The 115,343-nt window shown below is 38.5% G+C and carries 110 protein-coding genes and 4 tRNA genes (1 of these 114 running past the window's edge); 48 read left to right on the forward strand and 66 right to left on the reverse strand.

Features of this window, described 5'->3' with window-relative positions; translation table 11 throughout:
* Positions 1-105 precede the first annotated feature (105 nt).
* A complete protein-coding gene (locus AAC026_RS15145; protein ID WP_339699702.1) occupies positions 106-525 on the reverse strand; it encodes a 6-carboxytetrahydropterin synthase in 420 nt (139 codons plus the stop codon).
* Positions 526-598: 73 nt separating this feature from the next.
* Here AAC026_RS15145 and rfaD point away from each other — a divergent pair, with 73 nt between their 5' ends.
* A complete protein-coding gene (gene rfaD, locus AAC026_RS15150) occupies positions 599-1,564 on the forward strand; it encodes an ADP-glyceromanno-heptose 6-epimerase (protein ID WP_339699705.1) in 966 nt (321 codons plus the stop codon).
* A 19-nt stretch (positions 1,565-1,583) separates the two neighbouring features.
* On the opposite strand, the gene AAC026_RS15155 is transcribed toward rfaD, so the two are convergent.
* From AAC026_RS15155 to AAC026_RS15175, 5 genes are all read right to left on the reverse strand, one after another.
* Positions 1,584-2,189, reverse strand: a complete 606-nt coding sequence (locus tag AAC026_RS15155; protein ID WP_339699707.1) for a hypothetical protein — start codon at positions 2,187-2,189, stop codon at positions 1,584-1,586.
* A 199-nt stretch (positions 2,190-2,388) separates the two neighbouring features.
* Positions 2,389-2,853 (reverse strand): hypothetical protein, encoded by a 465-nt coding sequence (locus AAC026_RS15160; RefSeq protein ID WP_339699710.1) that lies wholly within the window; start codon positions 2,851-2,853, stop codon positions 2,389-2,391.
* Between the two features lie 12 nt (positions 2,854-2,865).
* The gene (locus AAC026_RS15165) at positions 2,866-4,278 is read right to left on the reverse strand and encodes a RagB/SusD family nutrient uptake outer membrane protein (protein ID WP_339699713.1); all 1,413 of its coding nucleotides are present in this window, start codon (positions 4,276-4,278) and stop codon (positions 2,866-2,868) included.
* Between the two features lie 11 nt (positions 4,279-4,289).
* Positions 4,290-7,400 (reverse strand): SusC/RagA family TonB-linked outer membrane protein, encoded by a 3,111-nt coding sequence (locus AAC026_RS15170; protein ID WP_339699716.1) that lies wholly within the window; start codon positions 7,398-7,400, stop codon positions 4,290-4,292.
* 276 nt (positions 7,401-7,676) lie between these two features.
* The gene (locus tag AAC026_RS15175; protein ID WP_339699719.1) at positions 7,677-8,786 is read right to left on the reverse strand and encodes a hypothetical protein; all 1,110 of its coding nucleotides are present in this window, start codon (positions 8,784-8,786) and stop codon (positions 7,677-7,679) included.
* A gap of 64 nt (positions 8,787-8,850) precedes the next feature.
* On the opposite strand from AAC026_RS15175, the gene AAC026_RS15180 reads away from it, so the two are divergent.
* The 5 genes from AAC026_RS15180 to AAC026_RS15200 all read left to right on the forward strand — a co-directional run bounded on the left by AAC026_RS15180 (position 8,851) and on the right by AAC026_RS15200 (position 13,158).
* On the forward strand, positions 8,851-10,089 hold the full coding sequence (locus tag AAC026_RS15180) for a M20/M25/M40 family metallo-hydrolase (protein WP_339699721.1): 1,239 nt from the start codon (positions 8,851-8,853) through the stop codon (positions 10,087-10,089).
* 221 nt (positions 10,090-10,310) lie between these two features.
* Complete coding sequence (locus tag AAC026_RS15185; RefSeq protein WP_339699724.1) at positions 10,311-10,631, forward strand: potassium channel family protein; 321 nt, start codon at positions 10,311-10,313, stop codon at positions 10,629-10,631.
* Positions 10,632-10,730: 99 nt separating this feature from the next.
* Complete coding sequence (locus AAC026_RS15190) at positions 10,731-11,483, forward strand: glucose 1-dehydrogenase (protein WP_339699727.1); 753 nt, start codon at positions 10,731-10,733, stop codon at positions 11,481-11,483.
* Between the two features lie 54 nt (positions 11,484-11,537).
* Positions 11,538-12,119: a TetR/AcrR family transcriptional regulator gene (locus AAC026_RS15195; RefSeq protein ID WP_339607445.1), complete on the forward strand. Its 582-nt coding sequence runs from the start codon at positions 11,538-11,540 to the stop codon at positions 12,117-12,119.
* Positions 12,120-12,171: 52 nt separating this feature from the next.
* On the forward strand, positions 12,172-13,158 hold the full coding sequence (locus AAC026_RS15200; RefSeq protein ID WP_339699730.1) for a YpdA family putative bacillithiol disulfide reductase: 987 nt from the start codon (positions 12,172-12,174) through the stop codon (positions 13,156-13,158).
* A 56-nt stretch (positions 13,159-13,214) separates the two neighbouring features.
* Here the strand turns inward: AAC026_RS15200 and AAC026_RS15205 are convergent, their stop codons facing one another.
* The 8 genes from AAC026_RS15205 to AAC026_RS15240 all read right to left on the reverse strand — a co-directional run bounded on the left by AAC026_RS15205 (position 13,215) and on the right by AAC026_RS15240 (position 21,004).
* A complete protein-coding gene (locus AAC026_RS15205) occupies positions 13,215-13,754 on the reverse strand; it encodes a thioredoxin family protein (protein ID WP_339699733.1) in 540 nt (179 codons plus the stop codon).
* Between the two features lie 154 nt (positions 13,755-13,908).
* The gene (locus tag AAC026_RS15210) at positions 13,909-14,196 is read right to left on the reverse strand and encodes a hypothetical protein (RefSeq protein ID WP_339699736.1); all 288 of its coding nucleotides are present in this window, start codon (positions 14,194-14,196) and stop codon (positions 13,909-13,911) included.
* Between the two features lie 135 nt (positions 14,197-14,331).
* Entirely contained in the window at positions 14,332-14,727 is a 396-nt protein-coding gene (locus AAC026_RS15215; RefSeq protein ID WP_339699739.1) for a hypothetical protein, read from the reverse strand.
* A gap of 386 nt (positions 14,728-15,113) precedes the next feature.
* On the reverse strand, positions 15,114-15,635 hold the full coding sequence (locus tag AAC026_RS15220) for a hypothetical protein (protein WP_339699741.1): 522 nt from the start codon (positions 15,633-15,635) through the stop codon (positions 15,114-15,116).
* Positions 15,636-15,640: 5 nt separating this feature from the next.
* Entirely contained in the window at positions 15,641-16,990 is a 1,350-nt protein-coding gene (locus AAC026_RS15225; RefSeq protein ID WP_339699744.1) for a M23 family metallopeptidase, read from the reverse strand.
* A 164-nt stretch (positions 16,991-17,154) separates the two neighbouring features.
* On the reverse strand, positions 17,155-18,510 hold the full coding sequence (gene mgtE, locus AAC026_RS15230) for a magnesium transporter (RefSeq protein WP_339699746.1): 1,356 nt from the start codon (positions 18,508-18,510) through the stop codon (positions 17,155-17,157).
* Positions 18,511-18,526: 16 nt separating this feature from the next.
* A complete protein-coding gene (locus AAC026_RS15235; protein ID WP_339607440.1) occupies positions 18,527-19,474 on the reverse strand; it encodes a succinylglutamate desuccinylase/aspartoacylase family protein in 948 nt (315 codons plus the stop codon).
* A gap of 3 nt (positions 19,475-19,477) precedes the next feature.
* Entirely contained in the window at positions 19,478-21,004 is a 1,527-nt protein-coding gene (locus tag AAC026_RS15240; protein WP_339607439.1) for a carbon-nitrogen hydrolase family protein, read from the reverse strand.
* Between the two features lie 243 nt (positions 21,005-21,247).
* On the opposite strand from AAC026_RS15240, the gene AAC026_RS15245 reads away from it, so the two are divergent.
* From AAC026_RS15245 to AAC026_RS15265, 5 genes are all read left to right on the forward strand, one after another.
* Complete coding sequence (locus tag AAC026_RS15245; protein ID WP_339699748.1) at positions 21,248-21,727, forward strand: Spy/CpxP family protein refolding chaperone; 480 nt, start codon at positions 21,248-21,250, stop codon at positions 21,725-21,727.
* Between the two features lie 73 nt (positions 21,728-21,800).
* On the forward strand, positions 21,801-22,382 hold the full coding sequence (locus AAC026_RS15250) for an RNA polymerase sigma factor (protein WP_339699750.1): 582 nt from the start codon (positions 21,801-21,803) through the stop codon (positions 22,380-22,382).
* A gap of 39 nt (positions 22,383-22,421) precedes the next feature.
* Positions 22,422-22,754, forward strand: a complete 333-nt coding sequence (locus AAC026_RS15255) for a hypothetical protein (protein ID WP_339699753.1) — start codon at positions 22,422-22,424, stop codon at positions 22,752-22,754.
* Between the two features lies 1 nt (position 22,755).
* Positions 22,756-23,289, forward strand: coding sequence for a periplasmic heavy metal sensor (locus AAC026_RS15260; protein ID WP_339699756.1), 534 nt, complete (start codon positions 22,756-22,758; stop codon positions 23,287-23,289).
* A 70-nt stretch (positions 23,290-23,359) separates the two neighbouring features.
* Entirely contained in the window at positions 23,360-24,520 is a 1,161-nt protein-coding gene (locus tag AAC026_RS15265) for a cytochrome c peroxidase (protein ID WP_339699759.1), read from the forward strand.
* Positions 24,521-24,647: 127 nt separating this feature from the next.
* Here the strand turns inward: AAC026_RS15265 and AAC026_RS15270 are convergent, their stop codons facing one another.
* The 3 genes from AAC026_RS15270 to AAC026_RS15280 all read right to left on the reverse strand — a co-directional run bounded on the left by AAC026_RS15270 (position 24,648) and on the right by AAC026_RS15280 (position 28,562).
* The gene (locus AAC026_RS15270) at positions 24,648-27,206 is read right to left on the reverse strand and encodes an ATP-dependent Clp protease ATP-binding subunit (RefSeq protein ID WP_339699762.1); all 2,559 of its coding nucleotides are present in this window, start codon (positions 27,204-27,206) and stop codon (positions 24,648-24,650) included.
* A gap of 93 nt (positions 27,207-27,299) precedes the next feature.
* Positions 27,300-27,938 (reverse strand): WbqC family protein, encoded by a 639-nt coding sequence (locus AAC026_RS15275; RefSeq protein WP_339699765.1) that lies wholly within the window; start codon positions 27,936-27,938, stop codon positions 27,300-27,302.
* Complete coding sequence (locus AAC026_RS15280; protein ID WP_339607431.1) at positions 27,939-28,562, reverse strand: L-threonylcarbamoyladenylate synthase; 624 nt, start codon at positions 28,560-28,562, stop codon at positions 27,939-27,941. It abuts the gene before it with no gap.
* Positions 28,563-28,616: 54 nt separating this feature from the next.
* On the opposite strand from AAC026_RS15280, the gene mltG reads away from it, so the two are divergent.
* From mltG to AAC026_RS15305, 5 genes are all read left to right on the forward strand, one after another.
* Positions 28,617-29,651 carry an endolytic transglycosylase MltG gene (mltG, locus tag AAC026_RS15285; protein ID WP_339699768.1) on the forward strand — a complete coding sequence of 345 codons (1,035 nt, stop codon included), beginning with the start codon at positions 28,617-28,619 and terminating at the stop codon, positions 29,649-29,651.
* Positions 29,651-30,064, forward strand: coding sequence for a thioesterase family protein (locus tag AAC026_RS15290; protein WP_339699771.1), 414 nt, complete (start codon positions 29,651-29,653; stop codon positions 30,062-30,064). Before mltG ends, AAC026_RS15290 begins: the two co-directional genes overlap by 1 nt.
* Positions 30,054-31,001: a YihY/virulence factor BrkB family protein gene (locus tag AAC026_RS15295; RefSeq protein ID WP_339607428.1), complete on the forward strand. Its 948-nt coding sequence runs from the start codon at positions 30,054-30,056 to the stop codon at positions 30,999-31,001. Before AAC026_RS15290 ends, AAC026_RS15295 begins: the two co-directional genes overlap by 11 nt.
* Positions 31,002-31,070: 69 nt before the next feature.
* Positions 31,071-31,155 (forward strand) — tRNA-Ser (locus AAC026_RS15300).
* Between the two features lie 10 nt (positions 31,156-31,165).
* Positions 31,166-31,237: transfer RNA gene (locus tag AAC026_RS15305), tRNA-Glu, on the forward strand.
* Positions 31,238-31,306: 69 nt separating this feature from the next.
* Here the strand turns inward: AAC026_RS15305 and pfkA are convergent.
* The 5 genes from pfkA to AAC026_RS15330 all read right to left on the reverse strand — a co-directional run bounded on the left by pfkA (position 31,307) and on the right by AAC026_RS15330 (position 36,948).
* The gene (gene pfkA, locus AAC026_RS15310) at positions 31,307-32,299 is read right to left on the reverse strand and encodes a 6-phosphofructokinase (protein ID WP_339699774.1); all 993 of its coding nucleotides are present in this window, start codon (positions 32,297-32,299) and stop codon (positions 31,307-31,309) included.
* 90 nt (positions 32,300-32,389) lie between these two features.
* Positions 32,390-32,959 carry a NifU family protein gene (locus AAC026_RS15315; protein WP_339699777.1) on the reverse strand — a complete coding sequence of 190 codons (570 nt, stop codon included), beginning with the start codon at positions 32,957-32,959 and terminating at the stop codon, positions 32,390-32,392.
* 48 nt (positions 32,960-33,007) lie between these two features.
* Positions 33,008-34,405 (reverse strand): dicarboxylate/amino acid:cation symporter, encoded by a 1,398-nt coding sequence (locus AAC026_RS15320; protein ID WP_339699780.1) that lies wholly within the window; start codon positions 34,403-34,405, stop codon positions 33,008-33,010.
* A gap of 17 nt (positions 34,406-34,422) precedes the next feature.
* Complete coding sequence (gene aroC / locus AAC026_RS15325) at positions 34,423-35,499, reverse strand: chorismate synthase (RefSeq protein WP_339699783.1); 1,077 nt, start codon at positions 35,497-35,499, stop codon at positions 34,423-34,425.
* The gene (locus AAC026_RS15330) at positions 35,500-36,948 is read right to left on the reverse strand and encodes a BatD family protein (protein WP_339699786.1); all 1,449 of its coding nucleotides are present in this window, start codon (positions 36,946-36,948) and stop codon (positions 35,500-35,502) included. It abuts the gene before it with no gap.
* 143 nt (positions 36,949-37,091) lie between these two features.
* Here AAC026_RS15330 and AAC026_RS15335 point away from each other — a divergent pair, with 143 nt between their 5' ends.
* Complete coding sequence (locus AAC026_RS15335; protein WP_339699789.1) at positions 37,092-37,280, forward strand: hypothetical protein; 189 nt, start codon at positions 37,092-37,094, stop codon at positions 37,278-37,280.
* Between the two features lie 41 nt (positions 37,281-37,321).
* Here AAC026_RS15335 and queG read toward each other — a convergent pair whose 3' ends face one another.
* Both queG and ruvB read right to left on the reverse strand, forming a co-directional pair.
* Complete coding sequence (queG, locus tag AAC026_RS15340) at positions 37,322-38,251, reverse strand: tRNA epoxyqueuosine(34) reductase QueG (protein WP_339699792.1); 930 nt, start codon at positions 38,249-38,251, stop codon at positions 37,322-37,324.
* A gap of 218 nt (positions 38,252-38,469) precedes the next feature.
* Positions 38,470-39,504, reverse strand: coding sequence for a Holliday junction branch migration DNA helicase RuvB (ruvB, locus tag AAC026_RS15345; RefSeq protein ID WP_339699795.1), 1,035 nt, complete (start codon positions 39,502-39,504; stop codon positions 38,470-38,472).
* 113 nt (positions 39,505-39,617) lie between these two features.
* On the opposite strand from ruvB, the gene AAC026_RS15350 reads away from it, so the two are divergent.
* A complete protein-coding gene (locus AAC026_RS15350) occupies positions 39,618-40,643 on the forward strand; it encodes an FAD:protein FMN transferase (protein WP_339699797.1) in 1,026 nt (341 codons plus the stop codon).
* An 85-nt stretch (positions 40,644-40,728) separates the two neighbouring features.
* Entirely contained in the window at positions 40,729-41,475 is a 747-nt protein-coding gene (locus tag AAC026_RS15355; protein WP_339699799.1) for a ZIP family metal transporter, read from the forward strand.
* A gap of 1 nt (position 41,476) precedes the next feature.
* On the opposite strand, the gene AAC026_RS15360 is transcribed toward AAC026_RS15355, so the two are convergent.
* Positions 41,477-41,953, reverse strand: a complete 477-nt coding sequence (locus AAC026_RS15360) for a YdeI/OmpD-associated family protein (protein WP_339699801.1) — start codon at positions 41,951-41,953, stop codon at positions 41,477-41,479.
* A gap of 33 nt (positions 41,954-41,986) precedes the next feature.
* Complete coding sequence (locus AAC026_RS15365; RefSeq protein ID WP_339699803.1) at positions 41,987-43,033, reverse strand: Fic family protein; 1,047 nt, start codon at positions 43,031-43,033, stop codon at positions 41,987-41,989.
* Positions 43,034-43,332: 299 nt separating this feature from the next.
* Here AAC026_RS15365 and acs point away from each other — a divergent pair, with 299 nt between their 5' ends.
* The 6 genes from acs (at position 43,333) to AAC026_RS15395 (ending at position 50,116) form a co-directional block, all read left to right on the forward strand.
* The gene (acs, locus tag AAC026_RS15370) at positions 43,333-45,231 is read left to right on the forward strand and encodes an acetate--CoA ligase (protein WP_339699805.1); all 1,899 of its coding nucleotides are present in this window, start codon (positions 43,333-43,335) and stop codon (positions 45,229-45,231) included.
* Between the two features lie 112 nt (positions 45,232-45,343).
* A complete protein-coding gene (locus tag AAC026_RS15375) occupies positions 45,344-46,564 on the forward strand; it encodes a DUF4221 family protein (RefSeq protein WP_339699808.1) in 1,221 nt (406 codons plus the stop codon).
* 67 nt (positions 46,565-46,631) lie between these two features.
* On the forward strand, positions 46,632-47,522 hold the full coding sequence (locus tag AAC026_RS15380) for a cation diffusion facilitator family transporter (RefSeq protein ID WP_339608677.1): 891 nt from the start codon (positions 46,632-46,634) through the stop codon (positions 47,520-47,522).
* A gap of 122 nt (positions 47,523-47,644) precedes the next feature.
* A complete protein-coding gene (locus tag AAC026_RS15385) occupies positions 47,645-48,292 on the forward strand; it encodes a class I SAM-dependent methyltransferase (RefSeq protein WP_339699810.1) in 648 nt (215 codons plus the stop codon).
* A gap of 45 nt (positions 48,293-48,337) precedes the next feature.
* Complete coding sequence (locus AAC026_RS15390; RefSeq protein WP_339699812.1) at positions 48,338-49,009, forward strand: DNA alkylation repair protein; 672 nt, start codon at positions 48,338-48,340, stop codon at positions 49,007-49,009.
* A 126-nt stretch (positions 49,010-49,135) separates the two neighbouring features.
* Positions 49,136-50,116, forward strand: coding sequence for a hypothetical protein (locus tag AAC026_RS15395; RefSeq protein ID WP_339699814.1), 981 nt, complete (start codon positions 49,136-49,138; stop codon positions 50,114-50,116).
* Between the two features lie 51 nt (positions 50,117-50,167).
* Here AAC026_RS15395 and AAC026_RS15400 read toward each other — a convergent pair whose 3' ends face one another.
* From AAC026_RS15400 to AAC026_RS15415, 4 genes are all read right to left on the reverse strand, one after another.
* Positions 50,168-50,848: a Crp/Fnr family transcriptional regulator gene (locus tag AAC026_RS15400; protein WP_339699816.1), complete on the reverse strand. Its 681-nt coding sequence runs from the start codon at positions 50,846-50,848 to the stop codon at positions 50,168-50,170.
* A 5-nt stretch (positions 50,849-50,853) separates the two neighbouring features.
* A complete protein-coding gene (locus tag AAC026_RS15405; protein ID WP_339699818.1) occupies positions 50,854-51,477 on the reverse strand; it encodes a LysE family transporter in 624 nt (207 codons plus the stop codon).
* On the reverse strand, positions 51,474-52,538 hold the full coding sequence (locus AAC026_RS15410) for a hypothetical protein (protein WP_339699820.1): 1,065 nt from the start codon (positions 52,536-52,538) through the stop codon (positions 51,474-51,476). The genes AAC026_RS15405 and AAC026_RS15410 overlap by 4 nt, the downstream gene beginning before the upstream one ends.
* 386 nt (positions 52,539-52,924) lie before the next feature.
* Positions 52,925-54,790 (reverse strand): sigma 54-interacting transcriptional regulator, encoded by a 1,866-nt coding sequence (locus tag AAC026_RS15415; protein WP_339699823.1) that lies wholly within the window; start codon positions 54,788-54,790, stop codon positions 52,925-52,927.
* Between the two features lie 159 nt (positions 54,791-54,949).
* Here AAC026_RS15415 and AAC026_RS15420 point away from each other — a divergent pair, with 159 nt between their 5' ends.
* The 3 genes from AAC026_RS15420 (at position 54,950) to AAC026_RS15430 (ending at position 56,715) form a co-directional block, all read left to right on the forward strand.
* On the forward strand, positions 54,950-55,417 hold the full coding sequence (locus AAC026_RS15420) for a YHS domain-containing (seleno)protein (RefSeq protein ID WP_339699826.1): 468 nt from the start codon (positions 54,950-54,952) through the stop codon (positions 55,415-55,417).
* Positions 55,418-55,528: 111 nt separating this feature from the next.
* Complete coding sequence (locus AAC026_RS15425; protein ID WP_339699829.1) at positions 55,529-56,044, forward strand: hypothetical protein; 516 nt, start codon at positions 55,529-55,531, stop codon at positions 56,042-56,044.
* On the forward strand, positions 56,032-56,715 hold the full coding sequence (locus AAC026_RS15430) for an NRDE family protein (RefSeq protein ID WP_339699832.1): 684 nt from the start codon (positions 56,032-56,034) through the stop codon (positions 56,713-56,715). Before AAC026_RS15425 ends, AAC026_RS15430 begins: the two co-directional genes overlap by 13 nt.
* Positions 56,716-56,980: 265 nt before the next feature.
* On the opposite strand, the gene AAC026_RS15435 is transcribed toward AAC026_RS15430, so the two are convergent.
* Both AAC026_RS15435 and AAC026_RS15440 read right to left on the reverse strand, forming a co-directional pair.
* A complete protein-coding gene (locus AAC026_RS15435; RefSeq protein ID WP_339608553.1) occupies positions 56,981-59,350 on the reverse strand; it encodes a ribonucleoside-diphosphate reductase subunit alpha in 2,370 nt (789 codons plus the stop codon).
* 33 nt (positions 59,351-59,383) lie between these two features.
* A complete protein-coding gene (locus tag AAC026_RS15440) occupies positions 59,384-60,382 on the reverse strand; it encodes a ribonucleotide-diphosphate reductase subunit beta (RefSeq protein WP_339608552.1) in 999 nt (332 codons plus the stop codon).
* Between the two features lie 471 nt (positions 60,383-60,853).
* On the opposite strand from AAC026_RS15440, the gene rplU reads away from it, so the two are divergent.
* Positions 60,854-61,165 carry a 50S ribosomal protein L21 gene (gene rplU, locus AAC026_RS15445; RefSeq protein ID WP_339699835.1) on the forward strand — a complete coding sequence of 104 codons (312 nt, stop codon included), beginning with the start codon at positions 60,854-60,856 and terminating at the stop codon, positions 61,163-61,165.
* 9 nt (positions 61,166-61,174) lie between these two features.
* On the forward strand, positions 61,175-61,450 hold the full coding sequence (rpmA, locus tag AAC026_RS15450) for a 50S ribosomal protein L27 (RefSeq protein WP_339608550.1): 276 nt from the start codon (positions 61,175-61,177) through the stop codon (positions 61,448-61,450).
* A gap of 439 nt (positions 61,451-61,889) precedes the next feature.
* Here the strand turns inward: rpmA and AAC026_RS15455 are convergent, their stop codons facing one another.
* From AAC026_RS15455 to fbaA, 7 genes are all read right to left on the reverse strand, one after another.
* Entirely contained in the window at positions 61,890-62,255 is a 366-nt protein-coding gene (locus AAC026_RS15455) for a hypothetical protein (RefSeq protein WP_339699838.1), read from the reverse strand.
* Between the two features lie 4 nt (positions 62,256-62,259).
* Entirely contained in the window at positions 62,260-63,498 is a 1,239-nt protein-coding gene (locus AAC026_RS15460) for a hypothetical protein (RefSeq protein ID WP_339699841.1), read from the reverse strand.
* A 176-nt stretch (positions 63,499-63,674) separates the two neighbouring features.
* On the reverse strand, positions 63,675-64,280 hold the full coding sequence (locus AAC026_RS15465) for a rhomboid family intramembrane serine protease (protein WP_339699844.1): 606 nt from the start codon (positions 64,278-64,280) through the stop codon (positions 63,675-63,677).
* Positions 64,281-65,255, reverse strand: coding sequence for a polyprenyl synthetase family protein (locus AAC026_RS15470; protein ID WP_339699847.1), 975 nt, complete (start codon positions 65,253-65,255; stop codon positions 64,281-64,283).
* A complete protein-coding gene (gene rnr, locus AAC026_RS15475) occupies positions 65,215-67,413 on the reverse strand; it encodes a ribonuclease R (RefSeq protein ID WP_339699850.1) in 2,199 nt (732 codons plus the stop codon). Before rnr ends, AAC026_RS15470 begins: the two co-directional genes overlap by 41 nt.
* 70 nt (positions 67,414-67,483) lie before the next feature.
* Entirely contained in the window at positions 67,484-68,194 is a 711-nt protein-coding gene (locus AAC026_RS15480) for a 3'-5' exonuclease (RefSeq protein ID WP_339699852.1), read from the reverse strand.
* Between the two features lie 117 nt (positions 68,195-68,311).
* Entirely contained in the window at positions 68,312-69,376 is a 1,065-nt protein-coding gene (gene fbaA / locus AAC026_RS15485; protein WP_339699854.1) for a class II fructose-bisphosphate aldolase, read from the reverse strand.
* A 196-nt stretch (positions 69,377-69,572) separates the two neighbouring features.
* On the opposite strand from fbaA, the gene AAC026_RS15490 reads away from it, so the two are divergent.
* Together AAC026_RS15490 and AAC026_RS15495 are read left to right on the forward strand one after the other, a co-directional pair.
* The gene (locus tag AAC026_RS15490) at positions 69,573-71,036 is read left to right on the forward strand and encodes a M20/M25/M40 family metallo-hydrolase (RefSeq protein ID WP_339699856.1); all 1,464 of its coding nucleotides are present in this window, start codon (positions 69,573-69,575) and stop codon (positions 71,034-71,036) included.
* Between the two features lie 2 nt (positions 71,037-71,038).
* Entirely contained in the window at positions 71,039-71,788 is a 750-nt protein-coding gene (locus tag AAC026_RS15495; RefSeq protein ID WP_339699858.1) for a sulfite exporter TauE/SafE family protein, read from the forward strand.
* Here the strand turns inward: AAC026_RS15495 and AAC026_RS15500 are convergent.
* The gene (locus tag AAC026_RS15500; protein WP_339699860.1) at positions 71,774-72,253 is read right to left on the reverse strand and encodes a nucleotidyltransferase; all 480 of its coding nucleotides are present in this window, start codon (positions 72,251-72,253) and stop codon (positions 71,774-71,776) included. The two genes, AAC026_RS15495 and AAC026_RS15500, sit on opposite strands and share 15 nt — an antisense overlap.
* A gap of 233 nt (positions 72,254-72,486) precedes the next feature.
* On the opposite strand from AAC026_RS15500, the gene AAC026_RS15505 reads away from it, so the two are divergent.
* From AAC026_RS15505 to AAC026_RS15515, 3 genes are all read left to right on the forward strand, one after another.
* The gene (locus AAC026_RS15505) at positions 72,487-73,065 is read left to right on the forward strand and encodes a Crp/Fnr family transcriptional regulator (RefSeq protein WP_339699862.1); all 579 of its coding nucleotides are present in this window, start codon (positions 72,487-72,489) and stop codon (positions 73,063-73,065) included.
* Positions 73,066-73,131: 66 nt separating this feature from the next.
* Positions 73,132-73,698 carry a DinB family protein gene (locus AAC026_RS15510; RefSeq protein ID WP_339699864.1) on the forward strand — a complete coding sequence of 189 codons (567 nt, stop codon included), beginning with the start codon at positions 73,132-73,134 and terminating at the stop codon, positions 73,696-73,698.
* Between the two features lie 25 nt (positions 73,699-73,723).
* Positions 73,724-74,203 (forward strand): nuclear transport factor 2 family protein, encoded by a 480-nt coding sequence (locus tag AAC026_RS15515; RefSeq protein WP_339699866.1) that lies wholly within the window; start codon positions 73,724-73,726, stop codon positions 74,201-74,203.
* A 74-nt stretch (positions 74,204-74,277) separates the two neighbouring features.
* Here the strand turns inward: AAC026_RS15515 and AAC026_RS15520 are convergent, their stop codons facing one another.
* The 4 genes from AAC026_RS15520 to AAC026_RS15535 form a co-directional block, all read right to left on the reverse strand.
* Positions 74,278-76,677 carry an ABC transporter permease gene (locus AAC026_RS15520; RefSeq protein WP_339699869.1) on the reverse strand — a complete coding sequence of 800 codons (2,400 nt, stop codon included), beginning with the start codon at positions 76,675-76,677 and terminating at the stop codon, positions 74,278-74,280.
* 162 nt (positions 76,678-76,839) lie between these two features.
* Positions 76,840-79,884 (reverse strand): hypothetical protein, encoded by a 3,045-nt coding sequence (locus AAC026_RS15525; RefSeq protein ID WP_339699872.1) that lies wholly within the window; start codon positions 79,882-79,884, stop codon positions 76,840-76,842.
* An 880-nt stretch (positions 79,885-80,764) separates the two neighbouring features.
* Positions 80,765-80,841: transfer RNA gene (locus tag AAC026_RS15530), tRNA-Ala, on the reverse strand.
* 36 nt (positions 80,842-80,877) lie between these two features.
* Entirely contained in the window at positions 80,878-81,357 is a 480-nt protein-coding gene (locus tag AAC026_RS15535) for a C40 family peptidase (RefSeq protein ID WP_339699875.1), read from the reverse strand.
* Between the two features lie 106 nt (positions 81,358-81,463).
* Between AAC026_RS15535 and AAC026_RS15540 the strand changes: the two genes are divergently transcribed.
* Together AAC026_RS15540 and AAC026_RS15545 are read left to right on the forward strand one after the other, a co-directional pair.
* Complete coding sequence (locus AAC026_RS15540) at positions 81,464-82,132, forward strand: CAP domain-containing protein (protein WP_339699877.1); 669 nt, start codon at positions 81,464-81,466, stop codon at positions 82,130-82,132.
* Between the two features lie 125 nt (positions 82,133-82,257).
* Positions 82,258-82,851: a hypothetical protein gene (locus tag AAC026_RS15545; protein ID WP_339608601.1), complete on the forward strand. Its 594-nt coding sequence runs from the start codon at positions 82,258-82,260 to the stop codon at positions 82,849-82,851.
* 108 nt (positions 82,852-82,959) lie between these two features.
* Here AAC026_RS15545 and AAC026_RS15550 read toward each other — a convergent pair whose 3' ends face one another.
* From AAC026_RS15550 to AAC026_RS15570, 5 genes are all read right to left on the reverse strand, one after another.
* Positions 82,960-83,721: a peptidase gene (locus AAC026_RS15550; RefSeq protein ID WP_339699880.1), complete on the reverse strand. Its 762-nt coding sequence runs from the start codon at positions 83,719-83,721 to the stop codon at positions 82,960-82,962.
* A 62-nt stretch (positions 83,722-83,783) separates the two neighbouring features.
* The gene (locus AAC026_RS15555) at positions 83,784-84,263 is read right to left on the reverse strand and encodes a DUF2306 domain-containing protein (RefSeq protein ID WP_339699883.1); all 480 of its coding nucleotides are present in this window, start codon (positions 84,261-84,263) and stop codon (positions 83,784-83,786) included.
* 2 nt (positions 84,264-84,265) lie between these two features.
* The gene (locus tag AAC026_RS15560; RefSeq protein ID WP_339699886.1) at positions 84,266-84,826 is read right to left on the reverse strand and encodes a hypothetical protein; all 561 of its coding nucleotides are present in this window, start codon (positions 84,824-84,826) and stop codon (positions 84,266-84,268) included.
* Positions 84,827-84,884: 58 nt separating this feature from the next.
* Positions 84,885-85,172 carry a transcriptional regulator gene (locus tag AAC026_RS15565; protein ID WP_339608597.1) on the reverse strand — a complete coding sequence of 96 codons (288 nt, stop codon included), beginning with the start codon at positions 85,170-85,172 and terminating at the stop codon, positions 84,885-84,887.
* Positions 85,162-85,743, reverse strand: coding sequence for a hypothetical protein (locus AAC026_RS15570; RefSeq protein WP_339608596.1), 582 nt, complete (start codon positions 85,741-85,743; stop codon positions 85,162-85,164). The genes AAC026_RS15565 and AAC026_RS15570 overlap by 11 nt, the downstream gene beginning before the upstream one ends.
* A gap of 115 nt (positions 85,744-85,858) precedes the next feature.
* Between AAC026_RS15570 and AAC026_RS15575 the strand changes: the two genes are divergently transcribed.
* Positions 85,859-86,695 carry an N-acetylglucosamine kinase gene (locus AAC026_RS15575; RefSeq protein ID WP_339608595.1) on the forward strand — a complete coding sequence of 279 codons (837 nt, stop codon included), beginning with the start codon at positions 85,859-85,861 and terminating at the stop codon, positions 86,693-86,695.
* A gap of 13 nt (positions 86,696-86,708) precedes the next feature.
* Here AAC026_RS15575 and AAC026_RS15580 read toward each other — a convergent pair whose 3' ends face one another.
* On the reverse strand, positions 86,709-88,259 hold the full coding sequence (locus tag AAC026_RS15580; protein WP_339699888.1) for a M20/M25/M40 family metallo-hydrolase: 1,551 nt from the start codon (positions 88,257-88,259) through the stop codon (positions 86,709-86,711).
* A gap of 25 nt (positions 88,260-88,284) precedes the next feature.
* Here AAC026_RS15580 and murQ point away from each other — a divergent pair, with 25 nt between their 5' ends.
* Both murQ and AAC026_RS15590 read left to right on the forward strand, forming a co-directional pair.
* On the forward strand, positions 88,285-89,115 hold the full coding sequence (gene murQ / locus AAC026_RS15585) for an N-acetylmuramic acid 6-phosphate etherase (RefSeq protein ID WP_339699891.1): 831 nt from the start codon (positions 88,285-88,287) through the stop codon (positions 89,113-89,115).
* A gap of 93 nt (positions 89,116-89,208) precedes the next feature.
* On the forward strand, positions 89,209-90,711 hold the full coding sequence (locus tag AAC026_RS15590) for a hypothetical protein (protein WP_339699894.1): 1,503 nt from the start codon (positions 89,209-89,211) through the stop codon (positions 90,709-90,711).
* A 61-nt stretch (positions 90,712-90,772) separates the two neighbouring features.
* On the opposite strand, the gene AAC026_RS15595 is transcribed toward AAC026_RS15590, so the two are convergent.
* Positions 90,773-91,372 carry a GyrI-like domain-containing protein gene (locus AAC026_RS15595; RefSeq protein WP_339699897.1) on the reverse strand — a complete coding sequence of 200 codons (600 nt, stop codon included), beginning with the start codon at positions 91,370-91,372 and terminating at the stop codon, positions 90,773-90,775.
* Positions 91,373-91,716: 344 nt separating this feature from the next.
* Entirely contained in the window at positions 91,717-92,670 is a 954-nt protein-coding gene (locus tag AAC026_RS15600) for a YafY family protein (protein ID WP_339699900.1), read from the reverse strand.
* Positions 92,671-92,813: 143 nt separating this feature from the next.
* Between AAC026_RS15600 and AAC026_RS15605 the strand changes: the two genes are divergently transcribed.
* Genes AAC026_RS15605 through AAC026_RS15615 form a run of 3 tightly spaced genes read left to right on the forward strand, consistent with a single transcriptional unit; the run spans position 92,814 to position 94,206 of the window.
* Complete coding sequence (locus AAC026_RS15605) at positions 92,814-93,389, forward strand: isoprenylcysteine carboxylmethyltransferase family protein (RefSeq protein ID WP_339699902.1); 576 nt, start codon at positions 92,814-92,816, stop codon at positions 93,387-93,389.
* Positions 93,389-93,589: a hypothetical protein gene (locus AAC026_RS15610; protein ID WP_339699904.1), complete on the forward strand. Its 201-nt coding sequence runs from the start codon at positions 93,389-93,391 to the stop codon at positions 93,587-93,589. Before AAC026_RS15605 ends, AAC026_RS15610 begins: the two co-directional genes overlap by 1 nt.
* A 44-nt stretch (positions 93,590-93,633) precedes the next feature.
* Complete coding sequence (locus tag AAC026_RS15615; RefSeq protein WP_339699907.1) at positions 93,634-94,206, forward strand: hypothetical protein; 573 nt, start codon at positions 93,634-93,636, stop codon at positions 94,204-94,206.
* Here AAC026_RS15615 and AAC026_RS15620 read toward each other — a convergent pair.
* Positions 94,156-94,845 (reverse strand): transcription elongation protein SprT, encoded by a 690-nt coding sequence (locus tag AAC026_RS15620; RefSeq protein WP_339699909.1) that lies wholly within the window; start codon positions 94,843-94,845, stop codon positions 94,156-94,158. The two genes, AAC026_RS15615 and AAC026_RS15620, sit on opposite strands and share 51 nt — an antisense overlap.
* Before the next feature lie 10 nt (positions 94,846-94,855).
* Between AAC026_RS15620 and AAC026_RS15625 the strand changes: the two genes are divergently transcribed.
* The 4 genes from AAC026_RS15625 (at position 94,856) to AAC026_RS15640 (ending at position 97,997) form a co-directional block, all read left to right on the forward strand.
* On the forward strand, positions 94,856-95,488 hold the full coding sequence (locus AAC026_RS15625; protein ID WP_339699912.1) for a hypothetical protein: 633 nt from the start codon (positions 94,856-94,858) through the stop codon (positions 95,486-95,488).
* A 122-nt stretch (positions 95,489-95,610) separates the two neighbouring features.
* Entirely contained in the window at positions 95,611-95,814 is a 204-nt protein-coding gene (locus AAC026_RS15630; protein WP_339699916.1) for a hypothetical protein, read from the forward strand.
* A gap of 184 nt (positions 95,815-95,998) precedes the next feature.
* On the forward strand, positions 95,999-96,988 hold the full coding sequence (locus tag AAC026_RS15635) for a 6-bladed beta-propeller (protein ID WP_339699919.1): 990 nt from the start codon (positions 95,999-96,001) through the stop codon (positions 96,986-96,988).
* The gene (locus tag AAC026_RS15640; RefSeq protein WP_339699922.1) at positions 96,972-97,997 is read left to right on the forward strand and encodes a hypothetical protein; all 1,026 of its coding nucleotides are present in this window, start codon (positions 96,972-96,974) and stop codon (positions 97,995-97,997) included. Before AAC026_RS15635 ends, AAC026_RS15640 begins: the two co-directional genes overlap by 17 nt.
* A 6-nt stretch (positions 97,998-98,003) precedes the next feature.
* Here the strand turns inward: AAC026_RS15640 and der are convergent, their stop codons facing one another.
* Together der and era are read right to left on the reverse strand one after the other, a co-directional pair.
* Entirely contained in the window at positions 98,004-99,311 is a 1,308-nt protein-coding gene (gene der / locus AAC026_RS15645; RefSeq protein ID WP_339699925.1) for a ribosome biogenesis GTPase Der, read from the reverse strand.
* Positions 99,312-99,408: 97 nt separating this feature from the next.
* Positions 99,409-100,296: a GTPase Era gene (gene era, locus AAC026_RS15650; protein WP_339699928.1), complete on the reverse strand. Its 888-nt coding sequence runs from the start codon at positions 100,294-100,296 to the stop codon at positions 99,409-99,411.
* A gap of 90 nt (positions 100,297-100,386) precedes the next feature.
* Here era and AAC026_RS15655 point away from each other — a divergent pair.
* Positions 100,387-100,459, forward strand: a tRNA-Met gene (locus AAC026_RS15655).
* 133 nt (positions 100,460-100,592) lie between these two features.
* Here the strand turns inward: AAC026_RS15655 and AAC026_RS15660 are convergent.
* The 11 genes from AAC026_RS15660 to AAC026_RS15710 form a co-directional block, all read right to left on the reverse strand.
* The gene (locus AAC026_RS15660) at positions 100,593-101,441 is read right to left on the reverse strand and encodes a protein phosphatase 2C domain-containing protein (RefSeq protein ID WP_339699930.1); all 849 of its coding nucleotides are present in this window, start codon (positions 101,439-101,441) and stop codon (positions 100,593-100,595) included.
* A gap of 33 nt (positions 101,442-101,474) precedes the next feature.
* The gene (locus AAC026_RS15665) at positions 101,475-101,939 is read right to left on the reverse strand and encodes a hypothetical protein (RefSeq protein ID WP_339699932.1); all 465 of its coding nucleotides are present in this window, start codon (positions 101,937-101,939) and stop codon (positions 101,475-101,477) included.
* A gap of 10 nt (positions 101,940-101,949) precedes the next feature.
* Positions 101,950-104,907, reverse strand: a complete 2,958-nt coding sequence (locus AAC026_RS15670; RefSeq protein ID WP_339699935.1) for a protein kinase — start codon at positions 104,905-104,907, stop codon at positions 101,950-101,952.
* Positions 104,908-105,296: 389 nt separating this feature from the next.
* Entirely contained in the window at positions 105,297-106,247 is a 951-nt protein-coding gene (locus tag AAC026_RS15675) for a radical SAM protein (RefSeq protein ID WP_339699938.1), read from the reverse strand.
* A gap of 131 nt (positions 106,248-106,378) precedes the next feature.
* Positions 106,379-107,014 (reverse strand): CPBP family intramembrane glutamic endopeptidase, encoded by a 636-nt coding sequence (locus AAC026_RS15680; RefSeq protein WP_339699941.1) that lies wholly within the window; start codon positions 107,012-107,014, stop codon positions 106,379-106,381.
* Positions 106,998-109,364 (reverse strand): serine/threonine-protein kinase, encoded by a 2,367-nt coding sequence (locus AAC026_RS15685; RefSeq protein ID WP_339699944.1) that lies wholly within the window; start codon positions 109,362-109,364, stop codon positions 106,998-107,000. The genes AAC026_RS15680 and AAC026_RS15685 overlap by 17 nt, the downstream gene beginning before the upstream one ends.
* A 141-nt stretch (positions 109,365-109,505) precedes the next feature.
* A complete protein-coding gene (locus tag AAC026_RS15690; RefSeq protein ID WP_339699946.1) occupies positions 109,506-109,973 on the reverse strand; it encodes a hypothetical protein in 468 nt (155 codons plus the stop codon).
* A gap of 125 nt (positions 109,974-110,098) precedes the next feature.
* Complete coding sequence (locus tag AAC026_RS15695) at positions 110,099-112,903, reverse strand: TonB family protein (protein ID WP_339699949.1); 2,805 nt, start codon at positions 112,901-112,903, stop codon at positions 110,099-110,101.
* 30 nt (positions 112,904-112,933) lie between these two features.
* Positions 112,934-113,590 carry a hypothetical protein gene (locus AAC026_RS15700; protein ID WP_339699952.1) on the reverse strand — a complete coding sequence of 219 codons (657 nt, stop codon included), beginning with the start codon at positions 113,588-113,590 and terminating at the stop codon, positions 112,934-112,936.
* 263 nt (positions 113,591-113,853) lie between these two features.
* Positions 113,854-114,969, reverse strand: coding sequence for a hypothetical protein (locus AAC026_RS15705; RefSeq protein WP_339699955.1), 1,116 nt, complete (start codon positions 114,967-114,969; stop codon positions 113,854-113,856).
* A 12-nt stretch (positions 114,970-114,981) separates the two neighbouring features.
* Positions 114,982-115,343: the 3' portion of a sigma-70 family RNA polymerase sigma factor gene (locus tag AAC026_RS15710; protein WP_339699958.1), read on the reverse strand. The gene runs 196 nt beyond the window's last position; 362 of the gene's 558 nt are visible here — the last part of the coding sequence; the start codon falls outside the window, past its right edge; its stop codon occupies positions 114,982-114,984.

Genomic DNA, 115,343 nt, shown 5'->3' on the forward strand with positions numbered 1-115,343 from the left:
CAGGTAATCAGGTAATCAGGTAATCAGGTAATCAGGTAATCAGGTAATCAGGTAATCAGGTAAAGCGAACTTTAGCTTGAAAATAAGGTTATCAATTTCGAAGTTTTATTCTCCGAAATATTCCACAAAGTTTCTTGGGGTTTCGTATAAGCGCAGGCTGTGCAGTTTTCCTATGCTAGTAATTTTAGCTACTTCTGGCTCCAGAATCTTCCAGATTTCCATTACTAAAATTTCGCAGCTGGCCATTTTGCCTTTCATGAAGTCTACATCCATATTCAGGTTTTTGTGATCTAATTTTTCGATCACTTCTGCCCTAATTACATTTGAAAGCTGTTTTAAATCTACCACAAAACCAGTTTCAGGATCTGGCTTTCCCTTTACAGTAGTAATCAATTCAAAATTATGGCCATGCCAATTCGCATTTGCACAAGGCCCAAAAACTTCAACGTTCTTTTCTTCCGACCAATTAGGATTGTACAGCTTGTGTGCCGCATTAAAATGTTCTTTCCTACTGATGTAGATCATACCTTCTCTTCAATTTCGCTGCAAATATAATGGGTATTTGCTTAACTTTGGCAAGCACAAATTCAGATACTTTATGATTGTAGTAACGGGAGCAGCGGGGTTTATTGGAAGTTGTTTAGTAAGCAAATTGAATAGCGAAGGCTTTAATCACATCACTGTGGTTGATAAATTCGACAATGAAGAAAAAAACAAAAACTTAGAAGGTAAACGCATTCTTGAGTCTATCGACAGAGACAACTTCTTTACTTGGCTGGACACTGTGGGCGAAAAAGTAGAGTTCATTTTCCACTTAGGCGCCAGAACCGATACCGCTGAATTTGACAAAGACTTGTTAAGCAAAATGAATACAGAATACACCAAACAGATTTGGGAGAAATGTATTCAGTACCAAATCCCAATGGTTTATGCTTCGTCTGCGGCTACTTATGGTTTGGGCGAATATGGATATGATGATAATCAAGAAAATATCCCGAACCTGATTCCTCTTAACCCCTATGGAGAATCAAAAAACGACTTCGACAAATGGGCTATTGAACAGGAACAACAACCTTTCTTTTGGGCAGGTCTGAAGTTCTTTAATGTTTATGGTCCAAATGAGTATCATAAAGGAAGAATGGCTTCAGTGATTATGCACGCCTTCAACCAAATTGACAAAACAGGCGCAATGAAGCTATTCAGGTCGCACAACCCGGAGTTCAAAGATGGTGAGCAAATGAGAGATTTCGTTTATGTAAAAGATGTGGTTGACGTATGCTACTTTTTGATGCACCATAGAAGAGACTCGGCTATCTACAATTTAGGAAGTGGAAAAGCCAGAACTTTCTTAGACCTTGTAAGGGCTACTTTCAAGGCAATGGACAAGAAAGAAGATATTTCATTTATTGATACGCCTGCCGACATTCGTGACAAGTATCAATACTTTACTGAAGCCAATATGGCCAAGTTAAAGTCGATTGGCTTTACGCAAGAGTTTACTTCTTTAGAAGCTGGTGTGGAAGATTATGTGAAGAGCTACCTATCCGGTGAGAGGTATTGCTAATCCTTAAAAACGGACTAACTCAGTTCTCCAATTCATTCAGTGCCCTTGCTAAGTCATCAGGGTTTTTAATACTCAAGTTCATAGAATTAAGGATTTCAATTATTCTATCACCTTTAGTAGCACCAAGTATTTTTTTCAGTTTGCTCTTGGTAAAGGAAAATTTTTGGTACAAATCATTTTGACCCTTTAAATAAAAAATGTCATAAGATTTAAACTCATGATAATCTCTGCCAGTAGAGTAAGCTCCCTTCTCAGGCTCTAATAGCTCGCATACTGTATTTTGTATAAGAACATTGTTAATGGGTGTCAATGTACGATAAAGAAAATCAGCTTCGTCAGTTATGTCTTCAAAAACAGAAGGGCTAAGCTTTACATACATAAGACTATCATCAGACTGGCTTTCTTTAAAAACAATTGAACTAACTTCATTAAGATTTAACCCAAACTCAAAATCCATTTTCTCATGCCCTTTCTTTATAATCACTTCTCTCATATATACATCAAGGTTGATATGATAAGTTTCGCTTACACCTCCATTAGTAAAGTAAACATTTCCCTTTAGATTCTCCTTAAATAATCTAGGGCTTCCCTTCACTCCTGGCGGCAATGTTTCCGTTCGTCCCATAAAAAAGGTTTCAGGTAGCGCAAGCCAAGTATCTGCTTGATATGCTGTCAAAAAATTGGCAGAGACACTATTGAACAAAACACTCAGAAGAAAAATGACAATCAATTTTCTTCTTTTACTTTGGTTTTCAGATATCATAATAGAGAGGATAAAAAAGGGAGTACAAAACTGCACTCCCCTTTATACTATTTACTTAATGTTAAGGTCTAATCACAAATCTAACCGACTTATAATTTTCCGAAACTCCTATCAAATCATTCCCTTGGAGTACCAAAACTACCGTACGAGATTCTCCTGCAGGAATTGCTCCATTCAAAATTTGAATATCTGCATCACCCACACTAGAATTTGCGGCAATAGTAAATGTTCCATCAATAGAATAGTGCGTTCCCTCAACTGCAGTAGAATTAGCAGCATCAACAGTAAACATGACAGTTTGATCAGTACTAAAATGAGGTGATATTAAGTTCACCTGTTCAGTAACTAACCCAACTCCAACTCTAACATTTCTAACATAACTACCTGTTGTCAAAGTAGGAGAGTTAAACTCTACTAATGCCGGGCCATCGTACTTGTTTTCATCATTGTCATCTTCAAAGCACGAAGTCATTACAAAGACAAGTGCAATTACAGATAAGACTACCTTTATATTCAGCTTATTCATGAGTTTTTAATTTTAGTATCCAAAATTGTTTTCAAGATTTGGATTCAACTCCAAATCTCCGCCTGGAAGTGGTGCCAAAATTCTTAGATCAGTAAAACTAATAACTTCACCAGTCAAATCAACCGCACTCTTATCAATATCAGAACCCATTCTTTTCAAATCAAAGAGTCTATGTCCTTCTCCCAGTAGCTCAAGTCTTCTTTCAAGAAGAATCTCGTCAAGTAGCGCTTGTCCTACATTTGTTGCAACATAAAGTGGATCGATAGACCTTCTCTTTAATACTTGAAGTGCAGTTTGAGCAGCTAAATCACGATTCAATCTTGCCTCTGCTTCAGCAATGTTCAAATACATTTCAGAAATTCTGAAAATAGGAATGTTAGTTATATTTCCTTGGCCTCCATTGTCAATATATTTTTTCAACTCAGGAGTTCCAATCGTATTAGGTAGGTTTGCTGTCTGTACCTCTTCTATCAAGCCCTGTCTTACATCTGTTGCCGCGAACAAGTTCATAACTTCTTGGCTTGGGGTAAAGTCACCATTTCCACGATAGCTAGGTGATAAAACCGTCCCATCAGTTATATAAATAGACATTACAGATGTATTAGGTCCCTGACTTTCATTTGATTGGTACTCTAGGTACCATAAAGCCTCTGGGTGCTCAGCTTTAGCCCAATCAGAAACATAATCGGCTCTACTTGATAATGTTGCAACTCCTGATGCAATAGCATCTTCAGCATAATCAATACTCAGCTGGTACTCTCCTCCGTACAACGCAATTCGAGAGCCTAAAGCCTGAGCTCCAGCTTTTGTAAACCTCGCATTGGTTCCTGAGTTAGATAGACGTTGTACGGCATTACTTACATCACTTAACATAAAAGCATAAACATCATCAATACTAGCTCTTGCAGGCAAAGTAACATCAGATAAACTTAAAACTGCATCTGTAATAAGTGGCACACCTCCTTTATTTTGGCTAGCAACTATAGCAGTAGGCATATATGCATAGGTATTCATTAGGTATAAATACCCCAAGGCCCTTAAGGCATATGCTTCTCCTACTATGTTCTCATCAAGTACATTCGCACCAGCAATTACAACATTTAGCTTTAATAGATAACCATAAACTTCCCAAGCAGAAAGATGACTACGTAACCTATTGAAATACTCACCATTATAGGTTCCTCTATTATTATTAAATGTAAAGTTATCCGCCATCACTTCTGGCACAACTATCCACTCACTTCCCAATGTGCCAGCACCTTGAAAACTATTGTAAACATCAATGAGCAATGCTTCTAATATAGCAGGAGATTCTAACGCTCCATCAATTGACACTGACTGTCTCGGTTCCGTATCTAGCAAATCACTACATGCCGAAATCAAGAGAGTACAGGCTAATAAGATATATAATATTTTATTTTTCATTATCTATTAATTTAAAATCCAAACTGAACACCTACTGTGAAGTTCTTACTAGGAGGGAAAATTCCTGTTTGAGAACCTCCTGTAAACTCAGGATCTAATCCAGTATAGTTTGTAAATGTTAAAAGGTTAATTCCTTGAACATATACTTTTGCATTATCCAAGAACATTTTATTCAACAGGTTGCTTGGTAGGTTATAAGACAATGTTACCTGCTTTAACCTGATATAAGAAAGATCCTGTAATGCTCTTGCTGTACCTACCCCAATAGCACCAAGCTCGGCAGTGATGTTTGGCCTAGGAAAGCTAGTAACGTCACCTGGATTTCTCCAAACCAAATCTCCCGTTCTTCCATAAAGGTTCAATCTAGCCTCGTAAGGGTTGTAAGAGAAACCGCCTGTTCCATCTGTTCCGTCCTTGCCATAATCATACTGTATCATAAAGTCCAGTGTTAAGCCTTTATAAGATACGGTATTAGACAAACCTCCAAAGAAGGAGCTATTAGTATTACCTAATATCTTACGATCATCGTTCTCGTCTCCAATAGTAGATCCGCTCTGAGGATTATAGGTAAGATTTCCTTTGTTATCATAGTAAAACGGTCTACCATTAGCCGGGTTTACACCTGCCCAATCCCAGTTATACCAAAGGTTTAATGGCTGTCCAACTTGAGTTGCTGCTCCATTGTTTGTTTCTCCAGGGAATAAAGAAAGTAACTCCTGTCCTTGAAAAGCAATGTTGAAGCTAGTTTTCCAAGAAAAGTCTCCGTTGTCTATGTTCACGGTGTTCAAACCAATTTCAATCCCTCTATTATCAAGTTCCCCAACGTTCTCTGAAATTGAACCATATCCTGAAGTTTGAGGTAAACTTCTATCTAATAATAAGTCTGTTGATCTTCTTCTATATGCCTCAAAAGAGCCACTTATTCTGCCTTCATAAAAAACAAAATCAAGACCTAAATTCAATGTAGTTTGAGTTTCCCAAGAAAGTCTATTATTAGCAAGACCAGAAATAGTTAACCCTGGAAGATTCAAGTAATTACCTGCTCCAGCAGAAGACACTAAGCCACGAGAATCAAAGTTTCCAATTCTGTTGTTACCTGCCGTACCATAACTAGCTCTTAACTTAAGTTCTGTCAAGAAATTGGAAGATGGCAAAAAGCTCTCCTCTGTTATTAACCATGATGCTCCAATTGAAGGGAAAAGTCCCCATCTTTGGTCAACTCCAAATCTTGAAGACCCATCATATCTTAAAGTACCATTCAAGAAATATTTATCTTTCAAGTTATACTTTACATTGGTAAATACACCCGCATTTCTCCATGTGGTATAGAAACCTCCAGCAGCTGTTGGTTCGGCTGCAGATGCAATCGTTCTAAACTGAGGTGTTGGGAAAGTTTGAGCATTGGCAGAGAAGCCTTGGTTAACTTCTTGTCTGTATTCAGCAGCTAATAGGAAGTTAAACTTGTTATCAGAATTCAGATTCCAATCATAGTTGAATTGCTGAGTTGTAATGAAGTTAATATTTTCAGTTAAACCCGCGTATGCAGAACCATCAACATTTCTTCCCCCAAATGATCTTGGGTCCGTGTATCTATTTTCACTAAGCATACGATAGTCAATCCCATAATATGATCTAAATCTTAGAGCATCACTAATTTGGTAGTTAAACGCCATGTTAGCTATCACCTGATTTGTAGTAGTAGTTCTCTCGTTTAGAGAGAGTGACTTAACTGGGTTTTCAGCTAAAATCCCCGCTAAAGGCTCATTAAAGCCAGTTGTTTCTGTAGCGTCAAATATTGGATTAAAAGGAAGTACCAATAGGCCAGCAAAAGTAGGGTTCTCAAAAGCAGATCCAGATAAAACGGTACCAGATTGACCAATAGTACTAAGGTTAAGTTTAGTTTCTATAGTTAATCTGTCAGTAACGTCAGTATCCAAATTCATTCTTAAGGTACCTCTTTCAAAGTCAAACTTTTTAATTTGACCTTCTTGCTTATTGTATGATCCTGAAATATAGAATCTAGTATTACTATTTCCTCCAGATGCACTTAACTCGTAATTAGCAATGCGTCCTACATTGGAAAAAATCTCTCCTTGCCAATCATAAGTTTCCAAACCATTAACAAAAGCATCAAAGTCAGCCTGTGGAAGTTGACCCAATGCGACATTTCCAAGAGCTAAACCTGGGAATTGAGTACTTGAAATACCGCTAAGTGCATTCCTTCTAGACAAACCTTCTGCCTCATCCTGATTGATAGTAGGGAATCTTGTGTAATAATTTCTTCTTTGCTCCAATCGATAATTAATGAATTCTTGAGTATTCATCATATCAACCTCTCTAACTGGTGTTACCCAACCTGAGTAAGCATTAAAATTCAATTTTGTTTTACCTTCTTTACCCTTCTTAGTGGTAATTAAAACAACACCATTTGCAGCTTGAGATCCATAGATAGATGCAGCAGCATCTTTCAATATTTCCAATGATTCAATATCATTTGGGTTTATTGAAGCTAATGGGTTTGTAGAAATATTCGAAGCATCGCTCGAATTATTTACTTGGACACCATCCACAATGTATAAGGGGTCATTCCCAGCGTTAAGAGAACCCTGTCCTCTAATTCTCACTCTCATCGCACCACCTGGTACTCCATTTGCACTTTGTACAAGAACACCTGCAGCTCTCCCCTGCAAGGCTCTGTCAAAACTCTGTAGAGGAAGGTTTTCAATTTTTTCTCCACCTAATGAAGAAATTGACCCAGTGATTTCTCTCTTTTTTTCTACTCCATAACCAGTAACCACAAACTCCTCAAGAGAAGTTACCTCAGGCTGCATTATAACATTCAATGTTGTTTGGCTACCAATCACCTGCTCTTGAGTTATGTAACCTAAGTATCGGAAAACCAACACTCCACCTGATTGCGGAACTGTTAAACGGTAATTACCGTCAAAGTCAGTTGGTACTCCTGATGTAGGGTTACCCTTTAAAAAGACTGAAACTTGTGGTAGCGGAAGGCCATCGTCTCCTCCAGTAACCTTACCAGATACAGTCTTGTCTTGAGCTTGCATTGCTACTGTAGTAAGTAGCATGGTCAGCATCAAACAATTCAGTAAAATCCTCTTCATACTGTTTAGTTTTAATTTAGAAATGAATAGTTTATTTATCTGCAATGATACAATTAACAATCCGATCACCCCTACACAGATAGAAAGTATTTTTGAAGAATTTTGGGCATAAACACTACCCCTGTCATTTAAATGCTCCCTAAATTTTGATTTTTATACCAAATTGCAAAAGTCAATATGTAAATAATTCTAACGATCAACATTTCCTTTAGTAAAAAAGAAGCAAAGTATAATTGATGTATGTGAAAAGACAGGCCGAAGCAATTTCTGAGTATATCAACCCCCAATCCACTCGGCTACAAAGAGGTTGGTATCTCTTGTTCCTCCGTTATTTCTGTTAGAAGAGAACACTAAGTACTTACCGTCATTAGAAAACACAGGAAAGGCATCGAAAGTATCGTCTTGTGTAATTCGCGTTAAGCCAGTTCCATCAATGTTGATCATGTATAGGTTGAATGGGAAGCCACGCGTGGCGGTATGGTTTGAAGCAAAAATGATTTTCTCGCCTGAAGGATGGAAGAAAGGTGCCCAGTTGGCTTGTCCTAAATCTGTAAGTTTTCTAAGGTCTGAACCATCGGCATTACAAATGTAAAGCTCCATATCAGTAGGCATTACTAAGCCTTCTTGGAGTAAATCCTGATACTCCTTTATATCTTCTTCTGTTTTAGGTCGAGAAGATCTGAAAATCAATTTCTCGCCATCAGGAGAGAAAAAAGCACCGCCATCATAACCCAACTCATTTGTAATTTGCTTTACATCCGAGCCATCGATATTCATAGTAAACAGCTCCAAATCTCCTGTTCTCATCGAGGTAAAAACAATCCTATCCTCTTTTGGAGATACTGTAGCCTCAGCATCATAACCTGGCGTATTAGTAAGTTGAGATAAAATTTCACCATCTGTTGTAGCCGTGAAAATATCGAAATCAGGATAAATTGGCCATACATATTTTCCATCTACTCTGCGCTCAGGCACAGGCGGACAATTTTCATCGCCTAAATGAGTAGAACCATAAACAATGGTTTTATTGTCTGGCAAAAAATACGAGCAAGTTGTTCTTCCCATTCCAGTACTTACCAATTGAGGTTTGTTGTTTTTTAAATCATCATTTCTCCAATCCGTAACAAACATCTGATCACAGCCTACTCCCCATTCAGCATAATCGGACTGAAACACCAAGTAGTTGTCATCAAAGCTCCAATAGGCTTCCGCATTGTTTCCACCAAAAGTCAATTGCTTGATATTCTTTAAGAATTTCATTTCTTCTGGCTTCAACAAAAGTGAATCAAGGTTCTCTTGTTCGTCAACCGAAGTTGCTTTCTGCTTTGGAGAGTTACAGCTAAAAACAAGCAAAAGTGTTAATAACAGGCAATACTGATTCTTCATTATGATGTAGTAAATTGGAGTTGCGAAGATAAGGATTATTATCTTTGACCATAAATTCTAAAACATGAGAAAAATCACCTTATACATAAGCATCATCTGTTTTATAGGTTTAAGTAGCTGTACTAGCTATACTACAGATAAAGAAATTCGCACCAGCATAGAGAAAGATGTTAGTTATTTGGCTGATGATCAACTGGAAGGCCGAGCCATTGGAACTGAGGGAGAACAACTAGCAGCTCAATACATTGCAGCTGCTTTTAAAAAGTATGGACTTGTACCAAAAGGTACTGATGGTTTTATGCAGCCATTCAATGTAAAAAAAGCAACCAATCCACATGAAGAAGCAGTAATTGGTGATGCTGAAGGTGGCATTACTGGCCGAAATGTGGTGGGCTATATTGATAATGGAGCCGAAAACACAGTGGTTATTGGTGCGCATTTTGACCACTTGGGATATGGCGAAGAAGGTTCTCTTTATAGAGGAGATAAGGCCATTCACAACGGAGCAGATGATAATGCCAGTGGTACAGCTGCCATGATTCAACTTGCCAGAATTCTGAAAAATAAAGGCAAAGGTAAGAACTACCTCTTCCTCGCCTTTTCTGGAGAAGAAAATGGGCTTTGGGGCTCAAACTATTTCTCTAAGAACTCAACGATCGATTTGACTACGGTTGATTTCATGATCAATATGGACATGGTGGGCAGAATGAACGAAGAGAAAACTCTGGCCATTAATGGTGTTGGTACTAGCCCAATCTGGATGAATAAAATAGAAGCAGCCAACACCGATACTTTGAAGTTAGTGACCTCAGAATCTGGAATTGGCCCGTCCGATCACACTTCTTTCTACCTACAAGATTTACCCGTGCTCCATTTCTTTACGGGTCAACATGAGGACTATCATCGTCCTTCGGACGATTCCGATAAAATCAATTACCATGGCATGGTGAAGGTTGTACGACTTATTGAACGACTCATTGTATCTCTGGATCAAGAAGAGAAAATCGCCTTTACCAAAACGAAAGACGACTCTGCAGATAGCCCACGATTCACTGTTTCCCTAGGTGTGGTGCCCGATTACTTGTACGATGGCCAAGGCATGAGAATAGATGGTGTTTCTGAAGACAAACCAGCGCAAAAAGCAGGAATGCAAAAAGGAGATATTGTAATGAAACTTGGCGATTCTACCATTGTAGATATGATGAGTTACATGAGGGCTCTTGCTGCTTTCCAACTTGGTGATGAAACCAAAGTAGAGTTTAAAAGAGGAGAAGAATTAAAAACGGTAGACATAAAATTCTAAAGAGGATACCTTTAGAACATTGAAGGAATTAGGTGCTTGCAATGAGTGAGCACCTTTTTTTTGTTCTAATTCAACTGACAACTACTGGTTTAAGCGCTTCTTTAGACCAATACCTATAACAAGTCAAAATACTAAAAACCCCTTTACTCATATTTAGTGATAAGTATTAACTTACATTGTCGCAGCGTGACGCAACGACTAGCAGAGTAAACACTATTAAGTTGATTATTTTCAAAACCATAATTTCATTCCTCAAAGACAAGCACTATAACAGTTTGCTAATTGCTACAGTGATTGTACTTGCTGTTGGCACCACTACTTATCATTACCTCGAACACTGGACTTGGCTAGATTCACTCTATTTTTCAATCATCACCCTAACCACTATTGGCTATGGAGATTTCTCCCCTCAAACAGATTGGGGCAAAATCTTCACCATTGTCTATATCATTGTCGGAGTTGGTCTTATCCTTACCTTTATAAATACGGTCTACAACCATTTCAAAAACATTCCTAAAGACCACTTTAACCACAAGAATTAAGCTCCCATCATCTTTTTCGTTCTCATTGGAACTATCTTTTGGAACGAACGTTCTGTTAATTCAAATTAAATAACAGAACAATCATTCTAATATAAACTCATGACAAAGTTAAAAGACAAAGTAGCCGTAATTACAGGAGGTAGCACTGGCATTGGACTTGCCACAGCCAAAGTATTTTTGGAAGAGGGTGCTAAAGTTGTTATCACTGGAAGAACCCAATCGACCCTAGATGAAGCAATTGCAGAAGTAGGAAATAGTAACCTTATCGCCATTCAATCAGATACTTCAAAGCTCAGTGATATTGACGTACTAGTTGAAAAGGTAGCTAGTCAGTTTGGTAAAGTAGATGTTCTTTTCGCAAATGCAGGAATCGCCTGGTTTGCACCTATCTATCAAACGGACGAAGCCTTCTTTGATGCACAGTTCAATACCAATGTAAAAGGGCTATTCTTTACTATACAGAAGTTCTTGCCTATTTTCAATGACGGGGGCTCTATCGTACTGAATGCATCAGCCGTGATCCACAAAGGTTTTGAACATGGTGCCATTTATTCTGCCACCAAGGCAGCAGTGAGAAGCTTCTCCCGTACCCTTTCGAAAGACCTTGCCCCTAGAAATATTAGAGTGAACACTGTAAGCCCAGGCCCAGTTGAAACTCCAATTTACTCGAAGATGGGAATGACTGAAGAGCAAATGAAGGGGATGGCCGAAAGCATGACACAACTTGTACCAATGAAAAGGTTTGGTTCTTCTGATGAGGTTGCTAAAGCAGTTCTTTTCTTGGCTTCATCAGACTCATCATTCATTATTGGTGAAGAAATATTGATTGATGGCGGAATAGCTACAATATAAGCGCGTTTGATTAAATCAGAACGATCAGTTAAATTGAACAACTGATCGATTAACATGGCTAGGAAGAAGGAGTTTGACGAGGTAGAGGTTTTAGACAAGGCACTTGATGTATTTTGGAAGAAAGGCTATAGCGCTACTTCCATTCAAGATTTAGTGGATTCAATGGGTATCAATCGAGCAAGTATTTATGACACTTGGGGCGATAAACACAACCTTTATGTAGAATCGCTAAAACGTTATCGTCAAAAATCTTCTTCTTGGTTTTTAAGCCAAATCAGGAATGAAGAATCGGCCTTGCAAATTGTTAGGAACTTTATTTTTGCCACTATACATCAGGGAATAAGTGACAATGATAAAAAAGGCTGCTTCATTGTTAACTCATCTACCGAGTTATGCAACCGTGACTCTATTGTGAGGGACATTGTATCTGAGAATCGAAAGACAATGGAGAATGTTCTGAATGAACTGATCAAAGAAGGGCAGCAAAATGGAGAAATTGCCATGAAACATTCCAGTGAATCCTTGGCCCGTTTTCTCTTCAATACAATTAGTGGCTTAAGGGTTCTTGCCAAAGGCAATATTTCTGAAAAAGAACTCAACGAAATTGTGGATGTCACGCTTTCGGCCTTAGATTAGTCATTTCTTTAGAAACAGTGAACCATCACTGTTTGCATACAGTTTGAATACCATGCAAAACCATTTTGATTTAGTAATTATAGGAGGTGGGCCTATTGGGCTAAATTGTGCTATCGAGGCAAAAAAAGCGAGATTGAATTACATCGTTATTGAAAAAGGTGTACTGGTCAACTCACTCTATAACTTCCCCACCAATATGACCTTTTTCTCGACTTCAAATCTATTGGAAATTGGTGGTGTCCCTTTCATTTCTCATACTGATAAACCTACCAGAAGAGAATCGCTTGAATATTTTAGACGGGTACAAGAAAGTTGGGAATTAAACATCCAACTGTACACTACTGTAGAACGCATGACTCAAGAATCTGACCTGTATCAGATTGAGACAAATAAGGGTCGGTTCAGTGCAAAACATGTGATTGTCGCTACAGGCTTCTATGATACTCCTCGTTATTTAAATGTACCGGGGGAGAAATTACCTAAAGTGAAGCATTTTTATAACGACCCACATCCCTATGTTGGGCAGAAACTAATTGTGATTGGCGCGGCCAACTCGGCCTGCGATGTGGCTTTAGAAACTTATTACAAAGGAGCGGAAGTGACGATGGTTATTCGTGAGTCAGAAATTTACCCTAAGGTGAAGTACTGGATCAAACCGAATATTGAAAATCGAATTAAGGAAGAGGCTATCAAGGCTCATTTCAATTCTACAGTTACTGAAATTACAGAACACGAAGTACACATCAATACACCAGAAGGACCGTTAACGATTGAGAACGATTTCGTTTTGGCCATGACAGGCTACAAACCCAATTATGCTTTATTCAAAGCACTGGGCATTGATATTTCAGAAAATGAACTGAAAATCCCTGTGCATAATGCCGAAACGCTAGAAACCAATTTGCCCAATGTATATGTAGCTGGGGTGATCAATTCGGGAATGCAGACGAGTACACTGTTTATTGAAAACACAAGGGTACATTCTGAAATGATTATCAAGGCTATTCAGGCTAAAAATCCATCTTTAAAGTCGCAGTGAGATAGTCAGACTAGAGGAGAACTTTCCAAAAGTTTAAAACTCTTGAAAAGGTAAGGCTAGCTCACTTTCCATTTGATATTACAGCCCAAACTTGGTCGCTGTTCAGAATCAACTTCCTTATTATTCAGCACACAATCTAACGCAGAACGCAAATCTTTGCCTGTTACTGGCTGGCCATTTCCTGGTCGGGAATCATCTAACTGACCACGGTACACGCATTTTAATTCGGCATCGAATAGGTAGAAATCGGGAGTACAAGCTGCTTGATAGGCTTTGGCCACTTCTTGAGTTTCATCATACAAGTAAGGAAAAATATAGCCTACTTTTTTAGCCTCCACCTTCATTAAGTCTGGTGAATCTTGTGGGTAATTCTCAACATCGTTTGAGCTGATGGCTATAAAAGACACGCCTTTCGATTGATAATCTTTTGCCAAGGCTACAATTCCATCATCTATATGTTTTACAAAAGGGCAGTGATTGCAGATAAACATAATCACGGTGGCTTTGTCAGATTTCAATTCAGCCAATGAAAGCATTTTACCTGAAACGGTATCCAGCAATTTAAAATTAGGAGCTAGTGTTCCTAGTGTTAGCATGTTTGATGGGGTACGGGACATGGTAGAATCGTTATTGGTGATGAGTTATGAGTAAATAATCCAAACCTTGTGGGCAAACTCAAAACTAGTCAAATCACATACAACGAACACATTCTAAAGACATTTCTGTGTAATAACCCGAATCACCTTTGGCTCAGGGTACTGGTTTTCTTGGATAGAAGTGAATATCCTTTTCAACAGGCTCTCCCAATCTGAACTCTAACTTATCACCAACTTTGGTTAACGTGGCTTTGTATTTCGCTTTCGAGTAATAGAAAATAAGAACCACATTTAGAATATCATTGTTTGATTGATCAAGGCCGGTCACCTCTAAATTCAGTTTGTCTTTGTTTCCTAGATCAAGTCTATCTCCCTGTCCATGCTGAGATATAATAGAAGCCCTTTGTTGATCTATTAATATCAGAGAATAATCTATCTGCAAAGAGTAGATTTTCAATTTATACTACCACATTCCAATAAAGTCATATATATTATCTTTTGGCAAAAGGTTAGAAGTCATTTATGTCAACATGACTAGAATAATCAACAAAAGAGTCAAAGCTGTTAAGGCAATTTGTCAGGTCACTTTTTTCAGAATAACCTTTTTAGGATAAAATGAAATATCCTTTAGGCTTGACACCAATGTCCATTCCAAATCTCCATTAGGAAGTAACTTCAAGTTAATCTTACTAACACTATCTACTGCGTACTCACTCTTAATATTGATGGTAAATACACCTTTGTCTAACGCTCCTGATATTGTCGATTCATTATCATCTGCACAATCTATGAAGTCACCTTCGGCACCATAAACTATACAGTGATTCCCTGTTAGATTACCTTGGCTTTGAGTTATATTAATTTCAACATCAACATACTGATTTTCGAATTTCCACATACCTGAAATATCTTGACTAAAAGCATGGCTTGATAGAGTGTAGAATGTGATAAACATAGTTAGAGTTCTAGCCATAACTAGGGTTTTTAATATAGAGAAAATTTTACCTTGAATAAAACGGTCATTTCAATATCATCCGTTTCATTAAACTCAATAGATTCTTTTGTTGGAGTTCCTAGCTTATTTAGCACTTGAGCTTTTGTATAATTTCTGGATATATGTGCCCATTAATTTTAAAGTCCTTAAGCGGAATAATATCTTGAGCTACGGCCAATTGAGCCCAAAGAAGCAATATTAAAACAAAAAAATTTCACAGACTAGTGCTCATTCATTTTTAAATAGAAGATGAAATTAAACCAACCTCCGAAAGTTCAACTCAAAGTCACCAACTATTTTTACCACTACCCTCTTTTAAAAGTTTTTTACAACAAGCAAACCATTACCCTCATCAGAGACAGACCTTAATATCTACTATGAGATATCCCCACTATCAATAAGGTATTTGGGTCATAACGAATATTAATGAACTCGTCTAGCTTAACTTCTTGAGTACCTCCCAACAGTTTACCAAACAACATCAAATGAACTGCTCGCATTCCTCCTCCGTGAGAACCTTCATTCCTCTTACTATAACTTTGCGGGAAAATGTTCGATACGGAACTTATCCCTTGACCTACTTTAATCTGGTTGCCTAAATACGAAACATGCAGTGAGGTGTCCTCAATCTCAAATGAACTCAACATGTTATTTTCGAAATAAAGTTTAGAGTCTCCGTAATGCAGAATTAACACATTAGTTTCATCCATTTCGTTGAAATCATTAGTTTCCTTTGTTGGTACTCCAAGTTTACTTAACACCTGTGATTTGCTATCTCCTCTAGAAATATGACCATTAATTTTAAACTCCTTAAGCAGTATAGTCTCCTGAGTCAAGGCTACATTACAAAAGAATAATACCACTAATAAAACAAGATACTTTTTCATAAACTCTAATAATTAATTATACATGGATTACTTACAACAAGCCCATTACCCAAAATTACGCTATTCATATATAGTGCAGGGTTATTTCTATTATCTTTTTTAGTGACAGGTACGCCATTAACTGTCACCTGAGCTTTCACATGCAAATGAGGAACAACCGATTCCCTTGCTGCATTACCTGTCTGACCAGTCTCACCGACAAGCGTATTCGTATCGATTTCATCACCAACTCGAACAAAAACTTCATCCATATGATTATAATGGAGATCAAGAATTGAGCCATCATCCAATGTAGTGCGAACTATAACTTTATTTCCATAACTGTCCTTCTTATACTCATACGTATCAAATGTATCTCGTACATAAATCACTCTACCTGCTTTGATTGGTCGAAAAGTTGTCCCAGGAGTAGCCTTTAGATCAACCCCATCATGGAACTGTGTATTATTTGCTCTAGTATCTCCAAAAGTACCTCCTCTTTCTTTTGAACCTCCAGAAGAAGCCACCTTCATTGTCTTAAGAGGGTCACCAGGGCAAGGGCCCTCTGGGTCTATTATTGCAACCTCATCTATTCCCTCATCGCATGGGTCACTTCCCGCTGCCGACATTTGAAAATCCTCACAAACTGTTACCAAAATTGACTGCCTACCACAAACTGTAGCATCACAAGGGCCACTATAATCAAAATCAATCCAATATGCATAGCAATAATAAAAACCCATGTCAGGGTTATCATCGATATTGGGAGGGACATAGTCACCTCCTCCACCTCCTCCACCTGAACTCGGAGGATTAACTACCTCTGTCTCTTTATCACAAGGATCATTGGAAACATATGGGTCACCATAATAATCATCATTACTGCTAGCCCGCGTTGAAGAAAGACCAGAAGTAATGTACCTCTTTAACACCTTACCTGTAAACCCTTCCGTTGACCCTGTAGCATCATACTTCGGTCTAAACTCTTCACCCATCACATAAGTAAGTAGGTAAGGCCTCTTCCAATACCCTTCTTCATTTTTACCGATAATTAAGTTATGAAAGGTATAAGGATCTTCATCCTCATCCACTACGGCAAATGTATAATTTGTATTACCAACCGTATCTACGAGTTCAGTAATACGATTCCAGTCAATAATCACGCCATAGGTTCTACCTTCATCATTTACACTAAGCCTATCATTACCGCCTCTTAAGCCTAAGCCCTCTTGTAATTGACTCACGACATTCGGCACGTCTTTATATGTTAAATCTCTAATAGACCGAGTAGGTATAATTTCAGGCTCGATCATTTGATCCGTACAACTACTCATAAATACGGCCAGTATTATAAGTGTAAAAAATTTAGATTTCATGCTTTCGGTTTTACTTATGGTCAATCAATTACATTGATATTGAGCTGAATTAAATAAACAAACCTTAATAAAACAACAAACAATACTTTATTTTAATGAAATAAACTAAACATTAATCAAATAAGAAGCTACATAGTTAATTAAATCTTAAATAACATATACTCTCAAACCAAATGCGCCAGCGCCAAACCTGCGAAAGTTAGGGCTAGGAAGAAGCCTAGCATGTCGGTAACGGTGGTTAAAATTGGGCCAGAGGCCAAAGCTGGATCCACTTTCATTTTCTTTAAAAACAATGGAATTGTACCGCCAATAGCAACGGCAACAACGGTGTTAATGGCCAAAGCACCTCCCACTACTAGGCCTAAATAGGCATTGCCCTGCCAAAAGAAAGCTGCCAAGCCAATCAGTGTACCAAGCACTACTCCGTTAATTAAGCCTACTTTCACTTCTTGCCAAAGTACTCTCATTAACTCATAAGGCTTTACCACTCCAAGTGAAAGCTCTCTTAAACTTACCGCCACAGCTTGGTTACCAGAACAACCACTCATATCTGAAATTACAGGGAGAAAAACAGCCAAAGCGATTACTTCTCGGAGGGTATCTTGGTAAAAAGCGATTACACTAGCTGCAACAATATTCAAAAGTATATTCACGCTCAGCCATGAAAGCCTTCTGCGCGAACGTAGCATTACGGGCATGGTTCGTAATTCCTCGCCACCTACAATACCTTGAGTTTCTAATAACTCCGTATTAAAACGATCATTTTCAGCCTCTCTCACATGCTTACGCATGACAATGCCAAGCAGTATATTCGCTTCATTTACTACAGGTACTCCGTAAAAATCGTATTTATCGAAAAAACTGATGAGGTCTGTGAGATGATCTGTGTCCTTTACTGTAAGGGCATTTTTAATCACAATTTTTGAAAGGGGAACCGAGGCTTTTGAAAGTAATAAGTCCCGCATTTGAAGCACACCAACAAACGTTCCGTTGTCTACCACATATATGTACTGAACGTTATAGTCTTCATACTCTTCAGAATTATCCCGAAGTTTTGTGGTGATTTGCCCTACTGTTTCTTCACTTTCAAAAGCAAGGTATTCTGTAATCATTACCCCTCCGGCACAGTCCGAATCGTAATGAATTAGTCTACGAATATTCTCCGCTTCCTTGGGGTACATTTCCTCCAAAATAGCATGCGCATCATCATCATCCAGTTCAGAGATAATATCAACTTGCTCATCGGAGTAGAGTTGGTTCAGGATAGAAGCTGCTGTTTCTGTCTCAACATCTTCGATCAATTTAACCGCTTGAGACTGGGGTATTTTTTCAAGTAAACTTGCACCGTCTTCGGCACTCATTAAGCCCAGCAAATCATTCTGTTCGCTTCTATTCAAATGGCTAAAAGCATGAATAATATCTTCCGACTTATTGTCATCCATGTAATCATGAATGCCGTCTTGGTCAGAAGAGGCAATAAGTTCTGCCAGTTGCTCCCACGATTTTACTTCCTTCTCCATTCTTAAATATTCCTTTCTATTTTTTCACTCCAATATGCATAAGAGCATCGCCTTGGTGAACGATTGGGTTATTATTTAAGCCAATAACATAACCAGAAGCAGGGCTTTTGATTTTTATTTTTGAGCCTCCAAATGGATCGTTGATATGACCAATGATCTGGTTTTTCTCCACTTCAGCTCCATAAGATACCAAAGTCAGAAAAACACCAGAGGTTTTGGCCCTGATCCAAGAGGAGTTATTAATGGTTTTGGTAATGTGTGGTGCTTCCGGTGCGCGTTCGCGCATGCCTAAATGCTTCATTACCCTCAGTGCTCCGTTTATGCCTTGCTGAATTGCAAATTCGTCAAATCGACCAGATTCACCTCCTTCATAAACCAAAATATGTTTGCCCATTTTTGCAGCAGTTTGCCTCATAGATTTAGGCCTAAAGGGGCTATTCAGAATAAATGAAGGCTGAAAAACTTCCGCTATTTGTTTATTTCGAGGCTCTTTCATAGCACAGCGTATCTGCGGATAGTTAGTTCTATCGGCTCCTCCCGTATGGAAATCTAACCCAATATCAATTTTAGGAATAATGTCATTCGTAAGATAATGAGCTACACGGGCAGCCAACGAGCCATTCTTATTTCCTGGAAACGAACGATTTACATCCTTTCCATCAGGAACATAACGGCTGAAATGAATAAAGCCAAACATGTTGATGATTGGAATACAGATTACTGTACCCACCCTTGGAATATGCTGATCTTTTTCAATGATTCTTCGCACAATCTCTGTCCCATTCACTTCATCACCATGCATACCTCCACTAAGTAGTAAGGTAGGCCCTTCAATTTCTGAACGGGCAACGGTAATGTGTAAATCGATTGGCGAATGTGAGGGCAAACGCGCAATGTTTACTTGAATTTTGGCTTCTTCACCGGGCAAAACTTGTTTGCCCCCTATTACAAATGGTGCTTTCAATACCTATTTCTTTTTCAGTTGAATATCATAAACATCGGTTCTTCTGTCTTTCAGGTTACGCACCGCTCCCTTGTTGTGCAGTGTCCAGAGCAAGTCTAAATCTACATCGGCCACTAAAATCATTTCTGTATTTGCAGTGGCTTCTGCCTTAATTCCTGTGGTTGGAAATGCAAAGTCGCAAGGTGTAAACACAACTGACTGTGCAAACTGAATATCCATGTTTTCTACCTTAGGAAGGTTACCTACCGAGCCTGCTATGGCCACATAACATTCGTTTTCAATTGCTCTTGCTCTGGCGCAATAACGTACACGGGAGTAGCCGTTTTGAGTATCGGTAAGGAACGGAACGAAAAGGATGTTCATGCCATCGTTTGCTAAAATTCTCGGCAGTTCAGGAAATTCCACATCATAACAAATGAGCACTCCAACTGGACCACAATCCGTTTGATAAACTTTAATGGTGTCTCCACCAGTTAAGCCCCAATATTTGGCCTCATCTGGTGTAACGTGCATTTTTGTATACTCTTCAAAAGTACCATCTCTTCGGCACAAAAAGCCTACATTATATAGCTTAGGCCCATCCATTTTGGGCATACTGCCTGTAATGATGTTTACATTATAGCTAATGGCCAGTTTAGAAAAACGTTCTCTGATTTCATCGGTAAACTCGGCCAACTTACGAATGGCTTCGGCCTCAGAAAGATGATTGTACTTGGCCATTAAAGGCGCGTTGAAGAATTCAGGAAACAAAGCGAAATCACTTTTGTAACCCGAAACAGCATCTACAAAAAACTCGATTTGTTCGAAAAGCTCATCAATTCCATTATAGGGTCGCATTTGCCACTGAATCAACCCCAATCGAACTACCGTCTTTTGGTCACTTAGTTGAGGCTCTTGTTCTACATAATAAATGTTGTTCCATTCCAAAAGTACAGCGTAATCTTGCGACTCATCATCGCCCGGCATGTAGCCTTTCAGCACTTTATTTACGTGGAAGTCATTACTCAACTGAAATGTAAGTGTAGGGTCGTAAAGTTCTTTATGCTTAACCTTATCTATATACTGTCTTGGCGTAAGTTCATTTGAATATTTATGATAATTCGGAATGCGCCCACCAAAAACAACGGCTTCCAAATTCAGGTTTTCGCAAAGTTCTTTCCGTGCGTCATAAAGTCTTCGACCCAAGCGCAAGCCCCTAAAATCAGGCTTAATAAACACCTCAATACCATAAATTACATCGCCATTAGGGTCGTGGGTAGAAAAAGTATAGTTGCCTGTAATTTTTGCATAAGTGTGGTTGTCCCCAAACTTGTCATAGTCCACAATTAAGCTTAGTGCGCAACCTGCTATTTCATCATCGGCTACAATTACCAACTGACCTTCGGGAAAAATATCTATGAGTTTCTGAATATGTTGCTCGTCCCACCAGCCACCTGACCAGTTTTCATAGGCGGCTTTCATAGATTCTGTCAAGTTTTTGAAATCACTGATTTCAAGTTGCCTCAGCTCAATTTTCTGTATTTCCCTCATATCCCTTTAAGATAGTAATTGCTGACAATGTTCAAATAAAAAATGATTGATTAAAAGCTTTTCTCAAGCAAATGAATACCGAAAAATCATCTTATCAATCGTTTTATCTATGACAGCCTTTTTGCTAAAAGTCACTTTTACCCGCCTGTTTTTTTAACATTCATTAACAGCAAGCCACCGCAAGTTTATTGTGGTTCCGCCATCTAACATTTTAAACAGATTAGAAATTAAAATTTGAAAATCATGAAAAGTCAAAAATCAAAATGGTTAGGAACATTAGCTATTGCAATATTATTAACCAGCAGTTTAAACGTAAGCGCACAAGGGTTTAGAAGAAATCAAAAACCACCATCAGATCATCCTATGGAGATGGGTAAAGAACAAAAACCTGAACGAAGAGGCCCTCAAATACCAAATCTGACTGAGGCACAAGAAAGCCAGCTGAAAGAATTTCACTTACAAGAAATGAAGAAAGCGCAGCCCATTGAAAATCTGGTGGCAGAAAAAGAAGCCAGACTCAACACTTTGACCACGGCTGAGAAGTATGATGAGAAAGCAGTAAACAAGGTGATTGAGGAAATTGGAGATTTAAAAACCGATTTGGCTAAACTCAAGGTGGCCAGTAAACATCAAGTCACTAGCATATTGACTGAAGAGCAACTGCTTGCTTTCAATAAGAACCAACCTAAAAAGCCACAAGCCAAGGAAGGTCGAAGAAAATAAAAATCAGTAGCTTAGTTTCCATAAGGGTTTAGGCAGAAAGCCAATCTACCTAAACCCATAACTCAACCACTACTTGTCAGAAAACCAACTCATATTAGCACTGAAAGAAGGCTCAGATAGCGCCTTCCGCAACTTGGTGGAAACCTACCAAAATCGAGTGTACAATACCTGTCTTGGTTTACTACAAAATGAGTCTGATGCAGAAGAAACTGCGCAAGATGTTTTCATTGAGGTGCATCGTTCAATCGGTGCTTTCCGTGGAGAATCTAAATTATCGACTTGGCTTTACAGAATTGCTACTACAAAATCTTTGGAACTGATCAGAAAAAATAAGCGACAAAAGCGTTTTGCGTTTCTTCAATCTTTGGCAGGGAGTAATGAAACAAGCGACAGTTTAAAACAAGCTCACTTTGTACACCCTGGTATTGAAATGGAACAAAAGGAAAATGCCAAAGCACTTTTTCAGGCCATAGGCCAATTGCCAGAAACTCAAAAGGTGGCTTTTACCTTACATAAAATTGAAGGACTGGCTTATCAGCAAATTTCTGAAATTATGGAAACGAGTGTTTCTTCTGTAGAATCGCTAATGTTCAGGGCCAGAAAGAATTTGCAAAAGACTTTAAAAGGTTACTATGAAAAAAATTTCAAGAATTAACGCAAGTATTTTTGAAGAACAGCATCGAATAGAATGAGCATGAAAAACGAGAACAATATAGAGAACAAAATCAACCAAGCCCTTAATAGTCTTGAAGGTATTGAGTCGGCTGAAGTGAAATCATTTTTCTATACCCGCTTACAAGCGAGAATGGAAAATGAGATTGCTCCTTCTTACGGACGCTTCTCTATTCTAGCCAACTTAAAGTTGAGTTTGGCCATGTTGGCTATTTTCTTTGTTTTCAATCTTACAAGTATCGTTTTCCTCACTGAAAGTCAAGATATAGACTCAACAACTACCTCTGCAATTGATGAGTTTTCTGAGGAGTATTTCTCGAACCCAAATGTTTACGATTATCTAAACGAATACTAAGATGGACTTTATTAGACGTAATAAACTATTAGGTAGTGCGGTTATAATTCTCGTGATTTTTAATGCTACCCTCTTGGTTTTCTTATGGCTTGGCCGACTTGATAATAATCGAGAAATAAAAGGCCCAGAAGGGAAGGGTAAATTTTTAGAAGAGAGTTTAAATTTTTCACCAGAACAGGTCAAAAAATTCGAACTCCTTAAGAAAGAACATTTCAGGTTAATTGATCAATACCAAAGAGAATTTAACGATGCAAGAAGGGAACTTCATGGTCTCTTAAAGCAAGAAAATTCAAGTCAAAAAGCCAAAGTACTATCTGCCAAAATGGGTGAAATTCAATCTAACATTGAGTATGCCACCTTCAATCATTTTGCTTCGATTAGAGCAATGTGTACACCAGAGCAACAAGGAACTTTTGATAAAATCATATCAGAAGTACTCCGCAAAGAACCAAGCGGACAAAGACCTCAAGGCACGAGACCACCTGTACCAGGTGGCCCAGAGGGTAAAAAACCACCTCCAAGAGGAGGCAGGTGAGTACATACAGATTATCCATTAACTCAGAGGTAATCTGTAACTGCTAGCCAATATCTAACAGAACAAACAAATGAAAAAGCCATTTTTATTGATTGCCCTTATGGGGCTAATGTATCAGGCATGCTCAAACTCTACTATTGAAGGCGAGAATGAGATTGAAACTATGATGAAATCCGATTTTTCGAGTATTCTCGATTTACCCAGTATTTCATACAACTACGCGAACCCCAGTTTACCCTCGCATTTTAGAGATAATGATTTACAAAACATTGATAACACCCCTAGCAACAACCTTATCACTGATGCAGGGGCTACCTTGGGAAGGGTGCTTTTCTACGACAAAAATCTTTCGGCCAACAATACAATTGCATGTGCCTCTTGCCATCTTCAAGCAAACGGCTTTGCCGACCCTAATAGGTTCAGTACAGGGTTTTTAGGAGGAACTACAGGAAGAAATTCAATGAGTCTGGCCAATGCCAAGTATTATGACAACGGCAGGTTTTTTTGGGATGAAAGAGCTGAGAGTCTAGAAGAGCAAGTATTGATGCCTATTCAGGATGAAGTAGAGATGGGGCTTTCCCTAGCAGCACTCGTTGATAAGCTACAAGCTTTAGACTATTACAGTCCTCTATTTCAATCTGCATTTGGTTCTTCAGAGATTACCGAAGATCGTATCTCCAAGTCACTAAGTCAGTTTGTACGGAGCATGGTCTCCTATCAAGCAAAGTTCGATGTGGGAGCTGCTCAAGCAAGAAGTATTGAGAACGACAACTTTTCTAATTTCTCTCAAATTGAAAATCAAGGCAAGCAGCTCTTTTTTAGCGGCAGAACCCAGTGTAGTAATTGTCATGAAACCGTTTCTTTTTCAGGAGATCAAGCCAGAAATAATGGATTAGACACCTTCACTACCGATGCTGGCACTGGAGGAATTACTGGTAGAAATCAAGATTTGGGCAAATTCAAAGTGAATTCCTTAAGAAATATAGCCATAACAGCCCCATACATGCACGATGGCCGGTTCAGTTCTTTAAGAGAAGTTATACAGTTTTACAATAATGGAATCCAAGATCATCCGAACTTAGACAATAGACTCACTCAAAGAAACGGACAGCCGATTCGCATGAATTTAAACAATCAAGAAATTGATGCAATTGTTGCTTTTTTAAATACGCTAACGGATCAACAGTTCGTTACAGATGTAAAGTTCTCAAGTCCCTTCGTGGACAGATGATTTTATACAATTATGTTTTGGTTGATAAGGAGTTCATACGGAGCTCCTTTTCTTTTTTACCCCCTTTTAAAACAGAAAACCCCAACCAATGGCTGGGGTTTTAGTATGTGTAGAGTAGAATACCTATTTATTCCTTAGGCCCTTCTTCTTTCTTTTTACTCGCTTTTTTCTTCTTTGTTTTTAAAGTCAAAGCTTCACCTTCTCCGCTATAGTCGGCCATAAGTGTTTCTCCTTCATTTACGCTTCCTTTCAGAATTTCTTCGGCAATCTGATCTTCCAAATACTTCTGAATAGCTCTATTCAAAGGCCTGGCACCAAACTGAGGATCAAAACCTTTATCGGCCAAGAAGTCCTTAGCTTTTTCAGTTAACTCAATTTTGTAGCCCATATCTTCAACACGAGCGAACAATTTAGCGAGAGTAATGTCGATGATCTTGTGAATGTCTTCTCTTCCTAAAGAATTGAAAATAATCACATCATCCAATCGGTTCAAAAACTCAGGGCTGAATGTCTTTTTCAACGCACGCTGAATGGTGTCTTTCATTACAGCATCCTCGTTTTCCTTTCTCGACTGAGTGCTAAAGCCAATCCCAGATCCGAAATCCTTCAAGTCACGCACCCCGATATTCGAAGTCATAATAATGATGGTATTTCTGAAATCCACTCTTCGGCCTAAACCATCGGTAAGAATACCGTCATCCAATACTTGTAATAGAATATTGAAAACATCTGGATGCGCTTTTTCAATTTCATCGAGCAACACCACAGAGTAAGGCTTTCTTCTTACTTTCTCAGTAAGTTGACCGCCTTCTTCATAACCCACATAGCCCGGAGGCGCTCCTACCAAGCGAGACACCGAGAATTTTTCCATGTACTCACTCATATCTATTCTTACCAAAGAATCTTCTTTGTCGAATAAGTAAGTTGAAAGCTCTTTTGCCAATTCTGTTTTACCAACACCCGTTGGGCCTAAGAAAACGAAGGTTCCTATTGGCTTTCCTGGGTCTTTTAGTCCAACTCTGGTACGCTGAATCGCTTTAGTCAGTTTGGCAATTGCCTCATCCTGACCAATCACTCGTTGTTTCAATTGCTCGCCCATTCCTACCAATTTCGACTGCTCTTTTTGTGCAATTCGTTTTGTAGGAATACCCGTCATCATAGCAATAACTTCGGCTACATTTTCTTCATCAACGGTATAGCGTTTCGCTTTACTTTCATCTTCCCATTTGGCTTTGGCTCTATCCAACTGGTCGATGAGTTTTTTTTCTTTATCTCTTAATTGAGCAGCCTCTTCGTACTTCTGACTTTTAACTACTCGATTTTTCTCTTTCTTAATATCCTCAATGGCAGCCTCTAAGCTAACAATGTCATCTGGCACATGGATATTGTTAATGTGTACTCTCGCACCTGCCTCATCCAAAACGTCTATGGCCTTGTCTGGCAGAAAACGATCAGAAATGTAACGATCAGAAAGTGCTACACATGCCTTAATAGCCTCTGGAGTATAATTTACATGGTGGTGTTCTTCATACTTTTCTTTGATATTTTCAAGAATCATAGCAGTTTCTTCAACCGTAGTTGGGTCAACCATTACTTGCTGAAAACGCCTTGCTAGCGCACCATCTTTCTCGATATATTGACGATACTCATCCAAAGTAGTCGCTCCAATGCATTGAATTTCGCCACGGGCCAAGGCTGGCTTAAACATATTAGAAGCATCAAGCGAACCCGAAGCTCCACCTGCGCCAACAATAGTATGCAACTCATCAATGAACAAAATCACTTCAGGAGATTTCTCAAGCTCGTTCATTACGGCTTTCATTCGCTCTTCAAACTGGCCTCTGTATTTGGTTCCAGCAACAAGAGATGCCAAATCAAGGGTTACTACTCTTTTATTGAATAGTATTCTCGACACCTTCTTCTGAATAATTCTTAAAGCCAAACCTTCGGCAATGGCAGATTTACCAACACCGGGCTCTCCAATAAGAATTGGATTGTTCTTTTTTCTTCTACTCAAAATTTGAGCTACTCGCTCAATTTCTTTCTCTCTGCCCACAATCGGGTCTAGTTTATCTTCTTCCGCATATTTGGTCAAGTCACGGCCAAAGTTATCGAGCACTGGAGTGCGTGACTTTTCGGCACCTTTCTGCCCCGGCTTATCAGAAGAAGCTCCTGATCCACCACCAAACATTTTTGAAGAATCATCATCAGAGTCGTCTGTGTCAGACGATGCCAAAGGCGTATCACTGTCTGTCTGATATTCAAGCATTTCCTTCACTACTTCATAATTCACGTCAAATTTCTCTAAGATTTGTGTAGCGATATTGTCCTCGTCTCTTAAAATAGAAAGCAACAAATGCTCTGTGCCAATCAATTGGCTCTTAAAGATTTTAGCTTCTAAGTAAGTGATTTTTAACACTTTCTCTGACTGACGGGTAAGCGGAATGTTTGCCAAATTTTTGACATTATGATTGGCCGTACCTTTAGTAGCACGCTCTACCGCTTCGCGTAACTCTTCAAGCGAAGTACCTAATTTTTTTAAGATACTTACTGCAATTCCTTCTCCTTCTCTGATCATCCCCAACAGAAGGTGCTCAGTGCCAATGTAATCGTGACCCAAACGGAGCGCCTCCTCACGGCTCAACGAAATGACTTCTTTTACTCTATTCGAAAATTTAGCTTCCATTTATTCCTTTCTGAATGGCTTGTTCTAATAATTATAGGATAGATCAATATAGTATTTTCTATTTACGATCTACCACAAAACGTAATCAAAAGATTATTTGTTCAATGAACTAACAACTGACCTCTTTAAAACCTCTAAGGCTTCTGGGCCTGTACAAAACAAAAGATCTAAGATGCTCAGATTAGAAACAAAGTTACTGCCAAATATCTGTTGATAAGGTTTTGGCGCAAACCACTGTAGTTCTGAAATAGGCTTTCGAGGATGAATAACACCTCTCATGTCTATTAAATCAGGTTTATCCATATTCTCATAGCTTTCTGCCCAAAACACAGGTTTGTCAATTTGCAAAAACTTGAGACACATTGTCAGTAAAGATTTATTGAGATCAAACAAATGGCTTGCCTCTGAATACAGAATGGTCTTAAATTCTTCTGAGTAAAAATCGAAAAAGGGGGATTTACCATAGGCCGACTGAATGGCTCTCCAGTGATTATTCATCCATTTCTCGTGGTAATCTATTTTAACTTCCTGAACTGGGATTCTTTTATTCGCGCCAAACACTGGCACCGACATATCAAGCGGACCATTGGCGGTTAAAATGGTACTCCGATTTAAATAAGTTCTTTTTTCAAATCTTCCCTTACTAGCAATATGAATTTCGTCTACACTATAAATGGCAGAGAAATAAGCAATAGAAGGCAAGTATTGTAACTCGATTAGAATTTTACTCATCTAGATTAAATCGTCAATCTGACCTAAACCTTGCCTCACAATCTCAAATTGATCATTAGAGCAATCAATTACGGTTGAAGGCACATTACCTCCGTAACCTCCATCAATTACAATATCTACAAGGTGTTCGTACTTCTCAAAAATAAGACTAGGGTCGGTTGAATATTCAATTACATCATCTTCCCCTTGAATTGAAGAAGTAATAATCGGCCTGCCTAGCTCTTTTACTAAAAGGCGAGGAATACTATTGTTCGGCACTCTAATACCCACCGTTTTCTTTTTTGCATTCAGAATTTTCGGCACACTGCTATTAGAATTTAAAATGAAGGTGTACGGGCCAGGGAGTACCTTTTTCATTACTTTAAAAACAGGAGTGCTGAGCTGCTTTACATATTCAGAGATTTCACTCAAGTCGTAACAAATGAAAGAAAGGTTTTGTGGCTTTACATTTTTTATTTTACAGACACGGTCTACCGCTTTAGTATTAGAAAAATCGCAGCCAATACCATATACCGTATCGGTTGGATAGATGATTACTCCCCCATCTCTCAAAACCGACACGATATAATCGATTTTTTCCAGTTCTGGGTTTTCTGGGTAAAGTCTTATTAGCTCGGCTTGCATTAGTCTAAATTTAACGAATCGAAGTTAGGACAAAAACCCTATTTTTGTAACCCAATGAAGAAAAGAAAGATTTTCCTATTAGCAATGGTGGTGTTTTCCGTACTACTCACCTCCTTTAGTTTTTATTTCTACCAAATGTTCTACGGTGCCAATATTCTTATTGACCAGACCGACAGACCTATAACCATTGAATATGGCGATGGGTTTGATGAGGTTAGAAATAAATTCTACGATGCCAACATCATCAACGACCCCATATCATTCAGTTTTGTATCTAAAACTCTGGGTTATCAGGAATTGGTAAAACCTGGTGTTTATTTCATGAAATCTGGCATGTCTAATATTGAAGCAGTAAGAATGCTTAGATCTGGCAACCAAATGCCTGTTAGAATTACTTTCAATAATGTAAGGTTGAAATCTGAACTGGCCGAAAAAATTACAAATAACACAGGAATTGAGTCAGCCGAGTTTGAAGCACTTTTAAATGACGATGCCTTTTTAGAAGAGTATGGTGTAAACTCTGATAATGTAATGACGCTGTTTCTACCCAACACCTATGAAGTGTACTGGACTATTAAGGCCAAAGAGCTGTTTGCTAAAATGGCAGAGGAACATAAAAAATTCTGGACTACTGACCGAATAGCAAAAGCCAGTGCGCTTGATTTAACCCCAGTTCAAGTTTCCGTTTTAGCCTCTATTGTTCAGGCAGAGAGTATTAAAAATGATGAACGACCAACAATTGCAGGGCTTTACCTCAACCGCCTTGAAAAAAACATTGCGCTTCAAGCTGATCCAACTTTGGTATTTGCTCTAGGCGACTTCACAATTCAAAGGGTATTGAATGAGCACAAACGAGTTCAAAGCCCGTACAATACTTATCTAAATAGAGGCTTGCCTCCAGGGCCAATCAACTTACCAACCATCTCTTCCATAGATGCAGTGCTGAATTACGAAAAGCATGATTATATTTATATGTGTGCCAAAGAAGATTTTTCTGGGTATCACAGGTTTGCAAAAACATTGGTGCAACACAATAAGAATGCAGCCTTGTTCCAAAAAGCACTGAACGAAAGAAGAATATTCAGATAATGTACATTGCGTCCACCCAAATCAGGGTAAGATATGCCGAAACCGACCAAATGGCTTATGTCTATTATGGTAACTATGCTATGTACTACGAAGTGGCTAGGGTTGAAGCGTTGAAACAGATTGGCTTCAGTTATGTTGAATTGGAAAAAGCGGGAATTATGATGCCCGTTCATGAAAACTATAGTAAGTACCACAGCCCAGCCAAATATGACCAACTGCTAACTATTCAGGTAACAATACCAGAAATGCCCAAGGTAAGAATGCGATTCAATTACGAAATAAGAAACGAGCAGAACGAGCTCATCAATGAAGGCATGACTTCTTTAGTGTTCGTAAATATGGAATCTAACAAACTTACTAAAGCACCAAGAGAATTGATTCAAGCATTAGAACCTTATTTTGATGAAAAATAGGATTCTAAAATTTGTATTTGAAAACAAGTACTACCTGAAACTGGTAGCCTTTCTCCAGAAGATTAAGTTGGGGAAAGACAAAATTGGCCTTTATGATGCCATCCTCATCTTTATTCGAAAAATGTCTAATGATGAAATTCTAGACCGCGCCAACGGGGTAGCTTTCAGTTTCACAATGGCCATTTTTCCAGCAATTATTTTTCTTTTTACCTTAACGCCTTATATACAAACCTTCTTCCCTGAGCTTACGAATAATGAGATTATCGGATTTTTGAAGGACATACTGCCATCAAATTTATACAGCGCGGCAGAAACAACCATTCATGACATTATTGGTAAACAGCGCGGAGGTCTTCTTTCTTTTGGTTTTATTCTAACATTGATTCTATCTACAAATGGTATGGCTTCATTGATGGGAGCCTTCAATGCATGCTATAAAACCAATGAAACAAGAAGCTTTTTATCGGTAAGATTTATTGCTACCGTATTAATTTTCATCTTGGCGTTATCTTTTATTATCTCCATTGCACTGCTAATTGTAGGTCAACAAATGATCCGTGATTCAGAAATCAGATCCATCATTAATGATAATATTTCTGTTGATTTAGTCTTTATTTTGAGGTTTGTTTTCCTCTATATTATTTTCCAAATCGCTATTTCTTCTATCTACTATTTAGCCCCTGCTATTCACGAAAAGTGGCATTTCCTAAGTATAGGGTCGGTTTTCTCAACATTGGCCATTATTGTTTCTTCATTTGGCTTCTCATATTATGTCAACAATTTTGGCAATTATAATAAGCTATATGGTTCCATTGGAGCATTGCTGGTTTTAATGCTCTGGCTGTTTATTATTTCACTAATCTTACTGGTTGGTTTTGAGATGAATGCCGCGATTGACAAGGCCAAAATGGAAATTCGAGAAGCAAATGACAAATAATTTTGCCTAGGCTATTTGCAAAAATAAAATTACCACTATCTTTGCAGTCCCAAACGGGAGATCACACACAGAGGAGTGGCAGAGTGGTCGAATGCGGCGGTCTTGAAAACCGTTGTACCGCGAGGTACCGGGGGTTCGAATCCCTCCTCCTCTGCACTATTAAGGGTCCGTTCGTCTAGGGGTTAGGACACTGGGTTTTCATCTCAGCAACAGGGGTTCGATTCCCCTACGGACTACTTCAAAAAGCTCAGCATATGCTGAGCTTTTTTTGTGCCCTTCTCGGAGAATTGTCAACCTCTTCTTGATTAGATAGAAAGTATTTTAGCGATTCGAAATTCTTCAGCATCAATTCCCTTAATGGTTTTCACAGCCTCGCTAATAGGAGTGTATACTATTTTATTATTCACCACCCCGACCATAACATTCGATTGCCCATTTAGTAAGCCCTCTACAGCTGCTACACCTAATCTGCTAGCAAGAACTCTATCGGAGGTAGTAGGAGAACCACCGCGCTGTAAATGCCCTAAAACCGTCACACGAATATCAAAGTAGTCTAGCTGAGCTTTTACTTTGGCAGCTATATCATAAGCAGAACCCAACTTACAGCCTTCTGCCACGATTACAATATTGGAGACCTTCTGGTTAGACGCTCCTCTTTGGAGCCTCTTGATCAAATCATCGATCCCCCAATTATGCTCTGGCAGCAACATGGCAACAGCACCTCCACTTATTCCTGAATTAACCGCAATAAATCCAGCGTCTCTGCCCATTACCTCTACGAAGAAAAGCCTTTCGTGAGAAGAGGCAGTGTCTCTTATTTTATCAATGGCTTCTGTTGCAGTATTGCATGCCGTATCATATCCAATAGTAAAATCTGTTCCTACTAAGTCATTGTCAATAGTACCAGGAATTCCTAAAACAGGTACGTCATACTCTTGACTAAAAACATCAGCTCCAGTAAACGAACCGTCACCACCAATAACTACTAAAGCATCTAGACCATTGGACTTGAAATTTTCATAAGCCTTTGATCTCCCTTCTTTTGTTCTGAATTCTTCACTTCTGGCAGATAACAAAAACGTTCCTCCTCTACTTAGGATATTGGACACTGAACGTACTTGAAGCTGTTCTATATCTCCATTGATAAGGCCATCATAGCCTTTATAAACTCCATATACATCGAGGTTATAGTAGACGCTAGACCTAACAACTGCCCTAACTGCAGCATTCATCCCAGGTGCATCGCCCCCGGAAGTGAGCACTGCAATTTTCTTTATGTTTGTTTTCATGCTATTCATTAAACAGAGTTTCCAAATCTAAGTAACGCTCAAATAAAAAGGTGACCCCTTCGAATCACCTTAAATATAAGTTCAATATGTTTAATTCTTTTAAACGCCTTCTGCAACCACTTCTCTTACATCGTTAGGAAGCATTCTCTTCAGCAAGTTTTCAATACCAGATTTTAAGGTAACCGCTGAAGCTGGGCAGCCACTGCAAGAGCCTTGAAGATTTACCTTCACCACTCCATCATTAAACGAGGCAAAGCCAATAGCCCCACCATCTTGTTCAACAGCAGGACGAATGTACTCATCCAAAATACCTTTGATTTGTTTTACTACTTCAGAATCATTTTCATCGAATAATGGATCTTTGTCCAATTCTTGAAGAATTAAAGGCTTATCATTTTCTAAATAAGGCTTAATTACATTTTTTACTTCGTTCTGAATCTCTGGCCATTCCACAGATTCAGATTTAGTTACTGTAATGAAGTTACTCATGTAGAACACTCTTTCTACATTCGGAATTTGAAATAATTCTTGCGCCAAAGGAGACTCTTTAGCTGATTCAATATTAGGATAATCGAAACTCACTCCCTCTTGCAAAAGCATGAAGTTCACCACAAACTTCATTGAATTTGGGTTAGGGTTGGCTTCCATGTATATGTTTACCGCTTTCATATTTAACTGTCTAGTCCTTTTGAACTACAAAGGTAATCGAAAAGTTTCTCAGTCTTCCTTTAATTCGTTCTCTGATTTTGCAACTAGGGTAGCTACCGTAGCATCTCCCGTTACATTAACCACTGTTCTTAACATATCTAGTGGTCTATCTACTGGAAAAATAATGGCAATCCAAGCTGGGTTTAAGCCAACTGATTGAAGTACCACCACCATCATAACGATTCCTGCACTTGGAACTGCTGCTGAACCAATAGAAGCCAAAGTAGCTGTAAGCACAATTGTAAGTTGTTGTGTAATGGATAAGTCCACCATATGCATTTGCGCCATAAACACTACGGCTACAGCTTGGTACAAGCTAGTTCCATCCATGTTTACTGTTGCGCCAATAGGTAAAACAAAGCTTGAAACGTTTTTAGACACACCTAGATTATCTTCAACACATTCCATTGTTACAGGCAGAGTTGCTGCACTTGAACTGGTGGAGAAAGCTAAAAATTGAGCTGGGCTGATCTTCTGAAAGAATTTTTTATACGTAAGGCTTTTAACAAAGCTCTTAACAATAAGTGGGTAAAATATAAAAATCAAGAACAACAAGCCGGCTACTAGGGTAACGGAATATGATGCAAGCCCTTTAAAGATTTCGAGCACTTCACCGGGTGTGTCGGCCATTTTAGAAATTACACCTGCTAGCAAAGCGAATACAAAGAATGGCGCTGACTTCATTATCATGTCCACCATTTTAAGGAACACTTCATTTGTAGCGTCTACAAAGCTCTTTAAACCTTCCGATTTTTCATCTGGAACAAGCGCCAAACAGACCCCAAAGAAGATAGCAAAGAAGATGACTTGAAGCATCAGTTTATCATTGGAAAGGGAAGAGATAATATTCTCTGGCACCATATCAACTAAAAACGATAATGGTCCTTCATCCTTTTTTTCTTCAGCAGTGGCTCTCTTTTCCTCTACCAGTTTCTTTTCGGCTTCGGTCATTTCCTTTCGGAAATCAAGCCCATTGTACTTAGGGTCTTCTAAAAAATGTTTTCCGTCTAGAATTTCTACGCCATCGGTGGCCGAAACCCATTCTTCGTATTGTAAACGATTTTTAATTCTTTGCTCTTCATCGATAAAGTCGCCAGGTCTAATCACATTTACCAACACAAGGCCAATGCCGACTGCAAAAACAGTAGTCACCAAATAGAAGGATAGCGTTTTACCTCCCATTCGACCTAGCTTGGACATATCTTTTAGGCCAGAAATGCCACCAATGATTGAGAATAACACCAAAGGTACAGCTATGTATTTCAACATTCTAATAAAGATCTGTCCAAATGGATCGATCCAATTAGTAGTAAATTCATTCCAGCCTAATGCACTTGATATAAATGCCCAAATAACACCAGCCAAAAGCCCGATCATTATTTTGACATGAAGAGGAAGCTTTTTCATATAAAAAGGGAGATAGTCTAAATTCGATTAGTCTCGCTAATTAGCAAATAATCGGCAATTACCAAAGCGGCCATTGCTTCAACAATAGGTACAGCGCGTGACACAACACATGGATCATGACGACCTTTACCTTCTACAGTAACTTCATCACCAGCTTCATTAATGCTTTCTTGATCCATCATGATTGTGGCTACTGGTTTAAAGGCCACATTGAAGTAAATATCCTGCCCGTTCGATATGCCTCCTTGTATGCCTCCAGAGTAATTGGTTCTGGTTTTCACCGTGTTATTGTCTGTATAGAACACATCGTTATGCTCTGAACCATTCAGTTTTACACCATCAAAACCACTTCCATATTCAAAGCCTTTTACAGCATTAATAGACAGCATTGCCTTGCCAATTTCGGCATGAAGTTTATCAAAAACTGGCTCGCCTAACCCCGCTGGAACACCCTGAATCACCCCAGTAACAATTCCACCAATGGTATCACGGTTTTTACGTGTTTGGTCAATTAGCTCGATCATTTGCTCTGCCATTTCAGCATCTGGGCAACGAAGTATGTTATCTTCTATTCTTGTTAGATCGAGCTGGGTATAGTCTTTATCAAGTTTTAGATGGCCAACTTGGGACACATAGGCAAGGAAAGAAATGTTATGGTTTCTGAGGAAAAGCTTGGCAATTGCTCCTGCAGCAACACGGGCTACAGTTTCTCTGGCAGAGCTTCTGCCTCCTCCTCTATAATCGCGGATGCCGTACTTTGTTTGAAAAGTATAATCGGCATGCGATGGACGATACTTGTCTGCTATGTGAGAATAATCCTTACTCTTCTGATCTTGATTTCTGATGATAATACTGATGGGTGTTCCTGTAGACTTTCCTTCGAAAACACCTGAGACGATTTCAAACTCGTCTGCTTCTTTGCGTTGTGTTGTAATTTTTGACTGACCAGGCTTCCGTCTGTCCAGTTCTGACTGAATAAATGCCTCATCAATAGGCAAGCCTGCAGGGCAGCCATCAATGATTACACCCAATGCCTTTCCGTGAGATTCTCCGTAGGTATGGATTCTGAAAAGATTACCGAAACTGTTTCCCATTTATTTTTTAAAGTAGATAAAACCAGCGCCCGCGAACATAGCCAATATTAAAATATTAGCCAGTACTTGCATTGTTTTATCTTCGGTCAAACTTTCCAAATTGTTCGATTTGTCTTCAATTGAATCATAAAACGAACCCAAATCAACTGATGAAATTGAAATGTTCTTTTTGCTTTCGCCCGTTACTTCAAACTTAACTTCAGATTTAAGGGTATCATACTTTGCAGTTTTCGGATTGAAATATACCCAACTGAAATAGTCTCCCATATTGTATTGACCGGGTTCGTTTGGCAGACCATAATAATTAAATTTCTTTGACCCAGATACTTTGCTATTGTTACGATTGATATCTTGACTCACATCTGGAGGGTAGAATTCAATGGCTTTATTATCCGGAATTTTCGGGGCGCTAATTCCAGCTATATTTCCTTCCCCATAAATCCCAAAGGTATACTCAAAGCTACCGCCAGTTTCGAGCGATTTCTTACTCATTTTTTCATCTAGGAAGAAATCTCCAACAGCCACTGCATCTTTAAGCGGGTGAGGTGGCAAAGCCTTCACTTTCACTGTTTTCTCCTTAGAATAAAATGTTTTGAAATCTTCCTTCCTATCTCGCCCAAAAAACGAAGGCGACTTGGCCACCTGATACTTTATCATTTCAAAAGGCACAGATGGGAAAACGATAGGCTCAAGGTTGAGCGGGAAATAAGTGGCTCTATAAATCTTATACTGCATATAACCCTTTCCACCAATATTAACTCTCTCCCCAATAATATTCTCAATATTAAAATTCTCTTCCCAGCTATTGGTAGGACGGAGTGTTTTCAGTACTTCCGACAATTGAGTTCCAGCGTCATTAAACTGTAGTGGTGCTCTATTGTCGTCAGCCACGTAGAAAGCGAACGTAGCGGTAAAACCTTCTCCTAGATACACTTCGTCCTTATCCGTTGTTAAGGCCAAAAATGCATCCTCTTTAACATCCACAAATTCTGGATCTTTATCTTCTCCAAACAAATTACTGAAAGGGCTGTGGCCGTAAGGTGTTCTATTACTGTTTCTTCTTGTGTCTACTGGAGGAGTAATTTTTATTTTCTTCCCCTTTGAAGAAACCGCTTCTCCATTTACATCTATAGTAAAATCTTCCAATTGGTATGTCCCTTCTTCTAAAGGAAGATAACGCTGAATGATACTTTGAGAAGAGCTTACTTGTCCATTAATAATATTGGTACTGCTACTTGAAGAGGTTCCTCTTTTTGCAAAACCATCAATATTTGGAAAGTCGGTATAGGATTTCAGCTTACCATTGAGTACAGTTACTTTAATAGTAAAAAGCTGATTGAGTCCCACTTCGTCTGGCCCTAATTCAATATTAGTTGATTGTGCCTTTGCCACGAGCCCGAAACAAATTAGACAGGCGACAAGAATGAATTTTGAACTGGTAATTCTCATGTCAATTTATTATATTCGCTTCTCCTCAAACGAAGAGGATTTAAAGATAATTTAAATTTTTGGGGTAACTAAATCTTCATCGCTTCGTTCGTAACTACGTGCGAAAGGCACAATAGATTCATAACCAATTAAACGATCTTGACATGTTGGAATATTTCAAAACTATCCTCGCGAAGGTGAGCTTCGACAAGAAGCTGTTTGAAAAAGAGTTGAGAAAGGCTATTCACTCTGTTATCGGAGATGAATTAGAAGAATTAAAACGGTGGTGCTATTCAAAATTTGGGCACTTATACGGAAATGTTCTCGAAGAACAGTTTTTACTCGCTAGATAAAATTATTTAATCACACCGCCCGTTGCAGCCTTAGCAATGGGCTATTTTTTTGCCATTTTTATATTCCTTTTTAACCCTTCTAGCTTGGTTCTTTTTACTGCTGAACCCTTAAAAACTGACCGAAAAACCTCCTCTGTTAAATCTTGCCAATTATTGTTAAATAATTCTAACAGCTCATTTTTGGGATGAAAGGTAGGCTCTGAATGAGGTTTTGAGAACCTATTCCACGGACAGACCTCTTGGCAAATGTCGCAGCCGAAAACCCAATTATCCATTTTACCTTGAAAGCTATCGGGAATTTGATCTTTCAATTCAATGGTTAAATAAGAAATACACTTGTTTGCGTCTACTTCATAAGGGGTAATCGCGTCTGTCGGGCAAGCGTCTATACACCGGGTGCAGGTTCCACAATAATCCTTAATTGGGCCATCGGGCTCAAGCTCTAAATCAATAATCAGTTCGGCTAAAAAGAAGTAACTGCCCTGCCCTTTATTAATCAACAAGGTGTTTTTCCCTAACCAGCCTAAACCACTTTTAGCCGCCCATTGGCGTTCCATTACTGGAGCCGAATCTACAAACACACGCCCTTCTACATCACCAATTTCTTCCTTTAAAATCGACATGAAGGTTTTGAGTCGATCTTTAATTACAAAGTGGTAATCTTCACCATAAGCGTATTTGGCCAGTTTTAAATGGTCGGGGTGTTCTTCGGCCAAATCTTTTTCTGGATAATAATTATAGAGTAACGAAACTACAGACTTAGCACCCGGCACCAACTTACTAGGGTCTAAGCGCTTATCGAAATGGTTTTCCATATAGCGCATTTCACCATGATTACCTTTCTTAAGCCAAGCCTCTAAACGTGGGGCTTCTTCCGCCAAAAACTCTGCCTTGGAAATACCACAGAAATCAAAGCCTAGCTTTTGGGCTGTTTGTTTGACGATGGTGGTATTTGTGGTGATGTTTTGCAATTAGTTTAAATCCTCAATTTCTTAAAATCAGCTTCTATTTCTAGTGTTACAGTCACCTCCCTTGCCCTCCTCGAGGAGGGAATACTTTGTTAGGTTAACAATTTATCTTTCCGTATAAAAAGCATTCCGCTTTAGGGCTGAAATATTTGATATACCTCAAAACCATTCTCCTCTTGAGAGCGGCTAGGGGTGTGTTGTTAAGGCAACATAAACCCTAACTAAGCATCAAACAAACTACCCGTTTGCCCACCAAGGGGTTTAAGGTTTAAATGTTTATAAGCCAATTCTGTTGCTTCGCGACCACGGGAGGTACGTTTAAGGTAGCCTTCTTGAATTAAGAAGGGTTCATAAACTTCTTCTATGGTTTCGGCCTCTTCGCCCACTGCCGTGGCAATGGTTGAAATCCCCACTGGCCCGCCTTTGAATTTCTCAATAATTGTGAGCAAAATACGATTATCCATTTCGTCCAAACCATGTGAATCTACATCCAAAGCGTTTAATGCCATTTCACTTATGGCTTTGGTAATCGTTCCTGTTCCTTTGATTTGAGCAAAGTCTCTTGTTCTGCGTAAAAGGTTGTTGGCAATACGCGGGGTTCCTCTACTCCTTCGAGCAATTTCGTAGGCTGCGTCATCATCAATTGGCGTATTCAAAATTTCGGCTGATCGTTGAACGATGGTGGTTAATAATTTAGCATCGTAATATTCCAATCTGGCATTGATACCAAACCGCGCACGTAATGGCGATGTCAATAAACCCGACCTTGTGGTGGCTCCGATTAAAGTAAATGGCTCTAATGAAATTTGAACCGAACGCGCATTTGGTCCCGAGTCAAGCATAATATCAATGCGATAATCTTCCATAGCAGAATACAGATACTCCTCCACAATAGGGTTCAGTCTGTGGATTTCATCGATAAAGAGTACATCACCGTGCTCCAAGTTGGTCAGTAAACCAGCCAAATCTCCCGGTTTATCGAGTACAGGGCCAGAAGTAATCTTTAACTCCGACTTAAGTTCATTGGCAATAATGTGAGAAAGGGTAGTTTTACCCAAGCCAGGAGGGCCATGTAACAGCACATGGTCCAAAGGCTCTGACCGCCCCTTGGCTGCCAAAACGAATATTTTTAAGTTCTCAACAATTTTGTGCTGCCCCGTAAAGTCTTCAAAACTCAACGGCCTCAGTGCCCTCTCAATATCCTTTTCTTCAGGGTCGAGATTATCATCTTCAGCATTTAAATAGTCTTCGCGCATTCACCAATCTTTTTGCTAAGATAGCAGTTAGTTTTTTTCACTTAATCAATCTTTTACTGTTTAACCTTACATCAAGGAAAAGCGCTCATTATCTTTGCTCAAATTTTGAGACAATGGACAAAAATCAAAGGTCTAGAATATACCTACTCGTGTTAGTAATTGCAATTTTTGTGGTTTGGAAATACCGCGAGAGTCAAAAACCAAAAATGATGTTCGTTCAGGGCACCACCATGGGCGTTATTGCTTACAACATAAAGTACATTGATGAAGGCCTTAGGGATTTTAAAAAGGAAATTGATTCACTTTTAGTCGACTTCAATCAGTCACTTTCTACTTACATCCCCGATTCTGAAATTTCAATCTTTAATAAAGAAGGAAAAGCGACTTTTAACTTTCCCTACTTTTCAGAAGTGCTTATTGCTAGCCAAGAAGTTTATAAAGAATCTGGAGGTTATTTCGATCCAACTGTCGGTCCATTGGTAGACGCTTGGGGCTTTGGAGATGGTAAAAGTGTTACGTTAGACAGTGGTCAGGTAGATTCTGTTTTGAAGTATGTGGGCTTTGGAAAAGTACAGTTTACAAAAAAAGAAGTTTTTAAAACTATTCCAGAATTGAAACTCAATTTTTCGGCTATTGCAAAAGGCCAAGCCATAGATGTGGTTGCAGAATATTTAATGACACAAGACATCCAAAACTTCATGGTTGAAATTGGTGGTGAAGTACGAGCAAAAGGCAAAAATGATGCTGGCGAAACTTGGACCATTGGAATTGAAATCCCTGATGAAAATCGCGTTGGTGGCGTTTTCGATGCTATTCAATTGGAAGACCATGGAATGGCTACCTCTGGCAACTACCGTAATTATAAAATTATAGATGGAAAAAAAGTAGCCCATACTATTGACCCAAAAACGGGCTATCCGAAAATGATTACTCTTTTAAGCGCTACAGTAGTCGCCTCCACTTGCATGTATGCCGATGCTTATGCTACCGCCTCAATGGCAATGGGTTTAGATAAGGCAAAAGCAATGATAGAAAGTAACCCAAGTTTGGAAGCCTACTTTATTTACACCGACCAAGATGGGAACACCCAAACCTATATTTCTGCTGGATTAAAAGGAAAAACGGCAAACGAACAATAAGTAGATAGACTGAGGGAACTATTTAAATGGAAATTCAATTTTCTTTATCATATTTGCAATGTTGTTGCATTAACAATTTTTAGGCTTGTTCATAAACGTCACTATTTTATTACTCTGCGCCCTTGTTCCGGGTCTGTTCATTTTAGGTAATGCAACTTTTAGCGAAACCAGAATTCGCTATTTCCTTGTTTTTGCTGGAGCGTACTTATTTTCCGTTACCGTAATCCACCTCATCCCAGATTTATTTATGAGTGGAGAGGATCCATTCAATCTTGGGCTGTATATCTTAGTAGGATTCTTTATTCAGAAAATATTAGAAAACTTTTCTAGCGGGGTAGAACATGGTCATATCCATGTTCACACGAAAGTACCTGTCTCTTATTTATTGATTGCTCTTGTCCTACATTCCTTTTTAGAAGGCTCTATTCTAACCGATTCGTTGCATTCTAACCATACTCCTGATTCGGTATATAGTCATGGTAGTTCTCCTAAAATATTACTAGGCATTGTAATGCACAAAATACCCGCCTCATTGGCGCTTATGGCATTATTGGTAGCTCAACTTAAAAACAAGTACAAGGCATTTGGCCTATTGTTCATCTTTGCTATCAGCTCTCCTTTGGGCTTAATTACTTCAGAGTATTTTAGTCATTCCAATCTATTGCCCGAAAAATATCTTATCATATTCTTCGCTGTAGTTGCGGGTAGTTTTCTTCAAATTTCAACTACTATTTTTATTGAAAGCGACCCTCATCATAAGCTCGATTGGAAAAGATTTTCGGTCTCTTTACTAGGGGCAGGCGCAGCGGTTTTGGCGCAGTTGATGATTTAAATTAAGGATGCTTCACTCCACTCAAGAGCATTTCAATCGTCTTTTGTAAACGTTTGGCTTTAGTTTCTTCACGCTTGGCTGTGTCAATCCATCTAGCGTATTCTTTACGATTGGTATATGAGAGCGAATTGTAAAAAGCTTCGGCTTTAGGGTGAATCTTAAACTCTGCCTTTAATACATCAGGCACTTCTACCAATCTTTCTTCAGTATCTTTTTGGACAGTAACAGTTACTGTATCTCCATGACTTTTTCCAATAGCAGCCCTAATATCATTTCTTAAAATCAAAATATGACCCGTACCCATATTGGCTATTGAGCCGCGGTATGGCTCTCCATCAAAAGTAGCCTTCACCTTCACTTGGCCTTTAGTTCCAAATTCTTCTTCCACACTAAAAGGAAGTGAAACACAGGCTGCTTCTGGCCATTTCTCTCCTCCATTTTGGATGACAGCTTCGAACCGATATATTTTTTCTGACATGATGTTGATTATTTAACTTTAACTCAACTTATTTTAAAAGTAGGTCTTAACCGCAAATGCAAACTGATTGATGAAGATGTCTTTAAATGCAGTAATATTATTTCTCTCATAGAAAATCAACATGGCTTCCTTATAAGCAATTGAATCAATAGTTCTAAAAGAAAGTGGGCAATAACCATGATAAATAAGCATTGCGTTACTCACTATTCGTGCTGTCCTTTTATTACCATCACCAAATGGCTGTATGTAGGATATTAGTACTAGTAGAAGCAAAGTCTTTTCAAAAACATTTTCACGTTGATTGATTAAGTCGCACATGCTTTGCAAAGCTTCCTTAATTTGGTGCTCATTGTCAAGTGGAGTATAATTGGTTCCTGAAATTCCCACACGTCTTAATCTAACATTTTTATCAATACCCAAATCTTTAACCAACAAACTATGGATATCTTCAATCCGAGCTATTGTCAATAGCTCTAAGTAATCAGGGTGATCTATTATAAAATCTAAAGCGTATTTGTGGTTCAGCAACATTGTTGCTTCGTCTTTTCCCTTTCCCTTGGCTGTTTGTTTTTCCTTAATTAAAAGTTCCGTCTCCAATAAAGAGTATGTGTTTCCCTCAATTTGAGAAGACTTCCAACTTAAATCAATCGCAAGCCTCTCAAGTTCCTTTGAATATTCCGCATCAGTAAGTTCTGCAACTTTATTTTTGTAATCAATATGGAGACGCTCCAAATACTCCAATTCTTCCTTCGAGAATAGTTTTACGCTGTCGAGTATATTTGTAATCAATGCTAAATTGAATGAGCCTTTTATGTCTCTTTCATCTATTTCCTTTTCAAAATAATGGTTTACATCTATAGGGTAGAATAATTCATACGCTGGGTCTAAATTATATTTTCGACCTCTTCCTATTCCAACAGTTTTAATCAGCTGCTCGGTAACGAGTTTAGATAAAACGCGCTTAGTGGTGGCATAACTCAGCGTTGTGGTTAAGCCATCATGTATTTCTTTTGATGATAAGGAAGGATGCTCCTTAACAAAATTCAGTACGTCAATACTTTTGTCATCCAATGCTTTCATCAATTTGCAGCTCAGTTAACACAAATTTAAAGCTCAAAACTCTACAAAATTGAGCTATAAAGCAACAACCATTGAGCTCTATTTTAAATTAGTGGATGTTTTACAGCTCAAATTTCCTGCATTTAGAGCTCAATAAATCCATATATTGAGCTTCAAATGAAATGGCGATGAGCTTTAATTAAGTTCGAAATGTTTTCTTTAATCAATTTTCATTTAACAGCCCTCAAAAACAATTGATCGACAAAACCTCTTTCAGTTAAGCGCATAAATGCTTAAAATGGGCTATAAATTCAGCAATCATGAGCGACAGAATTCACAGCCTTAGCGGTTACATATATGAGTATCAAAAAAGTGTTCAAGACCCAGAATCTTTTTGGTCTAGAATTGCCGATTCCTTCCACTGGAGGAAAAAATGGGATAAGGTTGTGGACTGGAATTTTGAAACACCAGACGTAAAATGGTTTGTTAATGGAAAGCTGAACATTACCGAGAACATTTTAGACCGTCACTTATATACCCGTGGTGACCAAGCAGCCATTATTTGGGAACCGAACGATCCCAATGAAGAACACATCACACTTACCTATAAAGAACTTCACGCCAAGGTATGCCAGTTTTCCAATGCCATTAAAGCCAAAGGAGTTGGTAAAGGCGACCGCGTTATTATTTACATGCCCATGGTGCCAGAAGCAGCTATTGCCATGTTGGCTTGTGCGCGTGTTGGTGCTATTCACTCCATTGTGTTTGCAGGTTTTTCAGCCAATGCACTAAGCGACCGCATTAATGACTGCCAAGCAAAAATAGTAATTACATCGGATGGAAACTTCCGAGGCAACAAGCAGATTCCTGTAAAAGATGTAGTAGATGAGGCCCTGGAAAAGTGCACTTCTGTTGAAACCGTAATTAACTTAAAGAGAACTAGGCAGCAGGTTGAAATGACTGAAGGCCGTGACATTTGGTGGCACGATGCCATTGAAGGCCTTTCTTTCGAAAACAAAGCAGAAGAAATGGATTCGGAAGACATGCTCTTCATCCTTTATACGTCTGGGTCGACAGGCCAGCCCAAAGGTGTTGTACACACTTGCGGTGGCTATATGATCTACACCGCCTATTCCTTTCAAAATGTATTTCAATACAACCAAGGCGATGTGTATTGGTGCACGGCCGATGTCGGCTGGATCACTGGCCACTCTTATATCGTTTATGGCCCGTTATTGGCTGGCGCCACTTCCATCATGTTTGAAGGTGTGCCTACTTTTCCAGATGCAGGAAGATTCTGGGCCATTTGTGACAAACATCAAGTCAATCAGTTTTATACTGCACCTACCGCCATTAGGGCTTTGCAAGCCTATGGCACCGAACCGATTGCTCCTTATAAACTAGATTCACTAAAAGTATTGGGTTCTGTAGGTGAACCTATCAACGAAGAGGCTTGGCATTGGTACCACGACCACATAGGAAAAGGAAAATGCCCAATAGTAGACACTTGGTGGCAAACAGAAACTGGTGGAATTATGGTTTCGCCTTTGGCGGGAATTACCCCAACAAAACCAGCCTATGCCACTTTACCACTACCAGGGGTTCAATTAGTGATTTTAGATAATGAAGGAAATGAGCTCAAAGGGAATTCAGTAGAAGGAAATCTTTGCATCAAGTTCCCTTGGCCTTCTATGCTTCGCACCACTTATGGCGACCACGACCGATGTAAGCAAACTTACTTCTCTACTTTCCCTAACCATTACTTTACTGGCGATGGCGTGAAAAGAGATGAAGACGGTTATTACAGAATTCTAGGCCGAGTGGATGATGTGATTAATGTTTCTGGACACAGAATGGGTACAGCCGAAGTTGAAAACGCCATTAACGAGCATCCAAAGGTCATTGAATCTGCCGTGGTAGGTTATCCGCACGATATTAAAGGCCAAGGCATTTATGCTTATGTAATTTGCGATATGGAAGGCCGATCTGAGGAAGGGCTGATCAATGAAATCAAAGAAACGGTTACAAAAATCATTGGCCCAATTGCCAGACCAGATAAAATCCAGATTGTACCGGGCTTGCCTAAAACCCGTTCGGGCAAGATTATGCGCAGAATCCTTAGAAAGATTGCCTCGGGGGATGGGTCTAACTTAGGAGATATTTCAACCCTGCTCAATCCAGAAGTGGTAGAAGCGATTAAGGAAGGAGCCAGTAAGTAAATAGAAATCAGGGATCAGTGTATTAATTAAGAGTGAAATCTTTGGTTAAGAGTTCCGTGGAATGATTGTGTCTGAATTTATTTTAACTAAATTAATAGTTCAAACAAATGAGATGAATAGATCAAGTCATACTATACTACTTTCATTGGCCTGTTTTCTCATCCTATTTTCATGCCAACAGGAAAAGGAGCATTCCATAGAAAGCAGCACAACTCAAACCCTAACCATTTCTGATGGTGGCATTAAAACCTTAGCCCTTGAAGACGGGGTCAATTTTGAAGTTCTAACAGCTCTCAAATTGTCCACCATCAATAACAAGGAATACATTACTTTTTACGACCGAATTACCCACTCCATCTACCTATATGATTATCAGACTAATGATCTTTTCAAAAAGATTAGCATGGAAAAAGATGGTCCTAACGCAGTAAAGAGTGCCAACAAATTCTTCATACATACCATAGATTCAATTTTTGTTGACGGCTCAATGGGCATCCATCTCATCAACAGTAAAGGAGAAGTGCTTACAAAGAAAAGCAAGGGCACAAAATTAAGAAATGGAATACCAATGATTCAAATGGGGGCACCCACCTACTCGTTTGACCATGATTCACATTTCGAGAATGGCAAAATAGAAATGAGCATCCATCTCTTCAATCGGACAGGAAAAAATTATGAACGTTCAATTTATGATTTTGAAAAAGATTCGATTGTTGAAAAATTTGTTCAGACTAAAACATTAATCTACGACTATAAAGAGGTGCTTAGAGTAAAGGAGGAAGCTAAGAAAAGACGGGAGGGTGCTTTTAATATAACGATGTATTTCGGAAGTTATAAAAACTACCTCTACGGTAGCACTTCTATTTCTGATAGCCTCTATATTTTTAATGACGGTGAATTGATTAAAACAATCTATGCTGGAGTTCCAACTATAGAAGTTGCCAGTTATTCTGATTACGCAACTTTGAGAATCATAGAATACTTCGAAGGAGGAATGAGTGCTTTTGAGAATCCTAAGCAGCCCGCCCATTACAAAAACATGCTCTTATCACCCAATGGTAGATTGATATATAGAGTACTCTACCATGGTACTAAACCACAATTTATTGAAGGAGAAGAAAAAGCGAGTCCCTATGTTTTTGGTGCAACCTTAATCGTAGTGGACACAAAAACAGAAGAACTACACTATTATAATTTACCCGTAGATGAAATCGAACTAGGCATGCCCTTCAATTTTAATTTATTTGTCAGCAACGAAGGAATTTTCTTTCGGGTGAAAGACCAACAAAACGAAGATCAGGTTCAGTTTAGATTTTTTAAAGTGACCCAATAAATATGGTCTCATAAACCAAAACCTTCTTGAAGCCCTGTTGCACGGTTTTGTCTTATACATTTGGGGCATGGCACACGATCATCATCACGGACATCACCACCATCATCATGGAACAGGTAACTTACGCGTTGCCTTCTTTTTAAATCTCTTTTTTACACTTGTCGAAATTGTTGGCGGAATCTATACCGGCAGTTTGGCCATTCTTTCCGATGCCCTTCACGATTTAGGCGATAGCCTCAGCATTGGGCTTTCATGGTACTTCCAAAAACTTTCTCAAAAAGGCCGTGATAAAAAATTCTCTTATGGCTACAAACGCTTTTCTCTGTTGGGTGCGATTATCAACTCAGTCGTGCTATTGGTGGGTTCTGGCATTATTCTTAGTAAAGCTATTCCAGCATTATTCGCTCCAGAAACTGTAGACGCCAAAGGCATGATGTATCTCGCCATTTTTGGTGTAATTGTCAATGGAGCCGCTGTGTTGAAGCTTAGAAAAGGCTCTTCAATCAATGAAGAAGTAATTTCGTTACACCTGTTAGAAGATGTATTAGGCTGGGTGGCGGTGCTCATCGGTAGCTTGGTAATGATGTTCTGGGATTTGCCCATTATCGACCCAATTCTTTCGCTGCTCATTGCAGTTTATATTATATATAACGCTTTCCGAAACCTTAAAAAGAGTACACTCATTATTCTTCAGGCCAAACCCAATGAGGTGGACATTGAGGAAATCCACAAGACCTTACTTTCCATTCCTGAAATTACGGGTGTTCACGATTGCCATGTATGGTCGATGGACGGAGAATACAATGTGCTTTCTGCACACCTTGTCATTGAAAAAGAAATTTCTATGGACGAAATGGCCAGCATAAAATCAAAGGCCAAATCCCTGCTTAAAGAAGAACACATCGACCATGCCACCTTTGAATTTGAAGGGAAAGATGAGCATTGTGGGGGTTGTTGAATTTTTTTTTCTTATCGATCTAAATCCAAAACAAGTAAGGTTGAGAAAAATTAGAGGAGTTTATAAATTATAGATGCATTTTGAGCTGAATACAGCCACCTGTTTCAAAAAAGCTTAATTACATGAATAAAGATGCACTCAACAAAGCAGTAAAATTCTGGGATCGAGCAGCCAGTTCATATGACAGAGAAGAAAAAAGGGATGAAGAAAAATATCAAAATACTATAAATCAACTAGCTCAATATTTAAAGTCCGAATATTTAGTTTTAGACTTTGGTTGCGGAACTGGACTCATTTCCAATGAAATATCACCCTTAGTTCAACAAATTCATGCCATTGATTTCTCTCACAACATGATCGAGTTGGCTAAAACAAAGGCTCAAAAGCATCAAATATCAAACGTTCAATACAAACAGTCAACAATTTTTGATGATTACCTCAAGCCAGCTTCATACGATGTTATCTTATGTTTCCATGTACTTCACTTACTCGAGTCTGCAGAGCGAGTAGTTTCAAGAATACATGAATTGTTAAAACCAGAAGGTCTTATTGTGTCAGTTACACCATGTATGGCTGAAAAACCATTAATGAACAGCCTGTTTTCTGTTCTAAATAAATTAGGACTCACACCAAAGATCAACTCTTTAAAACTACAAGACCTAAAGAAGCTGTTCGCAGAAGAGAACTTTGAAATTATAGATCATCATTTGCTGCCAAAAACTTCTAATCAACATTTTATTGTTTGTAAAAAAAGACCACTCGGGCAATAACAAATTAAACCTCCGAGCTTTGTTAAATTTAGAGTTAATGAGAACATGACACAGTACATAGATACATTAGAAGCTGAATTTAAAAGCAAGGAAAATCCGAAAATCGCTTCAGAACAAAAGGCCTACTTGCGAAACCAGTTTGAGTTCTTTGGAATCAAAACACAAGACAGAAGGGAGATTCAAAAACCATTTTTAGTCAAGGAATACTTACCCGCGAAAAAGGACCTACACCAAATTGTAAAGACTCTTTGGGAAAAACCCCAGAGGGACTTTCAGCTCTTTGGGCAAGAGTTGGTATTCAAGTATGTAAAGCAATTTGAAATCAGCGACATCCAGTTGCTTGAATATATGGCAAAACACAAATCATGGTGGGACACTGTAGATTTTATTACTTACAAACTTATGGGTGCCTATTTCAAGCTCTACCCAAAAGAAAGGCAACCTCATGTAGACAAATGGTTAGATTCTGGAAACATTTGGCTGCAACGCTGTGCACTATTATTCCAACTAAAGTACAAGGGGGATATCCATACCGAAATACTAAGCACTACCATAAACGCTCTCTTAGGTTCTAAGGAATTCTTTATCAATAAAGCCATTGGCTGGATATTAAGAGAATACAGCAGAACCAACCCTAAATGGGTAATTGACTTTGTGGACAAAACAGAACTCAGTCCATTGAGTAAAAAAGAAGCGTTGAGGTTGATGGAGCCATAGGGCATTAAAAGCCGAAAAATCATTAGATTAAGACACTATATAGGAATTAAAAAACACATAAATGCTGAGCCATTTCTAACAATCATCACTTTCAAAATGAAAAAACTCTTCTGTCTAATATTTACCTTGATACTACTCTCATGTGAACGAGATGTATACTTATCTGATGATGATATAATGGTAATTGATAGAAAATTTTCACCCGATTCATCCAAGGTGTTGTTGACATACATGTTTGACATTGGTGCATTAGGATTTTCTCGATCATGGTCTGCAATTCTTAGCACAAAAGACACTCTTGGGGTTATAAACAAGTATACTATACCTGACATTAATTACCCCACGAACACTCGTTACGAACCCATTAAGTGGCTGAATAATCAAACATTTCTACTTGGACTAAACATTCAATCATATATAAGATCAAATACTAAGGCCGATACTTCCGGATTTTTGCTGAATGATATACAGTTCGATGTTACACTCCTTGACAAAAACGAGGGATTAACTCAAATAATAGAACATTTTACCGTATCTCCTGATAAGAAGAAGCTACTTGTTGCATACAAATACAATGGAGCTTCTAAAATTGAAATCTCTGTTATTAATTTCTACGAACAGTTGCCTAGATATGGTAATATTTTCACAAGCCTCAATTTTTCCGAAAGCCCCATTCTATTTGGACGATGGAACGTAAAAAACGAAGTTGAAATTGATGTAAATCTAAATTCGTACATGGCTGAGTATATTGAGTTCAACGCCTTATTACCAGTTGCGACCAAGATTAAAAAAATTGACTATCAGTCAGGATACTCAGCAGTTATTGGAGGTTGGTACAACAGAAAAATGTTTCCAGACGCTGATACTGTTCATCTTTTCAAAACTACAGAGTCAGCCCTTGCAGAAATCACTCATATTCAGGGCTGGGGAGATTCGTACTACACTAAACTCCTAAATTACTTTTATGAATATAGTGTTGGTCAACAAACCTTCAAATCCTATTTCAGAGCAAAAAAAGGAAATGGAAAAATTGGTGATCTTATACCGATTGAAGTAAACCCCAAACAACCTTTAATACATAGACTAGAACTCGACAAAACCCGCTAGCCTTAGTATATCGCATTAAGTATAATATAAAACAACATTCAATAAATATACTTAGCTCAACACCGCAATATTTGGGATTACAATTTGGCTGCGAGAGTAAGACAATGCGCCTTCTTCTTTGAGTTCATTGATAATGGTGGTTACGGTTTGGCGAGAAGAGCTGATCAAACTGGCAATTTCATTATGGGTTAAGTAGTTTTTGATCAACACACCTTCGGGAGTATCTTTTCCTTCGTTAATGGCCCACATTTTAAGGAAGTCTTTGAGCCTTTCTTTTACATCTTTAAACACCAAATTGGCATGGCGGTGCTCTAGTTTGCGCAGCTTATCCCCTATCTTCTTAGTGAAATTAAGGCAAAGCATTGGGTGCTTTTGCATCAGTTCTTCAAACTCGTCCATGGTGAAAGTGCAGAGAATTACCTCGCTAGAAAGTATTTCGGCATACTCATGACTAAGCGTAAGCATATTGAAAGAGATTTCTCCAAACAAGTCGCCCGTAAGCAAAATGTCCTTGATCATTTCATTGCCCGATTGGTCCATTTCGCTGATTTTTATTTTCCCGTTAATGAGAAAGTAAACGCGTTTCACCTCATCGCTAGCAAAGTAAATGGTATGGCCTTTCTTCATTCTCACGAATTTAGAAATACCACAAAGGTCATTGATTTGTTCTTTTGTGAGGTTTGAGAAAAGGTCGTAATTCCTCAAATACCAGTACTTAATTTCTCTTTGCATTGCTCTTACAGGTTTATTACCAGTTGAAAAACTGCCACTGCGAGGATTACTGCCCCGAGTATTTTGTTGTAGTTCTTCGTTAATTTCATGTATACAAACTCCCTCTTTTTCGAGGTAAAAACCGCCACTAAATATTGTAGCAGAAAAGCCCCTGCAGCAGTTCCAATTACGAATGCGGCTTGCACAGGCCAGCGTTCATCCGTAAGCAGGTTATTGCTTCTGAGGTTTGTAATAATGAAGAGCCAAAAAGGATATAATTGAGGATTTAGAATTCCGAAACCCATACCGCGCCATACGTGGTTGCCTTTATCTGGACTGTCCTTTTCACTTGCCTCAGTGGGCTTTTGAAATATCAGATATATTCCAAAAATGAATAAAACACCGATTGTCAGGTATTTGAGGTAGTCATCGAGGTATTCGTAACGACTGAGTAAATTCGAACTACCCAAGGCCAAAGCGCTATAGAATAATTCGGGTAAACTTCCCCCAAAACCGAAAAGTATGGCTGATTTTTTATTGTACCGAAGGGCAGTTCTGATGGTGCCGAAATTAACCGGCCCCAATTGAATCGACCCTGCGAAACTAATTGCTGTTGATAAAATTAAAGCTTGAAATATGTGCCAAATCATGTAGTCATGCTTTGGTTTACAATGTCATTTTTCTCACGTCCAAAGTGGGTCTTGATCAAGCGCGCCATTTCAAAAACTGGAGTCACTTTTACTCCTTGTTTTATATTGGCTTCACTCACTCTGTACATCATCATCATATTCTCAGCCGTTTCCTTATAAGCCCTGAACAATGAATAAGACGGGTCGTAAATGTGCGCTGGTTCTGAAGTTACTCCGTTGAGTTCTAAAACCTTGATGTTTTCACCCTTATAAAGATCTTCTACCGATTTCACTTTTAAATCAAACCTACCGAAATAGAAACCGTCAATTCCAGAAGCTACATCATCGAACACGTTTACCAACTGGTCATTCAACAGATGCATTCCGCTTAAGAACTTGGTACCTCGACAATGATTCCCTATCGGTTCTAGATTTCTCTTTTCACCTTCTGGGATTACTTCATTCAATGCGGCACCTAGTCTTTTCGTCATGCTTTCTAGCTGAAGTCTAGCGCGGTCGTTGTACTCCATCAGTTCGCGAATGGTGGATTTACCATCGCCCGTTACCGTCAAAAACTCCTTGGTTACAATAGAGGTAATGCCAGTTTTATCGCTGTCTGGAAAACGATAGTACAAAACGCCCAACTCTATATCATAACTCACATATTCCTGAATAATGAAATCTTCTTTTGACCTTTTGATGTACCGATCTAATGCGGCTACATTTTCAACTTTCTCCACCTCGTTGCCCCGTTCGCCCACATTGGGTTTCACGATAATCGGAAACTCCAATTGGATGTTTTTCAGCTCGTGAGTTACGATTTCACAAGGTGTTAGCTTTTTGAAGAATAGAGTTTTAGGTAAATACTTTGGATCGATTTTCTTAAGAATATCAATTTTCGATTCACCAAAAACACCTCCGTGTTCTATGCCTGGGTTGGCAGCGGTAAAGTAAGTGAACGACCGTGCTCTGATAGCAAGGTAAATCCACCATGGCACTAATGGCATAAAAAACAACCAAAAGGGCCAGTACTCATAGCTCAACCACTTAACAATAAACAGGGGTAATTTCTTCTTCTTCATTTGAGGGTTGAAAGATAAACAACCGATTAAAACCTTAGACACTTTTAGCCCTACTTTAATTACTAAGCCATACTTGTCATTCTGCCGTCTGCAGAATTGTCTTTCTTGAGACAATGAATGTGCCAAGCGACAATCTACCAACGTAATTAACTGACTTTCAGATTACTCTGATGTAAAATCAAATAAACAAGGTTTAAACAAGCAAATTATTTCACGATATAACGTGAATATCATGAAATAATAAGAAAGAGATTTTCAGGAAGTAATTTGGCCGACAGTTAAGGTAAGAATCAATTAGTCAGCCATTTATAGAGAAAATTAGTTTAGCGTAGTTAATGTGCGTTATGAAATTAACGATATTTCGTGAAAAACAAATTTCATTCAAACTACCTTTTTATCCCAAGTTTCTTCATTCTCGACTCTAATGTAGTTGGTTTCATTCCCAAAATTTTAGCTGCGCCTTTCTCTCCGCTCACTCTCCACATTACCTCATTCAATACTTTGAGAATGTATTTTCTTTCAAAGTCCTCTAGGGTAAGCAATTCGGTTTCTGTTTCTTCACGAGATTTGTTTGGCATCCAACCTGCCAACTCTAGCTTTTGCTCACCACTAATAATCACTGCTCGTTCTATCACATTTTCTAACTCTCTAATATTACCCGGCCAGTTGTAGGCTTGAAGTGCTTTAATTACACCCTTCGGAATATTTGCAATTTTCTTTCCGAGCAACGGGCCATACTTATCTACAAAATGTCTGACCAGTAAAGGAATATCTTCCTTTCTTTCGCGCAGCGGAATGCTATAGATAGGAAACACATTTAATCGATAATATAAGTCTGCCCTGAACTTACCTTCTGCCACTTCCTTCTCTAGCTCACGATTTGTTGCGGCTATAATCCGAACATTTACTTTTATGGTTTTGGTACCACCCACCCTTTCAAACTCACCTTCTTGTAATACGCGCAGTAGTTTAGCTTGTAGTTCAACTGGGAGCTCTCCAACTTCATCTAGGAAAATGGTACCTCCATCCGCCAACTCAAATCGGCCAGATTTTCGCATCAGAGCCCCTGTAAAAGCGCCTTTCTCATGACCAAAAAGTTCACTTTCAATTAAGTTGGCCGGAAGTGAGGCACAATTGATCTTTACCAGTGTCCTATTCTTTCGATTACTGATGTTGTGCACCGCACGAGAAAGCAGCTCTTTGCCTGTTCCTGACTCGCCCAAAACCAAGACTGTAGCGTCTGTTTTGGCTACTTGCTCCACCTGAGTTAAGATTTGTTTAAATTTTAAACTCTGGCTTATGATCTCTTCAAAATTGTGCTCAGTTTTAATCTCTTGCTGTAAGTATGTGTTTTCAGCTTCTAGGCGGTCTTTTAAATCTTCTACCTCATTTAAAGCCTTAACTAGTCTTAAATTTGCAGCATTTCGCTCAATTTCTAGACTTGCCCTTTCTGCCAGAGTATTTAAGATTTGGATCTCTTCTTCAGAAAGGTTCAACTCATTATTGCTAAACAAAGCCAAATTGCCAATACATTCGCCTGTTCTGGAAACAATAGGAAAACCGATGTAGCCTTCCACACCTTCATCTTTATAGAAATCTTTCCCCACCTGGTTTTTTTGATGATAGGGTTTTAGAGTTTCTAGAATAATCTCGCAAGGTGTTCCCTTCACATCGTATTCAATATTCTCCTGCAACTTCCCATTTTCATAATAAGCCAAAGTTCTCAGTCTTGTCTTTTCTGCACTAGTGCATTCAGTAACAATGGACATGGTTACGCCAAGGGCATTAGTAATATTCTCTACCAAAAGTTTGAAATAGTCTTCACCAATTGCGGCAGTAGTATTTTGAGTAATGGACTTTAATAGCTTCTCTTTTCTTTTTCGTTCACTTATATCAAGTACAAAACTGATATTGAATGCCTGCCCTTCAAACTCTGCATAATTCAAAAATATCTCAACAGGAATTTCATCTCCACTCTTGGTGAAGTGAGTAGACTCCATGGTAAACTGAGTCTCAGATGGAAACCTTTCCCACATCTTTTTGTAACTGCTCTGGGTATAATTTCTGTTGATATCATAAATCAACATTTTTAGAAATTCATCTTTGGAGTAGCCATAATTCTGACAGGCAGTATCATTGGCATACACAATTTTCCCTTCACTATCCATCCAAAAAATAGAAGCCAAAGCTCGCTCCAATGTAAAGTATGATAAGCGAGAGAGGTCCTCCAAACTATATTTCCTTTGTGTCATGCGTCCCTATTTTCACGAAATATCGTTAATTATGATAAAGCTGCTAAGATTTAAATTGTTTATGTTTGTCTTCAATCCAACACTTTGAGTAAATACGTAAGTGAATTCAACAACCGCTGAACATTTGCACGCGTTACCTACACGAACAAAAAAAGTGTTATGAAAAAATTAAGGCATATTCTAGTAGCGATTATTGGCATTTGCTCACTTGCTACCCTAAATGCACAAGAAGTCAAAACCAAAGATTATAATCTTGAAAAAGGTGTAGCCATACAAGGGTATGACCCTGTGGCCTATTTTACCGAGAATAATGCCATTGAAGGGAAAAGTGCCATCAGCTCCAAACATAATGGGGCAACTTATTATTTCTCCACTTCAGAAAATAAGGCTCTATTTGATAAAGCTCCGAGTAAGTATGAACCCGCTTATGGGGGATACTGCGCATACGCAATGGCTTTTGGTGATAAGGTGAAAATTGATCCTAAAACTTTCAAAATAAAGGATGATCGTCTTCTTCTTTTCTACAACTTCAGATTCAACAACACGCTTAAGGATTGGAATAAAGACGAGAATAACCTTTTCAAGAAAGCGGAAAGTGAATGGACTAAAATAATCTCTGGAAATTAATCTTCTTGCTTTTTATCTAAAAACGTAACTTCTTTAATCTTTAGCAGATATACATAATTGAATAATTTGATAACTTTGCCTATTCGTGGCTTTAACTTTAACACGCATTAAATGCAGTTACAACAAATTTCTGTTGATATTCTTAACCAGATCATTGTGATTTCAAATCAGTTGAAAGATGATGAATTTAGGTCACCTTTAGGAATTCTATCTAAAAATTCCATAGGCAAACACATTAGGCATATCATTGAATTTTATGACCTAATGATGGTTGGACATACTACTGGAAAGGTAGACTATGACAAGCGATCACACGACAAAGTTCTTGAAGAAAATAGGGTACTGGCTATTGAAAAAATGAATTCTTTAAGCTTGGAAATCATGGCCATTTCACAAGATCAGCCTATTACAATGTATGCCAACTATTCTGTTGATGGGAATGACCCGGTAACGATTGATACTACGTTATTTAGAGAATTGCAGTACAATATTGAGCACGCTGTTCACCATATGGCCATTATTAAAATTGCGTTGCTGAATGCATTTTCTGAGGTTAAAATTCCAGAAAGTTTTGGCGTAGCTTATTCTACTATAAAATATCAGAGAGACTCTGAATGTGCACAGTAACATTCCTTCCTAAAGGAAAAACATCATACATCTTAACTTCTAACCGAGACGAAACGCCTAAGCGAGCCGCGTTAACTCCTATGGCTTATACTGTCCATGGTAAAGAAGTGTTCTTTCCAAAAGATCCGCTTGCTGGTGGAACTTGGATTGCTACGGACAAGAAGCAATTTACTTTGTGCTTACTGAATGGAGCATTTGAAAAGCACCAACACCAACCGCCTTACAAACTGAGCAGGGGTATTATGCTGCTTGATTTTTTCAAGTACAATAATGTTCAAAGCTTTATAGATCAATACGACTTCAAGGGAATAGAGCCCTTCACTTTAATTTTAATTGAAGACAACGGAAATCTAAGTGCTACTGAATTGGTTTGGGACGAGGTAAAGGTGCATGTTAGACATTTAGATGTAACCCAGCCCCATATTTGGAGTTCCAGTACGCTTTATCCTGAAGCGGTTAGAACGGAGAGAAAACACTGGTTTAAGCTTTGGCTCGAAGAACATGATAGCTTTGAGCAGAAAGAAATTATCGACTTCCATAAAACTGGTGGCAAAGGTGATGAATGGAATGATTTTGTAATGAACCGCGAGGGGAAAGTACAGACCGTAAGTGTTACTTCTATTGAAAAGGACTTGGGCTACACTATGGTATATGAAGACTTGCTGAGCTAAACTTCTAATCTTCTATTTTTCCTTCTCACTACTCTAAGCAGGAGAATTGAAAGGACTGCTATGAATGCCTTAATGGGTAAATTTCACAGCCATTCGAGCAGCTCTATTTCCATTACCCCATAAATAAAAAAGACAAGCACTCCGGCAAGGATACTCAAAACCATCAAAAAGTAACTCAAGAGCTTCATCTAAAACCAGCTAGTGTAAGGCATAAAAAAAGCCTCCACATCGCTGTGAAGGCTTTTCAGTTAGTAGTAAAGTTCTATTAGCTACCACATGCTTCGCAAGCATCTGGATTATCTAGCGAGCAGGCCATATCGGCTGCTTTTTGTTCTATTTGTGCTGCGGTTGGTGTACTGGCTGCGGCCTTGTCTACTGTAAACTGAATAGCATCGGCTGCTGCTCTAGACCTCAAGTAGTACATTCCTGTTTTCAAACCTTTCTTCCAAGCATAGAAATGCATAGAAGTCATCTTTCCGAAGTTCGGATCTTGAATGTGAATGTTCAAACTTTGAGACTGGCAGATGTAAGCTCCTCTATCGGCAGACATCTCAATAATACTCTTCTGAGAAATTTCCCAAACAGTTTTATAAAGGTCTTTGATTTGCTGAGGAATTTCAGGAATGGCCTGAACTGATCCTTTCGCTGCAATCAGCTTATTCTTCATGTTGTCATTCCACAAGCCAAGCTCGATCAAATCTTTCATTAAGTGCTTGTTCACAATAATGAATTCACCTGATAAAGTTCTTCTTGTGTAAATGTTTGAAGTATATGGCTCAAAACACTCGTTATTTCCTAAAATCTGAGAGGTTGAAGCTGTAGGCATTGGTGCCACTAACAAAGAGTTTCTCACTCCGTGCTTCTTCACTTCTTTCTTCAAGTTATCCCAATCCCAAAGTCCAGACTCTGGAGTAACACCCCACATGTCGTATTGGAAAATACCTTTAGATACTGGTGAACCTTTGAATGTTTGATAAGGACCTTCAACTTTTGCCAAATCCTTTGAAGCCGTCATGGCAGCAAAGTAGATGGTTTCGAAAATATCCTTGTTCAACTGACGCGCTTCAGGAGAATCAAATGGCATTCTCATTAAAATAAACGCATCGGCCAATCCTTGTACTCCCAAACCAATTGGTCTGTGGCGCATGTTCGAATTCTTAGCCTCCTCAACAGGGTAATAGTTCACATCAATTACCTTGTTCAAGTTTTTAGTGGCTACATAAGTAACATCATACAAAGCTTGGAAATCGTACTTACCAGTTTCTTCATTTACAAACTTTGGCAATGCCAAAGAAGCAAGGTTACAAACGGCCACCTCGTCAGGAGCTGTGTACTCTATAATTTCAGTACATAAGTTGGATGACTTAATTGTACCTAAATTTTTCTGATTTGATTTCTTGTTAGCGGCATCCTTATAAAGCATATAAGGTGTTCCTGTTTCAATCTGAGATTCTAACACTTCAAACCAAAGGTCTTGCGCTTTTACCGTTTTACGGCCTTTACCTTCGCGCTCGTATTTCTCATACAATCTTTCAAACTCTTCACCATAGCAATCAGCCAAGCCTGGTGCTTCGTTAGGGCAGAAAAGTGTCCAATCTTCGTTATTCTCAACCCTCTTCATAAAGAGGTCAGAAATCCAAAGTGCGTAAAATAAATCTCTAGCTCTTAGCTCTTCTTTTCCGTGGTTCTTCTTCAAATCAAGGAAATCGAAGATATCGGCATGCCAAGGCTCCATATAGATGGCAAAAGACCCCTTTCTTTTTCCACCACCTTGATCTACATAACGGGCTGTCATGTCAAAATTTCTTAACATAGGCACTATACCATTGGAAACCCCTCCTGTTCCTTTGATATATGATCCTTTTGCTCTCACATTATGAATGCTAAGCCCAATACCTCCAGCCGACTGCGATATTTTTGCAGTTTGCTTAAGTGTATCGTAAATACCATCAATACTATCATCTTTCATTGTTAGTAGAAAACAAGATGAAAGTTGTGGTTTTGGTGTACCCGCATTAAATAATGTAGGAGTGGCGTGTGTAAACCATTTTTCTGAAAGCAGATTGTAGGTTTCGATTGCCTTTTCAATGTCTTCTCCGTGAATACCTACTGCTACTCTCATGAGCATGTGCTGAGGGCGTTCAACGATTTTACCATCGATTTTCATTAGGTACGAACGCTCCAAGGTTTTATAACCGAAGTAATCGTAACTAAAATCTCTATCGTAGATAATATTGGAATCTAGTGTTGCGGCATGCGCTTTCACTATTCCGTAAGTTTCTTTCGATACCAATGGGGCGTTTTCACCTGTTTTAGGGTCTACATAAGTATAGAGCCTTTTCATGGTATTTGAAAACGACTTACTGGTAGTTTTATGAAGGTTACTAATGGCAATTCTAGCCGCGAGTTTTGCGTAATCAGGGTGCTTCACGGTCATCGTGGCTGCAATTTCAGCTGCTAAGTTATCCAAGTCTAACGTGCTTACTCCATCATACAATCCTTCAATTACTTTCTTGGCCACTTCCACAGGCTCAACGAAAGCGGGATCTAGTCCGTAGGATAGTTTGTCTATCCTGGCAGTGATCTTGTCGAACTTTACCGACTCGTGTCTGCCATCTCTTTTTACTACTAACATATTTGGGGTTTTGGGGGTGTCTATAAATATAAACTAAAAATCTTCATCCATACTAAATTTGTGAGCATCCGGATCATCTCCTTCCTTCATAACGCCAGCTTTTTGGTATTCACCTACTCTTCTTTCGAAGAAGTTGGTTTTACCTTGAAGTGAAATCATTTCCATGAAATCAAAAGGATTGGTGGAGTTGTATACCTTTTCGCATTCCAATTCCATCAATAGTCGATCTGCAACAAACTCTAAGTATTGCGTCATTAAATCGGAATTCATTCCGATAAGACGCGCGGGAAGAGATTCAGTAATAAATTCTCTTTCTATATCTAATGCGTCAATTATAATTTCTTTAATTCTTTCCTTAGGCACCTTATTAATCAAATGCTGATTATGAAGATGCACGGCAAAATCGCAATGCAAACCTTCATCTCTTGAGATTAGTTCATTCGAAAATGTAAGCCCTGGCATCAAACCTCTTTTTCTTAACCAGAAAAGAGAACAGAAGCTACCAGAGAAGAAAATACCTTCTACTGCGGCAAAAGCAATTAGTCTTTCTCCAAAATGAGGAGACTCGATCCACTTTAAAGCCCACTCTGCTTTTTTCTTAATAGCATCGAAGTTTTCGATGGCATGAAAAAGCTCATCAGCCTCTTTAGGATTCTTTATATAAGTATCTATTAAAAGCGAATAGGTTTCTGAATGAATGTTCTCCATCATAATTTGGAAACCGTAGAAAAACTTCGCCTCGGTATATTGAACTTCATTAATAAAGTTCTCTGCCAAGTTTTCATTTACAATACCATCAGAAGCAGCAAAAAACGCAAGCACGTGTTTAATGAAATAGCGTTCGTCATCATTTAGCTTATTTTCCCAATCAGTTAAATCTTGATGTAAATCTATTTCTTCAGCAGTCCACATACTGGCTTCTGCTTTTTTATAGTAACCCCAGATGTCATCATGCTTGATTGGAAAAAGCACAAACCTGTCCTTGTTCTCTTTCAATAATGGTTCTTCTGTTATTGCTCTTCGCTCACTCATCTCTCGATATCGGTTTTATTTTTTAAATAAAAAGATTACGCTGCATCAAGTTTTGCCTGACGCAAATTTTTATCCTTAGGCATCACCTTGGGATAATACTCCTATACAATATAAGGTACTTCCGTTATAAGTGTCTGGCATTCTTGGGAATGAGACTTTAACAGAAAGATAGGTTGTTGTTTTGGGGTCGTAACCTGAAACAAATATTACACAAAACTGCGTAAAAATCAACGTGATTTCCACAGTTAATTTTCATATGTAGCAGTCTAAATATGATCGTATAAATAGCTGTATTTTAAATGATTAAAATAATAAATATGAACAATAACTTACACTCATATTCAACGCAATTGAAGATCAAAAAAAATGAAAATTTAATATTGTTAAATCTCTTGCATTTATGATCTAGATTTGGTTTGGATTTAGAAATCAAACTGCTATCTTTGCAATCCGTTTTTGAAAAACATTCAAATGTACGCAATCGTAGATATAGCAGGAAAGCAGTTCAAAGTAACGCAAGACCAATTCGTTTATGCCCCATTAATGGCAGGCGAAGAGGGCGCTTCCTTAGAATTCGACAAAGTCTTATTGTTAGACAATGAAGGCACAGTCGAGGTAGGCGCACCTACCGTTAGTGGTGCAAAAGTTTCCGGTAAAATTATCGGACACGTTAAAGGTGATAAAGTAATCGTCTTCAAGAAGAAAAGAAGAAAGGGTTACAAGAAGAAAAATGGCCATCGCCAGAACTTCACCAAAGTCTTAATCGAAACAATATCTAAATAACAACTTACCATGGCACATAAGAAAGGAGCAGGTAGTTCGAAAAACGGTCGTGAATCGGAAAGTAAACGACTTGGTGTTAAAATATACGGTGGACAAGCCGCTATTGCTGGTAACATCATTGTAAGACAAAGAGGAACTAAGCATCACCCAGGCACAAACGTAGGTATTGGTAAAGACCATACACTATTCGCTTTGTCTGATGGTGTGGTTGAATTCAGAAAAGGTAGAAAAGACAGATCATATGTTTCTGTTGTTCCTTTTTCAGGAGAAGCTGCAGAAGCTTAATCAATAAAGTTCTTAAAATATACCGAAAGCTCAATCTCAAAAGGATTGGGCTTTTTCTGTTTGCTGGGCAACCCATGAAGACTTAAAGAAGTAAGGTTAGGCTTTAAACAACCTGATCAGGTCAAAAATACTGTACCTGATTCGTAAACTACAATTACTTAGACAAACCAACTGACTAATAACAGAGATGATACTTAACTAACAGCTTCCCATTAGCATCTGCATCCAGAGGCTCAGCGTGTCAGTAGAGAAGTACCAATACCAGTAAAGCAAGTATAATACTGTTTTTCAATGTATAATCTCACATAACTAAGGTAGAACCAGCCTCACCCCTTTTCTCTAATTCAATCCTCTGGCGCTCCGCATTCAAAAGCCGAGGAAATCAAAAACATTAAAGAAGAGTTAGTATCTCTTGAATTAATAACATAAAATACTCAGTTTACCAACTATCAATAAGTAGAGTATCATTCTCAATTATAAGCTTAAATCCCCTATTTAATGAAGATCCGTTTGTGTAGTAGCCAAAACATTTGGTGATTACTCTTCCGTCATCTCCTAATGCTCTTATGAAATAACATCCATCAGAAGTATCTAAATCATCGATTGAAAACCTTGATTTCAATTCTTTACCAACACTTAAAGATCCAATGTTTACTGAATCAGTGCTTCCTGAGGTTGATGTATAAATGGCTTCGAAGCTCGTGCTTGAATTATTTAGTAAAATTAAATCTGGTTGACGTTTGTAACCACAACTAGTTAAAATACTGAACAAAATAGAGATATATAGGATTAGCTTCTTTGACATAACTTTAATTGTTTGATTTAACGAGAACTGATAAAGCAGTTGCTCTTCCGTTATTATCGAGATTATTCAAATATACTAACTCACCTGCTTCCAAAGCTGCAATAATTGACTCATTTATACCAGAGTAATAACCCCTCTCAAACCAATTTGACCATTCTCTCCCAACTTGATTATTATGTAAGTCCATATTTACCTCTTTCCATTCATAGGGGTAGCGAGAGTTTTGATCTTCATGAGCATCACCTAATTGTTTTGAAAGTGTGTTGCCAATAGAAACTGTATTCATTGCATGGAAAAGAGCATGCCTAACAGCATCTCCTTTTCCATTATAAACAGAGTTAGGGAAATATTTCTCAGCATAACTCTGTGCTTCCCAAGCATTTCTCAAGAACTGTGCCTTATTTAACTCTGACATTTGCTCAAATATTTGTAGCTCCTTTTGCGACATCCTTCTTTTATAATCTTGTTCAAAGACCTCCATATCCGAACAGTTCAATCCCATGTCTATCCAATATATGCAATAAGAGTCAGGTTCATAAACAGGAATGCCCGTACCACCACCATCGTCCAGCGGCTCAAGACCGTCCCCCTCGTAGTTATCACCATTCCAGCCATTACCACCGTCACCATCTGGTGTGCTATAGCAGTACTCCACCTCGGTCCATTCTATTTGTGTAATGTCACCACACGAACCATTGCTGCACACTTGTGTCCAAGTATAGTGTATTTCGGTAAAACATGTTGTTTCTGATTTTATGGAGCCTATCCCTTTTTCTTCCTCCACCATGTTCGCCATTTTGTTACCCTCTATATCGAACACTTCTATCGTACCTTTAAAATCGGTAAGGCTATACTGAGTGGTAGATTGATCATACGGTGTGTAACGGATGATGTAAGTGTAGTTCTTTTCTCCTCTCTTTACCAGAACAAGGTTGTTGAGGTAAACACCAGTCGGGCCGTACTGCCATGCCCCGGCAGAATAAGCGGTTCTGTCCAAACTGGGCTGTGTTAGCTTTCTAACTTTCCCCCAATCAACTGTCTTTAGAATAGAGTTTGGGTCATCTACGGCTGAGCTACCTTTTTTGTCTTCCCTGAGTTCTGAAAGCAACTGTTGTAGCAGGGGTTCATTGCCCAAACTGGTCAGATCATTCTCGGGTAGGGCTGGTATCTTGTCAGTATCGTTTTGACAGGCAGAGATAAACAATATTAACAATAAGCAAATAGTTAGTTTGATTAATTTCATAAGTTCTTCTGAAGTTTTTTTAGCCTTCTGTTATATATTGTTTACAACAAGGCATATAACTTTAATGATTTAAACACCGAAAAGTCACCCTTGAAATTGAATTATTTTCGAAAAAAAATATCGCTACACGATTAAACACCTATAAATCAACGCCTTAATCCTTAGATGAATAACCTTTAAAAAATCGCCTCAATAAAATAAGAAAAAGTAGATGGGCGGAGGAGTAATGTGAATATAACACCATAGATAGCTCCAAAAAGATGGGCATCATGGTTAATGTTGTCTGTGTTTCGCTTACTCATAATAATCGAGTAGACAATAAAGAGTCCGCCTAGAATATAGCCCGGCAAGCAGATAATAGCATAAAGGCACAAATCTCTAATCGGGTCAAACAAAATAAAGGCCATCACCAAGGCCGAAACCCCACCGGATGCCCCTAGCGAATTATAATTGTAGTTATTTTTATGCTTAATCGTTGTGGGGATATTCGCCACAATTACGGCCGTGATAAAAAGAAGGATATAAAGCACAAGGCCAAGCTCACCAAAATAGCTGTAGAAAATTTGCTCTATCGCCAGACCGAAAAAGTAAAGCGTAAAGAGGTTCAAAAGTAAATGGATGCCATTATTATGGACAAAACCCGAAGTAATGAGTTGATAATACTTCTTCTCGTGAACCACAGTGTACGGATTAAGCATTAAACGCTTCTGCCATTCTGGGCGCTCCCAAGCAAAATACGTGATCAAACCAATCACGGCCATTAATATGTAGGTAACCTGCATCTAGTGTTCTCTATCAATTAAGTACTCTGCAAACCTCTTCAGAGAAGCTCGTTTTTCTTCTTCAATATCAAGTTGTTCCAAATCTGAAAAACCATGGTCGAAGTATTCGTTCATCTTGGCTTTGGTCAATGCTTCAATGCCAATGGCATCATAGATAGCACGTACCGCCTCCACTTTGGCAGCAGCGTCAAATTTGTTCAGACCCAACCAATAATCCAGTTGCTTTTTCTGCTCTTCATTGGCCAATTCCAGGGCTTTGAGCAAAAGGAAAGTTTTCTTGTTAGAAATGATATCTCCTCCTACCTGTTTCCCAAACTTGGCCTGATCGCCATATACATCCAGCAAGTCATCCTTTAACTGAAACCCAATCCCAATACTTACCCCGAAGTCGTAAAGCAGCTCAGCGTCCTCATTTGAGCTTTGGGCAAGCATGGCGCCCAGCTTCAAACTAAAACCCAAAAGCACGGCAGTTTTCAGCCTAATCATATTGATATAAGCTGACTCCTCTACAGTTGCTAAAGTTTCGAAATTCATGTCCAGTTGCTGGCCTTCGCAAACCCCAGCAGCACAGGCGTTAAAATCCTGCACTATTTGTCTCAGGTTGGCCGGAGCATCTAAAAGCATGTCATAGGCTTTCACCATCATTACATCTCCAGAAAGAATGGCCGTATTCGCGTCCCACTTTTCATGCACGGTGGCTTTACCCCTTCGCAAAGGGGCATTGTCCATAATATCGTCATGTACTAGGGTGAAATTATGAAACACCTCCACCGCCAAGGCTTGATCCACAACCGTTTCGGGATCGTCTTTGAAAAGTTTATAAGCCAAAAGCACAAGCAAAGGGCGCATTCGCTTTCCACCTAAAGACATAATATATCTTATAGGATCATAAAGCTCTTTTGGCTCGCTACCGTAATCTCGTTCTTCTAATCTTTTATTTATGAGCTGAACCAGCTCTAGGTGATTTTCGGTCATCCTCTGCAAATGTTAAATCGATGGTTCTTCTGTCAATGTCGGTTGCTTTCACCCTAACATCTACATTATCGCCAAGGGTAATGATTCTCTTGTTTCGTTTACCAATCACTCGATAGTTTTGTTCATCAAACTCATAAAAATCATCTGTGAGATCCGACATTCTTACCATGCCCTCACATTTGGTTTCGGTGATTTCCACAAAAATACCCCATTCTGTAACACCACTAACAATCCCCGCAAAAACTTTGTCTTCGGCCATGGCCATAAATTCAACTTGTTTGAATTTAATAGAAGCACGCTCCGCATCGGCAGCACGTTTTTCTCGTTCCGAAGCGTGAACACAAAGTTCTTCTGTTTCTTCTTTGTCTACCGATTTACCCCCATCCAAATAATGCTGAAGCAGACGATGCACCATCATGTCGGGGTAACGCCTAATGGGCGAAGTGAAATGTGTATAATGATCGAAAGCCAAACCAAAGTGACCATTTTCAGCCGTGGTATATTTTGCTTTCGCCATGGTACGGATGGCCAATTGTTGCAAAACGTTCTGCTCAGGCTTTCCTTCAATTTCACTAATTAATGCATTGAGTGATTTAGAAATTCCTTGACGTTCTACATCCATTTTATGCCCAAAACGTACGGCAAAGTTTGAAAACGTATTCAACTTTTCAGGATCTGGGTTGTCGTGGGTTCTGTAAACGAAAGTTTTTGGTTTGTCTCTAGTGCCTTTTTTAAATACAAATTCAGCCACACGCTTATTTGCCATGAGCATAAACTCTTCAATCAGCTTATGCGCATCTTTTCTTTCCTTTGGGGTAATTCCGAGCGGCTTCCCGTTTTCATCGAGTACAAACTTAACCTCCACGGTTTCAAAATTGACAGCACCATTTTTGAAACGCCTGTCTTTCAATTGATGAGCCAGCTTGTTTAAATGATTGATATCCTCTGCAAAGTCGCCTTCGCCAGATTCAATTCTTTCTTGGGCTTCTTCATAAGTAAACCTTCGGTCGGAATGGATGATGGTTCGGCCAAACCATTCGTTTTTGATATTGGCGTTTTCATCCAATTCAAACACAGCCGAAAACGTAAGTTTATCTTCATTAGGTCGAAGTGAACAAAGTCCGTTCGAGAGCCTTTCTGGCAACATCGGAATGGTACGATCTACCAAATACACCGAAGTAGCCCTGTTTACGGCTTCCTTTTCGAGTTCCGAATTTGGCGTTACATAATGCGTTACATCGGCAATATGAATCCCAACTTCCGTATTTCCATTCGGTAGTTTTTGAACCGACAAAGCATCATCAAAATCCTTTGCATCGAAAGGATCAATCGTTACGGTAGTCACATTTCTGAAATCCCTACGTTTGGCTATTTCTGCTTTGGTAATTTTATCTGAAATGTTTTCGGCAGCGGTTTCTAGCCCTTCTGGAAATTCCAAAGGCAAGCCAAATTCGGCAATAATAGAGTGAATTTCAGCATTGTGTTCACCTGCTTTTCCAAGCACTCTGGTAACCACTCCCTCAGGCTTTTTATTCCTTTCGGGCCACTGGGTAATTTTCACAATAACTTTATCATTGTGTTTCGCACCGTTTAGGTCTTTTAAATTGATAAAGATGTCGTAAAACATTTTTCTGAAATCGGAGATCACGAAAGCGTATCGGCTCGACATTTCCAGTCGCCCCACAAACTCATCGCGGTTTCTTTCCAGTACCTCAACAATTTTACCTTCGGCATGCTTTCCATGCTTTTTGTTCTTCAAAACCACTTTGACTTTATCGTCATCCATGGCGCCATTGGTATCGTCTATCGACACCCAAATATCAGCGGTATCCTCATCACCGCCATCGGGGGTTACGTAGGCAAACCTCGCGTTCACAAAATCGACTGTTCCTGTAATGGTTTCCTTTTCACTCTTATCGAGGGCAAAAGAGCCATTACGCAGTTTTTTTATTGCGCCTATATCTTCCAATCGGAAAATGGCTTCAGTTACAATTTTCTTCGAGTTTTTATCTCTGACCCCAAGGGCCGTTAATATCTGCTTGATCTGATATCCTCTACCCGGATGTTCACCGAGGAAATCGAGGATGAGGGGCTGTACTTGTTTAGCTCCGCGATCGGAGCCATTTGTATTTGTTTGTTTTTTTCTTCTATTACCCATAAAGGGGTTATTTAATAATGTTTAAAAATATGCTAGAAATTAAGCAAAGGTGGGGAGAACACGAATCTTTCTAGATGATGAAAATGTCATCATTTTTTATTGCAGGAAATTGATTGAGCTTTAAAAATACCTGCGCGAGCACAATAACGTCCTTTTTACAGTATTTCGCAATTCTCTCCAAATCGTTTTCTTCGTAATACACTCTATTTACCTGACTTCCATCAATATCGTCTTTACTGGTGGGAATGTTTAAAATGGCGGCCAACAAATCCAGTGAAGTAAAGTGTTTATAGTCACCAAACTTCCACATTTCCATGGTATCTAAATGCGGAATTTCCCATGGCTTTTTACCCGAAATTTGAAGTGTTTTAGGCACCTCAATGCCGTTTATAATCATTCTTCGGGCGATATATGGAAAATCGAACTCCTTACCATTGTGTGCACAAAGCCTTAATTTCTTCGATTTAAATTTTTCTTCTACCAAGGTTTTAAACTCGGTTAAAATTTCAATTTCATCGTGGCTCGATATATCCTTCACCCTAAGCGAAAAGCCTTTTTCTTCCTCTTTAAAATAGCCCACCGCAATGGAAATAATTTTTCCAAATTCTGAATAAATTCCTGCTTGGCCATACAACTCTGCTGGCGACAGCTCATTCGGATTTCGTAAGAACGCAGCTTTTTTAGTCCAAAGCTTCTGCATTCTTTCGGATAATTCATCAAAGCTTTTATGGGCTGCGGCTGTTTCTATATCCAGAAACAAAAGGTCGGAAAACTGTTTCATCCTTTTAAGATAATAAGTATTCTAACAATTATAATACTGCATACCAGATAAAAAGGGCACAAAAAAAGCAACTACCACCTGTAGTTGCTCTCTTAACCTTAGTTTTTCAAATAAAGTTTAGTTTCTGTTCATACAGTTCAAATCGCTGAATGCTTCTTCTAATCTTTTCACAATGCTTTCCTCTCCTTTTCTCAACCAAACACGTGGGTCGTAGAATTTTTTGTTTGGAGAATCATCACCAGTTGGGTTACCAATTTGCCCTTGAAGGAAGTCCTTCTTGTCGTTGTAATAATTATGAACGCCATCCCAGAAAGCCCATTGAATATCAGTGTCAATGTTCATTTTAATTGAGCCATAAGAAGTAGCTTCTTTGATTTGAGCAGGCTCAGAACCTGAACCTCCGTGGAATACGAAAAATACCGGCTTGTCTTCAGTATTGAATTTAGCTTTGATATAATCCTGCGAATTTTTCAAGATCTCTGGTTTTAAAGAAACGTTTCCTGGCTTATATACACCGTGTACGTTTCCGAAAGAAGCAGCAATCGTAAAGATATCTCCTACTTGTCTTAAAGCATCCCAAGCTTGGGCTACTTCTTCTGGTTGAGTATATAATCTTGAAGCGTCCACATCCGTGTTATCTACACCGTCTTCTTCGCCACCCGTAATTCCCAACTCTATTTCAATACCCATTTCAAGGGCATGCATTTTTTTATAATAATCAACACTGATAGAAATGTTATCCTCAAGTGTTTCTTCAGAAAGGTCGAGCATGTGCGTGCTGTACAATGGCTGACCGTGTTGCTTGTAAAATTTTTCACCGGCCACTAAAAGTCCGTCAATCCAAGGTAAAAGTTTTTTTGCAGCGTGGTCGGTATGAAGAATTACCGGAACACCATAATGTTCAGCCATTTGATGAACATGCATAGCGCCAGAAATAGCGCCTTGAATAGATGCGTTGTAGTCGTCATTTGCGAGCGACTTGCCAGCATAAAAAGCGGCACCGCTCACTGAAAACTGGATCATTACTGGTGAATTCACTTTGGCTGCTATCTCTAAAACTGAATTGATTGTGTTTGTACCAGTAACATTTACTGCTGGTAAAGCAAACTCATTCGCCTTGGCATAAGCTAAACAATCCTTAAGCTCTTGGCCATAAAGTACACCACTTCTGAATCTTGACATTTCTTTAAATTTATGCTGGTTAATTTTGGGGCAAAGAAACGAAATTTTCCTATCTAAAGGAACTCAAAGAGAAAGGAATAAAGGATTTGAGCACTAGCCAGTTATGTATTGCATCATTTAATTCTGAACGATCATGTAAAAGTGGCTACACTGCTCCATTTTCTTTTTTAACTTCCGCCATCAAATTTTTATGACTATGAAAAAAACACTCTGCATACTCTTTAGCACCGCACTTGTCTTTACAGGCTGCTCACCAAAAGCCGATGACCAAGCCACGGTTTTCAAAAAAATCAATGAAGAAGTTTTGGCTAACTCTAAAGCCTACGAAACTTTAGGTGAAGCTATTTCTACCATTGGGCACAGACTTACAGGTTCTGAAAATGGCGCTCAGGCCGAACAATACACTTATGACCTACTGAAAGGCTACGGCATGACTGATGTTCAGTTCCAACCTTTCGAAGTAGAATCATGGTCGAGAGGAGATATTGATGTGCAGATTGGCGCAAAGGGTAAATTGGAAACTGTCCCTGCTGTTACTTTGGCGCACTCTCCTGTTTCGGCAGATGTGACTGCTGAAATCGTGGACATGGGCAATGGCGTTGATGCTGACTATGAAGCCAGACCTGATGCCGTAATGGGGAAAATCGCTTTGGTGTATATCGGTACTTTGCCAGATAGCCCAAAAGGAACTCCAGGGTTACACCGTTCTGAAAAAACTGCTTTGGCCACTAAATACGGTGCTATTGGTATCATCATCATTAACCAAGTAGATGGAGGCGTTTTACTAACTGGAACGGCTTCGGTTACGGGTAGCCTTATTCCAATCCCTGCGGTTTGTATTGGAAAAGAAGATGGAATGGCCTTGAAAGAAACTTTGGCTGCAAAAAGCCAATTTGCTTCTATTAAAATGACCAACCAATCGGGGTTAATTAAAGCGAGAAACGTGATTGCCACAATTAAGGGTTCAGAGTTTCCTGATGAGAAAATTATTGTAGGCGGACATTTAGATTCATGGGATTTGTCTACAGGTGCTATTGACAATGGCATTGGTTCATTTGCTGTATTAGACATGGCCAGAACTTTCCAAGCCTTGAATTTGAAACCAAAAAGAACTGTTCAGTTTGTAATGTTTATGGGCGAAGAGGAAGGTTTACTGGGGTCTAGATATATGGTAGACGAAGCCATTAAAAACGGCACGATTGACCAAATTAAGTATGTAATGAACCAAGACATGTCGGGTAATCCTGCTGGATTTGGAACAGGCGGAAGACCAGAAGCCGAAGCTTTCTTTAAGGCTGTTGGAAAAGAAATCATGGCGATTGATTCTACTACCTACACCAACGCAGTTAGCAATGGTGCTGGACTGCACAGTGATCATCAGCCGTTTATGTTGCAAGGAATTCCTTACACTGCACCAAGCTCAAGATTAGACCGCGCCATTTATGGTTGCTATCATGCCGATTGTGATTCCTTCGATTTAGTAAACAAAGAGCACATGGTAAACAATGTGCGTTTTAGCTCTATGATGCTTTACGCATTGGCCAATGCCGAAACGCTTCCTGCCAAAAAACTAAACGATGCCGAAACCAAAGCGTTCCTAGAAGGTCATGACCTTAAGCTAAAGCTACAAATTGGTGGTGATTGGAGATGGGATAACTAACATTGGACTATCAAATTATCTTGGTATTACTCGCAGTCGGCTTAATAGCCGGCTGCCTGAATACCCTAGCTGGTGGTGGTTCTTTGCTTGCTTTGCCCGTACTCATGATTTTTTTAGGGCTACCGCATAACGTAGCAAACGCCACCAATAGAGTAGCTATAGTTTTACAAAACATATTTGCCGTACTCGGCTTTAAAAGCAAGGGAGTTTCAGCTTACCCATTCAATGTTTGGCTGGGTATTTCTGCATTTTTCGGAGCTATTGTAGGTGCCTTTTTAGCGGTAGACATTGACAGAGAAGTATTTAATAAAATACTCGCCTTCGTAATTGTAGGGGTTGTGATTTACATGGCCATCAATCCTCTCAAATATTTCAAAAAGGAAGAAAACACGAGTAAAAAGGCAACACTCACTTCCATTATCATCTTCTTCTTTATAGGTATTTACGGAGGCTTTATTCAAGCTGGGGTAGGTTACCTAATGATTATGGCGCTCACACTAGTGAATGGCTTTAGTTTAGTAAAAACCAACAGCATTAAAGTATTTGTGGCCCTTACCTATACTTCGGTTGCCTTGGCCATCTTCATTTATTATGGCATCATCAACTGGGAGTTTGGAATTCCGCTGGCCATTGGGCAAGCATGTGGCGGCTGGTTAGCAAGCCGTTGGAGTGTGAAATTGGGCGACAATTGGATTCGCTATTTTGTGATGGTCACAGCTTCGGCCTTTGCGATTAAGCTATTCTTCTTTTAACTTTTTCGCATAGTAGGCTTCGGCTTCTTCTAATTTTGAAAGATCATCTAAGTCTTTATATCGCTTCGATCGGGATTTTTCATTTTTCAAGTCTTGGAAAGAAATGACTTTTATTTCAGTTTCTTCAATTATTCGGGTTTCGGCTTTTTCTAGCGCTTCATAAAAGCTTATTTCCTTACTGATATTGATTCTTGTAAGTAATTCCACGGTGCAATTTCCTTCAGAAAAACTTACAATGTTATTTTGTAGGAGCTCATTTTTAGCTTCTTCTGAAAATACATAACCCATTTTATCAAAAGCATTCTCTAGATTAATCAAATTGCTTTCATCATTCGAAACCCATAAATCTAAATCTCCGGTGGAACGGTTGTAGCCATAAAAGTTCACGGCAAACCCTCCAATGACCATGTACCGCACGCCACTCACATTAAAGGCTTTGATTACATTGAGGTAAAAATCATCCATTTCTCTTCTTCAATTGAAACCCCCTAGGTTCCTTCTTATTAGGCTGAAATTTATTCATGATTTTGATTTGGTTCAACAACCAAAGAATACGCTCTTCTGGAGTTCTATTTAAAGACTGTTCCAACATAAACCGTTCGGATTCTTCGTGAGACTTAAAAATACGGATTGACTTACCCATACCTAAAGCTATCAAAAATGACTCCGATTTAAAACGCTTGTGCTATTTTAGATTCATGGAAGAAGTTTTGCAGCAATTAGAAAAGAAAGTCCGAAGCCTTGTCCAGCCCAATGATCAAGAATGGCAAGCCTTCACTCAAAAATGGAGACCCTTTTCCTTCGATAAAAACCATCGAGTAAGCAACCTGGGCGAGGTTGAACCTTACTTTTATTTTATCTCAGAGGGAGTCATTCGTGGCTACTTTATAAAAAATGGAGAAGAATTTAACATCGGCTTCTCTTACCATGACGAATACAGTGGTGTTTACGACTCTTTCATGCTACAAAAACCATCTCAATATGCGCTTGAAACACTCACAGAAACTTCTGGAATACGAATTAAATATCGTGACTTAATGCCCTTATTCGATCAGTATAAAGTATTTGAGCGCTGGGGGCGTCTTTTCAATCAAAGTATTTTAGTAGGTTTTGGTGTTTTCATTCAGTCCATTTTGGCTGATTCGGCCGAAGAACGTTTTAATCGATTAATGGATCAAAGCCCACACATTTTTCAGTTAGTACCACAAAAGCACTTGGCTTCCTACTTGGGCATGTCGGCAGAAACTTTTAGCCGTATGAGAAAAAAGACGATGTAGTCCTTTCTTGATATAAATCAAGTTTCCACTCAAGAACCACATTTAGCTTTGTAAAAAATTAAAGGCATGGCAATAAGCACTCAAAAATATCTAGATGGGGTTGTAAACGAACTTGAACAGGCAATAAGTCGAGTAGAAAACCTCGCACAAAATTTAGATGAGAAAACCCTAAACCAACCTGAAGCAGAAGATAAATGGAGCATGCTACAATGCATTGAGCACATTACTTTGGCCACAGCGGTTTATGTAAAAAACTTCAGTGAGAAGCTAAATGGTCAACAGCTTCCTGCAGCAACAGATAATTATAAAGGTCATTGGAAGGGTAAAATGTTTGCCAAAATGAACGCTCCAAAACCCGAGGGAGAAATTCCTATGAAGTTGAAAACCTTCAAATTTCTAGAGCCCAAAAGTCAACTTAATTCAAATACTGTAATGGCCGAATTCAAACAAGTTCATGAACAGATGATTGCTTTGGTAGAGAAAAGCCGTGCGGTGAATATTGACCGCATAAAAGTACCTACGGCTTTGGGCTCAATGGTGAAACTGAGATTAGGGGAAGCGCTACGCTTTATCGTGGCTCATACGCAGCGACATTTGGTACAATTGGAGCGAATAAAAAATGTAGTCCAATAGGATGGCGCAACTTAATATTTTTAACTTGAGTTCATCTTATAGAACAGTGATGACTCGATTTTTGACTTTCATTTTAATTACTTCCCTTGTTTTTGGTTGTACACAGCCAGAAGAGAATAATATTGAGGAAGCACGATTGGCAATTTCCAATGCCGCTAAAGCCTTCTCACAAGCTTATATTGATGGTGATCTTGAAGCCCAAATGGAGTTTTACACCGAGGATGCCGTTATTCTGCCGGGAACGAGAAATATGGTAGAAGGAATAGAAAAAATCACCAATTACTGGGACATTCCAGAATCCATCAAAGTACTCAAACATAAGAGTACCCCGGTAAAGCTTGAAGTTTCGGGTAGTATGGCTTCGGATTACGGATATTATGAAGGTGTCAGCGTTAATAATGGCGATACTGTCAATTTCCGTGGTCAATATGTGATTGTCTGGAAAAAGGGGGAAGACGGAAAATGGCGAATGGCTATTGATATGTGGGCAGCATTAAATAACTAACTAGGGGCATCCTAAAAAAGAAAGAGGCTTTTCAGTTTACTGAGAAGCCTCTTTCTGTTTAAGTCTTAGCAAAATCACTCATCCCTCAATCGTTCCGAAGGATTTGAAACCGCAGCTTTAAAAGTTTGAATACTTATAGTTAAGAAAGCAATTGCTCCAGCGATTGCCGCGGCCAATAGAAATGGAGATGCCCCCAAACCGATACGATAAGCATAGCCTTCGAGCCAATCACTCATAAAATACCAGGCTACTGGAAAAGCAAGCAGCATGGCAATTACAATAAGAATAATGAATTCTTTGGAAAGAATACCCACAATCTGCTGTACGGAAGCACCCAATACTTTTCTAATACTGATTTCCTTACTACGCTGCGCTACTGTAAAAGAAGCCAAACCAAACAGGCCTAAGCAAGCTAAGAAAATGGCCAAGCCTGAAAAAAGAGTAAACAACTGACTGCGCTGTGTCTCAGATGTGTAAAGGTTCGCAAACCGATCGTTTAAAAAGTTATAATTCAACGGAGCATCGGGGGAAAACCTGGCATACAATGCTTCAATCTGCTGGATAGAGTTCTTAATATCTGTTCCTTCAATTTTAATGGAAAGGTTACGCATTTGGTTTGGGCGATTTACCAAAATGATAGGTGAAATTTCACTTTGTAACGACTCAAAGTGAAAGTCCTTCACTACCCCTATTACTTTACCGCGCACACCAGCATAAATCATATTTTGTCCAATAGCATCTTCAGCGCTTCCCCAGCCAATCACTTCAACAGATTTCTCATTCAATACAAACGAGGCCGAATCGGTTGCAAAATTCTTTGAGTAGTTGCGGCCGCTGGCCATTTCCATTTGGTAAGTAGGAATAAAATCAGGGTCAACGGACAAGCTTTTAATAACAACAGGCGTGGGTGACATTTCTCCATTTACCTCGGCTTGTGCACCTTGAGAATCTAGCAGTTGCCCTGAAGGAACTCGGCTTGATCCGCCCGCCATTTTTACTCCCTGAATTGTCAGTAGTTCATTTTTAAAAGCTTCATATTGATCTGCTACAGGCTGACTTACACCCATAATCATCATTTGTTCACGGTCGTAACCCAATTTCTTATTCTGAATAAAGTCGAGTTGCTTAAATACCACAATGGTAGAAACAATTAGAATTACCGAAATAGTAAACTGAACCACCACCAAGAACCTTCTTAATCCGCCACTTTTTGCACCACTAGTGAGCTTTCCTTTTAAGACCTTTAATGGCTGAAAAGAAGACAGGTAAAAAGCAGGATAACTACCTGAAAGCACCCCTACCAATATGGCACTTGATAAAATAACTGCTATTAGCGGCAGGTTGGTGAACAGATCAAACTCCAATTCCAAACCAGTAAAAGACCTGAAATACGGTAAGATTAAAGAGGTGGCACCAACGGCCAAAACCAAGGCAAAGAACACAAGTACAATGGATTCGACTAAAAACTGATTGATCAACTTACCTTTTCCTGCACCAAACACTTTGCGCATTCCCACTTCTTTGGCACGAGTGGCAGAGCGAGCAGTAGCCAAATTCATATAGTTAATGCAGGCTATTGCCAAAATCAAGAAAGCAATGGATGCGAAAATGTATACATACACAATGTCACTATTTTGCCCCTGTTCATCGTCTAGGTTAGAGTGAAGGTGAACATCTGATAATTTCTGAACGTGCAAATTAGTCCAACTAGTTGCGTCTTCATCCACATGTTTGTTGAGGAAATCGCCTATTCTGCGTTCAATTTCATCGATTCTACCTTCGGGCTTAAGGGTAAAGAAAGTAGCAAAATTGTTACTTCCCCAGTTTCGCATCATGGCTTCTCTACCTCCAAAGAAGGCTTCCAGCGGAGTCATTTCTGCTAAAAAATCGATTTGATAAGAAGAGTTATCAGGTAACTTCTTGAATACGCCTTTCACAATTAAATCGGCTTGAGAAAGAAAGTTAATTGACTTACCAATCGGATCTTCATTACCAAAATACTTGAATGCCATTTCATCGGAAATCACCACCGAACCAGGTTGCGACAACGCCTCTATCAGATTGCCTTCAATTACATCAAAGGTGAGAATCTCTGCTATTTCTGAATCTGCAAAATAGAAGTTGTTTTCATCATACAGCCTATTATTGTACTTAACTGGCCCTCCAACTGGCATCATACGGCCAATTTTTTCTATCTCTCCTGAAAAATCTTCTCTGGCTAAAGGGCCAAAAGGAGGTGCTACTCGCGACAGGTGCAATGAAGTAGAACCATCTGGACTCTTGAATTCACGTGTAAAGCGGTAGATATTGTCAATATTGGTGTGAAACTTGTCATAACTAGTTTCTTCAGAAATATAAAGACCAATGAGCATACAGCAGGTGAGCCCTACTGACAAGCCTAGAATATTGATGATAGAAAAAGCTTTGTGGCGCTTTAAGCTGCGTAGAGCAATTTTGAGATAACTTTTGAACATGGTGTTGTTGTTTTGAGGTTTGAAATGGTTTTCTAATCCATTAAGCCGCTTTCATTGACCAGAAACGACATAACTAGCTAAAGATAAGGATTATGTAGGAAAGTTGCATGGGAGGGGGAGTTGAAGATAAGAATGAGCAGCGACAAACAAAGTGATGTCGAGTTAACCTGTAATTTTATATATTTTTTTCCAATCCTTTACCTCCTGCTTTATTCGCCTATAAACCCAGTCATCAATACTCCTTGATCTGTCATTGGCCCCTCGTAGAGTGGTCAAATAATTTAGACCTTCAATTATATCCTGAATTACCCTGTCCGTGCAAAGGGTTGTAATAGTACAAATTGTAAGATTGTGCTTATCTTTAATTTGAGCCTCTGGATGTAACCAAAGGCGATACAAGAAGCCGAAAGCCACTAATAATGATGAATTCTGGGAGCTGATTTTCCCCGTTAAAAACCTCAAACATGAAGAGAAAACGAATTCGTACTTAAAATTGGCCTTCTCTGCTGCCAACATCAGAACATTATCATCAATCGCGGTATGGATATATCTCATATTCGTGAGCTTAAGAACCTTTTCATTATAGAAACCTCTGTCAATTTTTTTATTATCTATCAGATATCGTAAAATTGATTGAGTCCAAACTCCTTCAACTCCATATTCCTGATATATTAGTCCTCTAAAAGCTAGATCATCGCTCAAAAGAGTTGTGTTTGTCTCCTTTGCCAAAAGAGCTGTATCAAAGAAAGATCGTCCTATTAACTCGTCCAACCTTTCCTTCTCATTACTATTCATATCAATAGCCAATTGAGGCGGCAAGACTTCACAGTTCTCCCTTACAAACTCGAAGAACAATTCCAGCCTACTCTTATCAGTAGTTTGTGCCCTGGTCGAAAATATCTTGTTTTCTTCTATGTAATCAAAGATCAGATCATAAGTTGAAGAGACTATTTTAACCTTTCCAAAAAACTCAGCAATGACATTTCCAAGGTCAAGTTCAAAAAGTGTCAAGAGCCCTACGACATCAGAACAAAAGCCGTTCTTTTCCTCAATTGCATCTATGGCCAGTTTTAACTCATCGTTATTCCCCAAAGAGGATTGAATGCCAACATTTTCAATATGGATAAACTGATTCCAAATATCAATGGGGTTCCTGCCAAACATCTCAGCTATAGTTCCTAATGGAGCTTTTCGGTCTCTGTATTGTTGTTTTGCTAAGTCAAAGTTCTCTTGCCAGCCTGCCCCCTCCTTCTCTATTTGATTTAAAAAGTCAGGTAAATCATCTACATGGAAAGACTTAAAGGGTGCATCTTTCACATACAGTGTTTCGCATTTCTTTTGACTTTCATGAAAAGCATGAAGGAGTTTGTTTGCTATAGAGTCTATTTCCCAAGTGACGTTTGAATTTGGAAGACTTATTTTTTCACCTACTGATTTACCTTTGATTATCTCAAACCTTTCATCAGTGGTATCTATTTCATTTTCCTTAAGTTCTTCTTTTGGACGATCTTCAATTACTAGCGTAAAACTCTGACCCCTCTCACCTTTAAAAGATACTACAGTATCGACATCGACTTTGGTAGGGGGATTACACTCAAATTCATTGAGAGGGAATTGAAGGAGAATTTGAGTAAAGAGAATATGTCCTTCACCATCATTATGATTTCGCCTGTAGTCATAGCAAATCTTGAAGAGTTTCTCTCTATGATTCCTGGCCATAAGCTGAGCTAGGTAAGAGTGAAATTCATCTGACATCAGTTCGTCAACTTCAATATCTTCCCTTAAAAAGGTATCTACGAGATCTGTAAAACCAAGCCGAAGATTTACTCCAGCTAGCCTTATTTTCATTGATATACTCGCTGAAAAGCTTTGGAGATATTCCTCTGCCAACAGTTTGGCCCTCTCATAATCTCCGTATTCCTGATAAATTGAAACCTCCAAAGAACTGGCATAATCATGCACACCTCTTTTTTCCCTTAGTCCTTGAAGCAATTTCAAGCATTCTCCCTTTCGACCTACCGTATAGTAAAGCCTGGCTAGTCTAATTGTAATCGGTGAATATAAAGTCTTATCATCAATTGACTCAAAAAGCTCTATTGCCAAATTCAAACAATTCGACTTAACTAATTGCTCAGCCAATAGGAATCTCTCTCTTGCAGTTGTGCGATCTGTAACATGTGATATTGCGTCTATAAGAATCTCTGAAGCAATTATATCACTTTTTTGAAATCGAGCAATATGGGCTCGGCTAACAAAGTCAAATATTTGATTTGACTTGAATTCTTTCTTTGAGAGCTCATCAACTTTTTCAAATTGTTTGGTCTTAATGAAGAGCTCTAATAGAAATCCTAAAGATTGATTTCTAAAATATTGATCTAAATCACTACTTAAATACTCTTCAAGAATTTTAATAGCTTTGTCAAACTCCCCTCTCTTACTGTAAACTTCAGATAGGAGGCTTGGTACATCTGGAGTTTCTGAGAAATTCGTTATCTCTTCCAATACTTGAACTGCCTCTTCGGTATCTCCTTCAAATACATATATGAGTCCTTTTTGCTTGAGAACTTTAGGGTTAGAAGGCTCGATAGCTAAAGCCTTATTGACCTCTTTAAGTGACTCATCAAAATGTCCTAAAAGATTTAGGACAACACTCTTATTCATATATAACTGGGTTGTTACACTATTTAATTCTGTTTTATCATATTTCGACAAGAGTTCATCAGTTAGCAACAAAGCTTCATTTAGCTCACTCTCCGTTTCTTCATCAATTAATCGAAGGTTTGCAACCCTGAAGTTGACAGCGTATTTTTCTAGTATACAGGCAAGTAAATGCTCTTTTACCAATGGCAACTCCGAACCTGATTCCAAAGCAGTTTTCAGATATTTAATTGAAAGGTTAAAGTCCTTTAATCTTTTCGCCTTTAACCCTAGAGACAATAAGACTTCGTAATTTTCTCTTAGGTCTTCGGGGATTGCACTCTCAATTTCCTGAACAGACATCGTTTCAGGTTTTAGACGAATGGAGGCCGCATGAGCTTTCGGGGAGGTTGGGAATTTTTGAAAAAACACTACCAAGTAATCTTTTGCCTTTTTGTGATCATCAATAGCTATAAATGCATTGACCATATTACTCAACCCAACTTCCGTCTCTGAACCAAAACCATAAGCCTCTTGAAGGGAGTTACTCGCAAATTCAATCTCTCCCAATTGGTAGTAACAGACACCAATATTGGTAAGAATCTTAAACTTCAAGTCGTCATTCACCTTATCCCAGATGGCCTCTTTTAATTCCTTAAACTGATTCAGTGCACTTCTTGCCTGTCCATTTTCCAGCACTTTTATGATCGACTTTACTTGCCGATCATATTCTATTTGTAGACTGGAGCTTTGATCAGTTCTCGAAATTGAAAAGTCTTGAAGAATTTGAGTCATTGAGACAATCTTCTGTCTCAGTTCATCTTGGTTTTGATCAATTTTGCCAGAAATAGTTTCTTGATTAGTTAAAAGCTGTGATTGCACAGGAGTAGCAACACTTTTTACTAACTCTCGGTAGATTTTGAAAAACTCCTTAAAATACTCCTTCGGAATTTCATTCCAGTACTTTAACTCTCTAACGAGAGGATTTGTATGCAGACTAGAATTTAGTGATAGGGCGAAAGCACCGTCATGATTTTGATATATTTCTTGTTTAAAAGCCTTTTGACTATCATCAAGTAATATCAACTCAATAAGCTCTTTTGGTTTCGTTGTGGATGAGAATAGAAGTGTGGTATGTAAATAAATTGAGTTAAATTCATCCTTTGGGTACTCAATACCAAACTCTGACAGAATACTAAAAAACGAGTAGCTATTTGAAAGTTGTTTGTAGGTGTATTTTGCACATACATTCATTAGCTTAAGCGCTAAGGGTATACCAAATTTTTCGGCTAAAATCATTCTATTTTCTTATCTGATTCCAGTATCACCAAGGGTGATTTAAGAAACACATTAATTTAGTAATTTCAATAAATTAACAGGGAAGAATGATAAATACAACATATTTACAGTAAACCAAAAAAGCCTCGCATTTCTGCAAGGCTTTTACTTCTGGTGGAGAATACCGGAGTCGAACCGGTGACCTCTACACTGCCAGTGTAGCGCTCTAGCCAGCTGAGCTAATCCCCCAAAAGGTCGGCAAATATACGTGGCCAAGTATATAAATCAAAGCACTCTTCTGGCTCGTTTGAATCTTTCTATATAATAAGGCGAAAACAAGTTGCTCTCGGTTACCCCCAGCGAGGTAGAAGCATGAATAAACCTAATGTCAGACCTACTTCTTACCGCAGTAACAATACCCGCGTGTGTGATTTGGTTTCTTCTTTCGCCCGTAGCAAAGAAAACCATATCGCCTGGCTTTAAATCTTTCAGTTTAATTTTATCACCTATTTTGGCTTGATCTTCAGACACACGTGGCAGCTGAATTCGAACACTATAGTAGGCATGGTATAAAAGTGCAGAGCAGTCTAACCCTACCCTTGTTGTTCCTCCGTATTTATAAGGAGTACCCACATATGACCGTGCGGTCTGTATTACTGTATTTACTTTTTGGTCTCTTCCTCTTTTGGCTCCTGCACAATCGGTCAGAAAAAACAGGGAGAAAGCCAGAAGGGCAAATAAGGTTAAGGCTTTGTTATACTTCACTTAAGGGTTTTCTGTTTGAGTAAAACTAACATAAATTCATTTTAAAGCAGAACCACTTTTCTGTAGAAACTTCATATATCGTAAATTAACATACATATATTCGCTTATGAAATCTTTTAAGTCCCTCATTTTATTCACGTTGCTTCTGTTCGGTTGCTTATCGTTAAGTGCACAACGGAAATGGGATGACAAGTACTATAACGAGTTAAATGACAATAATTTTCGTTCGTTCAAGCTTTTTAAAGCACCGATTGATTTAAACAAAGTTGATTACAAGGTTTTAAACGCTGCCCTCTTTTTTGTTTCCAACGAAGCAAGAATTGAAAAGGGAATAGCCCCATTGGCCTACCAGCCCAACTTAGAAATTATGGCATGGAATCACTCTGTGGAAATGGGCAAAGAAGATTTTTTCGACCACATTAATAAAAAGGATAAAAAAAGAAAAACACCTGAACAAAGGGCTGCTCTTGCTGGCATAGTTAACCCCAACATTTCAGAAAACATATCGGCCGTAGGTGGAGTATATTTTGGTTCATATCTAGAATTAGCCGATCATGTTGTAGACAAATGGGTTAAATCTCCATCTCACGCCAAAACGCTTTACAGTGAAAATGTACTTCAAATGGGGTGTGGAGCATATTATTATAAGGGTGTTTGGCAGGGGAACAAAGCCATTTGGAAACAAGGTGATGGCTTCTGGATTTCCACTCAGAACTTTCAATCTTCTACCAAAGTTGTAAGCGAAAAGGCTAAGGATAACATGCCATCTAAATAACTATGTAAAATCAACTCATAATTTCTGCAACATTTACCGTTATTCGACAGTCTTTTGTTTTCAACCTAGGTTCTAAAAAAGATAAAGGCCTGAAAGTTGTTAAGAAGAAAGAAAAAGAAATAAACATGAGAAAATATATTATTCTATTCGCCATTGGAATGCTCTCTTCGGGGCTAATGGCGCAATCGTTAAGCAAGGCAGATTCAGAGGAAATCAACGCAAGGTTCAATAAATTTCTAGAACATACTTCCAAACAAGAGTTTGAAAAGGGTCTAGGCTTTCTGCACCCAAAACAATTTGAGTCAAACTCGTCTGTTAGTTTGCAAGAAATGGCTTCATTACTCCAGCTTTTGAGAATAAAACTTGAAATAGAGAATGTTAAAGTGGGAAACTTGAGTGGTCTAACTCCTCAAAATTCGGATAAGTATGCACTTGCAGACTATAAGATGGATTTGAAACTTACCCTGAACGACCAAAACAAAAGTATGGCAAGCCAAATTGTAGGTGGGTTAAAAAGTCAATTTGGTTCAGAAAACGTGACTTATGATACTGCCAAAAATATAATTACCGCCAAAGGTGATAAGAGTGTGATTTGGGTAAAGGAGAAGAAGCTGGGGGATGATTGGTATTTAGTGGACTTTGACCCGAAAAGACCTCAAGCTTGGAAGAGCATTATACCAGAAAAAGTACTTACAGAAGCGGCAAGCAAAACAAAATAAGCTTAAGAAAAACCCTCCAAAAGTTGATTCAATTATGCCGTGAGAAGTAAATAACCTCATGATAAAATTGAAATGAGAACTTTTGGAGGGTTCTTACTTTATTCCCTTTTATTTTCCTCCGTTAGCCTTTAGGTCTGCCAAACACTGAGCATCTAAAGCAGGCGGGGCATTCATCCCCAATAAATCACTCAAGCCGGCTGTAGACTCTACAGCAAAATACATTAAGCAATCATCTACATTACAATGATGTCCATTCGCCACATCTTGATGATCGCTTTGCAATGGAGATCCCGTATTTACCAAACCTAAAATATGCCCAAACTCATGGGCCATTACACTTGAAGTAAGCAGCGAGGTAGATGACTGGCCCACTCCACCTGATAACTCTTCTATTCTACTTTGAAAAAGCACCATAGATGTGTTTTTATAAGCTACACCCAAAACATTTTCATTTGGTGCATAACTACCATCGGCAAAGAACAAATAAGCAGCAATGGTCGATTCATTGTTGAATTTCATCCGATTGGCAGTTTCAATATCTATCAATTCCTGAAGGCTATATTGAGATTTTCCTGGAGTAGAAATTTGGCGTGTTGTTACCGAAATACCTCCCGACTTATTCAGTCGAGCAGCTAAAAAATTTCTTAGGTAATCTACACTAGCAGAGGGTGGCTCAAAACCTGCTGCGTAAAGTAATTCCACTTCCAGTCTAGTATAATTAGATGACGCCAAAAGATCGTTTGCCGATTCACCAACAGGCCTGTTATTTAGGTTTCCATTCCCTCCACCGCTTGGCTCAGAATCTCCTCCACAAGCCACTAAAAGCAAACAACATGCAACCCAGTATATTCCTAGTTTAATCTTCTTCATAGTCTATAAACTTGTAATCACTTACGATGTTCAAACACTATTTGGTTTAACTTATTCGCTTCTTAGTTAACGAAAAGTGCCTTGGCTTTTTTGTTGATCACGGTCATTCCAACTAAGCCAGTTAACATTGTAGCAAGCATTACTACCCACCAAAAATACTGCATATCGAAAAAGCGAACACCCACCTCGGCCCAAAAAGCACAATAAAGACCCACTACTGACCAACTCATAAAATAGAAGTGCTTTTTATACCAGTCTTTACTTCTTTTTATGGCCGGAATAATACCCAAAAGCAGTGTGAATAAACTTATAAAAGCAAAAGCATGAAAGAGAGAAAGTCCTCCAAAATTATAAATCCCAAAACCGCTAAGGTTCATCAAAAGCATTGAAGTTACATAGGCATAGCCGATTTTTCTATGCAGGTTCGTTCCCTTGGTTTTGAATACCACCACGGCTCCGAAAATCATGGCCAACACAGCACAACAGGTATGAAAAAGCCCCAAATAGGAACTAAACACCTTTAAGGTTTCTAAAAAATTCATACCTATTTTATCTTGGTCAAGTTCATTTCTAAAATGGTAAAAGCTTGGCCACTCGCCATAACAAACTCACCTTTTTCATGCCAAGCATCCGTACCCAGTGTGATGGTGTAACGAATACTTCCTCCGGGTACATCAAAACCCCAAATGAATTGCCCTTGCTCATTAATTTTACCCGATGATGAAGCTTGATTTCCATCAGCAGTAAGGGATTTCATTTCGTATTGCTTCTTTTCATTGTTAAAGTATAATACGCCCAGAGACTCAAAACCTATCTTTCCATCAGATTTATTGCGCCCAATGCCCTCAGCCAGAATTGCGTTACCTCCTACTTTAAGTTGAATATGCTCTTCTACAGTAAACTCTGTTTTCTGCTGTGTTTGATCTATAGACCAACCCTTGCCTTTCCATTTACCAACCCAAGTAGAGAGTTTTTCCATGGCCGCTACACTTGTTGTACTCATTTCTTGTGCCTTTGCTACATGATTTAAAAGTGCTCCATATAGCACCACGATAAAAACAAAAATTGCCTTTACTGTCTTCATTTTAATTGATTCCGTTTCCATGATCATTTGTTTAAATTTTTCAAACTAGTTTATATTATAAACCATAATTGCAAAAAAATTATGGTTTCAAGTATTGTTGAATTTCCTTCACATAATTGTCAAAAGCATCTACTCCCTTCTGGGTTACTTTACATGTAGTTTTAGGCTTTTTACCCTCAAACTGCTTGGTAATTTCTATATAACCTGCTGTTGAAAGCTTATCCAGCTGTACACTCAAGTTGCCCGCGGTAGATTCGGTTTGCTCCTTTATATATACAAAATCCGCTGTTTCCACACTGATCAGTAACGACATTACTGCCAACCTAAGCTGAGAATGTAAAAGCGGGTCGAGTTGATTAAACCCCATGTTTTCTGAAATTTGCTTTCATAATGTACCCGGGCATTAAATAGCCTATTGCAATACCAACAGCCATAATAAGCATTTGATAGTTTTCTGGCTGCCTAAAAGCAACAAAGGCCAAAATCCAAAACACCAGAGCTCCAATTTTTAAAGGTTTAAAGCCCATCATTGCACCAGATACTGCCGTGCCAACGCCTGCCAAAAGTAATATGAAAGGCACAGTATTCCAGCCAATTTGCTGACCATTAAAAACAATGGTAAACATGGCCATACCTAAACTGAACCAAAGCCAGCCGTACATTTCATCTGTATAGTTTTTTACTTGGCTCTTCTTACCTCGCTTTGCACCCACTACCCCAGAAATAATAGCTCCTACTATGGTTAGCGACCAACCAATAAATGGGTACTCAAAGTCTGTGAAAGTAGACAGGTAGAAATGACCTAAGCTGGCAATGATGACAATCCAGCCCCATAACAGAAAAAAGAAACTGTTGTCTGAGTAGCGTCTTCGAGCCTTCCCAATCATCGACTGAATCAGCTCCATACTTTCTTGGGGGGTTAATTCTTTCTCTTCCATATTAAATTATTTTTCCAAATGTAAAGTAGTTTATTTTATAAACCAAATACATACACGCAATCATTACCCACAGGGTTTCGATCGAATTGTTATTTTTGACTTTCGATAACGTAGTATGAACAAAATTTTAATAGCAGATAGTGGCTTTACCAAAACCGATTGGCGATTGATTGGTGCCGATGGAAGTATTGAGCAGGCTCGTACTATGGGCATTAACCCCTATTACCAAACCAAAGAAGAAATTCTTTTGGTTATTCAAGATTTACATAGCCAGTTGCCAGACAGGGTGGATGAAATCTATTTTTATGGAACAGGCTGTTCTTCGGGTACTAATCGCGACAAAATAGCAAAACTCCTTCAGCGCTATTACAAGGATGCTAAAATTGACGTGAACCATGATTTATTGGCTGCTGCTCGTTCGCTATGTGGTGACGAAAAAGGGATTGCTTGTATTATAGGTACAGGCACAAACTCTTGTCTTTATGACGGAAACAAAATTGTTAGCAATGTGCCTTCTCTGGGTTGGGCCATAGCCGATGAGGGGGGAGGAACTTACTTAGGAAAAACCTTAGTAACGGATTATTACAGAAAAGATATGCCCGAACATTTGAGGGTTATTTTTAAAGATCGTTTTGGGCTAAATAAGGATGCTTTTCTTACCGCCATTTATCAAGAGCCAATGCCAGGGCGCTTTTTGGCCAGCTTTGCAAAGTTTATCAATGAACATATCAGTGACCCGTACATGTATAAATTAGTGTACGATGCCTTTACCATCTTCATTACCAAAAATGTTTCGAAGTATGAAGGATTCAAGGAAGTACCTGTTCACTTTACTGGCTCCGTGGCTTATTATTTCAATAATATTTTAAGAAAAGTGGCGGTAGACCAAGGCATTTATATTAAACATATTACCGAACATCCTATTGCTGGTCTTACCCTTTTTCACCAATAAACCAGCAATCCTCTTATTCAAATTGAGAATTGAGTATGGCCAAAACGCTCTTTATTCCGTTTTTAAAATGACCTAACCGAAGGTTCTCATTCGGGCTGTGCTGATTGTTATCTGGGTTTACTGGGGGAACCAAAACTGCAGGTATTCCCAATTCTTGAACAAAAAACGCAATTGGAACACTTCCTCCTGCCAGTCTAATTCTCGCAACTTCTGAGTTATGGGCTTTGCTCAATACCTCATACAGCCACAAACCTGTAGGCGAGGTTACAGGTGTATAAAAAGCTTTCCACATTGCACCCGGATCATGATCAAACCTAATAATTTTTCCGTGCTTCATTCTTTCATCTTCGGTTGGATCTCTATTTTCAATAATATAGTAGCCATCGGCTTTAATATGTTCCCTTACCAAGCCTACCAATCGAGCTCCATCAGATTCGGGTACCAAACGAATATCTAAAGTTGCAGTAGCTTTGTCAGGTACAATGGTTCTGGCTTCATCGCCCACCCATCCTGAACTAAAGCCACGAATGTTCAATGACGGATACTGCATGGCCTCTTGATAGTTACTGCCAACCTTATCGGTTTCGGCTATTCCCACACGCTTCATTATTTGGGCTTGATCGTCTGGAACATTTTTAAGGATTGCTCTAATCTCTGGGGTCAGTTCAATTCCATCATAGAAACCAGGAATGGTAGTTACACCGCCATCATCTTTCATTGACGCCAACAATTTTGCAAGCCTAAAAGCTGGATTGGGCGCATAATTTCCAAAATGCCCACTGTGTTGAGGAGTTCTTGGCCCGTAAACAGTCAGCTCAATATCGGCTATTCCGCGCGTACCAAAGATTAATGTTGGTTGATTTGAATCATGAATTGGGCCATCTAAAATCACCATTCTATCGGCTGCCAACTCCTTTTTATACTTTTTTACTGCTCCTGGTAAACCAATCGATCCTTGTTCTTCTTCTGGGTCTAGAATAACCTTAATGTTAAAGCCAGGATTCTGATTTCTATCAATCATAATATCCATAGCGGCCAAAAACATAATAATTGGAGATTTATCATCTGAGGCCGACCGTGCAAAAATTCTCCAGTCTTCATCAAAATCTTTCTCAGCCTCTTGCCAGTTTATAATTTCCCACTGCCCATTTGAAGTTCTTTTTTTCAGTACAGGCTTATACCCGCTTTCTTGCTCCCATTTACTTTCATCTACTGGCTGTCCATCAAAGTGCATATAAAACAAAACCGTACTCTTTGCCCCCTCCACTTTCTTTTCAGCCAACAGCGCAGTTCTACTAATGGTGGGTAATTCGGTAGTTTTGAATCCTCTTTTCTCAAAAGCAGTAGTCAAAAAATTGAGATTGTTCCTAACATTACTCTCCACCAAAGCATTATTGGGAATACTTAAAAAATCTCTCAAATCACCATTCAAAGAAGCTATTGCCTGTTTTTTACTAAGCCTCTCTAACTCATCTATTCTTATTTCTTGTGCAGCGCTACCTCGGCCCATTGATATAATAACCAAAGGAATTAACAGGCAACGAAAGGCATAATTATAATTCATAAAGCGTAAGTTTGAGTCGATTTAAATGCTTTCCAATATACACAAAATGAACATCACCGAATCTGAATCTAATTACAACTCGCTTGAGAAAATGTCGGTAGCCGATTTGCTGACTAATATTAATAAGGAAGATCAAACGGTTTCTTTGGCTGTGCAAAAAGTCATTCCTCAAATCGAAACTTTGGTCAATCAGATTGTTCCTCGTATGCAAATGGGCGGAAGGATTTTTTACATTGGCGCAGGCACCAGTGGACGCTTGGGTGTGGTGGATGCCTCGGAGTGCCCTCCTACGTATGGGGTTGAACATGGTGTAGTAGTGGGTATTATTGCTGGTGGAGATACTGCCATTCGTAAAGCAGTAGAGAATGCCGAAGATGATGCCAATCAAGCTTGGGAAGACTTGCAAGAACACATCATCAACCACAAAGACACGGTAATTGGCATTGCCGCTTCGGGCAGAACACCTTATGTAATTGGTGGGCTCAAAGAAGCTAGAAAAAACGGAGTACTTACGGGCTGCATTGTTTGTAATCCAGATAGCCCCATAGCTTGGGAAGCTGAGTTTCCGATAGAGCCAATTGTTGGACCTGAATTTATTACTGGCAGCACCCGCATGAAGGCTGGAACAGCCCAAAAGCTTGTACTGAACATGATTTCTACTTCGGTAATGATTCAATTGGGAAAAGTGCAAGGCAACAGAATGGTCGATATGCAGCTTTCGAATAACAAGCTAGTAGACCGTGGTACAAGAATGATTATGGAGATGTTACAGATTGACAGCCCCACTGCAGAAAAGCTACTTAAAACACATGGCTCTGTAAGAAAGGTGATCGACTTTGTGATGAATCAAGGATAAATTTGTTTCAATTTGTTAGCCTGTTAGGATCAATTCGAATACAAATCTGATTGCTTATTTTTCTATCTTAATCCCCCATGCAAGTAGAATCTAATGGCATTACAAAAGGGCTTTTTGAAGGCATCAAAGTTTGAACTGAACAGACACTTACTTTTCACGTGGTTTATCTACTTGTTAGCCATCTCTGTTTCTCTTTATTTCGTTTTTGTCTATGTGGGTGAGATTATCCTTATAACAACTACACACCCGCTCTTTGCACTGCCAATCGAAGACTCAGAAATCAGGTTTTACAGTCTATTTCTTGCTGGTTTATCAGTAGTAGCAGGTTTCGGACTTAGCTCACAGCTGGTGTTAAGGACGTCAGAACGTAGTACTAACCGCTCAGTAAAATTCAACCACAGATTAATTCAAAACGTGATTGGTTTCAATACATGGTCAACACTTTCGATTATATCAAGGGTATTTGGAGTCTATGCCCTTATTGGCACTACTTTACATTTAGGATACTTTCTTAGACTAGACGGAGGACATCAATTCGTGTTTTACGGAATCTTGGTGGTTATTTTCCTAAATAACTGGCTCGAATCACACCGCCTACTCAAACAAAATTACTTCAAGTACTTAGGTTGGTCAGCACTCATTGTTACTCTACTCACTTTCACTTTGGCAAAAGTATTTCCATTAAACCACGGCCTACTTAATGAATACATAAAAAAACACTCCATCTATACACAATACAACTTCGATTTACCAGAGGTCAAATCTTATCAAAGGTTGAGGTCCGAATACAGAACTCCTAGATTCTTCATTACCCACTCGTCAGAATTAGGCTTGCCAAAAATCCTCAGTTATACTAGAGGGGGGCTTTTTGAGACACCCCATGGCAGTCTAGCCAACTATATTGAAAAGGTAAACCCATACTCTTCAAACGAACTTGAACTTTTCATTGACAAAAAAGTCAGCCTCACTCAGGTAATGAGTATCAAAACACTAATTGACAAACAATTAAATCATCCAAAAATCAGCGTGAGGGTTAGCGGCTTAGATGACGAGCTTCCCGAACCTGCAACCATCCTGTATAACAGAGCTATTACTGGAATATTCCCCTCTCAAACAGATTGTTCTGCCGAAAAAAAGTTTTTAAGCTCCCTCGTTAAAGAGCAAATCAAACCGACTCAAGTAAGATGGCCCGAGGCAAACTCATGTTATGCAGTTGCTAATTACGCTAAATACAATCGTATTCTTTTGGAAGTGTCTGAAGATCAGCTCAAGCTTAACGGGACGATCATTAGCAAAGCTTTGCTCCGTGAAACTGTAATTTCTCTTTTCCAGAAATATGAAGACAAAGCTTTAGTCTTTATAAAGCCAAATACTGACATTAGTTTTGGTAGTTACTTATCTGCAATAGATGAAGTAAGAAGTGCTATTATTGAATTAAGAGTAGCTTCTGGACTATTAGATCACGGCATTGAATATGACTTTTTCAACGCTTCAGTAGATTATGAAGAAAACCGTTCAGTTGAAAATAAGTATCCGCTTAATATCATGATACTTACTGGCTGGAATTTGGAATTGTATGAGTACTTAAAAAAATAAAGCCCAAAGCCGTCTGCTCTGGGCCAATGAAGATTAGAATTGTGTTGTTTTGAACTAATTGTTATTTCACGGCATATCTGAGAATGGTTTTAAGTTTTTCTTCTGCTGTTTTTCTTGGGTCGGAAATGTAAATTTCGTGGTGCTGACCATTGACCTCCAGTCCATTTTCCTTCATAAAGACAAACATTTTCTCCAACGTTCCGCGCTCATCATAGTAAGAGCCTGTATGTAATGCTTGAACTGATTTTCCTTCGTGAATGGACTCAAATTTTAATTGATGGTCGCTGTCCAGTTTTCGTTCCTTTATCAGTTTATCTACAGTCATATTAAACTCTCCTTCACCAACAAAATCAGGCATACGGAACATGATTTTCCAAAACCATTCTTCTTGTGGAGTTTCTTCAAAAGGTAATTCGCCTTCTACCCACCAAAAAGCTTCCATTTTCGGGATTTTAAAATCCATGCCTTCATTTTTATGATAGAATTTTATACCGTAAACAAGCTTGTATAAATCATTAATGGCAGCTAAAAAAACTGGAGCATTTGGCTCGGAATTGCCCTGAATAGTAATGTACTGATAGGGTTCAAGCTCTACCAATTCGGGGCTCGGCTTTGCCTTATAATATTCTGGATAGGCTTCGATTAGGTTTAGTTTTGACATGATCATAGGGTTCTGCTTTAGGCTTAAAAAGTATTTACGCTTCGAAATAAATAGTCACTAGTGACAACCCTATGTCAGTAGATTTTAAAAAAGGTTGATTTTTTTCTGGGTACCTGCTTAGCTCGCCAAAATTTTGTAAGCGAAATGGGTAAGGAACTCTTTAAATGAGAAGTATACATGACTCAGAAGGATAGGAGCTTTTTACCCTGAGTTTACCAAGGGTTTAGAGTTTAATCATAGTTCCTTCTCCCGAAACTTCGAGATCAGGACAGAAAACTACAAAGCAGTTTTTTGTTGTTAAACAATCAGTTGAGACTTAAGTGAGTAACTCTACTTTTCTTCAACTAAATCGAATAACGCTTCCGCAACTCTTCAATTCTGTCTCTCACCATGTCTTTAAGCTTAGGTGGAGAAATAATTTGTACGGCATCTGTCAAAGTGAGCAGCCAGCGCGAGGTGTAATTGAGACTTGGGGTTAAAAATTTCATTTTAATGTGCGTTTCGCCTACTTCTTCGCTCACAAAACCCTGACTGTACTTTTGTTCCGAAATGTAGCGCGCCACCGTTTTATCAATGCTGATTTCCACTTCCTGTAAATCAGTGCTGTGGGCAATTTCTTCTAAAAACTCACTAAAGCTTGGTTGGTGGTCGGTACCGTAGGTTTCATCTAGCTTTTCCAGTTTCACCAACCTATCAACCCGAAAATCTCTTGGGGCTTGCCTTAATCTGCAATAGGCCAACAAATGCCATCTGCCTGCATAAAATACCAAGCCAATTGGTTCGATATCACGGGTAGAAAAATCACCAGAAAAATTAGAGAAGTACCTAAAGCGTAACACCGATTTATCGATTAGGGCTTGCTGAATTGTAGCCAAAAAATTATTCGGGAAGCCTTCTTTTTCAATCTGCGGTAAGTGCTTAACTACTATTTGTGATTCAAGCTTTTCTATTTCATCCTTCTCGTTACTTTTTAGTACAGATTTGATTTTCAGCATTGCCTCAGTAAAGTTCTTTTTAATAGATACATCGGTTTGCCCTTCTATCAATTTTGCCCCCAGTACCAATGCATTAGCCTCTTCTTGAGTAAACATTACTGGCGGTAAGTGATAACCATCCATGATAAAGTAGCCCTTTCCCGCTTCGGCACCAATGGGCACTCCTGCATCTTCTAAAGCACGTACATCGCGGTAAACCGTTCTCAAGCTTATATCGAAACGGTTGGCAACCTCCTGAGCTGTAACCACTTTTTTAGATTGAAGTTGGACAAGAATTGCAGTAAGTCGGTCAATACGGTTCATAAGATATATTGCACTATCAAAAAATTAGTTAAACGAAGATAATCAATGGCATGCATAAGATGCTTTTTAGAAAATGTAATACAATTCATGCAAGGTTTTAAACGGTAATTAAGAGCAGAAAATAATGATTATCATTGCCTAGCATGTTACTTAACCATTTGATTTTTTTTAGCTGTTGGGTATTGTTTTATACAATCCATAGTCTTTTGGCATCGGACAGTGTTAAGAGTAAAGTTCCACTAAAGCAAAGCACTTATCGCCTGATATACAGTGGTTTTTCAATACTTAGTTTTGCCTTTGTTTTGTTATTGGGCGCCAGTATCTATAGTGGTTTTGTTTTGCCCCCTAGTCCCGCCACCACTTATGTTGGCTTAATGATAGCAACTTTTGGTCTTTTTGTCATTAAAAGATCATTCCGAAATTATAGTATTCGTGTGTTTTTAGGGTTACGAAAAGAAACTCAATCGGACCGAATATTAAAAAAAGATAAGCTTCAATCTAAAATACGACATCCTTTATACACTGGCACCATTCTGCTTTTTCTTGGCTATTTTATCTACAACCCACTTTTGGTCAACCTTATCAGCTTGGTGGCATTAATCACTTACCTTCCTTTTGGTATTCGATTGGAAGAAAAAAAACTCATTCAACAATTTGGCGAAGAATACCTCAAATATAAGAGGGATATCCCCGCTCTTTTTCCAAAGATAAAACTCTAATGAAACGACAAACAATTGTAAAATTGGCTTCAACCATTGCTATTTTAGGCGTTCTACTGGTCATAGGTACGCTACTTTCTCGCTTGATTTTTCAGATTGAAACCTCAGAGAAAAATACGCTTCTGATTATTGGTTTCACAATGATGCTCTTAGGCACGCTCTGGAAAGTAGTAATGGAAATGAACAATAAGGAAGACTAAAATTTGTTCATGGAACAAAATGAACCAAGTGTTGTTCTGCATTTATGCATACCATTGAACCTCATTATGGCTGGCTGAAATACTACAATGTAGCGGAAGACGAAAACTCCCCCTACGATGGGAAAAGCTATAATTTTGATTTGTATTCAGAAACCATATACGGCTATTATATAGACCCTCACTGGGACTTTATGGGTTCTGAAACGCTTTATATAAAAGTGCTCTATGCAGATTACGACTTGGGCTTTATTATAATCGAGTTTATTGGGGAATGGAATGATGCCTTGAACAATGACATCATGCATTTAAAACGAAACATTGTTGATCATTTTAATCTGCTAGGTATTAACAAGTACATTTTAATAGGAGAAAACGTACTCAATTTTCATGGGTCTGATGACAGCTATTACGAGGAATGGTTTGATGATGTAGAAGAAGGTTGGATTTGCGGCATCAACTTCAGAGACTTTGTAACTGATGAAATGAAGGTTTTTAATGTGGACAGTTATTTGAATTTTGGTGGAGATCTAGATATTGAAAACTGGCGAACACTAAAGCCCCAAACTCTATTCGAAAAGATTGATTTGATTATTGGGCGTAGAATTGGCCTTACCTAGTTTCTTAACAAGAACTATTTTTTTGGCCCTTGGTGCATCTTCCTTATGGATTGGGCTTATTTCAGCAATTTGAGAAATTAAATATCTTCTGTTATTGGTCAAATCCAAACATAAAGCTCGTGTTCTCTTCACCTCTAGCTTTCTAAACTTTCTTTTTCTTAAATAGAATTCTTCACCAATAATTACCGACTCCAAAGTAGGTAACTGCATGGTGTTGGAATCGTATTGCGCCAACACTTTCACCAGTTTTGGGTCGGCAGCTGTGCTGGCCTTAGGGTTTTTCATGTGTTTGGCCAACACTCTTAATATATCGTCTGGAAAAATGCTAGGATTGAGCATGGGTAAAATCAACTCCTGAAATTTACTCTTCCACTGCGCGCCATGTGGCAGCTGTCGCGACCTAGGTTTGTGAACTACCCTGTGAGCCACTTCATGAATGTAGGTAATCAAAAACTGATAAGGATTAAGGTCAGAGTTTACCGTTACTGTATGTGATTGATCACGCGGATCATAGCGGTAATCGCCAAGTTTACTCAAACGCTTCTTGCTCAACACAAATCTAAAAGGGTGTTCTTTCCAAAGGTTAAGGCAGTATTCCACCGCCCCTTCTGGCACTTTTATTGATAAAATTTTTCTCAAACCATCTTCCATGAAAAAACTTCTCCCCGTAGCTTTTTTAATGCTTTCTAGCGCTTGTGCTTTCAACCCAGGCTATCACAAACTTACTGTTTCTACAGATACTTATGCCATAGATGAAGTGAGCAAAATTAAAATTGATTCAATTTTTTTAGACAATACACCTACTGAATCAGACCTATCGCTTTTGCTCATTTCTAAATCAATCACATTACGATTAGTAAGCCTAGATTACACTATGGCCACATCTGAAAAATCAAATTACAAGCTTATTTATGAATTTAGCCTAAGCGAGCCGATTTCTCGAATCAATTCCTCCACCTCAGAATCAAAATCTTCTTCTACAATAACAAAAGCAGGAAAGGATGAGGAATACACAGTTGAAAGCAAAGTGAGTTACCCTACTTACTCACAGTATGATGAGTATCGTCACAAATTAAAGGTCAAATTATATAGATCAGTTGATAAGAAATTGATGTGGCAAAGTGAGTCTGAAATAATCAGTGAAAAAAATAATTCAGCCACGTATTCAGAGCTTTTGGTTTATACAGCACTACAGAACTTCTTGCAAACCAGCGAAAAACATCCCGTTCGTAAAAAGTATACTAAAAAGAAACAGAAGATTATTGCCAAATCACTTCGGTAGTAAAATCAATAGCCCCCAACTATCAACACATTAGTATAAAACCAGACAAGTCGTTATTATTTATTCCTTTTTGTTTTTTAAAACAAAATATATACTTTTAAAGCATACCAAAACTAAATAAAATGAAAAATAATCTTTTTAAAGCAGGAGTTATTATAGCCTTATTGATAGCGCCATCATTCTTTATTTTAGCCAACGACTGTCGAGATGTAAAACTGGAATGTAAGGAAATTAATAAGGCTGATGGTGATTATACTGCTCTTGAAAGAAGTATGTGTCGAAATCAAAAGCTAGTATGTAAACTATTAGAGGAAATGGAGCTATAAGCTATTGATCTTTCAAGTGGATATCGAGTTTGTTAAATGAACTATGGGATATTGATTGAATCATATATACAATAAGGATAGAGCAAATTTATAAAGTAATTCGAACGTTCCTCCCAAACTATCCTATCAACCGTGTTCTCTACTGAATTTTAACATCAGACTTACTGTACAAGGTCATTTTTATATGAATTACAAAAGTGTTTTTGTTTTATGCGCTATTATATGCCTGTTTGCCTGTACATCTAGGACTCCGCAGGGTGTTCAGTTTGAAACTCAAAAAATAGATTCAGTAAGTACTGATAAATTAGTACCAGAAAGTTTTATAATATCTTCTAAATTAAAAGGACTTGATGGAGGGTTAGTATACTGGGATAGCTCCGTAGGTAAATTGATTGTTCTAGACCAAAATGGAATACTTAAGAAACGCTTAGTTAATAAGCTGGGAGAAGGTCCAGAAGAAATTGAGTTCTTCGCAGGTTTCGATATCACCAAAGACTACATATTTGTTTTCGGTTCCAAGTGCCTTGTATACAACACGAGCACTCTAGATTTTATTGGCAAATACAAACTACCCAATGCCGACATTAACTGGATTAAAGAGTTCAATGGAGCTTTGGTAATTGGAGGGCTTAAATATGAAGAAAACAGATATGCAGTTTTCTCATCGAGGTTTAGTCCAGAAGATGGTTTTAACCAAATTCATGAGGAGGTTACGGTTACTTTTCCAGAAAAGCTAGATGAACTAAGTAAGGTTACCGAGGCGGAGGTGATAAACGGAAATCTTTATATTCTAAAATTACATATTGGAGAACTCATGAAGGTGAATAGCTCGTATAGACAAGTATTTGACAAGCCCCTGCCTTACAGATTCAACCAAAAAGAAAACGTGGTAACTTACCCTGATGGGGAAATAGATATTGAAAGACTGGAGTCATGGTCTTTCGGAGCTTACAACGATAAACTTATAATACTAAGGGATTTAGACATGTCATCACCTGATCAAACAAAGGCAGAAACACACAGGAACACCATCCACTTGCTCGACCAAGAAGGCCAGTTTTTAGGTAGACTCAGAATTGATAATAAAGCGGTATATATTAGTGTGATTGGCAATAGTTTGTACGCTATTGATCCAGTATCTGAAAAGTATATTGTTTATGAGGTATTGGATTAGTTTTTACTTTCTACTTGCCGCAAACCTATTGGTTGGGCAAAAAAATGAACGTCTGGATTTCTTAGACAGTATCAGTGAGGTTTATCCTGGTTATGACTTTGTTTATCTAAACGACAATTACCAAATCAGCCAATTTACAGTTTACAAGGAACACATCACGCTATTACTGTCTTCTTGGAGTAAGGGTGGTAAAAACATTTCTGATATCCACTTTTTACTCTTAGCTCCCAACTCTCAGCTTACTTTAGATACCCTAACATTTCAAAAGACTTTATTACAAAATAATAGCAAACATTTTTATTATAACGAGAGCAGAGACAGCCTCTTATTTCGGCCAATGGGGGGATATTTATCTGAAACGGGGAAGCCTTTTTTTGATAGACTCAGCATCTCAATCCCAATAAATCAACAACAGTTTTTGCCTTACAGATACGTTCTTGATTCTGAAAACATCAGTCCAAATCTCTTTGTTCATTTTATGAATCCTGAAAACCTTAGGGTTAAGACCGATAAAAAGACATCTATACTATACATTAATAAACAACAACAAGAGATTTATCACATTAGAAAAATCGCACCACAGCTAAAACTAGATGAGCCTATTTTTTATGAGAATTATTTTCCCTACATACTCACTGAGAAGCAGTTGATTGTGTTGGATCTACTGGGCGACCAATTGATATTTGCAAATAAAAAGGATATAAAAAAGCAGCAGGTTAAAAACCTAGACGATCTAAAAAACAGCAAGTACAGGTACGAACTTTTATTCGATGAAATATATCAAAACCTCTATCTAAAAATAGGAAGAGGCACTAAAGCTGAATTGTATAAACTGATGGGCGATGAGTTCAAACTTTTAAACGTAAAACTTCCTAGATTTTGGGACTACGATGGACTGGGATCGAATCATGCTACACCAACTTTCATCAACAATGGTAAGCTTTATACCGTTCTGAGTATTAACCAAAACGGTCGCCAGCTGGATGGGATTTTCATGTTAGTGCTTTAGTATCACTTATTTCTGCCTAAAAACGAGTTTCATTGGTACACCATCAAACTCGAAATGCTCTCTAAGTTTATTCTCTAAAAAGCGTTCATAAGGCTCTTTTATATACTGTGGAAGATTGCAGAAAAACGCAATGGTTGGCGATTTTGTAGGCAATTGAGTAATGTATTTGATCTTGATATGTTTTCCTTTTAAAGCTGGTGGCTGATAATGATCAATTTCGCGAAGCATTACATCATTGAGCTTTGAAGTTGTGATTTTACGCTCACGGTTTTCATTTACTTTTACGGCCAATTCGATGGCTTGAAAGATTCTTTGTTTTTCGGTAACCGAAGTGAAAATCTTAGGAATCCATGTTAGCTGACCCAATTTATCATCTAAATCCTGAGTAAATTTCTTCATGGTATTTGAATCCTTTTCGATCAAATCCCACTTATTAATCATTAGCATAACACCCTTACGGTACTTTATCGCCAAACTGATTATGTTCATGTCTTGAGCTTCTAAACCACGTTCGGCATCAATCATAATCACACAAACGTCTGAATCTTGCAAGGCCTGCAGAGCACGCATTACAGAATAGAATTCAATGTCTTCGTGAACTTTAGATTTCTTCCGAATTCCTGCTGTATCGGTTAGAATGAAATCCTGACCAAACAGGTTGTATCGTGTATTGATAGAATCGCGAGTAGTTCCCGCTACATCGGTTACAATGGTTCTTTCTTTTCCTAATAAGGCGTTGATGAATGAAGATTTCCCTGCATTTGGACGACCCAAAATCGCAATTCTTGGAATACCGTCATCTGGACCCTCAATGCCATCTTCTTCAAAGTGCTTTACCACTTCGTCCAGTAGTTCTCCTGTTCCAGCACCACTAGCAGCTGCAATAGGAAAGATTTCACCCAAACCTAATGCATAAAAATCATTGGCCATATAATGGTAGTCGGTGTTATCTGCCTTATTGGCCACCACCAAAACTGGCTTATCTAAACCTCTAACAATTCTGGCAAATTCTTTATCTAACGGATTTAAACCTGAATGGCAGTCCGTCATAAAAAGAATTACAGAGGCTTCGCTCATAGCCTCAGCTACCTGAGTTCTAATGGCACCTTCAAACACATCTTCGGAACCAGTAACATAGCCACCTGTATCAATCACGGTAAAAAATTTACCTACCCATTCTGCATAACCGTAGTGTCTGTCGCGTGTTACGCCACTTTCGTTATCCATTATCGCCTGCCTTCTTTCTACCAAACGATTGAATAAAGTCGATTTGCCTACGTTAGGCCTCCCTACAATTGCAACTATATTTGCCATTTTAATTTCAAATTTTTAATGTACGATCTACGATTGATCTTGAGTTTACGCATTTACTGGCAGCAAACTTAAATCGTAATTCTAACCTTGTAACTCGTCAATTTAAGTAACCGAAGCGCTTGAGTTTCGCTTCCTTCTTTCTCCAATCCTTTTCTACTTTCACATGGGTTTCGAGAAAAATCTTCTTGCCAAAGAAAACCTCCAAGTCCTCTCTGGCTGCTGTACCTACTTTCTTAAGCGATTCACCTTTATGGCCAATCACGATTCCCTTTTGGCTATCGCGCTCTACATAAATATCGGCTGAAATACGGATAATGTTTTCGTCTTCTTTAAAAGAGGTTGTTACCACCTCACAGCTATACGGAATTTCTTTTTTGTATTGTTTGAATATTTTTTCTCGAATCATTTCATCCACGAAAAAACGTTCTGGTTTATCGGTTAAAGTGTCTTTAGGAAAATAAGCTGGGTGCTCGGGTAAATGCTCAATAATTTTCTCGAATACGCCCTCAATTCCAGTATTCTCCAAAGCAGAAACCATTACAGTATCATGAAAATTCATGATTTCTTTCCAATAATCTACCTTATCCTCCGCCTGAGATCCTTTTGCTAAGTCGATTTTATTCATTACCAAAATAACGGGCACATTAACTTCCTTCAGGTAATCAATTACCTTTTCTCCTTCATACTTCTCGTACAGGTCGGTAACAAATAAAATCAGGTCTGAATCTTCAAAAGAACTTGTTACAAAACGCATCATGGTTTCGTGCAGTTCGTATTCAGGTTTAATAATTCCCGGAGTGTCGGAATAGATGATTTGAAAATCATCTCCGCTCAAAATTCCCATAATACGATGGCGGGTAGTTTGAGCCTTTGAGGTAATTATTGAGAGTCTTTCACCTACCATTGCATTCATCAAGGTAGATTTCCCAACATTGGGCTTACCTATAATACTCACAAAACCAGCCTTATGCGGACGACTCTCCATTTATTTTCAAATTAGTTCGCAAAGGTACTTGTTTCGAATGGATTTATCACCTACTTTTGTCACCCACTTCAGAATAGCTGAAGGATATATCGCGGGATGGAGCAGTTGGTAGCTCGTTGGGCTCATAACCCAAAGGTCACAGGTTCGAGTCCTGTTCCCGCTACAAGAAAAGCCTTTTGAAGAGATTCAAGAGGTTTTTTCATTCGTGAGTTTTGTCCCGTCCTGAAATAGCGTTACGCCAAGATCAATACTATATAATCTTTGCCCTCCATTAGAACATCTTGTGATTGTTCAAATTAGTCATTCAAGCTTCTATCTTTTCTAGGCTGCCTCTTTGTAACTAAATTTTCAAACAGCTTCTTCAATGAAATCAAAGCTGGGTTAGAGTTTTTTTTTCCATTATTCAAATCATCAACTTTGATAAGGTACATAGAGAAATTATCCTTAGTATTTCCTTTTGCTTTGAAAAATATTGAGTCTCTAATATCTTCCACACGCCTATCTCTCGTGAATAACGTTGAGAATTCCTCTTCTCTTAAGGTTTCCAAAATGCCATCCGTACACAGTAGAAAATAATCATTCTCCCGAATGTCTTTAATAATTGACTGATCTATTCTAGCAGGCTTTTCTCCGTTTACTGCACGAGTAATAACATTCCTTCTAGGGTGTGTAAGCGCCTCTTCTTCTGTAATTTCACCCATATCAATTAAACCTTGAACCTCGGAGTGATCCTTTGATTTAAACTTGATGTGACCATCTCTGATATGGTAAATCCTGCTGTCACCAACCCACCCCACCAAAGCCTCATTTGTTTCAGAAAGATGTAAAAGAGTCAAAGTACTAGCCATTCCCCTTGTTTCTGGCCTTGACTTAATATGATCTATCATATGGAACTCGACATACTTCAAGCCATCTTCAAGAAACACCTTAGAACTGACATTATGCTCAGCAAATGAAAAGTATCTCGGCATAAAACTACAGATCAAAGATGAAGCAACTTCGCCCTTTTCACTCCCACCCACACCATCACATACAACAAAAAGCCTGTCATTTGTATCTGCCTGTCCTTTTGACGGATAAATAGAATCTTCATTGTTGCTCCGGCCTCCAATTTCATTGAGATATGTTGGTTCAAATATTTCCATTTTCAATACATTGAGTAATAAAATAGGTTTGAGTTATCGAGCAACGAATAAACCATAATGGGCAGCCGTATAACCTGTGAAAAATTCATAAACCGAAATCTCAATTCTATAAAGTTGACTCTCAGAAGGTCTGATTTTAACAGACGCACTACTTCTTTCGTCATTATCTTTATCAACTTGTACCCACTCCTCATTTTTTAAATGAAATAGCTTTATATCCAAGTCCTTTACTCTAAAATCCCCAAAGGCAAATACAATATAGTCTATATCTTTATATAAGGTTCGATAGGTGATAGAGCTGGAGCTGCTCACAATATCAAACTCCATTCTCACTATCTCCATTTTTTCTTCAAAAACCTCTCTAACCGTTTCAGATAGTGCTAATATCGGCTTCATAGAAGTACCTTTAGCATTATCTAGCTTGGAATAGTCGGTTGATTGAGCCTGCGCAAAAAGGCCAAAAAACATCCATACTAATATTATAATCTGTTTCATCATTTTTACCTAATTAAAACCACTGCTTTATTGTATTACAGGCCTGTTCTTCTCCGTTGTTACATGATTTATCTAGCCATACCTTCGCCTGTGATTTACTCTTTGAAAGCCCTCCAGAACCGTAATATTGAAAAACACCTAGCTTGTATTGCGACCATGAGTCATTCTTATCTGCCGCCTTACGATACCAAAAAATCGCTGATTTATAATCATTGTTAAGATCATTGCTAGAGTACACATCACCTAGGCGTGCCATAGCTAGGGCCTCTCCTTTATTAGCAGCCTTGGTTAACCAATATTTAGCAGTAGTCATATTTTTAACCTTTCCCGATCCATAAAAGTACATTGCACCCAACAAGTATTCCGAACCACTTATTCCTTGTTCAGCAGGTTTGACAATAAGGTTACCTGCCTTATTTAAATTTTGGGACACGCCCGTACCAAAATAATAAAATCTCGCAACCCTGTACTGTGCCGCCATAAGACCTTGTAAATAGGCCTTTTCATACCATTGAAAAGCGGCATTATAATCCTTATCGACACCAGTACCAAACTCGTGTAAAACACCCATCATATATTGAGCATTAGAAAAACCTTGAGCAGCAGACTTTTTATACCAGCGAGCAGCTTCTTCATAATTCTCAGCAACACCAACAGCATTGAAGTAGGCATCACCTAAATTGTATTGTCCATAGTAACTCCCCCCCTCTGCCGATTTTTTAAACCAATCAAAAGCAGATTTAGCATTAACTTCTACACCTTTACCTTGTTTATACAGCAATCCCAAGTTGTTTTGGGCTGTCGAACTTCCAAGGTCAGATGCCTTTTTATACCAAAAAACAGCACTATCATAGTTGATTTCGTAACCTATCCCCTCCGCAAAATTGTAAGCCAGTTTGAATTGTGCACTGATATATTCTTTTTCCGCTGCTTTGTGATACCAATAGTATGCACTATCATAATTATCCAGATGATTCTGATAAACTAAAGCGGCACTATACATCGCATTTGAATATTTATTATTTGCTGATTTAACATACCATTTTACAGCTTCTTTAAAGTTTTTGTCTCCCTCATAAACAGTACCTACATTGTATTGCGCCACTACTCCACCGCTTTCCGCTGCTTTTCTATACCACCATACTGCATCGGATTTGCTTTTTGTTACATGATGTCCAAGGTTATACATATAGCCAACTTGAGATTGGGCACTCACAAAATTATTATCAGCAGCAGTCTTATAGTTATTAAAAGCGGTCTCATAGTTCTGCTCTACTCCATATCCATTATAATAAATGTTACCTAAATAATAATAAGACCTATAAGAATTAACAGCGGCCCCTTTCTCAAACCACTCTTTAGCCTTAGCATAATCCTGCTCTACACCTTCTCCAGAATAGTAGGTTACACCTAAATTTGTTAGGGCACTCGGATGACCTTGAAGAGCAGATTTTTGATTATAATCAAATGATTTTTCTAAATCCTTTTCAACTGCGTAACCATAATAGTACAGTAATCCCATCAAGTTTTGCGCCTCTGGATCATTTCTTTCTGCAAGCCGCATGATCTGAGGAAGTGCTTCATCAAAATAACCAACAGCCTTCAAACTATCTACTTCAATTCCCAAGCCATCCTTAAATGCCCAGCCCCTTAAGAATGAGGCCATAGTATAGCCTTGGTCTATTGATTTCTGTATATATACCTCAGAAAGTTTAAAATCCTTAGAGGCTCCTATTCCTAACTGAGTCATTGAGGCCAGATGATAAAATGCTTCACCAGAATTGTATTCTGAGGCTTCTAAATAGGTACTATATGCCTTTTCGTGTTCACCAGAACTGTAATAGCTCCATGCATCCTCCAATAATCCATTTACTTTCGAGTTGATATATAGCATATATCCCGAATACCCAGCGACCAATGCCGCTAAGATCAAAGAGGCAATAATGATCACCTTTTTGGTTGGGGTCTTCTTTTGATTCTCTTCAAGAATAGGCCACTTCGTCACACTCTCTTTTTTCTCAAACTGCGTATCGCTTAAAGAATAAGATTCTTTCCTCTCTGCCGGACTGTTATTATCTAACTTTTGCTCTACAACCTCTTGGTTTGGCAACTGTGAGAAGAGTGTTTTTGCAGAACTGTATCTATCCATGGCATTCTTCTGAAGGCATGTCAAAACAATATCAACAAATGCACTAGGCACTTTAGACAAATCAGGTTCTTCATTTACAATTGCCTCCCGAATGAGCTCATAATCTTTACTGTTATTTCCAAAAGGCAACTCTCCTGTCAACATCCAGAACATAACTATACCAATTCCCCAAATATCCGTTCGCTCACTGATCTCTTCATTTAAACCAAACTTCCTCTTAAAGAACTGTTCAGGTGCCATATAGTGAGGTGTACCAATCCCTTCAGTCATAGATTGCTCTATCGTTTTTTCAGTAAGCAAATCCCTACTTATTCCAAAATCCGTTATCTTCGCTACAGGTTCTCCTTTCCGATTGCGAGATACTAATATGTTTGCAGGTTTTAGGTCACGATGTATTACTCCCTCACTATGCAAGTAACATAACCCTTCAATAACATCCTTTAAGAGCTTAAATACCACATCACTAGATGGTTTCGTGCGCATAAAATCGACAAAAGTACCTTCTGCTGCGTACTCCATTATTATTACCGGGTAACTTGAACTTCTCCCCATCATGTCGTTATGATGAATATAGTTCAATCCATAGTACGAGATTACATTGCTATGAGACAAAGAGTCAATCTGTTCAAACTCCCTTTCCAAAGTATACTTCTTTTGAATGGAATCGCCCGAAGTTGTTCCTTTTGCTACAGACTCTCTGTATATCTTAAGTGCAACTACTCTGTTGTTTGCATTTGTGTCTACGGCCTTAAATACTTCTGCAAAAGCTCCTTCTGCAATAAGGTCGGATTCTGGATCCCATTTGTATTGTCCTAATTCCATTATTTTTGGTTTTTACGATATTTTCAGATTGACGAAAGGGTTTTAAACTCCCATTCAAGTATGAATACCAAAGACAAAGAAATCGTCACTTATTTTAATGATCTTTTTATGCCCAATAAATTAGAAAAGCATAGATCTAAGCTCCTTTTGATTCCTTATAATTATTTAAAAAATACCTGTATCTATTTTACAATAAAATAATAAGGTGAAAGAACAATCACTAATTCTTGTTTGAATATATTGAATCTCTATATAATCTACAAATATTTTTAATCAAAATAGTGCAATCCAGCTATGGAATAAGATTTTTAATAGTATTAAACGCTTCAAGCTGTAATTACTATAATTTCTGGGCTTTTACGGAACGCATTACTGGCCTTGATATGTGATTATTCGCAGCATTCTATACCTTCACAAAAGGGACAGGCATTTAGTTTTCCATTTGTATCAAGGTAGGCAAGAGATATGCCTCCTAGACAGCCAAACCTCCTTCTGTTAAAGTCGGGATATTGTATAATAGGAAAATCATCGTATGATGAGTCTGAGTTGTATAATTGATAAACCGATTCCAACACTTGTTGATCCTCAGTTGTCAATTCCATATCTTTCTTATCATACCTGCCTTTATTCCTTGGTTCAATTATTTGAACAAACTGTACTCTAAGAGATTTAGCAAACTCCAAATATTTCTGAACAAATTCCTCTGTTACCTTCCCCTTTTGAGGGCAAACAGAAACAGTTGTCACCAAATTTAATTGCCTAGCAAGGCGGATAGCTTCAAGTGCCTCTGCAAAGCTCCTGTAACTTCCTCTAAATTGATTGTGAAATGCAGGCAAATAGTGGTCAATACTTATAATAAGCCCAATGAGTCCTTGTTTTTTTAGATGTACCAACCTCTCCAAGGTAGCACCCTTTCCAGAGCTAATAATCCAAAAGTCTACTCCCTTCTGAGAATGTTCTGCAATGAGTTGCAGCATCAAATTATAACGATTAAAGGGCTCACCCCCACTAAGGAGTACCTGTGAGGGTGAAGCGTCCGTTATATATTTTCTGAGTATTAATTGCACATCACTATCACTAAGAGCTTCTTTCTTGTTTATCTCATTCCATTCGAAACAATGCGCACAGTTTAACCCACATTTTTTTGTCAAAGCAAATATCAATGTGTTCACAGTCCCAGTCTTCAAACTCAAAATGCTATTGATTTCATTTTTAATAACACTCGGAAGCCTCTTTGCGGGGTATCCCGGTATATTTAAATTCCAGTAAACTCTTCCATCTACTTTCTTAAGCTTTATAGGGTACAATACTGACCTACGCTGAGCTATGTCTTCTTTCAACGCGAATAAGGCTTTGAATTTAATGCCTCTCTTGATCGACAGAGTAGTGAGATGTTTCAAAACCACGAGTCCTAATTTTAAAATCATCCATTTTTTATAATACTTCGACACATCTCTTCTCATAACCAATATTACCAAACCCACCAAGGAGTAACGCCATCACCATAAACGATAATATCAAATACGACATGGAAAAATATACAAGGCCAGATGCTTTGGCTTCGTATTTTTAAACAGCCCAAAAACAATCCAACTATGAAGGTTATGAAACCCAACATAAAAAGATTATTATCTGTAGTATTTAGAAATAGAGCAATTTTATATGAGGCATGTGTAAATGCGGTCAAAACAATTATTATATAATACTTGTGCCTTCGAAGAACCCACATCAGGTAGCCTCTAAAAACAACTTCCTCAGAAAGCCCTATTAATGTAGCTGTAAATACAAAGGTTGAGAAAGCTGATGGAAATATTTCGGTTTGAACATAACTTCTATAAAAAACACCTAATCCAAAACCAGATAGAATGGAAACAATTATGAATAAAGCCAGATGCTTTTCAGTTCTCATTCCAATTAAGCCAGCGATTTCCATTAGACTATATGCTCCTAGTTTTTTTAATGAATGAAACAGGAAGATCACAAGAGGTATAATAGCCAAATATTTATTCTCCGTAATTAAGAATGAGAAAAAAAATAAAGAGAAAAGGACAATTAGAAAGTCTCCCCATAGGTTTATATAGACGTCTAATTTACCTTTGCTCTTCATTTCCATACAGTTTTAATCTATAAAAATAATAAAGTAGGAGAAACGCTGGAAATACTAATGTTAACCAACCTGATCCTAGGCACATTCCATAACTTACAGCATGTACGATGCATGTTGGACATGCATCAATAAGGTTCTGTACTTCTTGTTCGTCCGTTGAGATTATTCCAATTCTTTTCAAGTTTTCAAGAGATTTCAGTGGACTGAAATCTATATAGTTATCAAACTCATCAAAATCTAATACTTCTAGCTTTACTAAGTTTTTCAAAGAAGACATATTATATATTTTCTTCATATCAGGTAAACCTAAATGCTTCAGATTCGGGTTGTTTCTAACTATTACTTTCAATTTCTCTTCATTAACCCCTGAGATCACCAACTCTTCTAAGTTTTTAATTGGAGATAAATCACCAAGAAAAACGTCTTTATTTATATATGTAAACGATTCTAATTCGGGGACTTCATTTAAGAAATTAAAACTCAACCCACTCTCATCGAAGATTGTTAACCCCTTTAAGTTTCGTTGAGAATTCAACATTGATTCATTAAAGGTTCCATTTTTAAAAATCAAATTTTCCGCTTGATTCAACCCAAAATAATGGCTAGTGCCTTCTTCAAACAATATCGTTTTTAGTCTTGGAAAATCCTTACTAATTAAATCATCATCAGAGCCGTTACTTCCAGTGGACAGAAATCTAATCTCACTTTTACTTACCCAATTTAATACGCTAGGGTCTAAACATATTTTTGGACTTGTTTTACTTAAAAGCTCCGAATACCTAGTAATATTTTCTTCTGGAATTATTGTAACAAAAGGGTTTACAGATATAACTTTTTCAATAAAATCTATTTCATTTGCCCGTCCTTCTTCACTTGTATAAATGATATCAATTGACTCATATTGAGAAGAATTAATATAGGAATTAATCTTCCTGATATTTGACGATCTTAATATATCATTGACCGATAAGCGCTCAGGTGAAATATCAATCTTTAGGTTTCTACCATGTGAAGGTTCATAGTAGTAAAAAAAATAAACTTCGTTTTTCAGGTCATAAATGTTTAGTAGGCTCTCATCCTCTAATCTCATGATAGCATAGCCACTAGAATCAGGTAATACCAATTCTCCTGTTGCAACATTCTCTACCGCCACTTCTTCATCAAGCTGAAAGACCAGAAAATCATCAGGAAGATTCTTTATAGAGTTATAAGGCCAAAGTAGATAAGCACGAATTGAGACGGCTGTAACAGCAATAATTACTAAAGCAGCTTTTAATGACTTAGGCAATTTACGATTTGGTGTGTCCTTTCTTAATTTTTTAAGTTTATCTACCTTTTCAATCTTTGGCTTAGAAGGTGGAGTATCAACCTGCGCCTTATCTTCATTAGTAGGGCTAGAAGGTTCTTGCTCTGCCTTAGAGTCCGGCTTTTTCTGCTTTGAAGTCGGTATGGATTTGAAACTGATATTATGGATTTCCGAACTTCCTTTACTAAAAAGAGCTAATAATGACATTGAATCTGGTCGCTTTGCTGCATCCTTTTCCAAGCAGCTCGCAATTAGTTCTTGAATAAAACTTGGAAGAGACTCTAGTTCAGGAGTTCGACAGATTATTTCTTCTCTAGTCAGCTCATACTCCTTGCTCCCCTCCCCAAATGGATATCGATTGGCAAAACATTGATAGACGATCACTCCTATTGCCCAAATATCTGTCCGTTCAGAAATTTCTCCATTGAGCCCAAACTTCTTTTTATAGAATTGCTCGGGTGCCATATAATGCGGAGTGCCCACCCCTGCTGTTAAGGACTGCTCAATAGTTTGTTCTGAAAGAATATCCCTGCTAATGCCGAAGTCCGTAATCTTGGCAACTAGCTCACCTCTTCTATTTTTGGTAATTAGAATATTTCCTGGTTTTAGGTCTCTATGAATGATGCCTTCGCTATGGAGATAACCTACCCCTTGAATAATGTCTTTAATCAGTTTTTCCTTAATAGCTATTGAAGGGGTAGTCTTGAGTAAATCTGCCAAGGTTCCATATGGGGCATATTCCATGATAATTACTGGGTAGCTTGCTGAGCGCCCCATGGCATCTTGGTGTTTGATGTAACTTATTCCATAGTAGGTGACTAAATTGGTGTGGGAGAGCCCATCAATCTTATTGAATTCTTCCTCAAGGGAATACTTTTTTTGTTTTGAACTGCCGGAAGTTCCTTTGGCTGCTGCCTCTTTGTAAATTTTAAGCGCAACTACCCGGCCTTGTGTATTGGTATCGTATGCTTTGAATACCTCCGCAAAGGCTCCTTCTGCTATCAAGTCCTTTTCAGGATCCCATGTGTATTGGTTGAGTTGCATTAATAAATGTTCAACTGAAATATAGTATTAACAGCATAAAAATTACAATTAAAATTTTAAAATGTCATGCTTCTAAATTTGGTAGTATTTTTAGTTTTTTAATTTCTATTGTTTTAGTAGCATGTAAAGCCATTCCCAAACTCAGTTGGTTTGATGTATAGGCATTAGTAAGTTGCCCCATTGTTCAGGAAGTGCATCTCTACCTAAAATGTGATATTCACCCATAAGTATTTGGGAATCACGATGAATTTCTATCCAAACGTCAATATTTGAAAAGGTATCTTCAGGCCAGCCTGATATGTTGCTGCAATCAAAAGTGCCAGAGAAGGTAATTAGAGTGGTCGCTTCTCCTTGTGTTATACTTTTACTGGTTAGAAAGGCATCTCCAAATAGAGTTTGGTTGTCCCAACTAATGGTAGCTTGATACCCTTTCTTTGTTTTTATTAAAAGGATTTCTATACCACTCTGTTTAGCCACTGTGGTATTAATGGCCAATCCCCTGCCGATGTATTTTTCCTGAAGGCTATTGGTTAACTTTTGAGTTGGACTACAAGAGGTGATTTTGATAAATAAAAGTAACAGGGCTAAGGTATTGAAGAATGGTCGCATCTGGTTTTATTATGAATACCAGATGCTTCAAAAGGTCACTTAATCAATTCAAACATTTCTTCATGATTGAGATAAACAGTTGAATAGGGCTTTTAGAGCCAACTTTTTGTTTGGAAATGAATGGTTTAGTCAGCCGATAAATACTTGTTAATCCAATATTGAATGTCATAGACTTGTATGCCTCCAACTTCTGAAGGTGATGAAATTATTGCTTTCCCCTCTGAGGATATGCTTATTGAATATACACTATTCGTTATATGTTGGTTGAATTCCTTAACCAAATCACCGGTTTCAATATGCCATAACTTCAGTGTATTATCAATGGAGCCGCTAAGCAAAAACTTGCCATCAGTTGTGAAGCACATGGATGAAATATTTTTAGAATGCCCTTCTAATTCTGTAATTAACCTATGTTCAGCACCAACATATATCCCAGCTAGGCCATTGAATTCCCATATATGAATTTTGTTGTCACTTCTTGAAAATGCCAAAATATTCCTAGAATGTGACACCATTAATTCATTCGCATTTTGCTTAGGGAACAAGTTGGACGACTGTTTTGTAGTTTTTACATGGTTAGTCCAAACGATAACCTGACCATTTTTCGAGAATGTCACAAAATCACCGGTCTCGAAAAGGCCAATACTCAAGGGTTCATCAGAATGGATTCCTATTTCTTTTTCTTTCAGTTTCTTTAATTGTGGACTATCCCAAAACCTTAGTGTTTTATCAAGTGAAGTTGTTGCAATTGTACCACCCAAACTAAAGGAAATGCTTGTGATTTCCGAATCATGCGCTTTTCTTCGTTTTATTACTTCTCCTGTTTTTGCATCCCATAATATTAACTCTCCTTCTACTGTGCCAGAAGCAATATATTTTGTGTCTTCAGGGTAGTTCCATCTACTGTCAGGATAAGCGGCAATTGTGGATACCCTCGATTTATGGCCTTCATATGTTAACTCTTTCTTTCTTGTGTCTATATTCCAAGTTTCTAGCACATTCCCTTTCCCAAGAACGAAACGATTTTTTTCATTAAGAAAAGTTAGGCTATTTGTCGAATATGGTTCGGCTAGAACTGTTTCAAAAGTGGACTTTTTCTCATCAAGCTTAGATACTTTATTACTTATTGTACTTTCATCTCTTGTATTAAGACTATTAGAAGGCTCTAAAGGATCTTCAGTATCCGTTGAATTAGAACTATTAAGCTTAAAAACAATTCTAAATTGCATTTTCGAATTCACTGGCTTCCCGCCCTTTTTTGCAGGATTCCATTTTGGGGAAGTACGTAATAGCCTTATTACTTCTTCATTGCAACCACCATCAATACCCCTTATTATAGATATATCTGATATGCTTCCTTTCTTATCTACTACAAAAGAGGCTAAGACTGCACCTTCTATTCCTTTTGTCCTCGCCTCCTGCGGATAATTAAGGTTCATTTTTAAGTAGTCATTCCACGCTGTGTTACCACCTGGAAAATCGGCTTGTTCATCTACAATGGTAAAGACTTGTTCCGTTTCTTCGGGTTCTTTTTTTTCAATTTGTCCTGATGTACTTTCTCTATTCTCTAAATTGTTTCGTGTGGTATTTTTGACAGTTGATTCTTCACTTAAATCAGGGTTTTGTGAATCTCTGATTGGAATGGATTTCTCTTCCTCAACAGGTTCTTGGCTTGATATCTCAGAGTTCAATACTGCACCAGAAGCCGTGGTTGTGTCAACATTGTTGTTTAATGGGTTTGTATTTGTAGTAAGCTCTTGCTTTTGAGAATTGTTGGCATCTTTTGATTTGGATAGGAAGCCCCATACAGCAGCAGCAAGAACTACAATAGTAGCAGCTACCCAGTATATTCTTTTGATGTTTCTTTCGGGTTTCTTTTCTTCTATATTTATCCCAGTACCTTCCACATAAGGATCTGGTATCTTAATTGTTTTTCCCTTGGTTTCTGGATTTATAGTTGGTGAATCATGCTTGTCAATGGATTGCTGTGTAATGCTAATATCAGCTACCTTTTCTTTAGCCTGTTTGATCCACTCTTTTTCAATCGCTTCAGTTATTTTTCCCGTGTGGTAAATATTCCAAAGCTCAAGGCCTGACTCAGGTCTAAAGGCAGCATTTTTAAGTAAGCTGTTTTTTACAAGAGCTATTCCATTATTACTTAAACCAGTTAAGTCTGGGTTGGAATGGACTATCTCATCCCGAATCAATTCCATATCCCTCAGGTTATGGCCAAAAGGAAGTTTGTTTGTTAGTATCCTGAAAACAATGACTCCAATGGCCCAAAGGTCTGTTCTGCTGGTGACCTCTTTGTTCAAACCAAAGTTCTTTTTAAAGAATTGCTCTGGTGCCATATAGTGAGCGGTTCCTATACCTGCAGTGAGCGATTGCTCAATGGTTTGCTCCTCGAATAAATCTCTACTGATTCCAAAATCGGTTATTTTGGCCACCAGCTTCCCTTTTCGGTTTTCCGTGATTAACACATTGCCAGGCTTAAGGTCCCGGTGGAGTATTCCCTCGCTGTGTAAATAATCTACTCCTTTGATTATGTCGTGGATTAGCTTTTCTTTTACCTCTAAGGAAGGGTTGGTCTTTAAGAAATCGGCTAAAGTGCCTAAAGAAGCATATTCCATCACAATGACCGGATAGCTTGATGAGCGTCCCATGGCGTCTTTATGCTGAATATAGCTTTGGCCATAGTAGGAGATAAGGTTAGTATGGGAGAGGCCATCAATCTTTCTGAACTCTTCCTCTAGGCTATATTTCTTTTGGTTAGAACTGCCCAAAGTACCTTTAGCAACTGCCTCTTTGTAAATTTTAAGGGCCACGACTCTCCCATGTGTATTGGTGTCCAAGGCTTTGAAGACTTCAGCAAAAGCTCCTTCTGCTATCAGGTCTTTTTCGGGATCCCATGTATATTGATTGAGTTGCATTTATTTAAGACTGTTCACCAACAATTAAACTTAGTTAAGTTTGGATAAAGTTACAACAAGTCCATAATCTGCTGAATCATAACCCTCACTATATTGATATACTGATATTTCAATCTTGTACTCCTCACTTTCTAGGGGTGTTACAGAAGCAATGGCCCAAGTTTCTGCCTTAGAATCTTTTACAACTTCGACCCATTTTCCATCTTTATACTTTGAAATTTTAATGTCTATGTCTTTTACTCTATGGTCGGAAAAGGCTACAAATCCATACTTAAACCCCTTTGTTAGATTCCTCCATGATACTCTTGACGAAACTATTCCGTCCATTTCAAACCTCACCACACTCAGCCCTTCCTTTTCCAGTGCTTCAATCATAGGAACTCCTGTCTTTTGAATAAAAGTAGAGGTCAAAACGTTACTACTTTTATTTGCGGTTCCGGTAGAAGTTTGTGCAAAAGAGAAATTCTGAAAGCATATTGCTGTTACAATAAATATCAATACTGCAACTGTTCTTGCCTCATTTTGAATTGTTTTAGTGCTGCTAGCCGATTCAGCCAAATTTTGATCTTCAATGGAAAAATTGCCAATTCTACAGCTATGATCTGCCTTATTAACTTGTTTGATTTTCTGGCTACTGACTGCGTGTTGGTTTAATAATGGTTGTGGTTTAATGCTGCTACTTTTCATCGGTTGAATATTTAATGGTTCAATAATAATCGCCTAGTGCTACATTATTTGATACCCGTTTTTACAGAACGTCATCTTCTTTTGAAAAAATATTCTCTTATAATCTACAAACCTAAACTTGGTTTGGAATGTGGCTTAACCACTTCAAGGATGGGAGTTTCAATTAGAGGTAAGAACCATTCCTGCCAAGAATTAGCATATATGGGTATAACCACCAAACTTCTAGAGGCCATTAAAAAGGCAGTTTACATTGGTTATGGAAGTTATTTTACCTTGTTCACCTTGACTTTCAAAGGCTCCCTTTCACGGAACAATCTAGTAGTATTGTTGCTCAGCACACTAATAGGCTCTAACTCCTGCTGCCCCTCAGCTTCTTTGTTCAGGAGGTATAATTTACTTCCAGATAAAAGAAATATTGATGTCCCTACATCCTGTCTTACTCTTATAATCTCTAACCTATTAGGGTCAAATGCACCATTTATCACTAGTTGAGCTTTCCCACCTTGTTCTTCAAAAATATAGGTCGGGTTAACGGATTCGTTTCCCGTTACCTTAACTACCAATCCGTCATATAAAGAGGCAACAGCTCGAATGTCACTTACCTGCACACTCACTTCTTCTCCTAATGTCTCACCGCCCTTGTACACTCCTTTATCAAGAGTTAAGGGCACTCTTGTAAGGCTGTTTGAGATTTTGAAGCTTTCCCCTTTTAATTGAAGTAGATATTGATCATTAGCCTTCAGTATTCTTATTTGAAGTGGGGCGATAAGGGGATCACCAAAGAGTATCAACATCTTGCCATCAAATGTATAGTAAAGAGCCTGAGGATACTCTACTGATTTGATCGCTGAGGCAGGAACCGACTGAAGCCCTCCAAGAGCCATTTGTGGGACATATTTTGGTTCACCAGGGACACCGTTAGAATCATTTAGTTCTAGCCTCTCATTTTCTTTGGCAAAATTATCATCGGACTCATCGATAGGTTTAATGATATCGACAGTGTCGGAATTTGTTTTCTCTGATTCACTATCATTCCCAAGCACACTATCCGGTGTGTTGGAACGGTTGGTAACAAGAAAAAAACCTAAGACCAAACATGCCGCTAAGCTTGTGGCCAAAATCAGAAATCGCTGTAAACCCCTATTCTTATTAGGTACTTGTTCCTTCTGATAGTCATCATAGTATACATTCAGTCTGGCTTTTAACTCCTCATCACCCTTCTTTTCAATATCTAAATAAAGTTTTTCATAAAGCTTAACTTCCTGTTGAAAATCAGGAGATTTAGCCATCAAGCTATCAAATTTGCTCCGCTCGTCAATAGTCAATTCTTCATTGATATATTTATCTATTAAATCGATATGTTCTAATTCCTCATCCATTTTTCTACCTCGCTATATCAATTGCAAAACCACTTCATAAGAAACGTGGTCTCGCAAACGTTTAATACATCTTAATTTTTGCTGCCTTGCCGATTGAGCACTGGAATAACCAAATTCCTTGGCCACAGCTTCCATCTTTTTTTTAAAACATACTGTCGCTTCTATTAAGGATTTACAAGGCTCTCCCAGCTTGGCCAAAGCTACGTCTAAGTATTTTTTGAGCGAATTTTCATTGTTCTCCTCTACTTTCAATTCATATTTCCTTTTGTCAAAATCATTTATGTTGCCTTTTGGGATTTCAACATTTGCCTTACGATTGAGGTGGTTAAGCCATTGCCTACGGCAAATTTCAAACAGGTAAGTGCTGATTTTAC

Origin of the sequence: uncultured Roseivirga sp., assembly GCF_963973945.1 — a bacterium.
Classification (GTDB): domain Bacteria; phylum Bacteroidota; class Bacteroidia; order Cytophagales; family Cyclobacteriaceae; genus Roseivirga.

Coding starts and splice junctions, on each gene's coding strand:
- ruvB (WP_339699795.1), bottom strand. CDS start 39,504: ATGCGCGAAGACTATTTAAATGCTGAAGATGATAATCTCGACCCTGAA.
- AAC026_RS15690 (WP_339699946.1), bottom strand. CDS start 109,973: ATGCGACCATTCTTCAATACCTTAGCCCTGTTACTTTTATTTATCAAA.
- rnr (WP_339699850.1), bottom strand. CDS start 67,413: ATGGGTAATAGAAGAAAAAAACAAACAAATACAAATGGCTCCGATCGC.
- AAC026_RS15470 (WP_339699847.1), bottom strand. CDS start 65,255: ATGACCGAAAATCACCTAGAGCTGGTTCAGCTCATAAATAAAAGATTA.
- AAC026_RS15465 (WP_339699844.1), bottom strand. CDS start 64,280: ATGCAGGTTACCTACATATTAATGGCCGTGATTGGTTTGATCACGTAT.
- AAC026_RS15295 (WP_339607428.1), top strand. CDS start 30,054: ATGAAAAATAGGATTCTAAAATTTGTATTTGAAAACAAGTACTACCTG.
- AAC026_RS15635 (WP_339699919.1), top strand. CDS start 95,999: ATGAATTACAAAAGTGTTTTTGTTTTATGCGCTATTATATGCCTGTTT.
- AAC026_RS15590 (WP_339699894.1), top strand. CDS start 89,209: ATGGCATTACAAAAGGGCTTTTTGAAGGCATCAAAGTTTGAACTGAAC.
- AAC026_RS15580 (WP_339699888.1), bottom strand. CDS start 88,259: ATGAATTATAATTATGCCTTTCGTTGCCTGTTAATTCCTTTGGTTATT.
- AAC026_RS15240 (WP_339607439.1), bottom strand. CDS start 21,004: ATGAGGGAAATACAGAAAATTGAGCTGAGGCAACTTGAAATCAGTGAT.
- AAC026_RS15700 (WP_339699952.1), bottom strand. CDS start 113,590: ATGAAAAGTAGCAGCATTAAACCACAACCATTATTAAACCAACACGCA.
- AAC026_RS15600 (WP_339699900.1), bottom strand. CDS start 92,670: ATGAACCGTATTGACCGACTTACTGCAATTCTTGTCCAACTTCAATCT.
- AAC026_RS15420 (WP_339699826.1), top strand. CDS start 54,950: ATGAAAAAATTAAGGCATATTCTAGTAGCGATTATTGGCATTTGCTCA.
- AAC026_RS15430 (WP_339699832.1), top strand. CDS start 56,032: ATGTGCACAGTAACATTCCTTCCTAAAGGAAAAACATCATACATCTTA.
- AAC026_RS15290 (WP_339699771.1), top strand. CDS start 29,651: ATGTACATTGCGTCCACCCAAATCAGGGTAAGATATGCCGAAACCGAC.
- AAC026_RS15520 (WP_339699869.1), bottom strand. CDS start 76,677: ATGTTCAAAAGTTATCTCAAAATTGCTCTACGCAGCTTAAAGCGCCAC.
- AAC026_RS15145 (WP_339699702.1), bottom strand. CDS start 525: ATGATCTACATCAGTAGGAAAGAACATTTTAATGCGGCACACAAGCTG.
- AAC026_RS15575 (WP_339608595.1), top strand. CDS start 85,859: ATGAACAAAATTTTAATAGCAGATAGTGGCTTTACCAAAACCGATTGG.
- pfkA (WP_339699774.1), bottom strand. CDS start 32,299: ATGAATAGCATGAAAACAAACATAAAGAAAATTGCAGTGCTCACTTCC.
- AAC026_RS15400 (WP_339699816.1), bottom strand. CDS start 50,848: ATGCAAAGAGAAATTAAGTACTGGTATTTGAGGAATTACGACCTTTTC.
- AAC026_RS15280 (WP_339607431.1), bottom strand. CDS start 28,562: ATGCAAGCCGAGCTAATAAGACTTTACCCAGAAAACCCAGAACTGGAA.
- AAC026_RS15505 (WP_339699862.1), top strand. CDS start 72,487: ATGGAAGAAGTTTTGCAGCAATTAGAAAAGAAAGTCCGAAGCCTTGTC.
- AAC026_RS15175 (WP_339699719.1), bottom strand. CDS start 8,786: ATGAAGAATCAGTATTGCCTGTTATTAACACTTTTGCTTGTTTTTAGC.
- AAC026_RS15540 (WP_339699877.1), top strand. CDS start 81,464: ATGAAATCTTTTAAGTCCCTCATTTTATTCACGTTGCTTCTGTTCGGT.
- AAC026_RS15625 (WP_339699912.1), top strand. CDS start 94,856: ATGAAAAAACTTCTCCCCGTAGCTTTTTTAATGCTTTCTAGCGCTTGT.
- acs (WP_339699805.1), top strand. CDS start 43,333: ATGAGCGACAGAATTCACAGCCTTAGCGGTTACATATATGAGTATCAA.
- AAC026_RS15385 (WP_339699810.1), top strand. CDS start 47,645: ATGAATAAAGATGCACTCAACAAAGCAGTAAAATTCTGGGATCGAGCA.
- AAC026_RS15350 (WP_339699797.1), top strand. CDS start 39,618: ATGGACAAAAATCAAAGGTCTAGAATATACCTACTCGTGTTAGTAATT.
- AAC026_RS15255 (WP_339699753.1), top strand. CDS start 22,422: ATGAAAAACGAGAACAATATAGAGAACAAAATCAACCAAGCCCTTAAT.
- AAC026_RS15565 (WP_339608597.1), bottom strand. CDS start 85,172: ATGGGGTTTAATCAACTCGACCCGCTTTTACATTCTCAGCTTAGGTTG.
- AAC026_RS15455 (WP_339699838.1), bottom strand. CDS start 62,255: ATGTCAAAGAAGCTAATCCTATATATCTCTATTTTGTTCAGTATTTTA.
- AAC026_RS15555 (WP_339699883.1), bottom strand. CDS start 84,263: ATGAATTTTTTAGAAACCTTAAAGGTGTTTAGTTCCTATTTGGGGCTT.
- AAC026_RS15490 (WP_339699856.1), top strand. CDS start 69,573: ATGAAAAAAACACTCTGCATACTCTTTAGCACCGCACTTGTCTTTACA.
- AAC026_RS15665 (WP_339699932.1), bottom strand. CDS start 101,939: ATGATGAAACAGATTATAATATTAGTATGGATGTTTTTTGGCCTTTTT.
- mltG (WP_339699768.1), top strand. CDS start 28,617: ATGAAGAAAAGAAAGATTTTCCTATTAGCAATGGTGGTGTTTTCCGTA.
- rplU (WP_339699835.1), top strand. CDS start 60,854: ATGTACGCAATCGTAGATATAGCAGGAAAGCAGTTCAAAGTAACGCAA.
- AAC026_RS15260 (WP_339699756.1), top strand. CDS start 22,756: ATGGACTTTATTAGACGTAATAAACTATTAGGTAGTGCGGTTATAATT.
- AAC026_RS15405 (WP_339699818.1), bottom strand. CDS start 51,477: ATGATTTGGCACATATTTCAAGCTTTAATTTTATCAACAGCAATTAGT.
- AAC026_RS15480 (WP_339699852.1), bottom strand. CDS start 68,194: ATGAAACAGTTTTCCGACCTTTTGTTTCTGGATATAGAAACAGCCGCA.
- AAC026_RS15595 (WP_339699897.1), bottom strand. CDS start 91,372: ATGTCAAAACTAAACCTAATCGAAGCCTATCCAGAATATTATAAGGCA.
- AAC026_RS15550 (WP_339699880.1), bottom strand. CDS start 83,721: ATGAAGAAGATTAAACTAGGAATATACTGGGTTGCATGTTGTTTGCTT.
- AAC026_RS15560 (WP_339699886.1), bottom strand. CDS start 84,826: ATGGAAACGGAATCAATTAAAATGAAGACAGTAAAGGCAATTTTTGTT.
- AAC026_RS15425 (WP_339699829.1), top strand. CDS start 55,529: ATGCAGTTACAACAAATTTCTGTTGATATTCTTAACCAGATCATTGTG.
- AAC026_RS15170 (WP_339699716.1), bottom strand. CDS start 7,400: ATGAAGAGGATTTTACTGAATTGTTTGATGCTGACCATGCTACTTACT.
- mgtE (WP_339699746.1), bottom strand. CDS start 18,510: ATGGAGAAGGAAGTAAAATCGTGGGAGCAACTGGCAGAACTTATTGCC.
- AAC026_RS15375 (WP_339699808.1), top strand. CDS start 45,344: ATGAATAGATCAAGTCATACTATACTACTTTCATTGGCCTGTTTTCTC.
- AAC026_RS15610 (WP_339699904.1), top strand. CDS start 93,389: ATGAAACGACAAACAATTGTAAAATTGGCTTCAACCATTGCTATTTTA.
- AAC026_RS15275 (WP_339699765.1), bottom strand. CDS start 27,938: ATGAGTAAAATTCTAATCGAGTTACAATACTTGCCTTCTATTGCTTAT.
- AAC026_RS15410 (WP_339699820.1), bottom strand. CDS start 52,538: ATGAAGAAGAAGAAATTACCCCTGTTTATTGTTAAGTGGTTGAGCTAT.
- murQ (WP_339699891.1), top strand. CDS start 88,285: ATGCTTTCCAATATACACAAAATGAACATCACCGAATCTGAATCTAAT.
- AAC026_RS15160 (WP_339699710.1), bottom strand. CDS start 2,853: ATGAATAAGCTGAATATAAAGGTAGTCTTATCTGTAATTGCACTTGTC.
- AAC026_RS15390 (WP_339699812.1), top strand. CDS start 48,338: ATGACACAGTACATAGATACATTAGAAGCTGAATTTAAAAGCAAGGAA.
- AAC026_RS15320 (WP_339699780.1), bottom strand. CDS start 34,405: ATGAAAAAGCTTCCTCTTCATGTCAAAATAATGATCGGGCTTTTGGCT.
- AAC026_RS15225 (WP_339699744.1), bottom strand. CDS start 16,990: ATGAAATCTAAATTTTTTACACTTATAATACTGGCCGTATTTATGAGT.
- AAC026_RS15670 (WP_339699935.1), bottom strand. CDS start 104,907: ATGGAATTAGGACAATACAAATGGGATCCAGAATCCGACCTTATTGCA.
- AAC026_RS15615 (WP_339699907.1), top strand. CDS start 93,634: ATGCATACCATTGAACCTCATTATGGCTGGCTGAAATACTACAATGTA.
- aroC (WP_339699783.1), bottom strand. CDS start 35,499: ATGGGAAACAGTTTCGGTAATCTTTTCAGAATCCATACCTACGGAGAA.
- der (WP_339699925.1), bottom strand. CDS start 99,311: ATGGCAAATATAGTTGCAATTGTAGGGAGGCCTAACGTAGGCAAATCG.
- AAC026_RS15545 (WP_339608601.1), top strand. CDS start 82,258: ATGAGAAAATATATTATTCTATTCGCCATTGGAATGCTCTCTTCGGGG.
- AAC026_RS15510 (WP_339699864.1), top strand. CDS start 73,132: ATGGCAATAAGCACTCAAAAATATCTAGATGGGGTTGTAAACGAACTT.
- AAC026_RS15460 (WP_339699841.1), bottom strand. CDS start 63,498: ATGAAATTAATCAAACTAACTATTTGCTTATTGTTAATATTGTTTATC.
- AAC026_RS15640 (WP_339699922.1), top strand. CDS start 96,972: ATGAGGTATTGGATTAGTTTTTACTTTCTACTTGCCGCAAACCTATTG.
- AAC026_RS15335 (WP_339699789.1), top strand. CDS start 37,092: ATGTTGGAATATTTCAAAACTATCCTCGCGAAGGTGAGCTTCGACAAG.
- AAC026_RS15365 (WP_339699803.1), bottom strand. CDS start 43,033: ATGAAAGCATTGGATGACAAAAGTATTGACGTACTGAATTTTGTTAAG.
- AAC026_RS15190 (WP_339699727.1), top strand. CDS start 10,731: ATGACAAAGTTAAAAGACAAAGTAGCCGTAATTACAGGAGGTAGCACT.
- AAC026_RS15570 (WP_339608596.1), bottom strand. CDS start 85,743: ATGGAAGAGAAAGAATTAACCCCCCAAGAAAGTATGGAGCTGATTCAG.
- AAC026_RS15330 (WP_339699786.1), bottom strand. CDS start 36,948: ATGAGAATTACCAGTTCAAAATTCATTCTTGTCGCCTGTCTAATTTGT.
- AAC026_RS15440 (WP_339608552.1), bottom strand. CDS start 60,382: ATGAGTGAGCGAAGAGCAATAACAGAAGAACCATTATTGAAAGAGAAC.
- AAC026_RS15195 (WP_339607445.1), top strand. CDS start 11,538: ATGGCTAGGAAGAAGGAGTTTGACGAGGTAGAGGTTTTAGACAAGGCA.
- AAC026_RS15220 (WP_339699741.1), bottom strand. CDS start 15,635: ATGAAAAAGTATCTTGTTTTATTAGTGGTATTATTCTTTTGTAATGTA.
- AAC026_RS15155 (WP_339699707.1), bottom strand. CDS start 2,189: ATGGGACGAACGGAAACATTGCCGCCAGGAGTGAAGGGAAGCCCTAGA.
- AAC026_RS15500 (WP_339699860.1), bottom strand. CDS start 72,253: ATGGATGATTTTTACCTCAATGTAATCAAAGCCTTTAATGTGAGTGGC.
- AAC026_RS15270 (WP_339699762.1), bottom strand. CDS start 27,206: ATGGAAGCTAAATTTTCGAATAGAGTAAAAGAAGTCATTTCGTTGAGC.
- AAC026_RS15180 (WP_339699721.1), top strand. CDS start 8,851: ATGAGAAAAATCACCTTATACATAAGCATCATCTGTTTTATAGGTTTA.
- AAC026_RS15630 (WP_339699916.1), top strand. CDS start 95,611: ATGAAAAATAATCTTTTTAAAGCAGGAGTTATTATAGCCTTATTGATA.
- AAC026_RS15245 (WP_339699748.1), top strand. CDS start 21,248: ATGAAAAGTCAAAAATCAAAATGGTTAGGAACATTAGCTATTGCAATA.
- AAC026_RS15680 (WP_339699941.1), bottom strand. CDS start 107,014: ATGAAGAGCAAAGGTAAATTAGACGTCTATATAAACCTATGGGGAGAC.
- fbaA (WP_339699854.1), bottom strand. CDS start 69,376: ATGTCAAGATTCAGAAGTGGTGTACTTTATGGCCAAGAGCTTAAGGAT.
- AAC026_RS15685 (WP_339699944.1), bottom strand. CDS start 109,364: ATGCAACTCAACCAATACACATGGGATCCTGAAAAGGACTTGATAGCA.
- AAC026_RS15380 (WP_339608677.1), top strand. CDS start 46,632: ATGGCACACGATCATCATCACGGACATCACCACCATCATCATGGAACA.
- AAC026_RS15695 (WP_339699949.1), bottom strand. CDS start 112,903: ATGCAACTCAATCAATATACATGGGATCCCGAAAAAGACCTGATAGCA.
- AAC026_RS15200 (WP_339699730.1), top strand. CDS start 12,172: ATGCAAAACCATTTTGATTTAGTAATTATAGGAGGTGGGCCTATTGGG.
- AAC026_RS15165 (WP_339699713.1), bottom strand. CDS start 4,278: ATGAAAAATAAAATATTATATATCTTATTAGCCTGTACTCTCTTGATT.
- AAC026_RS15215 (WP_339699739.1), bottom strand. CDS start 14,727: ATGGCTAGAACTCTAACTATGTTTATCACATTCTACACTCTATCAAGC.
- AAC026_RS15435 (WP_339608553.1), bottom strand. CDS start 59,350: ATGTTAGTAGTAAAAAGAGATGGCAGACACGAGTCGGTAAAGTTCGAC.
- rfaD (WP_339699705.1), top strand. CDS start 599: ATGATTGTAGTAACGGGAGCAGCGGGGTTTATTGGAAGTTGTTTAGTA.
- AAC026_RS15415 (WP_339699823.1), bottom strand. CDS start 54,790: ATGACACAAAGGAAATATAGTTTGGAGGACCTCTCTCGCTTATCATAC.
- rpmA (WP_339608550.1), top strand. CDS start 61,175: ATGGCACATAAGAAAGGAGCAGGTAGTTCGAAAAACGGTCGTGAATCG.
- era (WP_339699928.1), bottom strand. CDS start 100,296: ATGGAGAGTCGTCCGCATAAGGCTGGTTTTGTGAGTATTATAGGTAAG.
- AAC026_RS15205 (WP_339699733.1), bottom strand. CDS start 13,754: ATGCTAACACTAGGAACACTAGCTCCTAATTTTAAATTGCTGGATACC.
- AAC026_RS15605 (WP_339699902.1), top strand. CDS start 92,814: ATGTTACTTAACCATTTGATTTTTTTTAGCTGTTGGGTATTGTTTTAT.
- AAC026_RS15660 (WP_339699930.1), bottom strand. CDS start 101,441: ATGGAAATATTTGAACCAACATATCTCAATGAAATTGGAGGCCGGAGC.
- AAC026_RS15265 (WP_339699759.1), top strand. CDS start 23,360: ATGAAAAAGCCATTTTTATTGATTGCCCTTATGGGGCTAATGTATCAG.
- AAC026_RS15705 (WP_339699955.1), bottom strand. CDS start 114,969: ATGGATGAGGAATTAGAACATATCGATTTAATAGATAAATATATCAAT.
- AAC026_RS15360 (WP_339699801.1), bottom strand. CDS start 41,953: ATGTCAGAAAAAATATATCGGTTCGAAGCTGTCATCCAAAATGGAGGA.
- AAC026_RS15315 (WP_339699777.1), bottom strand. CDS start 32,959: ATGAAAGCGGTAAACATATACATGGAAGCCAACCCTAACCCAAATTCA.